This is a genomic window from Nocardia sp. NBC_01730 (genome assembly GCF_035920445.1).
GTDB lineage: Bacteria > Actinomycetota > Actinomycetes > Mycobacteriales > Mycobacteriaceae > Nocardia.
In genome coordinates this window covers 2,937,878-3,053,220 of the sequence record NZ_CP109162.1, presented here as the reverse complement: position 1 = coordinate 3,053,220, position 115,343 = coordinate 2,937,878, and the positions used below count along the sequence as shown (strand labels likewise).

The window sequence follows — 115,343 nt, the reverse complement described above, 5'->3', positions numbered from 1 at the left end:
TTAGGGGTCAGCATCGATAGAGCGCGGTGGGATAGGGGGTGAGGCGAATACTGGGTACGGATTGGAGTCGAGTCGGCGATTAGCGCCGGGCGGTCGGTCCGGCGCGCGCCGACCTCGAGCGTCGGGGATGCGTGGTGGTCTCGTGGATGGTGCCTGAGAGTGTGCGGTGCGCGGTGGCTGCCGATGCGATCGGCCTGGTGGAGCAGGCGGGTGTGCGCCGTGATCTGGTGGTGGCGGAAACCGGGTTCACGCTGCAGCGGATGCGGAACGTGACGAGGGCAGAGATTTCCGGGGGTGGTTCGGTAATCGAGCGAATTTATCAATCACCGGTGTTGTCTGCCGTGCTGGCGGAGGTGGTCGGTGAGCCGGTGTTTCGGTGTCCGTACGAGCCGGAGCAGTTCGTGATCACACGGCTCGAAGAGTCTGGTGACACGCATGTTTGGCATTGGGATGATTACAGTTTCGCGCTGGTGTGGGTTGCCGAGTGCCCGGCGCCGGTGTCGAGGTCGGCGAACTTCGCGTACCGCAGGTAGTTGCGGTCGCTTGGTGATGCGTAGTCGGGGCACTCGGAGGCAGGGATCTCCGAGCCCACGATGTCGACGCGAGCCACCGGTCGCAGAGCCAGAATTCGTGCAACGTTGCGGCGGTGCCGCCGTCCAGATGTGTGGCTTTCAGGGATCGAGGACGCTGGCGAGCAGTCCCAGCCGGGATGCCGGTAAGGCTTGATGGCGGCGGCGCGGAACTTCTGCAGGATGCCGAAGTCGCTGTGGTCCATCACTCCAGCCCTCGTGCTTCCCGCGCACGCGGGGATTACCCGAACGGGAACGGCAGGCCGATCGGTTTGACGACGCGCTCCCCGCGCACGCGGCGGATGATCCCGCCTCAGACGTCGGCAATCAGTGGGCGAACTGGCGCTGCCCGCGCAGCGGGGACGATCCGCCCAGGCTGCCGCCGATCGGGTGCGACTGGGCTGTAGTTGGGGGTCGTGCGCCGCGGGTTGTCATGTCAGAGGTCAGTTCTCCAGCCTTGGTTGATGCGTTCGAAATAGGCGTCGTCGGCGGCCTGGATTTCTTCTTCGGTCATCTGTCGTTTGGGTTCGGCTGGTTCAGTCTCGTTCTCGCCGAGCATTTCCCGTAGCGGGCCGCGGAGGGGGAGGTCGGCGGTTCCGATGATTCTTTCGATTCTGATGGCGGCATCGGCCCGCGCCTTGCGGTGACAGTCGAGCAGCGCGTTGGTCAACTCTGAACTGGACCAACCCATGGCGGCGGGCGCGATCTGCAGGTTGGTGATGTCGCCGCTGGCGTTGACTTCGATCGAGACGCCACGAACCTCGCCGCGTCCGGTTACGGTGGCCGACGATTTCGCCAAAGTATCCCCGCTGCGGCGGATCAGGGCGATCTCCTGCTGGAGTTGCAGTTCCCATTTCTGCAGATCGGTCATGACCGGCCCAGCTTCTTCAGCACTTGCTCGACAATGTTGGGGATGGGCCGTTTCTCGTCGCTGCGCACCTTCTCTTGACCGGTGTGGATCCGGTAGTGGCGGGCAAGTTTGGGGCCTAGCAGTTTGACTACTTCGGATTCGTCGAAGATGTTCTCCACGAACGACACCGCGATCAGGTCGGACACCGGATTCTGCCCGTCACCCCAGGCGACTTCCAGGCGCGCGAACAACGGCGCCAACCGTGCTGGCGGGTCCTCGTGGTCGCGTGCCACTCGGGTCACCCAGCGGGCGATGTCGGACATGAGCAACGTCGGCAGTATCTCGTCGTAGTCGTGAACGTGCTCGGCGATGAGCGGCCGGATCTCGGGCTCGAGGTCGGCGAGGCCTCGAATGAATCCGGCCTGTTCGGGTACCAGGCCTCTCGACCAGGCGTCGATCAGCTCCAGGATCTCTTTGTCGCTTCGGTCATTCATGTTTCGCCTCGTCCTCTATCGTCCGGCCAGCGCGTCCATGAGGTTCTGCAGTTCTCGAATCGCGACGGCCCGATCTGCGGGGTCGGTATTGGCCTTGTTCATCAACCATTTCGCGAGTCCTCTTTGTGTCTCCATGGCCTTCTGCAGATGCCATCGACCTTCCGTGGGCTCCAGGGTCTTCAGCTCGTTGCGGACCGCGTCGGCGGTGGTTCCATCCCCGATTCTGTTCGGGTTGTTCGAACCCTTGTAGAGGTCGTCGAGAATGTTCTGCAACTTGGGGTCGTTGACGGTTGGTTTGACCGCCGGTGGCTTGGGTGCCGCTCCGGGGGGTGGGCCTGCGGGGTCTGATCGCCACCACTTGGTCTTGGCCTTGTCCAGCCATTCACCGAGCTTTGTCAGCATCGGTTTGAGCTTGCTGGTGACCGCAGTCCCGATCCGGCTGACGAGGGTGACGACCTTGCTGACGAGCCGGTCGATGATGCGTCCGATGCGGGCGGCGTAGATGCCGATCCTGGCGGCGAGTGCGCCGTGCCCGCCGAGTTCGGACAGCCCTCCGGTGAGGGGGATCAGGACAGCCATCCCCGTTTCCCATGCCGCGGTCTCGATGGCCATCTTCTTCAGCTCGTCGAGGATCTCGTGGTGAGCGTCATCGAGGTGCTGGGCGTACTCGCCGCAGGCGTCACCGATCTCCCGGAACGCGGCCTGCAACTCGACGAAGTTGCCCGAGGTCTCACTGCACCTCGCTACGGCGGCAGGGATTTCCGGCGACTGCTGGTTCATCAGCAACCCGACCGCGTTGGGGAACGGCACCGTTGCGGTGTCCAGTGCCGTGGCTGCGGCGTACCAGACGTCTTTCGCGGCTCTCAGCTGATCTTGATGCCCATTCGGCCAGACCAGACCGGACACCGATCTGATCAGCGACCAGCCGAACGGCTCCGGACCGCCACCCCCACCAGCCGAGGGAGCCACGATCGCCAAGCATGGCTCGATCCATGGTGCAGGCGCCGGGGGCGGCTGCACCCCGTTCGCGTTGGCTTCGGCGACGGCGTGGTTGTGGGCCCCGGCAGCGATCAGGTCACTGGTGCGCGCGCAGGTGGACACCAGCTTCGACGAGGTTTGTAAAGCCGCGTCCACAGCTTCGTCATAGGATTTCGCACACTGAGTACCGGCGTTGTCGCTGCCAGCCATCCCGCCGTAGCCGGACAGTGTCCGCACCAATGCGCCGTGCACGTCGGTGGCGTCGTCCCGGATGAACGCCACCCCCTCAGCCGCGGAGCGGTAGTCCTCCTGTCGGCAGACGATGATCGGGAAACTCGGGGTGGGGCTCACGGCCACATTCCTTGGTTCGTCTGGATTGCCCCGGTGTAGTTCGTGTGGGCTCGACGCGCTACCTCACGCAACTCGTCGAGGTTTTCCCGCATCTCGCCGGCACCGGCCATCCACCGGTTGTGCGCGGCGCGTTGCGCTTCAGCTGCCTGACTGGACCAGGACAGATGAAGTTCGGCGACCTTCTGGTCGACTTCCCGTAACCATCCCTCGACCTCGGAACCAAATGTGGCCATGGTGGCGATCGCGTCGTCGAGCTGCTGGAGATCGACCCGGTAGCTGTAGTCGTCGGCCATGACCTACACCTGTTCTCCTGCTCGCGTGATCGAGTCCTGGTTGGCGAAGTCCCGTATCTGATACCGGTTGGCTGCATCGAGCAGGTTCGCCGCAGAGGTGTCCAGCGCGGCAACGATCTCGTCGGCACCCTGTTTCCATTCAACCCAGGACTCGTCATAAGCCGACGCCGCTTTGCCCTGCCACCCGTCAGCGAGGAGTTCCTTACCGATCGTGGTATCCAGCAGCGCCACCTGATCCCTGATGATCTGGGCTTTGTCAGAAATGAACCGCGCGGCCTCACGAAGCTGATCCACTTCCGCCTCGAGCTCGTCGGACATACGCCTCCCCTCGTAGTGTCGGTCCGCAGACACGCCATGACTATAGGACGCACCGAAGAACACACCGGTTCCCTGTCCGGCCCACCCACAAACGGTTCAGTTGGTGGGTGGGCTGCTGGTCGCCGGAGATGGGTGTGCCGAATCAACGCGCCTGTTGGGACGGAAGTGTTCTTCCCGGAGGCTGGGAGGAATCCGGCGGAGTGCCGCCGGCTGGTCAGTGTGATGACAGTGGTGTCAGGGCCTCGCTCATCGAGCAGCTGTTGGATCGTGGGACGCATGGTTCGGCGATATCGCCAGACGTATCCCGGATGAAGTTCCAGGTGATGCGGTCGTAGACACCGTCTTCGGTGTTGCCTCCGCGGTAACGCCAGCGGCGTTGCAGGACTCCGAGCAGGCAGGTGATCGCGGGCAGGTCGAGGAAGATCGGTGTCGGCTGCTTGTATCCGGATCGGCAGTGTGCTGGCCGCCTTCGATCAGCCATCGAGGTGTGGCAACCAGTTGGTGTTGGCGGTCGGCGAATTCCTTCTGCGGCAGGGGATTCCAGCGGGGTCGTAGAAGATGGCGTCGAGGTGGGGGAGGGGGAGATCGAGCAGTGCGGCGAGTTGGCGGGTGGGGTAGGTCTTTACCGGAGCCGCCGCAGCCGATGATGGCGATCCTGTCCATGCCCGGCAACGCTAGCCGCGCGGGCGAGCATCGAACTGCTGTATTCGGGGTGGCGCGATCGAAGAGGCCCGTTCCTCACAGCCCGAGGCCTTCGTCTGGCTGCCGATCGAATGGCTCGGCCTGCTCGCCAGCGACCTCGAGGGATGTGCTGTCAGCCGGTTCGTTGTGTGGTCGGAGTTGTTGTTCGTGCGCGAGCTGGGCCGAGCCGAGGGTGCGGCGGCGGTGTTGTTCGGCGCGGTACTGGTCGAGTTGTTGGTGGATATCGGCGATCCGCGTCCGGGTTTCCTCGCTGACTTGGGTCCATGCGTCGGTGCGGGGGAGGTGCGCGCTGGGCGTGTGTTCTGCGTTGGTGTCGAGCAGTTGGTCCCAGCCGTCGGCGGGTCCGGCGAGCAGGATGGCGTCGCGGTTGGCTTTGCGGGCGGCGGCACGTGCGGTGCTGTGATCACGGCTGCGGTTGGTTTGTTCGGCGATGAGGGTGTTGATGCGGGTCTGGAGTGCGTGGCGTTGGCAACGGCGGTAGCCGGGTGTGGCATCGAGGGCGGCGCGCGCTTCGTGGAGTTCGGTCGCGACCGCGTGGACGGCTTTCACTGCAGCGTGGAGTTGTTGGTCGGCGGTGCGGGCGTCGCGGATCGCCTGTTTAGCGGCTTTGTGGTGGCGAATGAGATTGTCGGCGTATGGGTGGCTGTCTGTGGTGTGTTGGGGCGGGTTGAACAGGAAGGTGTCGGTGTCAGCGAGTGCGAGGCGCTGGTGAAGTTCACTGATGTGCTCGTCGATTTGGGCGTCGGTGAGAACGAACAGTGGATTGTCCAATGCTGGATCGGCGATGGTCGAGTCGTGGGAGCGTGATTCCGGCGCGGTGTCGGGCAGCGGGTGGTCGCGGATCCATGCTTCGATCGCGGCCCGGTGCGCGGGGTTTCGGGTGGCGCGCCAGTCGCGGCGGAGCATCGCGCGGGCGGCGGGATCGGGTTTGGTCGCCGCGATGTGGTCGCAGCGGGCGGTGATGTGGTCGGCGGGTTCGTGGTCGGGGATGGCGGGTTCGTGGTTGTCGCGGCAGTCGCCGCATAGGCCGTCGTCGGCGCGCCGCGGTGGCACAGGGGTGGCGTCGGTGCGGGGCCGTTCGAGGCCGCAGGCTACGCAGCCGAGTCCGCGGGTGTCAGGTAGGGCGGCGAGGTCGTAGTCGAGCGGGCGGTAGGTCGGGCGGGCGTCGGGCAGCACAGGGCGGTAGTAGTGATGCACGACGCCGTCGGGGACGAGGTCATTGTAGGGCTGGTCGTCGATGTCGGCGCGGGTGTCGTGGTAACCCTGCTCGGCCCGGCGGGCCTGGATCTGCGCGTCGGTGAGAGCATCGCGACGTGCGGCCGGGTCGGTGTGTTCGTGGTGATCGCGGGCGGCTTCGTGACGCCGGTAGGCGGGTTCGGCGGGTGTGGTGTCGGGTTGGTAGACGTGCGGGTCGACGGCCGGTGTGCACGCGTCGATGAGTGCTCGGTGCTGGGGGAAGCGTTCACCGGCCCACCGCAGGCGTGCGCGGGCGACGGGAAAGCTGTAGCGGTAGAGCGTTGCCGCGATGTCCGAGAGGACCGTGCGTTGATCATTGGTGGCAATGTCGGTGAGGTCGCGGAACGCGCTGACCGCGGCGGTGATCTGGCCAGTGCGAAACAGCTCTGCGACCCTGCGGATGCCTTCGGGAAGGTCGCCCACGGACTCGTCCGTGCGCGCGTGCTCACGCTGGAATTCGGGGGCCTGTGCCGGTCCAGGCTCGACGTGTGGGCTGCGGTCGTGTTCGGGTCCGGGTTCCGGGGTCGGGGTGGTGGGTTCAGGCGAGGTAGCGGGGTGCGGTTCGGTGCCAGTCGGGGTGGCGTAGTGCGGGGTGTGGGTGTGGTGCAGGAGGGCATCGATGCGCCAGGCCAGGGCGTTGGCGAGTTGGTCGGGGCGTAGGCCGGTTGTGTCGTCGGGTTGGGCGGCGCCGAGGAGGAGTTCGTGGGCGGTGGTCAGTAGTTGTTGCGGTGTCCAGTCGGTGCCAGTGGCGTGGTCGATCGCGGCGACAACGCGTGGCCATGCCGGGTCGTTGGTGACGCGGTCGGCTGCGTCATCGCCCAGCACGGTGTGCAGATCGGTGATCCAGTCCGGGCGCAGGTTTCGGTGGCCGAGGCCGGTGTCGAGGGCAGACGGTTCCAGTTCCAGGCGCGACCACAGTGCGGCGGCAGGCATGTCATCAGGCAGCGGCTGTTGTGCGGCGGCGTCGGTGAGGAGGGTTTCGATGTCGATTCCGGCGCGGGAGGCGACCTCGATCTTGTCGGCGAGGACGGGCCAATACGGGTCGGTGACGACTCGGGCGTCCAGTTGCTGGAGGGTATCGGCCCATTTGTGGACCGGCAGACGGGTATCGCCGAGCGCGTCGGTGACCCGCGCGTCGAGCAGCTGCTGGTGGTCACGTTCGAGTGCGCTGTAGCGGGGTGGACCGGTCGGCCGAATGTCGCGGTCGCCGACGTGCAGCGCGGCGCGCCAGACCGCGAGCTCGGCGAGCAGCCCGGGATCGGAACCGACCAGGGAGCGGGCCCAGTGCGGTGCCGTGACTGGTGACCACGACTGGACGTCGCGGCGGATCTGCGCGGCAAGGTCGCCGACGATCTGGGCGCGGGCGGCGAGTTGGGTGGAGTCGAGGTCCGCGCGCAGCCCGCGGGGGATGCCGGGCGCCCACGGTAGTGGTCCGACGCCGGTGGAGTGCGCGCCAGAAGGGTCCAGACGCCAGTCCAGCACGGCGGCAACGTCATCGGCGGTGTCAAGTTCCCGCGCGCTGGCGGCGGTGTGCAGGGCAGCGATCGGATCACGCCCCGATAGCGCGATCGCCGCCAAATGCTGACGTAGCACGGGGTAGGCGGGGCTGTCGGTGAGGTTGCGGCGTAGCGCTTCCGCGGCGGCGTCGAGACGATCCAGGCCGTCGGGACCGAGGGCGTGTTCGGCGGCGACACCGATCGCGTCGAGGTAGATATCGAGCGCGCGACCGATCCGCCGGTGTGGGTCGAGCGCGTCACGCAGCTGCGTGTGCGCCGACTTTTGTGCGCCGTCGCGGCCGAGGATGCGCACCACCACCTCGACCGCAGTGCGCGGAAACACCGCCGGTTCGCTCCAAAAGGAGCCTTCGCTGCCGTCGAGCGCGGTAGGGACGTAGGCATGGTTGGCGTGCACGCCGCGGGTCATCGCGACGTAAAGCTGTTGACGCGACTCGGATCCGGTGAGCGCGACATGGCAGGTATCGACGGTGATTCCTTGCGCGGAATCGATCGTCGTCGCGTACCCGAGGCGCACATGCGTTGCCACATATTCGGCGGGAAGACGCACACACTCGCCCTGTTTTCCGCCGGAACGTAGGTGTGTGGCGGTGAGACTGCCGTCGTCGTGGACGGCGGTGACGGTCCAGGTGTAGCCGTTACGTACCCAATCACGTGCCCCGATACGCAGTCGAGGGTTGTTGCGGCGGGTGCGGATTGTGTCACCGACCGAGGCCGCGAGGCCGTCGGCGAGGACGCATTCCGCGCCCACGCCGACACCGTCGCGGGTGATGCGGTCGGCGCGGGCACGGGCGTTGAGCGCGGTCACCACCTCATGCGTCGGGGCCAGCATGATGCTGTCGCGGCCGGCGAGATGGTCGGTAACCCAGGCAGTGTAGGCGTCATCGTGCGTCGCGCCCTGGTGTCCCACGTGCACACGTGAGTTGTCCAGATACCAACCGAGAGCTGCGGGATCGCCTTCGCGTAGTTGCAAACTGGCCGTCGCCTCGGCTGTTGAGGCGAACCGCACGACATGGGTGAGGGTCATGCTGTGTTCGGGTGCGGCGGCGTTCATGTCGGCGTCCGCGCCGCCGGCCTCGATCGCGGGCAGCTGGTGATCGTCACCGATGCAGCGGACCGTCGCCCCGCGATCGGCCAGAAACCGCAGCAGCCGAAGGCGTTTGAGGTTGCCGAGCTTGACATGCTCATCCACGATCACCAACGTGTCGGAGTCGATCTGCAGCACCCACTCCGGCAATGACGGCGGGACCCCGCGCTCCACAGCAGGATTGTCAGGGCGCGGCGTGTGACGCGCCACGACGTCGAGGACCTTGTCGACAGTCTCCACCCGGGCGCCGATCGACTCACCCAGCACTGCGGCGGCCGACGCGGTAGGCGCCAGGCCGAGTACCTGCCCGCCGCTGGCGTGCCAGGCATCGGTGAGCACGGTCATCGCAGTCGTCTTCCCCGAACCGGCCGGAGCGTTGGCGGTATGAACCCGCAAACCCGAGGTCGCGAAGCCCTCGATGACACTGATCTGCCCGGCATTCAGCGGCCGATCCGGAAATGCAGTGTTGTAGTAGCGGACCGCCGCGGTCACCAGGTCGGGCGAGAGTCGGCGTGCGCCGGACTGCACCGACAGCTCGATCAGCGCCCGTTCCACCGACAACGTGCGCGCCGAGGTGTACAGCGCAGAGTCGGACGACGTGTAGACGCTGGAGCCGTCGCGACGACGCAAGAGCTCACCCACAGTGCGCAATTCGGGCTCGTCAGCGATATCAGGGTCACCAGGTTCGATCGACTGCGCCGAGGAGAGTGCTTCGGTCAGGACGGCTTCGGTGGCATGTCCCCAATCCTGGCCTCGAATGCGACCGCGCACCTGCCGCTCTACCTCGGCGCGCACATTGTTGCGCCGCCAGGTCGATCGGTGCTCCGACACCACCTTCAGCACGTGGCCTGCGGTGCGCGCAATCCACTGCGCGGACACCGCAACACGGGGCGCACGCACCGGATTCAAGGCCGCCACAACCATCCGCGACAATGCTTCCCGGCCGCCGAGCAACGCCACCGCCTCGGCCCGCCATGTGCGGCGTTGTTCGGCCAGCGACCGCAGTTGGTGTTTGGCGGGGCGGGTTTCCAGGGTGGCGCGCTGGGCCAACTCGTACATCTCCCCCGGGATCGGTTCGCGCCCGAACCGGTGTTGGAAGTCCGTGGCGAGTTCACCCAAGCGCACCTTGATCGCCGCTTCGCGCCGCGACCATGCTTCGATCAACCGCGCCGGTACGCCGACGATTTCACGGATCGGGCGCTTGGCCGGATCTGGGGTGGGGCGTTCGGCGAACTCGACGCCGACGAGATCTTCGAGGTGGTGTTCCAAACGGGTGTTGTAGATCTCCGACACCGTGACCACGACCCGGTAGATCGTGGCGCCATCCAGCGTGCGCCACTTGCCATCGAGCGTGCGCACCCGGTTGGCGATCAGTACATGGGTGTGCAGGTCCGGATCCCCGGCACGGGAATCGCGGTGGGTGAACCACGCCGCGACGACGCCTTCCACATCGACCTGACGCACACCATTGCGACCCAATCGGGTGAAGATCCCGTGCCCTTTGAGCCAGCTCAGGGCGTCGCATACCGCCCGCTGGTGCGCGGTCTCGATCTTCACCGCGACCGCCCGCGGCGCGAGAGCCCACAGCGCCGACACCGACTTCACCGGTGAGAAAGTGATATCGAAACCCGCGACCGCGGTGGTGTTCGGCCGCGAGTTCTTCGCCACCCACCCGGACAATTCCCGCTCACTCAGCGGCGCGCGAGCATACTGTTCGGTGAACATTTCAAACGCGACAGCGCTGCGGATAAGTGCCCGCTCCGCATCAGGAATGGCGTCGTGCGCGTCTGCTCCGTGCGCAATATTGTGTAGCTCGAACGCGTCCACGCATCGCTTCCGGAACTCGGAAACCGCGGCATAAATGCGGAATGGGTTGCCTAAACGCGAGGCGTGATCGGCTGCACGTGCCGCATCTTTGTGTTTGGCACCGAGGCGGATCTGTTCGTCGTAGACCTCGGCTTCGATCAGGTCGGCGTTGGGATGGCGACCCAGTCCGAACAGGGACTTCATCTGTTCTTCGCTGACTTCGTCCCCAGCGGTGATACCGAGCGCCGGCAAGCCGGCACCGTGCCAGCGCCCGGGTGCTTCGCCGTGGGCGGAGTAGTATTCGGCCAGGCTGGAGCGACCGCGGGAGCTGGCGTCCTGCGCGGCCACATTACGCAGGTAGTACTGATAGCCATTGCCTGCCACGACTTTATGAATGGTCGCGGTCATATATCCATCAAGCGCCTATGTGGCACTCGATTCCAGGGCGGTGATCTACCTATTTATATAGAAATAGCGCGAATCCCCTGGTCGTTACCGGAAAGTTATCCTCGATGCAAGAGGTGTGCTTGAGAAAATAGAAAAAGAGAGGAGAAGGTGAGGTGTGGAAGAAGTGTAGTAGGTAGTAAGAGTGGGGCGAGGGGTGGATGGATGTGGACAAGCGGATAGATGGCGTGGGAGAGGCATGGTGTCCTGTGGATGTGGCAGTGCGGTTGGTGGTACGGGACCGGTGGTGGGCATCCCGTACCACGTCGTCGGCGCAGCGGAACTTCAGGCGGGCGCGGTGATGCGCGTCCATCCGACGGAGTGGCAGGCGTAGTAGCGGTCATCGATGGCGACGACATCGCCGACCGACAGCGACCGCAACCATTTGTCGGCCCACGCGTCGGCGTGGGCCTGGTCGGCGGGGTGCTCGGGGTGCTCGTTGAACGCGGCGAAGACGCGCTCGAGGATCACCGCATCGGCCGGTGCACGTCCGGCGGGGATGGTGTACTCGTAGGCGAGGACGAGCGGCGCGGCGGAGGTGTAGCCGTCGAGCATGGAGTGCGGGGCGCGGTTGAGGAACACCCGCACTGTGACGGCATGTCGGTGTCGTGTGAGTGTGCGGCGCAATGCTCGGGTGAGGCGGCGTAGGCCGGTCGGGGGTCGGTGCATCGCGTGGGCTCCTGAGGTTGGGTGGTGGACCGGTCCGTCGTGGGCGCGGGGCAGCCGCGGCGGACCGGCGATCAGGGGGTGACGCGAGATGTGGGGTCAGGCCGCCTGCGACTGACTGGGACGGGCGGGGGTGAGGCCGAGGTCGATCCGGCAGGTGAGGCAGTAGTTGTCGGCGTGGACGACGGTGTAGGTGGTGCAGCCATCGCAGCGGCCGTGGCGCTGATCGGCGCCCAACTTCGCCCGTCTCCTCCGCGCGGCGGCGCGGGGGCGCGGTGCCGCGTCAGCGGCGACCTCGGCGGCGCGCTGGAGCGGCTTGGCCGGGTTGGGGGTGAGGCCGAGATGGGTGGCGAGGAAGCGCGTGATGTGGCGGCAGATCGGATGCGGTGCCGCCCGATGCCAGACTTCGGCGATCAGGGCGTGTGCGGTCGCGGGGTAGGTGGCGGCGAGGAATTCACAGCGCGAGACCACGAAGTCCTCGACGGTGAACTTCTCGGGCAGCGGCGCGATCCCCGGCCGTCCGTCGGCGCGGCAGTAGTCGCAGAGCCCGTCGTCGGAGACCAGCTGTCCGTCGCGGGCGTGGATGGGTCGCTTGTCGGTCATGGCGCGTTCGATGAAGCAGGACACACACCGCCACCCCATGACCGGGACCATCGCGGCGTCGTCGTAGTCGAGGCCGTTGCCCTGGTTGGGGATCTCGGGTCGCGCGTCGTCATGTACCCGCAGTACGGTGCGGGCCGCGGCGAACGCCTCGGCCTCGGCCTCGGTGATCCGGCTGCGCCGCCGCGACGCACCTGCGGGTCGGCGTCGGCGGGCGTGTCGAGCGCGCGGCACGGTGTCGTCGTGGGTGGCGAGGTAGTCGCGGGCGCGTTCGGCCAGCGTCTGCGCGCCGTCGTCGGCGTGCTCGGCGTCGGGGTTGCGCTGGGCGTCCCAGGCGGCGCGGTGCTCGTCGTCGTACTGGTCGGCGACGTAGTTGAGGTAGGCGCGGGCCCACAGCTCGGTGGCTTCAGCGTGATCCCGGGTGAGGCGGGAACGCGGCAGCCGCTCTTCCGGGTCGACCGGGGTGGCGTCGCCACGCAGCGGTGGTTCAGGCTGCGCGTGCGGATCGGGGATGGCCGTACTGTCGGTGAACAGGGCACTGGTCACATAGCCGGTGACGAGGGCGTCAGTGGCCAGTGCGTAGGCGAGCACGTGGCTGCGGTGATCCCCGGGTATGGACGTCGGGCGTGCCTTGGCGCGCGCGGCGATCTGGTCGGGGGTGTTGCGCGCGGCGTCGGTGGCCCGCGAGGGGGCACGCTTGGTGACGAGTGGCCGGTAGCGGTCGCGCACCGGCATCGGCGGGAGTTCGGCGGCGGCGAGAGAGACCTCGAAGATCCCCGGCAACTCGCGGTGGTGCAGCCCGGGATCGGTGTCGGGGGCGCAGGCGTTGATCAGCTCCCGACGTTCGGAGTCGGCTGTCTTCCACATCGCGTCCAACCGCTTGTGCGCGGTCTCGAACGGGTAGCGCGTGAAGGTGTCGGCGAGCTCGTCGAGGAAGGCACGCTCGTCCGGTGTGGCGAGGGCCAGCACGTCGGGGAACAGCGTGCGTGCGGCGCGTGGGTTGTTGAGGTGCAGGCAATGCAGGTGGAACAGAGCATCGTGGAAAGCACTGGGCATGACGAATGTCCTGTCTCGCGAGGAAAGAAGAAACCCACCCCGGCAATCGCGTGCGCTTTTCGCAACACGAGGGGTGGGCGGCTGGTCGGGTGACCCGCCTGAAGGGCGATCGACCAGGGTGGTGACCGACGCGCCGGAGGGAACGCGCCAACGTCGGGTGGGCGCGAATTTCCCGCGCACATCACCCGACCGGCACCATCGCGGTGGTCGTCGCGCCAGGGGGAAATTCGTGCACGCACGGGCGCGGGCCCGCAGAGCGCGGCGGGCGCCACCCTGGTAGCCCTTCAGTCAGGCGGGGCGCCCGACCAGACGAACACCCCGGACACCCCACCTGCCTCCTTCTGTTGTTCTTCCTGCGCGAGATGGGCCTCAGGCCGCCAGCAGCGGGCGGTCCGCGAAGTAGGCGTCGGCCTCGGCTTCGGCGCGGCGGCGACGTGCGGCGCTGCGTTCGTCGCGGGCACGATGCCGAAGCACTACGGGTGCGACGGGGCGGGGTGCATGGCGGGCGCGGCGACGCGCGAGGGCGTCCGGCATGGTGCGGATGGCGTCGGTGGCTGCGGTCGGGATCGCATGCAGGCGCGGCTCATCGGCCAGTTCGCGGGCCGGGGACCGCACCCACGGGCCGAGTTCGACTTCTGCCGGGATCTCGGCGGCGTCGGCCAGCGTGTAGAGGCTCGTGCGGGGATCGGTGCGGTCGCCGTCGTCGACCTCGGGTGCACCGAGGCGGCAGCTGGCGATCGGGACGACCCGCGCCAACGCCGATTTCGGGGCAAAGGAATGGTGGATGAGTCCGAGAGACGCCCAATCGGCGGGGGTGATGGCGTGCAACGCTTCCCGGAAGATGGCGCGGGCTCGATGGGGATTGGTATCGGCCAACTCTTCGAGCGCGGCGAGTTCGATCACGAACGGGGTCAACGCTACCGTGGTGCGAGATGAAGTCACATCGGCTCCTGATCATGTGAGGCTGCAGTGGACGAGGCTGGGGTCGAGCTGGCGGCACAGCGGTGCCCGGCGGCGACAATCCGCGCCGGGCACCGCCGTTCACGAAGACGCGCAGTGTCAGAACGGTGGTTCCGTGCTGCCGGATCCACCGCCGAAGGAGCCCGCGCCGTTCACCGCCCACGGGTCGTCCGGCCGGACTTGCGTGCCGCGGGTGCCCGCTGCCGCACCGACAAGCTCCGAGGACCGGTCATCGGAATTCGGGCGACCGGCAGTGCGCCCGAAACCGTTGTCGTCGTTGGTGCCGCGTTTGACACGGTTGGGCTTGGCGGTGGCGTAGCGCAGCGACGGTCCGAGTTCGTCGACCTCGAGCTCGGTGGCGGTGCGGTTCTGACCGTCGGGGGTCTGCCAGCGGCGCTGCTTGAGCCGACCGGTGACGATGACGCGGGCTCCGCGGGTCAGGCTCTCGGCGACGTTCTCAGCAGCGTCGCGCCAGATGTTGCAGCGCAGGAACAACGCCTCGCCGTCTTTCCACTCGCTGGTGTTGCGGTCCTGATAGCGGGGTGTGGAGGCGACGGTGAAATTCGTGACCGCCACACCATTCGGGGTGAAACGAAGTTCCGGATCAGCGGTCAGATTCCCTATCACGGTGATGACGGTGTCTCCGGCCATGTTTGTGCTCCTTCACTATTGGCAGGGATGTGGGATGTCCACCACGCAGTGCGGGTGATCGGTGGGTTGCGGTCGCGGCGTCGAGCAGCACGCGGTGAAGTGGTGACCGCGCGGGCACGGTTCTCGCCGATGAGTCGGTGCCACAGCGCGACACGTCTGTACCGACAAGCGGCCTCACCGGTCGCGGTGACCGTTGGGTGATCGAGGGGTCAGAGAGTGACGCCGAGTTCGGCGGCACTGCGACGCCCGAGCAGAGCCAGACGCCGCAGCAGGTGCGGGCGGATACCGCTGTCGATGGCGGGTGCCGATGGCTTTGGCGATGTGCTGGCCCGAATCGCTGGCGAGCGCGGTCCACACGGCCAGGGCCGCCATACCGCCATCGCCTGCGAGAAATGCCGCGGCACTGAGCAGGCCCGCGGCTGGCGCGGTCGGGTTCGGACAGCACCCGCGTCAGCGTCCCCCCCAACGTGCGCGCGGCGGCGGCGAGGGCGCTGACCGCCACCCCGTACATGCAGCCCCGCACGAGCGGATCCCGCAGCGACAGCGCGACGTGCGCCAACTGAGCCGCGCCCGGCTCATGCCCGGCGTGCGTGGATCGATGTGCCTGTGCCCCCGCCGGAGGCGGCATCGACCACGCCGCGACAGCGACGCAGCGCGAGAAACGGCTACGGCTGGTGCGCGGGCGCTGTGGTGTCGGGGTGGGTTGTAGGCGAGAGCGAAGCGGCTGTCGTGGGAGCCGAACGCCATTGCGGCGCTGCGGGTGTTGAGCAGGATCCGGATGCGCGGGCCCGCGCTGTCTCCGGATCGGTAAGTACGACAGTGTCGGGCATGCGGGCTCTGGATGACACACGCAGGGCCGGGTCGTCACTGAAGTCGGTGACGACTCGGCAGCGGTGGATGCTCAGGCGAGTTTGATCACAGCTGCGCTCAGACGGGACGGGTGGTGCGCCCGAAGGGGATGGGCGCACCACCTTGGGGTGCCACGCGACGCGCCGGGCAGGGGTTGGCGCTGGCGCGGACGTTACAACGGGTGAACGCAGGAAAAGGTGCGACCCCAGGAACCCCCGACGAGTGAGCTTAGCTCGCCTGCTGGTGCCCGTGGGGGAATTCCAACTCAGGTTCGCTCGGATCCACGCCACGAGCTCAGCGGCGCTATCGATCACCACAGCGCGGTGTGGTCTGGAGCCGCAGGGCTCATCGGATGGCGGGACCGAGGTCGATGCCGAGGTCGGCGGCGATCCCCAGGCCGCAATGCGCCAATCGACGCAAGGTGTCGGGGCGCATTCCGGTGCGCAGCGCTGTCTCCAACAGGATCGCCATGGAATGTGCCGGATCGGCGTCCAGCGCCGCCTGCAGGGCGATGCCCGCAAGTGGGCCGTCGCCGCGGATGTAGGCGCTGTAGCCGAGAAGTGTTGCGGCATCGGCACGGTCGCTGCCCGACAATGCCCGCACCAGCGCGGCCCACAGGTTTTCCGCGGCCGCGGCGTCGTCGCCGACGGCGAGGGCGAACAGTGAGTCGCGTACGGTCCGGTCGCGCAATGCGGCAGCCAGTTCGGCGCATTCCGGGGCGGTGAGCGCCGCGCCGGAGTCGGTGTCGGCGATCTGCCACAGCACGCGTTCGAGTGTGCGTCGGTGATATCCGTCGGGCTCGCCGCGCTGGACCGCCGCCAGGTAGTGTTCGTGCGCGAGAGCGTGGGCGCTGTCGAGATGGGCCGTCACCTGCTCGACTAGGTCGTCGTCGGGGGCGACCAGATCGGTGAGTTCAGACCGGGCGCCGCGGATCGGGCGCCCGTCGAGCACATGTGCCACCGTCACCAGCGACGTTGCCGGATCCGGCAACGTGCCACGGTGATTCGCGTCCAGCAGGCTCCACCACCGCTGGCCCGCCTCGATTGCGCGTACGGCCCACGCGCCGGCGAGGAACACTTCCTCGTGTGCGAGTTGCCGCGCGAACGCGGTGATGAGCGCGGCCCACGGCCCGGTGCTCACCGCGCGGTGTCCGCGGGTGCGGCGTGATTCGCGCACCCGATCATTGACGATCACCGCGAGCACCTGCCTCGCGCTCTCCGTGGCACAGATCTGTGTCACACACTGCGCGTACGTGGCGGCCAGGCTATGGCGACTGCTCTGGTCCAGATCGAAGCGCAGCACCGCGTCGATGATCCGACCGCGGCCCGGATTCGGGGAATTCCGCAGCACGGCCACCACCAGCGACCGCTCGGGCACGAATCCGACCATCGCGGGTACCGCGATAATCAATTCGCCGGGATCATCGACATGCAGCGCTCCCACCGCCAGGTCCTCGGGTGCTTGATCAGGAGCTGAGGTGGTCTCGGTGCTGGCTGGGGTTGGGGTGTTGTCGGTGTTGTCGGACATAGTTTTCGTTTCCTTTCCGGATGTGGGTGCTGTGCGCGGGCGGCCGGAGCGTTATCGGTGCCGAATCCGGCCTGCCCCCACTTGAGGGGTGCGACAGGTTGGTGTCGATGCCGTGGCTGGGCGCGTAGTGGCGTGGCGGCAGGGCGGATCAGGGGTGCGTGCACGCCCAGGAGTGTGTTTCGGTCCACCGGTGGTGAGGATCGGCGGGCGGTCCTCACCTATCCAGGCGATGCGGACTTCGGTGTCGACGGCGACCCGTCCCGACCCGTCCCGACCCGACCCAGGACGGTGTCCGGTGCGGACGCGAAGCAGAGTCGTGGGCGAGAGCGTCAAACCATGGCGCGCCGACACTGAGGCGATCACGGTCGCCGCGCATGGTGATCGGACGGCAAGGAAGTCGGCGTGCGGTTCCGCAGCCCGCGCCGTCCACACCCGCCAGGACACAGACGAATTCGGGTGTGGCGGGGTTCGGAGGGGTCACGAGGACTGCTGGCGGGCGATGGAGATCTCGGTGCACCAGGCGGCGGCGCGACGCCGTACTCGCATGGGCAGTATCCGGGTGAGCCGCCGCGCGACCGGTCGTGGACGCGCGGGTTTCCTGACGAGGTGTGCGGTGATCGGGTCCTCGTCGAGGTCGACGCGGTAGGTGTGGCCGTCGGGTTCGGTGACGCCGAAGACAGTGGTCTTCGAGTCGGGCGCGCGAAAGAGATCGAACGCCGCGAAGGCGGCCGAGACGGGATCATCAGCGCTCATGTCGATCTCCCAGCGGACGTAGTACTCAGGCACGGTAGGGCTCCTGATCCGATGGCGGGGTTACAGGCGCAGCCGTCGGGGGCGTGCGCGGCTGTAGCGGAATCCGTTGCTGACGGTGCGGTGCGCTTCCTCGGCGGTGAAGTCCTCGACGCCGATGTGGGCTGCGGCGGCGGCGGTGAGGACGGTGCGGGCGTCGTGTTCGCTGACTTCGTCGGCGGCCACGAGCCGCCCGAGGACCAACGCCGAGCGGAACAAGGTGTGGTTGCGCAGGTGCACCCGCGCACGAGCGACCCGCTCGGCTTCCCCGGCCAGGATCGCCGCCAGATACGAATCCGGCGCCACCGCCACCGAACTCGTCCAGCCGCCTCTCGGTGCCGGAGCCAGCGGAGGCGGGATGATCCGTTGGATCAGCATGGCGGGAAGATCGGCGACCGGCCGGTTCTCGGCAACGGTGTAACCCCCGCGGGGTGTCCGGGATCCGGGGGCGACGATGTAGCCGCCGTGCCCGCGGGAATCGATACCGTCGCCGATACGTGCGACCGTGCACCGCAACGGCGGCTCGTTCGGGGCGCGGTAGTACAGGTGCCAGCCAGAGGGGGTGGCGATGGTCAGTGTCGGTGGCGCGGGCCGTAGTAAGCACTCGGCGAGCCGAGCCAGGGCGTTGGTCAGATCGGCAGCGGGCGGGGTCATGTGGCGCGCATCGAGATCGATGATGTGCAGCCCAGCAGGACTGCCAGTCAAGACCGCCACGTTGTAGCGCGGATTGTAGCCCCACCAGCGGTGGATGCGGTCTTCGTCGGTGCTGGCCAGGTCGGGCCAGCGTTTGATCGCTGGCTTCTTCCCACTCGGGCGCAGCGGGAACACCGGCCAGCCGCGGGCGGCGGCAGCCAGGGCCGCCGCCCGCAGGTCGGAAAGATCGGTCACGGAAGGAAACCTCCTGCTCGACCGGAGACGGGTCGGCGGCTAGTGGCGGGGGCGCATATTGTGGGCGGTGCGCGAAATCCACACCGCAGTGGTGTGGAGGTGATCGACGAGTACGCGGACCGCGGCGAGGGTTTCGCCGGCGGTCGGGTCGTCGGGCAGGGGTGGGTAGTCCGGGCCGGTGGCACGCAGGATCGAGCGCCAGGACAGGCTCATCGGATCGAACACTGCGACGCTGTAGCGCGAGCGTGCTGCCGCGGTGGTGTCCACGAGGATGGTGATGTCGCCGGGGTATTCATCGATCACACACAGGGCGCGGGCACGATATCCCCGCTCGGTCACCCTGAGGTCGGTGATGACGGGCTGTTCGGTGGGGCGCACATGAACCTCCTGACAGGGAAAGCGGATACTGGACACACGGGCCGGCGTGGCCGGTGTGCGGCGACGCCGGGGGCGCGCACCGGCATGAGGGACTGTCGAGTTGTCAAGCGGCCTCGGCCTGCTCATCGGTTTCGACGTTGCCGGTTGGGGTGTCGATGTCGATGTCGTCGGATTTGACCTCGCCGAGGGCGGCGAGTTCGACGGGCACGAGCGGGTGGCCGAGCTCGCGCAGGAACTTCAGGTAGCGGCGCACACCGCGGTCGGCGTAGCGCCACAGTTCCTTGGTGGCGCGGTTCTCGTACGCGCCGAGCACCAGAGCGAGCACGATCACCTGGCAGCGGGCGGGTTTGGCGGTCTCGATGGCGGCGCGGACGTCGTCGCGGGTGCGGAATCCATTGATGCCGAGCAGTTCTGCCGCGGTGGAGAAGGCGTTGTATTCGCTGAGCAGCCCGCTGTCGGAGACCAGGGCGTGGGCGAGGAACGTCGCGGCCTGCGCCGGTGGGGTCTTGCGCGTCAGCAGCCCGGTGACGAACTCGGTGCGGGTGGTCTTGGCAGCCAACCCCTGTTTGTTGAGTTCGCGGACCCGCCGCCTGGCCAACCGCTCCTGCCCCCGCGCTTGTGCCGCGGCGGCCTCCGCGGCGGCGCGACGCGCGGCGGCGATCTCGTCGCCCTCGCCGTCCCCACCTTCTTCGTCCTGGTCGACGTCGGTGGTGTCGGTGTCGTCGATACCGGTATCGGTGTCCTCTTCGCGCTCACGCAGACCGGCCGCCTCCAGCAGGTCGCGGGGCAGGAAGTATTCCGCGAGGACCTGTTCGCGCTGTTCGACGTCGCGGGCGTGGCGCAGTCCCTCGGCCGGTTCGGTATCGGGGTCCTCGCGGGTGTCCCAGTCCACGGTGTCGGGGTCGACGCGGGCGCCAGTGTCGACCTCGACCCACACCATGTCCTCGCCGACCTCCAACCACACCAGCCAGAATCCGGGGTTGGCGTTGATGTGGCCGATGTCAACGGCCGCGCCGTCGGCGTCGACCAACTTGGCCGCCAACATCAGCGGCCCGTCGTCGCTGAATTGCCCGTCGTCGGGGTAGTCGGTGAAGATCCCGACCCCGGCCTCGGCGTAGGGCAACGCCGCGGCCAGGTAGGCGCGGGCTTCGGCGCGGTCCTGCGCGATCCGGTTGGCCTCGTAGGAGAACCAGCTGCGGTGGGCGCGCATGAGCCGTTCGACAGCGTCGGTGTCGCCGACGTTGTCGTATTCGGCGATGACCCCGACCTGCTCGAGGTCGTACTGGCCCTCGTCGACCAACCCGCGTGCGGTGGCGGAGGCGCCGACCTTGCCCGCTAGTTTGACGTCGTCGCGTTTGGTCTGCAATGCCTTTGCTACCCGGGTGACCGAGGCTCCGAGATCGAGCATCTGGGCGATACCTGCGGCGCGGTCTCCGTCGGTGAGCGGAATCCGTCGGTCGTTGACCGTGATCTGCTCGGTGATGCGCTCGATCTCGGCTTCGGTGGTATCGACGGCAGGGTCGAAGTCGGTGATCCACACCGGCACCTCGGTCTGCTCGAACGCGAGCGCGGTCAGGGTGCGGACCTGCCCATCACGCACGACCAGGCGCCCGTCGGGCATCCGGATCACCTTGATCGGGGACTTCACACCGTGCTCACGAATGGACTCGGTGACATCGAAATGGTCATCGAGCCGGAAGTTCTTGCGCACGTTCTCGGCGATGTCGAGCAGCGCGGGATCCATCGTCGGCCCCCGACCCGGCACCGGCGCGGGCACCGAGCTATCGGTCTCGGAGCCGACGTCACGGGCGTCGGGTGCCGCAGCGCCGTCGGGGTCCGGTGTGGGTGTGTCGGTGTCGGTGTCGTGTGACATCAGAGGGTGCTCCTATGGTGAAACAGGTAGGCACCGGGCAGCTTTGGACTGGCCGGTGCCTACCTGAGAGCGGATATGAGAGGTGTGAACTGGTAGCGGACCGCCTGTGGGGGGCGGCGGCGCGGTGAACGGGTCGCAGGGCTAGTTCTTGGTGCGGGGTGCGACGTTGATCGGGCGCAGGAATCGCGCGCCGTGGTGGTCGGGGTCGCTGTAGCCCCAGTGCTTGCCTTCCCAATCCGGGTGCTGCTCGCGCCAGTGGGTGAGGGTGTTCTCACCGAGCGCGGTGATGGTCCCAGCGGTACCGAAATGCTCGGCGCTGTCGAACTCCGCGCGGGTGAGAGTCAGAGTTTCGGGCATGCGAAAAAACCTCCTCGAGGATTGGGGCCGCCAAGGCCCCATAGGGATGGAATGAGGGAGAACAACGACTACGTCCGGACGGGCGGGGCCGGGCCGGGGCCGCCGCGCTGGTGGTTCAGACCAGGGACATCGCTTGCAGGGCGAGGTCGTCGAGGGCGTCGGCGCGGTCGGCGTCGGGCACGGTCTGGCTGTAGCTGGTGACCGCGTTGGCGATGCCGGCGGCGGTGAGCTGACCGCCCGCGATGAAATGGCGGAGGATCCCAGTGCGTTCGTCCTCGGTGAACCCGAGCCGTTTGGCCACGACCTCGATAGTGCGGTCTGGGTGAGCGACCGGAGTGGCGGCGTGACGTTCCAACTCGGTGATGCGGGCGGCCAGGAATTCCGGCGACAGCCACTCGGCGACCTTGTCGCGAGTCTCTGCGGTGATCACCGCGAGGCGTTTACGGTAGGTGTCCTGCGACCAGCTCCCGCCGACCTCGAGGCGGTCCCCGATGTGGCGTTTGGTGTAGGCGAAGATCGGTAGGGTGAGTCCGTTGCCGCAGATCTCGACCATCAGTTCTGGTTTCAAGGTGACCGCGTGGTGGCCGATTTCGGAGTTGGAGAACCGGAATCCGGCGAACACGATTGGCTCGTTGCCGGGCCGATAGCCGCGGCCTTCGCGGGCCGCGACGGGGCGCCACCGATCCAGTTCGCCTGCGGCGCGGCGGCGTTCGGCCTCGAGTTCGGGGTTGGCGAACGGGGTCCGATAGTTCGACAGGAAACTCGGTGCCAGGGCCCGCACCTTCGGTGAGTACACCTTGCAGTGCATGGAGGACTCGGTCAGATCACAGGAGCGCACCGACACGTCGCCATCGGCCTGGCGGATGCCCTCCAGCACGGCGGTGAGGACGTCGAGGTTGTCGATGATGCCGTAGCGATCCGACAGCACCGCCCGCAGAATCCCGGGCTCGTCGGGGACACCGGAGGTGAACAGGCGCAGCAGGAACGACCGGTCATCACCACCGCCGGGCAGGCGCGGGTCTTCAGAGCCGTGGAGCAGGCCGTTGACGTTGGCGTCGTAGAGATCGGTGCGCGGCTCCTCCCGCAACCACTTCAGGTAGCCGACGGGGATCTTCAGCTTCGACCCGAGGTGCGAGTCGGCGGCGGCGGTCGGCCGGTACAAGCCGTCGACGAGGGTGAAACCCCGCTCATCCAGAACCGGCTCGATCCCCGACAACCGCAGCAGGCCATCACTGGCACGCAACGCCGACGCGGGGGCGACGACATCGACCTTGGCGGCCTGCTGAGCATTCAGCAAGCCGACCAGGTCCCCCAGCTCGGCGTGACGCACACAGGTAGCGATCGACATGAGTGAAAACTCCTCTCGGATAGACAGATACGGACCTCAGAGCAGAGAGCACAGGCGTCGACCCGACCGGCAGTCAGTGCTGTTAGCGCAGCGCCTGCACCGGCGCCCACGACCCATCGACCTCAGCGCGGGTGGCGGCCAAGCGGCGAACGGCGAGTTGTTTGAGGGTTTGGCTGGCCTCCAGGGCACGTGCTGCGTCCTGGAGGCGCTGCTCGGCCCGGCCAGTGCCGATAGCGCGCGGCGTGGTCATCGGTGAGGAATTCACCAGTGATCTCGGTGACGGTGTCGCTCACCAGCTCACGGATGTCCGCGTCGGCCGTCGCCAGCGGATAACCCAGTCAATTCCCAGGTAGCCGGGTTCGCCCAGACACACCAGCGTGGCGGCCCCGCGCCCGGTCGTGCCCGGTTCGAACCGTGCGGGTGACGCGGGGGTTGTCGAGGCGCTAATCATCGACGGTCAGGCCGAGGAACCGCAGCATGACCATCGGCCGGGTCTCGGTGATCCCGTCGATGACCGGGTGGTGTTCGCTGATGTCGGCGAACACCTGCCCACGCAGGGGTGCGTGGTCGGTGGCGCACAGGGTGTAGGCGGACACCTAGTCGGTGGAGTTGGTGTAGGCGCTGACGGCGAATGCTGCGGCGGACATGACGAATCCGGGTGTCCTCTCGAAGACAGGAGATGAAGACGTGCTCAGCTGGCTGCCCGGACAGGGCAGGTAAAGGGCCGCCCGATTGGGGTGACCGGAAAAACTGCTTTGCAACAATAGGATTGACAGCCGTGGACGTGCCGCCAGTGCCACGCGAGTAGGATCGAGGGGGGAAGAATCTGCAGGCGGGCCCCGAAATTCAGGAGGCTGGCCATGTCGACGCATCGCCCCCCGCGGAAGGATCGCTCCCCGGAAGTCGTCGAACGATTGGAACGGTCCCGCGTTCGTATCCGGGAACGTCGAGCGCTGGCACGTCAGCGAGAGCGAGCGATCACCGAGGCGGTGAAGCGGTATCTCGCCGACTGGCAGGCGATAGCCGCGTGTGAAGCCAAGCGCAACAACGAGATCGAGGCACTACGTCAGCAGATAACCGACGCCGAATCACGCGCCGCGCAGGAGATCGCCGGCTACCGCGTTGACCAAGCCGAGGCTGCGGCGGTGATCCGTGACCATGGTCAAACCGATGACGATGTCGCTGAACTGCTCGAGATCAGCACTAAACAAGTCCGCCAGCTCATCGCCACCGATCGCGCACATCGCGGCACGCCCTCGCCGGGCGCATTACCGATGTCTACCGCCACATCGACCGACCAATCCGAGCATGCTCACCACGTCCCTGCCGGCCCCAGTCAGCAGGGGAAAGAACTGGTCACCGACCCCGTTGACCCCGTCGAGTCCCGCGCGTCAGCACGCCCCACGCAGACAAGCAACTACCAAACCTGAATGATGGCCTGGAAAGGGGAGATCCTAGGGCTGTTCGGCGGGAACGGCGTAGGTCAGATCGGTAGGCCACGGATAGGTTCCCGGGTGTCGGCCACAGCTTCGACGATGACTTTGGTCGGGTCACGATCCACGCCGATCTCACGTATCGCCGGGTCATGCAGGGCCCGCGGGGCACGGCCCTGAGCCAGGATTGCGCCAGCGCCGTCTGCCCGAGTTCAGTTCTCGAATGCGGATCAACCGAAATTGCTTTCGGGTCGTAGTCGGTGGAGATGGTCAGGTGGACCTGGCTGTCAAGGCCAGCTCGGTGCGGACCACCCTGTAGGCCTTAGAGGTCGCGCAGATAGGTGGTGTCACCGGCGGTGTGCTGACCGAGTGTCCCAGCGGTGGGTGGTCCAGGCGCGGCGGATGAGGGCGCGGACGGTGATGACTGCATCGGCGAGATCGAAGAAGGCGTCGATGACACGTTCGCGTCGTTCGTAGCAACGCTGCAGCTTGTCGAAGGCGTTGTGCCAGGAGTTCGTTCGCTCCACGTGCCAGCGTCCGCTCGCCTGCACCGGGGCCTTCACGCCCTTGACCGCGATGTTCCCACGCAGACCACGACCGGCGAGCAGGTCGCGAGTCTTGCCCGAGTCGTAGCCCGAGTCCAGGTAAACGGTGATCTGCTCGGGCAGCGGCCCCAGCTCGTCGAGACAGTCGAGGGTGGGTGCCAGCAAGGGTGAGTCATGCCGGTTCGCGCCGGCCAGGACTCGCCCCAGCGGGATCCCGTAGCCCTCGACCAGCAGTGAACGCTTCATACCCTGCTTGCGGCGGTCGACCGGGGACGGCCCGGCGACTTCCCCGCCGCCGGGTGCCTTGGTGATACAGCCGTCCATTGCGATGTCGTCGAGGACCAGGCCGACGATGCGGTCGTAGCTGCCCAGAGCGATCGTCTTCAGCCGGGCGAAGACCCCGGCGGCGAGCCATTCGTCGCGGCGGTTGCGGATCGTGGTCGCCGAGCGTGCCGCATCGGCGATGGCCTCGTAGGAACAGCCGAAGCGCAGCACCTGGATCAGCTTGTCGAACACGATCCGGTCGTCGATGCGGCGGCGGTGGCAGCCCAGTGGATGCCGGGGATCGTAGAGGCGACGCTCAGGCAACAGGGCGGCGAACTGGTCCCATTAGGGGTCGATGAGCCATGATGGCAGGGCGGGCACGGACCCTCGAGTGATCAAGAGACGTAAGCTCTTTCATGATCGCTGGGGCCGTGCCCGCCCGCACTCACACCCGAATACCAACACCCAATCTGCGCGACCTCTTAAAGATCTTTCGGTTACTTGGTGAGTTGCTCCGGTCGGGTTGTGCTGCGGTGTAGGACCATCGCAGGGTGTCAGAGCGGGAGCCATCATCGGGTGGGCGGGAGAGAGGCCGAAAGAACAAGCGTGCCCGGGTGCGTCGTGATTTCGACGTATTGCGGGAGCGTCGTATGCGGGCGGTGGAGATGTTCGAGGCCGGTAGGCGGCAGGTCGATGTGGTGGTGGAGCTCGAGGTGTCGGCGCAGACGGCGTCGCGCTGGCAGAAGGCATGGGTCGAAGGTGGACGTGACGCTTTGGCGAGTGTGGGCCGGGCGGGTCGTCGGCAACGGTTGAGCGATGAACACGTTTGCGAGGTCGAAGCCGCATTGATGAAGGGTCCCAAGGCGAATGGGTTTCCGACTGACATGTGGACCTTGGCGCGGGTGGCCGAGGTGATCGAGCGCATGACCGGGGTGCGGTATTCACAGACGCAGACCTGGACGATCCTGCGGGAGCGGATGGGATGGAGTCGGCAGCGCCCGGCCCGGCGGGCGGTCGAGCGCAACGACGAGGTGATCGCGGCGTGGCGCGAGACCGAGTGGCCGCGCATAAAAAAGCGCTCGGCGCCGAGGTGCGTGGATCTGCTTCCAAGACGAAATCGGATTCTCCCTGCTGCCCGCAGTGAGAGCGACCTGGGCGCCCAAAGGTGTGACACCGGTGCTGCGGCACCGCTTTTCGTGGAAACGACTGTCGATGGCCGGGGTCCTGGCCTATCGGCCCGACCGCAGTGGCACGGCGTTCGTGTTCCAGATCAAAGAAGGCGCTTACAACACCGAGTCGCTGATCGAATTCCTCACCGCACTGGGTGAGCACTTCGCCGGTGACGCGGTCACCCTGATCGGGGACGGGCTGCCCTCGCACCGCTCCAAGGCCATGAAAGCCTGGATCGCGACCCAACGCATGTGGCTGCGCGTCGAGCAACTCCCACCCTACCGTTACGAACTCAACCCCATCGAAATGGTCTGGGGCAACATCAAATCCACCGAACTGGCCAATCTGTGTCCCGACACGATCGATGAAGCCCGCGCCGCTACCGAAACCGGGCTCGAACGCGTCGGCACGAACTACGATCTGTGTTTCAACTTCCTCGACCACACCAGGCTTCTCCTCTGACAGCAACTCACTCTATTACCAAAAGATCTTTAAGCGGATGAGCCAACTCAGGTTCGATGAGAACGATCGTTTCCAAATCTGGGCCTCACCGATAGTCTGGAGAGAAGTAGAACTGGAGGAGATGTGATGCGATACGCACTGCCAAAGGAGGTAGCGCTTTCGTCGAAACGGTACATAGCCCATCGCTCGAGAAGATGCCCGGCGCGCGCTTTGCGTGATCAACTTCGGGCTTGGCAAGCATCGTTGAATGAAGCGTGAGTGATATTGCTGAATTATATGTAAAGAGTACGTTTGTAGAGTACGTCCGCAGGCCGTGATGGCTTCCGCGGTGAAAGTTCTGCAGCGTGAATATGTGTTCCGTGAACGCCCCGGTTCAAGCGGACGGAATCATATCGTTTGAAACGCGACTATTCCGGGCCGACCGATGTCTGCCAATTTATACTATCAACTGAAAAAGGTCATTTCGATGCATGCATCAACCGTGCCGTCATGGGAGCTTCTGGAAAATGGGCTTAATCCCTTGAAAGGCGCGCTCTCCAAAGATTTTGGTTTCATGTTTGATCCGAAAGCGATGCAATCGGCGCGTATTGCCCTGCCCGATCGATGGCTCCGCCTGTGGAAACAGTTACCAGAGCAATTCATCAGTAAACGTGTACGTGAAATTTGCGCTAATGAAGTCGAAACACTGGATGTCGACTCCATTTATAACGACTGCACTAACGATCCGTTAACCTTTATGAAGACTAAAAGCATCGTGTTCTGCATTGCGCAGGCTTGCATAGATTTCGACCGAGTTATTGCTCAAGAAATGCCTGAGCCGGAGCCGCTGCCTGGCCATGTTCAGAATGCCGTGAATCGCTTTGCCGATTATTGTGAATCGCCTAATTATTGTGCACTTGCCGACATGAGTCTTACCGCATCCTATCTGGTGAGCGACCACGTTGACCTGCTGAGCTGTACTTTTGATGATTTCAAACTGATATGTCCGGTTAACAATGCATCCAGCCCAGCGGAAGCCGCCGCAGGCGACATCGAATCATCACAGGTCCGAGGCCAAGCGGAGAATAGGTTTCACAACACGCCGACCATGATGGAGTATCGTGTAAGCGATCTTGTGGGCATCGTAGCCGAGACTCAACAACTCATACACAACTACCGTGCGTTAAACGTCAGGGCAACCGAATCCGCAGAGCAACTGGCAATAGTTGGCGAGATACTACATCATATTGGTAAAGCTATCGACGCATTCAAGCGACTGCGACTCGGATTTGCTATGCTGTCACGAAGATCTGTCGACCCAGTTGTATGGCACCGCGATATAGTGAAGTACACGTCCGGGTATGGGGGACATCTCGGCCTGTCGGGGCCACAAGCTCCGTGCATTCATCTAATTGATGCTTTTCTGGGGCGTGCAAACTTCGATACCGAACTAGGAAAAACCTCAAAGAAGGCATTTCTGCAGATGCAGCACAACCATCAGGTCTTCATCAAGAGCGTGGCCCACGGGCCCCAGTTGCGACAATTCGCTAATGAGTGCGCAGCAAAGCGACGCGACCATCCGGTGGTTCGTGCCTTCAATGACTTGATCGACTCGTACACCCAGGGATTTCTCGCAGTACACAAGGGTAGAGCTGTCGAGTTTGCGAAAATGGGTTTTAATGAGGCCGGGCCGCGGGAATTCACTGCCGAGACGGAGTATCATTGGCCGGCAACAGAGAATGTAGTTACGAAGCTGCATCAATTCTTCGACGACGCAACCGACGAACGCCGTCACCTTAAGATAGAGCAATCAGCGCAACAATGAGTTCTACTGAGGTGATCTCAGCAAGATAGGTGGCTGAATTCGGGGTATCCAGGGCTCCAGCGTTTGTCGGGCTTCAGGCTGCTGACTTGGCATTTTGATGGTCCTGGAGGAGATGGATTCCGCGGTGTTGGCTGAGCGCGGTGGTGCGGCAGGCCTCGGCGATGTTTTCCTCTCCGTGGAGGCGGTGCAGGCTGATCGCGGCATCATGGTCGGCCTGGGCATCGCGCAGGAAGGTGACGAGATCCTGTGCGTGGTCGCGCGCCCGTTTGATCTGCCCGTCGAAGCAGAAGACGCACGCCGTGTCATCGCTGAACTGAATTCGGCCGCCGAGCGTGTCGCCAAAGCCCATGTGTTCGGCAAAGGGATGGGCATCGCGGCACCGCAGATCGGCATCAGCAGGGCCGCGGCGATCGTCCGGACCCCCAACGTGGACACCATCACCCTGTTCAACCCGCGCATCGTGGAAACGGGCGGCGGCGAAGACGAGCAGTAGGAAGGATGCTTGAGCTTCTTCGACCTACGCGGACAAGTGCCGCGCCCGTTGACGATCCACGTCGAACACACCGACATCGACGGCAACACCCGGATTACGGTGTTCGACCGCGGAGTCGCGCGCCTGGCCGCACATGAAATCGACCACTTATTATCCGGCGCTGCAACGGATTTCGAGGATGTTTGTGCAGGTGAGACGTCGGCGGTATGCCGCTGACGTAGAGGATCAACCCCCTATCCGAGTCCACGACGTCTAGGAGGTGCCAGTGGCGGAGCCGACCATTACTGAGCTGATGCGGCAGGCCGGCATCGTGCAGGAGGGCGATCCGCGGCTTTCCCGAGTGGCTCGCCGGTTCGAACTGCCTGCGGACCAAGAGGAAGCGCTGTCGGTGATCGACGCCCTCGATGCCGCCGCGGACCGAGTGAGTGCTGTTCACGAGTTCGCGAAAGGGGTTGGTGTTGCGGCACCGCAGATCGGGATCGAGAGGGCGGCCGCGATCGTCCGGCTCCCGGGCGGCCGCTCGATGATCCTGCTCAATCCTGTGGTCGTTGAGAAGTCGGAGGAGACCGACGAGCAGTTCGAGGGCTGCCTCAGCTTCTTCGATGTGCGCGGCCGTGTTCCTCGACCGCTGATGATGCGTGTCGCTCACGATTGGCTCGACGGATCACAGCAGGTGTCGAGATTCGAGCACGGAGCCGCCAGGCTCGTGGCTCATGAGATCGATCATCTGGCTGGAAAGTTGTTCAAGGAGAAAATGCGGCCAGGTATGGTGCCGATTCCGCTGGCGGAGTATCGGGGAACCGGCTCGGTATGGCAGTACTCGAAATAGGCAGGCGTTTGGCGGTTTTCGGTCTGGCGGTGAGGTTCACTGATCGTCGCGGCTCCTGCGCAGAAGCAGTAGTTCTCCGTGCGCGGCTTCGAGCGCCGCACGGAGTTCGGCGACTTGCTGTTGATGTTGCCGGCGGACGGTGGCCAGCTGATGCGTGAGCCTGCGGACCAGAGTGCTCTCAGCGGCGTGAGCGTCTGCCGGGATGTCGACTCCGGTCCGAGCCGGGGAATTTGCTCGACGCAATGCTTCGACCCGGGGTCGCAGTGTTGGGTGGCGGTAGATGAAATCGGATGACACTCCGGCGGACGCGGCGATTCCCGCGATGGTCACCGGGCCACCAGTGTTTCGGGCCTGGGCGAGGGCCTTTTCGACTGCTTTTTCGGCTCGGTATGTGCGTTGCCGGGTCGCGTCGGCGAGGACCTCGGTGCGTCGGTCAGTCATGTCGGGTCGCCTCGTCTTTCTGGCGTTGCGGTGCGCCCGCTCCTCGGATCGCGGTGGTGACCTCGACCGAGCGGATCTGCTTGAGGCGGCCGAGGATGGCCGTGAGCGCCGTGGTTTCTGCGCGTCGGCCACGGAGCCAGACGTTATCCTCGCTCATGGGCTCGCCGAATCGTTCGCAGTGGGCCTGTTGGCGTCGGTCGATCAGTTCGAGGGTCTCGCGGTGTTGCTGCCGCAAGACCGGCGCGTGTGATGCGTCGGTCGCGAACTTTGTGCATGTCAGGCAGGCATTTCCCTTGTCGCAGTGTTGGCGAGGAGGCAGCAGGCACCAGCCGTTCGGCAGCACCCGGTCGGTGCGTTTGTCCAGCGCGATGGACTCGAACATCTCCTTGGGGTCCTGGCTGTGATCTCGACCATCGACCGCAATCTTCTTGTAGCGCAGAAACTCTCGCTCTGCCGTCTCGGCCAGTGTCTGCGCGTAGTGCATGAACATGACCGGTGACGCATGCCCCATGTAGCGCATCGCGACGTGGATCGGCACCCCAGCGTTGAGCAGATTCGTCGCCTTGGTGTGGCGGAAGGTGTGAGTGCGGCTGAGCTCGACTTCCCGCCCCATCTCGTCGCGCAGATCGACCAATTTCGCGAACTGCGTCAGCCGTGGCCGTGCGGTGCCAACGGGGTAGGGCCGCTCACCGTTGCGGTTCTGGACGTGGGCGAGAAACAGATATTTCGGGTCGACCTGAGCGCGGCCTTGCCGGGCCATGAACGCGCGTGCGTAGGCCTGCTGCTGGCGAATCAGGTCGACGACCTCCTGGTCGACCAGGATCGTGGCGTCGCCTGTGCTGATCTTCGTCTGCTGGTAGCGCAGTCGGGCGACGTGGCCGTCCGGGTCATGGAACGGGATCGCGATCAGCGGATCGAAATCGAGCATGGCTATTTCCTTGATCCGCCGACCGGTGCGGATCATCAGGCCGAGCATCCTCAGCAACTGCTCGTCGCCGAGCCCGCCCTCTTCGGCCGGGCGGGCGATGAGCTCGCTCTGCTGCGCGATCCGGCTGATCACCGAGTCGCTGAGGATCATCTCTGGCCGTGGACGTTTGGGGCCGGTGGGCTTGTCGCCGAATCGGAACAACACCGCGTGCTGTGGCCCCAACCGAGACCAGTCGTCGTTGCCGATAGTGGCTGCGCCTTCGACGAACATGAACTGGTAGAGCTGTTCGAGCGCCGTCAGCGCGGCTCGTCGGGGAGTTTCGCTGAGCGGCTGACCTTTCCGAGACCCTGACTTGCATTTCTGGTGGCGCAGCCATTGCCGGAGGTCCTGGATCCAGGAGCCCAGTTTGGCTGGATCGTCGACAAGGTGGGGGCCATCGCAGCCGACGTCGTCGACATACTGCTGCAACCATTGCAGGTTGTATCGACGGTCGTGAACCGTGGTCCAGGTATAGACATCCCGCTCCAGCTGCCGCGACAGCCAGAACTTGGCTCCCTGCCGCAGCCACGGGGTCGTCAACTGCTGGAAGTAGGTGATGTTGGTGCGCTTGGGTTCGTGTTCGCGCAACGGAATTCGTGGATCGAACATCGGATTCCAGACGTCCAGTTCCCACCATGGGCCCTTGTGATAGACATGGGCGAGCGTGTCGAAGGTGCGTCCCAGCACCCAGCCCAGCCGCGCCAAATAGCTCGGCTGCAGTGGCCGCCCGTCGGTTATGCGCATCTTCACGAACGCCCTCGACCACTCGTCCTTCGACCGGTCGAACAAGCTGACCGCGTCAGGGTATTCGCGCTCGACTGCCTCGCCCAGGTAGGCGCAGAGCCTGGTGGTCGGCACCGCGTGGACATGAAGACCGAGCTGAACCTGCCGCTCGGCGGCCCAGAGGAACTCCGTGCGCATCGGTTCGGGCAGCACTCGGAAATCCAGGACGACGCTGTGCCCTTTCGCCCGATAGGTCGGCAGGTTCTCGGCGATGGCGGCAATCCAGTGCGCGGGCATGTCGTCCCGGTCGAAGTAGGCGCCTCGCACCTGCTCCGGAAGTTCCGCGGCCAGTTGCCGATTCACCCGCTCGTCGTAGCTGCCACCGATGAACAGCCGCGGATCTGCTTTCTCCGAGTGACGATCGGTGGCCGGTGTCCGCAACGTCACGCTCACGCGGCGGCTCCCCACCGCTGGATCAGCATCTTCCAATCTGCGGCGGCCCGCATCTCGGCGTCATCGGTGACGTGAGCATACGTCCTCATCAACGTGTTGATGTCTTGATGCCCGAGCCGACGCTGAACAACGTGCGGCGGAATCCCGGCCAACAAGAGCGCGGTGGCGTGAAAATGCCGGAACCAGTGGGGTGTCCATTCCGCCGGCAGCAGCGGATGACGGCGTTTGAAACCCTCGATCCAGTCGTAGACAGTCTCGGCCCGCAACGGCCGGCCGATCTGACCCCGATAGAAGTTGATGAAGATCGGATCGTCATCGTCGAACTGGAAACCATGCTCCGCCAGCAGAAACAGATACTCGCCGTAGAGATCGTCCAACTCGTCACCGACATAGATGCGACGGAAGTGCTGATTCTTCACCCGCAGACGACGCCGGAGATCTTCACGTGGCTCCACCTCGATGAACGCGGTAGTACCTGTGCCGGGCTGCCAGTCTCGATGCCGCATCAACAGTGCCTCGGCGATCCGAACGCCGGTTTCCTCCAATAGGCTCCAGAGCAACCGGAAGCGCAAGTCCCCCAACCAGTTTCCGTCCTCGAATCGCGCAGCATCGTCCTTGATGACAGCGATCTGCTGCGGCGACAGCAGTGGTGCCGGAGTGCTCGGTCCTCGGCGGCGGCCGATCACCCGTCGATCCTGGCCGCCGCCGATGTGGCCGAGGAACGACGCGTACTGGCTGCGCGATTGCATCGTTCCGCCGGTGACATGCACGTAGAACTGCCGCGCAGCGGGAACGCCGCCCACGATCGCGTGATAGCGATAGAAGCCGAGCACTGCGGTTACCGCCGAACCAACCGTGCTCGTCGCCGCCGGTTTCGATGGCCGCAGCGCTAGCACTGTCGGATCGGATCCCCGGTCACGCAACCGCCGCGCGAACCGGGCCAGATCGTCGACACCGACGTGCCGCCAATCCTGTCCCCGCTGCTCCAACAACGTCCACCACGACGCCAGCCCCCCGGCGTAACTCCGGACCGTGTGGGGCGAGTACTGCTCCTGACGCAGGTATTCAAGGTAATCCTCGATCGGCGCGATCACTTTCCACTCCCGATCGAGGACGACATGGGTTACCTCGTCACCAGCCACAACTCGTTGACGGACGGCCATGCCGGGACCATACCGGCGAACCCTCAGCGATCATCGGACGTCAACGTCGTCAACGGCGTGGCGGACATTCCCCGGATAAGAGCCGACCCGATCCTCATTTCCCCAGGAACCCGTCGAACGTCAGCGTCGTCGGCGGTGCGCCAGCTGTACCCCGGATACCACCTGCACGGACTGATCTATCTCGACCACATGAAGCCTGGTGTGGAGCCCATCTCGGTCGAGCAATACAGAGGAACTGGCACGAACTGGGCGTATTGACCAGCGGACATCGCACGTGCGTAGAACTCCGCATTGAATTTCGAACCGCCTCAGCCGCGGCGCCAAGGCACGCTCCAGCAGTTCAACCGCGATGGCTGATTCGGTCAGGCGGGACGTGAAGCAATCGCCCGCCGGACAGGTCCAGGGCCCGGGTGATGACCTCGGTCATCGGCTCGATGGTGCCGAACGCAACTGATCACACCCCAAGCGCCAGTGCCTGCGCGTATTCCGTGCCGGTGTCGCGATCGAAGGCGGCCAGCTCCCGGCGCAGCCATTTGCCGCCGCCGCTCCAGCGGCCGTGCCCGGTGAGCAGCAGATCGGCGGTGGTCTGCCACAGAGTGGCCGCAATCAGCAGACGTCCGTTTTGGTCCTCGGAGCCTGTGAGGTCATCGAGCAGATCGGTGATCTGGTAGCGAGCGGCTCGTAGTTCCGTGTCGGTCAACGGCTCCGGTCCAGCGGCGAGCTGCCTCGCGCACCGGTCCCGCAGGCGTTCGCCGCTACCGCCGGCGTCGAGAGGATGTGAGCCTGTCCGATCAGCCGCAAGGCGATCGGCCGCCGGGCATCGCGCTCTTCGGCGCAGAAGTGCTCCATCGACGTCTCGGTCTGCACGAACAGATCTACCGGCCGCCGCTCATGGTGCAGCGATTCGCGATACGGTGCCGGCGGACCCGCGAGCAGCACGGTGATATCCAGATCGGAAGTTGCCGTGGCGATCCCGAACGCGGTGCTGCCGCCCAGCCAGGCCGCGCGCATCCGGGAACAGTTGCCGAATCAGCTGCCGAGCGATGTCGAGCCCGTCGGTGGTCATCCCACTATCTGACATCGGGCCGGTTCCGTCGGGCAACGGATATTCTCCGGGTTGATGCCATACGTGATTGGCGCGCGGCCGAGCGATCAAGGCGTCCGTTGTGTGCGCGCCATCGACCCTGCGGTGCGCGACCCTCGCGCGCGAACGCGAGCACCGCGACGGGGATCGGTGTGTGTCGCCGATAGCCCGCGCGCAGCCGCGTGCCCCCTCCCACAGCCGACTGAGGTCATCCGGCGGGGTGTCGCCGCTGGTGGGCGCGGTCGCGCGCGGGGTCGCGCGCGCAGTGCGCGCCGTCGCGCGCGCCTGGTGGTCGTCGCGCGCGGCCGGGGTTACTTGGGTCGGTGTCGGTGCTGAGGAGCTGGGTGAAGCGGGGCCAGAACGTCGCGGGCGAACGGATCGTGAGCGTGTGGGCCGCTTGGTCGAGTGGGCCGTCGAGGATGCGGAATCCGCCGTCGCGGCAGCGGGATCCGGGTGGGGTGATACAGCCGGTGCGGTCGTTGAACATCGGGGTGATGTCGAGGCTGAGCAGCCGGTCGGCCAGGGCCCGCAGGACAGGCTCGATCTCGGCGCGGGTGAGTGTGGTGCCCTCGGCGAGGGGGATCAGGATGTGGCGGCCGCCGCTGGTGGAGCGATCAGCAACTGTGCGGGCGCCGCAGGCGTGCAGCAGGGTCAAGCAGTGCTCGACGTCGCGGTCGACGGTGGCGGGGCTGTGGCCGTGTTTGGCATCGAAGTCCAATACCAGCAGCCGGGTCCGACCGTGGAGATATATCGGCACTGCCGCAGGCTGATCGGGCAGCTTGCGGTCAAGGATTGCGCGCGGTCAGCGAACCGCGGCGGCACTGTTGTCGGGTTCCACAACCGCATGGAACGTCGGGCAGCGAGCAAGGGTTCCAGCGTCGCGAACAATGCGTCGCGCGGTCGCCAACTGCTCGTCACCGGTTTCCACTACAAGAGCGGATCGATCACCTTCGACGTCTCTGTTGGGAGGCTCGTGCGAGCACGCGGACGACGTGGTGGTGTCGGTTGAATCATGGTTTGGGCAGGGTTCCCCCCGGAGGTGCCAGTCATGGACAGCCTTCGTGTTGTCTGGTGTGAAGTCTCCAGCGGCTACTGGGGGTTTCGGTTTATTGGTTCTGTTGGGCCGATCTCGGTTCCCGAGGCGGGTGCGATCCCTTACAGGCGGATCGCACCCACACCGACCGTCGCCGGTCGGAGGGTCAGGCGGGTTTCTGGTCGGCGACCACCTCCAATCGCGGTCCTACGACAGGGAATCCGAACTCCACTGCGCGGGCGATGATCCGGTCGACGGTGGATCGCCGCCACGTCGCCCCCGTCCGGGTCGACATCGCGGTGGCGACGGCGTTCGCGTTCATCCCCGTCGCGGCGAACTCCAGAATCTCGACGATCTCGGTGACCGATTTCTCACTACGCCCGGTCGCCACCAACTTTCCTGCGATCCGCGCCAGGTCCTCACCGAGACCCGCCGCACCAGGGTCGTGACCCGGATCATCCGTTTCGGCACGATCAGAGGGCAGATAGGCGACCACATCCTCGGACCCGCCTCCAACGTGCTGCATCAGGCGACCGGCACTCCGATGCTGGGTGTACGCAGGCGAAGGATCGTTCGTCGCGGCATCGTGCGTGGTGCTGTCAGTGGTGGCGACTGCCTCGATGAGTTCGGCGTAGCGAGTGGTCAGCCACGCGTGTAGCCACATCAATACCACCACCATGACCGGCGCGACCGCGTATTCCGCTGCTCTACCGAAGCTGCCTTGAATGAGGTGTGGACCGCAGTTCAATCCGACAGTGCCGGTCAGCAGCGCCGCTTCGAAGAACACGATCTTGGCGCGATCGACGCGTTGCCCGAGCCGGGCCGCGGTCGCGGCCTGGGCCATGATCTCCAGGATCGGCACCGAGATCATGGCCTCGATCCCGAACGACAACGCCCACAACAGCCACCACGTCGGCCCCGGTGTCACGTCGGCGGGTGTCAGGTTGCGGCCGACGTTGACCGCCGACCACAGCAACCCGACCCCCATCACACACCGCAACAGCAATGAGGAGCGCCTTGCCCGGTGATGCAAGGCCCCGACCAACGCGTCCGGGTTCGTCGCTCGCGCACGATCTGCCCGAGCGTTCGCCAACCATCGCAGCTGGCGCGCGTCCTGCTGCCGCAACCGGCGGGCCGACCGCTGTTGTCGCGCTTGTTCGGCCAGCTCGCCACGCACCGAACGCTTGCGCTGGCGCCGCCGCTGGGCACGCTCCCATCGGGCTAACCCTTGCTCGGCCTCGATCTCGGCGACCGTCATCGCCTGGTACAGCTCTGAGACTTCCTGCAGGGGGACGCAATTTCGGGCCACCTCGACCGATCGTCCGAGGGTCGCGGGATCGGCGAGCTGGTGGCTGGGTGATGTCGACTTCGGTGTCATGGATCCTGCCTCGGGCCGGAGGGGAGGTAATTGGGGTCGGCGCCGGATGCGGCCGCGCACGGATGCGGTTCACCGGTGAGCTCGGCAAGGGCTCGCGCGACTTCGGGCAGACCAGCGCGGGTGTAGAGCAGGGTCGTGGCACCACCGGGGTTGTCGGTGTGCCCGGCATAGGCCTTGGCGACCGGAACTCCGAAACGCCGCTCCACCCAGGTCAAGGTCGTATGCCGTAGCCAGTGAATGGAGATCTGGTGTGCCACCACCCAGGGGACCGCGGCGCCGATGCGCTGGAACATCAGGTGGTACTGGCGGTTGTTGACCGGATCGCCGTTGCGGTAACGGAGCAGACGTGCCTCGGCTTCGGCGGTGATGACCTTCCCATTGCGAGCACGATGTCCGACCGACCTGTCGTGCGGCTTTCGCCTGCGATGATGTTGCTGAAGTGCTTCCATCAAGGTCGGCGAGATCGGTTGCCACCTGGTGATGCCTCCCTTCTCTCTGAGATGGATGAGGCAGTTGGCGGGATCGAGATCGACCTCCCGCAAATCCACCACGCCCGCGCGGCGGCACGCCGTCTCGGTGTGCAGGCGAAGGATGAGGGTGTCCAACTCCGGGTCTTCACCGGATTCCGCCGCTGCCCGGTTGATCTCGACGAGTTGATCTCGCGACAGCGCGCGACGGCGTGACGGGGGCAAGCTGGGCATCGCCAGCTTCTTCCCAGGGTTGTCCTCTGACCGGATATAGCCGTCATCGACCGCGAACTCGTACAACTTGCGCAGCGCCGAGATCACCCCTCTGGCCGTGCCCTTGCCACCGACGTCATTGCGTCTCACCTGGCGCATCTCGACGATCTCGGCGATCAGGGACTTGAACTCGGTCGGTGTGGGCTCGTCGATCCGCCTGTCCGGCCACGCCTCGGCGACCCTGCGCAGAAACGACTGATACTGCACAACCGTCAAGGTCGCGGGCATCGCGGCCAGGACACGGGGAACGTAGTCCGCGAACCTGGGCACGTTCGGGTGCGACTCGTTGTGTGCCAACAGGGTCTGCATCTGGTCGAGCAGCCGTCTGGCGGTGTCGAGGTCATTGACGGAGGGCGTCGCGGTCACGATTGCCCCGATTCCACACGGTTGTCCTCACACGCCGCACCGACCAGACGATCAATCGCCCGTAGCGGCAGCACAGTCATCGCCATCTGTTGTGCATCGGCCACCAGAAGAACCTGGTCGCCGGCTGCGATCGCGAGAGCTCGGCGCGTACGCGCCGCGAGCCGAAGATCTCGATCGGAAGTGATCGAATTCTTGCCCGACTCGCAGACCGTAAGCCGCACACCGCCACTCGTGCTCATCCCAGAGAGCCGTAGGCCAGCGCACCAACCGAGCGCTGCGACGACCGATTTGTCGATCACGCGACCGTTGCGGTCGACGCGCCGCAGCCCATAGGTCCACCGATTATCGCGAGGCTGGGTCGGATAGACCAACTCGACCAAGGGAAACGCTGCATGCGCGGACGACTCGAACCTCGAAGCCCTATCGATCGAGGCGGTCGCGTCGGGAGTCAACGGCGTGATGATCTCGGAGTTCACCGGGTACCTCCCAAGCTTGCGTCGAGAGGCTCAGCGGCCGATGCGGGAGGTGGCGCAGTGATAGTTGGGATTTGGGACACCGGGGAGGAAGCGTATTCGCTGCAAAAGCGTGTCAGAAAACTTGTTCTAACTTGCAACACGCTCCAGTTCGGTGCGATTCGGCTTGTGACGCCGCGCTCGGCCTCGAACCTCGGTGGTCTCGTCCGCTATATTGAGCCCAAACCGTAGCGGCCCAGCCGATTCGGCAGGGGAGCGGACGGGTCACGACGACGTTCATGGCACAGATGTTCACGACGATTTTGGGGGGCAACTCGATGAGTGATCTCTCGGTAGAGACCGAAGCGGTCCGGGCGTTCGCCGCCACGAACGCCGGCATCGCCGACGATCTCGCGGGGGCGGGCAATTTCGACGCGGTGCGTAATGTCGCCGCGCTGGTTCCGGTGTTCGGACTGATCGGCATCGACTATCTGGCGATGTTCGCCGCGGCCCAGGTGCTGCAGGCCAAGGACATCAACGATCTGTCGGCCAAGTACGCCAAGCTTTCGGAGTCGGCGTTCAGCGCCGCCGCTGCCTACGACGCCACCGACTCGTTCAACGCGGGCGTGCTCGGCTCCATCGCGAACCAGATCGGGGGCGCGGTATGAGGCCACTGGACAGCGGCGTCATCGCGCCCGAGGGGCAGGTCGTCGAGCACGCGGCCGAGCAAAACGTCGCCATCGGCCAGCAGACCGTACTGGACGCACTGCAGAACTCGCCCGCCAAGGCGGTGCTCGACTTGCCGCTGCCCCAGCTGCCCGACGACATGCCGCCCATCGAACCGCCCGCGTTCGTGTTGTCGCGCAAGATCTCCGAAGACCAGCACACACTCGGCGCCGTTCCGCCGGGACTGTCCGGCCTGAACGGCGCGGCAGGGCCGGGCGCTCAGGATATTCCCGGCGTTCCGCACGAGGTCTCCGCCCTGCTGGGAGACACGAGCGCCGCGATCAACTACGCCGCCGCCCCGGTGGTCGAGGCCGCGCAGGGCGTTCTCGGTGGCGGGCTCGCCGACGCGCCGGCCGCCGTCGCCACCGCGGTGAATCAGGCCGCGTCCGCGCTGCCGCCGCTGCCCGCCGACCCGGTCGCCGCGCTGATGCAGGGTGTCGCGCTGCCCGCGCTGCCAGGCGTGGACATGCTGATGAAGCCGATCCTCGATCTGCTCGGCAGCTTCGGCACCGGCGTGATCGGCGCGCTCGACCCGACCGCGATCCTCAGCCAGTCCTCCAAGGTCATCGAGATGGCCATGCAGGTGGGCAAGGGCAGTATGGCCACGGTCGAGCAGCTCTGGCAGAGCCAGGCCGCCCGCAACGCGCAGGTCACCAGCCAGCAGGCGAACGTCGAGGGCCACGAGACCAGTCAGCGCGGCATCGATATCTCCGAGCTCACCCAACGTGCCGCCGCGGTAGTGCAGCAGGGCAACGCGCAGCTGCTCGGCATCGCGTCGTCGTTCGCCACCCAGGCGACCGCGCTGGCGCCGGTGATCCTGACCCCGCCTGCGCAGGCGACGCTGATTGCCTCGGCCACGGAGCACCTCGGTCACGCCGTAGGCGTGGTCAATGCCACCCGCGGTGACCTGGCGGGCAAGTCCGCCGAGCTCAGCGGCATGGTGCAGCAGCTGGTCGCGCCGGATGGCGGGCCTGCGCCGCAGGAGGTAGCGCAGGCGGTGGCGCAGAACGTCGGCCAGCCGATCCTGGAGCAGGCGCAGTCGACCGCGACAGACACGGCCACCAAGGCCGCGGGCCTGGACTCGTACGCACCGGGGACACCGTCGACCACGCCGTCATCGGTGCACACGCCGCACAGCCCGAGCACCAACCACGGCGTGCCGAGCGGTATCTCCGGCAGCCCCGGCCTCTCGGGAACACCCTCGGTGCCCAAGCCCACCGGCCTGCCCGGCACCACCGCCTCGCCGATCGCAGGTGCGCCATTCGGTCCGGGCGGCACCGGCACCACCCCCTCTGGTGCCAACAGCTTCATGGGCAGCCCGGCTGCCGGTGCGGGGCAGCGGAGCAACGACGAGGAGCACTCGCGCACCGTGCAGCCGTATCTGAGCCCGACCGGAAATGACGACCTCACCGGTTCGCTGGGAGAGTCCACGCCGGATGTTATCGGCGCGACGCACTCCGACGAGATCATCAGCTCCGACTACGACCAGGACCAGTTCTAGCCCCCACAAGGGCTTACCGGGCAACCCGGCCCGAACGGCGGCAACCGCTCGGTCCGGACCGCGGGTATCAGTTGTCCTGGACGAACGCGTCGAGCAGCTTCTGGTAGAGGTCGGCAAAGCGTTTTCGGCCGGCCTGCTGCTCGGCGCCGAGGCCTTCGGTGGCTTGGGGCGCGTAGACGACGAGATGCACGTCCTCATTCGGCGGCTGCGACATGCAGTCGATGATCTGGCTGCCCTGGTCGGTGGCCGTCGGCACACCGAGATCCACGGCCACGAGCGACCTGGTCTCGGCCAGCGCCGCGGTCAGCACCTCGGGTGGTACGTGCCCGCTGATCCGCCCCGGCGGGACATCCGGTGCGCGATCGGCGGCGACGGCGTCGGGGATCTTGACGGCCTTGCCGTCGGAGAAGATTTCCAGTTGCGGGCGCAGATCCACCCGGCTCTGCCAGCTGTCCGGAATGGTGGTCAAGGTGAATAGCGCCAGCGGCGCGGCGGCCGGAGGCAGCGCGCTGGGCTGCGGCGGCGGCGCGGTGACCGGGTCGGCGGCGGCGGTGACCGAGCCCACCGTGAGCGCCAGCATCGCGACCAGCAAGGCCGCTGTCGTACTTCGCTTCAATCCCATCTCCCAGCGTTGCCGTTTTCACCTGTGGCACAGGCGAACTACCGTCGATCATGACAGCAAAGCTGTGGTGCCGATGGAATCCGGGTCACCGCAGGGCGGACGGATTGTTCAGGTCCTGGGCCGAATAGGTGTCGCAGGCGCGCACCTCGCCGGTCCTGTAGCCGGTGAGGAACCATTTCTGCCGCTGCTCGGACGAACCGTGGGTCCACGCTTCGGGATTCACCCTGCCCTGCGCCGCGCGCTGGATGCGGTCGTCGCCGACCGCCGAGGCTGCCGAGAGCGCATCACGGACGTCGTTGTCCGACAGCGGTTTCAGGAACGGCTGGCCGCCGCCGGGTGCCGGCAGCTCATCCGCGAAGTGCGCCCAGATGCCCGCGTAGCAGTCGGCCTGCAACTCGGTGCGCACCGCGCCGGACTCCGGGCCGCGCGGATCCCGCTGTGCACGGCCGATGTCGCCGAGCTGATTCTGGATGTGGTGGCCGATCTCGTGCGCCACCACGTATTCCTGCGCGAGCGGGCCACCGCTGGAACCGAAACGGTCCACCAACTCCTGGAAGAAGCTCGTGTCGAAGTAGGCGGTCTGGTCGGCCGGGCAGTAGAACGGGCCGACCGCGCTGGTGGCGTTGCCACAGCCGGTCGAGGTAGCGCCGGAGAACAGCACCACCTTCGGCCGCACGTACCGCTTTCCGGTCTGCTGGGGGAGCTCGGTGGACCACACGGCGTCCAGGCTCTGCGCAGTGAGCGCCACCCGGCAGTCGATGTACTTGTTGGCGTCCGCGCCGGTCTTGCAGTGGCTCGGCGTGCCCGCCGTGCCCGGCTGCGTCTGGCTCTGATCCTGTGCCCCGGTGAAGTTGCCGAGGACCGAGCCGGGGTCACCGCCCATCAGGAGGGTCAACACCAGCACGATCAGTCCGCCCGCGCCACCGCCCAGCGCGATCTTGCCACCCATTCCGGGGCCTCCGCCGGACGAAACCCGATCGGGGTCGATCTGCATGCCCTCGTTGAAGGTCATCGTTGTCGCTTTCTCGTCGTCCGCTTTTCGTCGTCCGCTTTTCGTCGTCCGCTTTTCGTCGTCCGTAGCCCTCGGTCACACACTCGCCCGATACAGCTTGGCATGGGCGTGGTGATATCGGTTTCCACTCGACGAATGTGTCTCACTACGATGGACCCGCACCTGGTCACATCGCACCGGGTGCCGGAGTCGTCGAAAGGAACCCCGTGCTGCGCACCCACTTGGCTGGTTCGCTGCGAAGCGAGCATGCCGGTCAGACCGTCACCCTCACCGGCTGGGTGGCCCGGCGGCGTGACCACGGTGGGGTGATCTTCATCGATCTGCGCGATGCGTCGGGGGTCGCCCAGGCGGTGTTCCGCGAGGGCGAACCCGCCGCGCAGGCGCACCGGCTGCGCGCCGAGTACTGCGTACGCGTCACCGGCACAGTGGAACCGCGCCCGGATGGCAACGAGAACCCGGAGCTGCCCACCGGCACCATCGAGGTCAACGTCGCCGAACTCGAGGTGCTGAACGAGAGTGCCCCGCTGCCGTTCCAACTGGACGAGCAGCCCGGTGAGGAGGCGCGCCTGAAGCACCGCTACCTGGATCTGCGCCGCGAGGGTCCGGCGCACGCCATCCGGCTGCGGTCGAAGGTCAACGCGGCTGCCCGCGAGGTGCTGGCCCGCCACGAGTTCATCGAGGTGGAGACGCCGACGATGACCCGCTCCACCCCGGAGGGCGCACGCGACTTCCTGGTGCCCGCTCGCCTGCAGCCGGGCAGCTTCTACGCGCTGCCGCAGAGCCCGCAGTTGTTCAAGCAGCTGCTCATGGTCGGCGGCATCGAGCGGTACTACCAGATCGCGCGCTGCTACCGCGACGAGGACTTCCGCGCCGACCGTCAGCCCGAGTTCACCCAGCTCGACATCGAGATGAGCTTCGTGCGCCAGGACGACGTGATCCTGCTGGCCGAGGAGATCCTCGTCGCGCTGTGGAAGCTGGTCGGCTACGAGATTCCGACGCCGATCCCGCACATGACCTATGCGGAGGCCATGCGCCGCTTCGGTTCCGACAAGCCGGATCTGCGCTTCGGTGTCGAGATCACCGAGTGCACCGAGTATTTCAAAGACACCCCGTTCCGGGTGTTCCAGGCTCCCTATGTCGGCGCGGTGGTCATGTCCGGCGGCGCGAGCCAGCCGCGGCGCCAGCTCGACGCCTGGCAGGATTGGGCCAAGCAGCGTGGCGCGAAGGGGCTGGCGTATGTCCTGGTGAACGAGGACGGCACGCTCGGAGGCCCGGTGGCCAAGAACCTCAGCGACGCCGAGCGAGAGGGCCTGGCCAAGCATGTCGGTGCGGTACCGGGCGACTGCGTGTTCTTCGCGGCCGGTCCGGCGAAGGCGCAGCGCGGTCTGCTCGGTGCCGCGCGCGGCGAGATCGCCCGCAAGGTCGGCCTGATCGACGAGGACGCCTGGTCGTTCGTGTGGATCGTGGACGCCCCGCTGTTCGAGCCGACCGCCGAGGCGACCGCGAGTGGCGATGTGGCGGTGGGCCATTCCGCGTGGACCGCGGTGCACCACGCGTTCACCTCACCGAAGCCGGAGTCGCTGGACACCTTCGACACCGACCCGGACTCGGCGCTGGCCTACGCCTACGACATCGTCTGCAACGGCAACGAGATCGGCGGGGGCTCGATCCGAATCCACCGCCGCGACGTGCAGGAACGCGTGTTCAAGGTGATGGGTATCAGCCACGAAGAGGCGCAGGAGAAGTTCGGGTTCCTGTTGGACGCCTTCGCCTTCGGTGCCCCGCCGCACGGCGGCATCGCCTTCGGCTGGGACCGGGTCACCGCGCTGCTGGCCGGACAGGACTCGATCCGCGAGGTCATCGCATTCCCGAAGACTGGAGGCGGCGTCGATCCGCTGACCGACGCGCCCGCACCGATCACCGCGCAGCAGCGCAAGGAGGCGGGCCTGGACGCCGAGCCGGAGCAGAAGAAGGGTGAGGACGCGAAAGTCGCGAAGCCCCCGCAATAGCGGTCGCCCCCGCGGAACGGTACGTTCTGGTCAGCGTCGCCGCCGGCCCGGCGCCGCCGACCATGAGCGAATGGTGGCCGGGATCATTGTGCTCGAGCTCCGGCCTCGCGCGGGCAGCGAGGCCGGGCCGTCGAACGGCTCGAGCGTTGGATCGGTGCGGTCACTGATCGAGAAGTGATCGCCGGTTACCACGCGGAAACGGTGTCTCCGGTGAGCGTGCGGTAGGCGTAGGTCACCGCGATGGTCGCGACCGGGCCCGCGACCAGCAGACCGAGACCGCACAGCAGCAGCCCGAGGAAGGTCACCACGAGCACCGCGAGTGCGAGCAGGAGCACCGGCCAGATGTTGGCGACCACCAGCGTGAAGCTGGACTTCAGCGCCTCGAACGGTCCCTGGTTTTGGTCGACGACGTAGTGCAGCGAGAACATGCACAGCAGGCCAGCGACAAATCCGGGGACGAAGCAGATCGCGGAGCCGACGAAGGTCAGCAGGAATGCCAGCAGTGCGGTGAGCAGGACATTGCCCGCGTTCACGAAGCGGAAGTATGAGCCGAAAGACGGTGGCGTGCCGTCGGTTTCGTACAGTGCGCCGCGGACCATGGCGGCTTGCAGCAGCCACACGCCGGCCAGCACCGCGAGGAAGATGAGCAGCAGCGGCAGCAGCGTCGTCGGACCGGTGAGTTGCACGACGAGCACGAACGCCAGATAGATGACGAGGCCCAACGCGGTCACGCCGACCCACGGCCCTGGGTTGGCACGGAACTTCGCCAAGCCATAACTGAGCGCCCGGCCCACGTCGAGCGTGCCGGGGGCCGCGGTGACCTGCTGGTAGCCGTAGACCGGTTGCTGCGGCGGTATGGCGCCGGGCGGTGGCATCATGCCAGGCGGCGCATAGCCAGGACCGGTGCCTTGCGGCCCATAGGTGGGGTACGGCTGGGATGTCACCGGCGGGGCCGGCTCCAGCGGTTCGCTGCCGTACTGCGCCGCTCCCGGGCCCTCGAACTGCGGATATCCGGCCGAGCCCGCCATCTCGTGGCGTGCGTGGCCGGGTCCGGCGGTCGGCGAGGTCGGGTATGGGCTCTCGTGCTGTCCCGGCCGCGCCGCGAAGCGCTCGGCGTTCGGATCGGGGGCGCCGCCGGCTGGTTCCTTCGATGCGGGAGGCGGTGTTTCGGCCATGCGTAGACCTTTCGACTCAACTGGTTTGCGGTGTGGCGCAGAGCAGTTGACGATGACAAAACCTGACGGGCCCAATGGTGTCAAGCAATGCGCGGCCGTTCCGCGACCTCGGCACGGACACGCCGGACGACGCGGAAAGGTTGTGTAACCGCTCGCTAGAAGTGACCTGATGCGAGTACGTTGAAAGGCGATGACCGCACTATTGGCCGAACGCGCCACCGAAGTCGTGTCCGCAGCGCAACAGTTGCTCACAAAGCGAATGGGTGCTCCGGTAAAGCTGAGCGATCCGATCGAACTCAGCGGTAGTGGTAGGACGACCGTCCTACGCGTGCGTGTAGCAGAGAACGCTTTCTCGTTGCCGCGAACATTGATCGTCAAGCAGGTCCGCGGGGCAGCGCGGGATCGCCGGACCGGCGGTCTGGCTCCCGGCGTCGCCAGCGTCGATTCCGCGTTCCTCCGCGAGGCCGTCTCGTATCAATTCACCACCGCCCTGAGCCGGGAGCACCGGCCCGGCGCGTATCTGATCGCGCACAGTCTGCCGGACCGGTTGCTGATCCTCAGCGATCTCGGCGAGAACTCCCTGCTCACCGCCGTGCTGCGGTCCGGAGTCGAGCCCGCTACCCGCAACGCGCTGATGGCGTTCGCACAGGCGCTCGGCCGGATGCATGCCGCCACCGTCGGGCGCGAAGCCGACTTCGTCGCGCTGCTGCGCCGGGTCGATGTGGTGCACCGGGTCGACGGCATCGCGCAGCAGGCCGAGTCTGCGATCTCCGAGGTGCCCGGACTGTTGCAGCGCGAGCTGGGCATCGAGGTTCCCGGCGAGATCGCCGAGCGCATCGTGCGCGGCAACCGGCTGTTCTCCGCGGGGCGATTCCGCGGGTTCAGTCCGTCGGACCTGTGCCCGGACAACGTGATCTTGAACGAGGAGGGCGCGCGTTTCCTCGACTACGAGTGGGGTGGGTTCCGCGACGCCACCCTGGACATCGCCTACGCACTGGTGTCGTTCCCCGGCTGCCTGTGCGATGTCGAGCTCTCGCGGGAACGCGCCCAGCAGATGGTGGAGGCGTGGCGTTCCGAGGTGGTGGGCGTGTGGCCCGCGCTAACCGACGACGACCTGCTCGCCGAGCGGATCCTCGAAGCCCGGCTGATCTGGGTGTGGCTGTCCACCTTCTGGTTTCTGCCCGCCGACCATGCGCGCATCGCGTCCGCGCGCGAGCACGGACTTTCGGTGCCGCGCTCGGCGGCGCTGATCAACCGCTGGGCAGCGCTGGCCGAAGACGCGCGGTGCACCGGCGACGACATCGTTGGCGATTTCGCCGAGGACGTGTCGGCGATGCTGGAAGAACGCTGGTCGGAATAGTTTACCCACCTGCCGAGGTCATCTGGTGAGTCCGGTGAGGCGGGCCGCCAGATGTGCCCGTTCGACGGTGTGCTCGGTGAGCAGCAGCGCCGATCGGTAGGCCGTGGCCGCCTCCTCGACCCGGCCGAGTTCGGCGAGGAGCGCCGCGCGCGACGCCAAGAGATAGCCGTACGTAGCGAGTGCCGGGGGCGGCTGACCAAACAGGTCCGCGCTGGCCAGAAGCGGAACCGGCCCCACGGCAAAACCGGATACACCGGCGGCGGTATGGGATGCGGGGGAGGCTCGGAATGACGGTCAGCTCAGCGGGCCCTGCTGCGGCTCCATCCGGCTACCGGAGCGGACGCCGAACGAAGCGCCGTGGCGTACAGCGGAATTCGGGTCGGTCACGTCCAGGAGGTAGAACCAGTCCATCTGGGTCCGATCCGCGGTGACGTCCAGCACGCCGTAGCCGTGCGAATCCAGCTCGACGTAGTGCAGGTGATGATTGACGGACCTGATCGACGCGGCAATCAGCTCGGGGTCCAGCTTCAGCATGTCGCCGATGCTGGTCGAGGTCACCGAGGGCACGACGAACTCGGCGCCCGCCGTGTCGCCGCCCGGATAATTCGCGGCGTCGCGAGGAAGGTCCGCGGCCCAGGAGGAATGAATGTCGCCGGTCAGGAAGACCACATCGGAGATCCGCTGTTCGCCGATGGCGCGAAACAGGCGATCGCGGTCGGCGGTGTAGCCGTCCCACTGGTCGCCGTTCACCGACAGGCCGGCCTGCGGCAGGCCCATGGTGCAGGTGATCGCCGTCGTGGCGGCCGGTTCGAGCGGCGGGAAGGCCAGCGGGGCGATCATGACCGAGTTGCCGACCAACTTCCACTGCACCTGCGCGGACGCCAAACCCGCGGTGAGCCATTCCATCTGGGCCTTTCCGGTGATGGTGCGGGCCGGGTCGTCGGCCTCGCGCCAGCCCGCGCCGGGCTTCGCCTCCTGGTCGCGGTAGCTGCGAAGGTCCAGCATCGAGAGTTCGGCCAGCGTGCCGAAGCGCAGCCTGCGGTAGACCCGTACTTCGGCGCCGGATCCGGACGCCCGGATCGGCATCCACTCCAGATAGGCCTGCGCGGAGGCGGCGCGGCGATCCTGCCAGCGACCCTCGGTCGCGGGGTCGTGCTTGTTCGCGCCGCCGGACCAGGAGTTGTCCGCGGATTCGTGGTCGTCCCAGGTGCAGATGAACGGCTGGCGCGCGTGCAGGTCCAGAAGATCGGGGTCGGTCTTATACTGCGCGTGGCGAATTCGATAGTCGGAAAGGTTGACGATCTCATCGGCCGGGTCGTGCGGGCGCACGGTACCGTTGCGGCCGCCATACTTGCCGCGGCCGTACTCGTAGATGTAGTCGCCCAGGTGGACGATCGCGTCCAGATCGGTGCGGGCGGCCAGATGGCGGTAGGCGCCGAAGTATCCGGCCTCCCAGTTCGCACACGAGACCACCCCGAACCGGAGGCGTTCGGGAGAATCCGCGGTGGCGGGCGCGGTCTTGGTGCGGCCGACCGGGGAGGTCTCGCCGAGTGCGGTGAAGCGATAGAAGTATTCGGCGTTCGGCGCAAGCCCGGAGACGTCGACCTTGACGGTGTGGTCGGAATCCGCTGTGACCGTTGCGGTTCCGGACGAGATGACCGGATCGAACCGGTCGTCCGCGGCGACCTCCCAGCGTACGTTCGCCGGTGCGCCGACGCCGGAGCCTGGCGTCGCGTCGTCGGCGACGGTGACGCGGGTCCAGAGGATCACGCCGTCGGGGAGCGGATCGCCCGAGGCTACACCGTGCCGGAACACCGGCGTCCCGGCGCAGGCGCGCCCGGCGGCGACTACCGCGGTGGGGGCGACGGCGGCTGCCGCGCTGCCTTTCAACAGGGTGCGCCGAGCGAATCGCCCGAACGAAGCAGAATCTGAAACGACCACGTTTTCATGCACGAGTATTGATCACATCCGAACAACCGGCAACACGCAAATCGATTGCCGCGGTCGACATTCGAGGGACGGTGGGGCGACTCCGCAGCTGCACGACAGGGCCGGGCGGTGCCATGACGGCAGCGGCGAAACGACAGTCGCGGGTTGTTCCGCGATCGGCTCGAGCCCGACCCTCAATTTCCCGGAGCGGCCCCGTCGCGCGAGCCTGCGTGCGAAAATCGAGAACCCCACCGACCGGGCGCGTGCAGTGGGGCTGCGGTCGGGTCCGGCGGGCGCTGAGCGGCATGCGGCGCTGTCGGTGCGACTCGGTAACGTTCTTTCCCGTGAGCGATAGCTTGTTCGACGTGCCCGATGACGAGATCTCCGCGGAGCGCACGATCGACAATGTGGTGCGCAGGGATGTGGGGGCGCCGTTGGCGGTGCGGATGCGGCCCTCCTCGCTGGACGAAGTGGTCGGGCAGCAGCATCTGCTCGGCCCCGGCTCCCCGCTACGCAGGCTGATCGAGGGCTCCGGGGCGGCGTCGGTGCTGCTGTACGGCCCGCCCGGCACGGGTAAGACGACTCTCGCGGCGCTGATCTCGCACGCGACCGGCCGTCGCTTCGAGGCGCTCTCGGCGCTGTCGGCCGGGGTGAAGGAGGTACGCGCGGTCATCGATGTGGCACGACGCAGGCTGTCGGCGGGTGCGCAGACCGTGCTCTTCATCGACGAGGTGCATCGGTTCTCCAAAACGCAGCAGGACGCCTTGCTCGCCGCGGTGGAGAACCGGATCGTCCTGCTGGTCGGCGCGACCACGGAGAATCCGTCGTTCTCGGTGGTGTCGCCACTGTTGTCGCGCTCGCTGGTGTTGCAGCTGCAATCGCTCAGCGAGGCCGACATCCGGCAGGTGCTCACCCGCGCGATCGCCGACCCGCGCGGCCTCGGCGGCGCGTACACCGTCACTGACGTCGCCCTGGACCACATCATCCGGATCGCCGGCGGCGACGCCCGCCGCGCGCTCACCGCGCTGGAAGCCTCGGCCGAATCCTCTTCGGACGGCACGGTCGATGTCGACCTCGTCGAGGCCAGCGTGGACAAGGCGGCCGTTCGCTACGACCGCGCAGGCGACCAGCACTATGACGTGATCAGCGCGTTCATCAAGTCGATCCGCGGCTCGGATGTCGACGCCGCGCTGCATTACCTGGCCCGCATGTTGAGTGCGGGCGAGGACCCGCGCTTCATCGCGCGCAGACTGATGATCCACGCCAGCGAGGACATCGGCATGGCCGATCCGATGGCGCTGCAGACGGCGACGGCCGCCGCGCAGGTGGTGCAGTTGGTCGGCCTGCCCGAGGCGCGGCTCGCTCTGGCACAGGCCACGATCCATCTGGCCACCGCCCCGAAGTCCGGCGCGGTGGTGGCCGCGATCGGCGCGGCCATGGCCGACATCGCGGCGGGCAAGGCCGGATCCGTCCCGCCGCATCTGCGCGACGGACACTACGCGGGCGCGGCCGCGCTCGGCAACGCCCAGGGTTATCGATACCCGCACGACAACAAGGACGGTGTGCTCGCTCAGCAGTACCCGCCCGACGAATTGGTCGGCGTGGACTACTACCACCCCACCGACCACGGCCACGAACGCGAGGTCGGGCCCCGCATACGGAAACTCCGCCATATCGTCCGGGGGACCTGAGGACCGCGAGGCGGGATACGACCTGATCCCCAGGACGACCTGATCCGGGAAATGTCCAGTACCATCAGGCATCGGTTCGGCAAGACGATCGACTTGCCGACCAGGTCGGGTCTCATTCGACACCGAACCGCTGCAGGTCTGGGTTCGCTGACTTCTCGCAGCAACGCCACGACCCTGGTCGATGAATAATCGCGTGCGCAGCACCGGTAGGCTGGATATCTGTGCAGACCCACGAGATCCGACGGCGTTTTCTGGACCATTTCCTTCGCGCCGGCCACACCGAGGTGCCGAGTGCCTCGCTGATCCTGGCCGACCCGAACCTGCTGTTCGTCAACGCGGGCATGGTTCAGTTCAAGCCGTACTTCCTGGGTCAGGAGGCGCCGCCGTACCTGCGGGCGACGAGCGTGCAGAAGTGCGTCCGCACCGGCGACATCGAGGAGGTCGGTGTCACCACGCGGCACAACACGTTCTTCCAGATGGCGGGGAACTTCTCCTTCGGTGACTACTTCAAGGAGGGGGCGATCACCCTCGCCTGGGAGTTGATCAGCAAGCCCCAGGATGAAGGCGGCTACGGGTTCGACCCCGAGCGGATCTGGGTGACCGTGTACCAGGACGACCCGGAGGCGGCCGAGATCTGGCGCCGGGTCGCGGGCGTCCCCGAGGAGCGGATCCAGTTCCGCGACGGCAAGGACAACTACTGGGACATGGGCGTGCCCGGCCCCGGTGGTCCGTGCTCGGAGATCTACTACGACCGGGGGCCGGAGCACGGCCGCGACGGTGGGCCTGTCGCCGACGAGGACCGCTACCTCGAGATCTGGAATCTTGTGTTCATGCAGGACGTCCGCGGCGAGCTGAGCCCGAAGCTGGGCCACCCGCCGGTCGGGACACTGCCGAGGAAGAACATCGACACCGGTATGGGTGTCGAGCGGATCGCATTGCTGCTGCAGGGCGTGGACAATGTCTACGAGACAGACCTGCTGCGCCCGATCATCGACAAGGCCGAGGCGCTGACCGGCCGCTCCTACGGCGTACAGCATGAGGACGACGTGCGCTTCCGCGTGATCGCCGACCACGCCCGCACCGCCGCCATGTTGATCGCCGACGGCGTGAACCCGGGCAATGACGGCCGCGGTTACGTGCTGCGGCGCCTGCTGCGCCGCATCGTGCGCTCGGCCCGCCTGCTCGGTGCCGAGAAGCCGGTGATGGGCGAGTTCATGAAGGTCGTCAGCGATCTCATGGCTCCGTCCTATCCGGAGCTGTCCACCGACTTCGGCCGGATCGAGACCGTCGCGGTCGGTGAGGAGACGGCGTTCCTGAAGACGCTGAACACCGGCTCCACCCTGTTCGAGAACACCGCGGCCGCGGTGAAGGCCGGGGGCGGCGCGACGATCGCCGGGGCGGACGCCTTCACTTTGCACGACACCTACGGCTTCCCGATCGATCTGACCCTGGAGATGGCCGCCGAGGCCGGTCTCTCGGTCGACGAGGAGGGCTTCCGCTCGCTCATGGCCGAGCAGCGCAAGCGCGCCAAGGAGGACGCTCAGGCCCGCAAGCACGCCCACGCCGACCTGACGATCTACAAGGAGTTGGTCGATCGCGGCGCCACCGAGTTCACCGGCTTCGACGAGTTGACCTCCGAGGCCACGGTGCTGGCCCTGATTGCCGACGGCGTCCGGGTGCCTACCGCGACCGCGGGCCAGGACGTCGAGGTGATCTTGGATCGCAGCCCCCTCTACGCGGAGTCCGGCGGCCAGATCGCCGACCGCGGCAGCATCACCGCCTCCGGCATGAAGCTGCGCGTCAACGACGTGCAGAAGATCGCCAAGAAGCTGTGGGTGCACAAGACCACGGTCGAGCAGGGCCAGATCACCGAGGGCGATGTGGTGCTCGCCCAAGCCGACCCGGCCTGGCGGCGCGGCGCCACCCAGGGGCACTCCGGCACGCACATGGTCCACGCCGCCCTGCGCCAGGTGCTCGGCCCGAACGCGGTGCAGGCGGGCTCGCTGAACAAGCCGGGCTACCTTCGATTCGACTTCAACTGGCAGGGCCAGCTGTCCGAGCACCAGAAGGCCGACATCGAGGCCGTGTCCAACGACGCGGTCGGCTCGGACTTCCCGGTCAACACGTTCGTCACCGACCTGCCGAAGGCCAAGCAGATGGGCGCCCTGGCGCTGTTCGGCGAGAATTACGGCAGCGAGGTCCGCGTCGTCGAGATCGGCGGCCCGTTCTCGATGGAACTCTGCGGTGGCACGCACGTGCGGCATTCCTCGCAGATCGGCCCGATCACGGTGCTCGGCGAGTCGTCGGTCGGCTCCGGTGTGCGGCGCGTCGAGGCGTTCGTCGGCCTGGACTCCTACAAGTACCTTGCCAAGGAGCGCGCGCTGCTGGCGGGTGTCGCGTCGTCGCTGAAGGTGCCCTCGGAGGAGGTGCCCGCACGCGTCGAGCAGTTGGTGGAGCGGCTCAAGGTGGCCGAAAAGGAGCTCGAGCGGACCAAGACGGCCGCCGTGCTGTCCGCGGCAGGCAAGTTCGTCGAAGAGGCCGAGCGGATCGGCCGCCTGCTGCTGGTCGCCGTCGCCGCGCCCGAGGGAGTGCCCGCCGGCGATCTGCGGACGCTCGCCACGGATATCCGCGGCCGGTTCGGCAGCGAGCCCGCCGTGGTGGTACTGCTCGGCAACGCCGACGGCAAAGTGCCGTTCGTGGTGGCCGTGAACAAGCCCGCCCAGGAACTCGGCGTCAAGTCGGGTGATCTCGTCGGCAGCTTCGGCCCCAGCATCGCGGGACGCGGCGGTGGTAAGCCGGAGATGGCGCAGGGCGCCGGTTCGGAGCCGTCCGGCATTCCGGCGGGCCTTGCCGCGGTCCGCGCTCGGGTGGCCGAACTGGCCGGGTGATGGGCGACGCTGAGAGTCTGGAGCGGTCGGCGCCACGCGGCTCCGACCGACCAGATCCTGACACCGATCCCGGTCGGGGGAGACGGATCGGGGTCGATGTCGGCAGCGTCCGCATCGGGGTCGCCGCCTGCGATCCCGACGGCATTCTCGCCACGCCGGTGGAGACCGTGCCGCGCGCGAAACAGAATCAGCGCACTGCTGGGGCGGCTCCCGATATCGGCAGAATTGCCGAAATTGTGCGGGAGTACGAGGCCGTCGAGGTCATCGTCGGATTGCCGCGAACATTACGCGGGGAGAAGGGCACTGCCGCTACGCTGGCCATCGCATTCGCTGAGCGATTGCGGGCCGCTGTCGCCCCGGTGTCTGTCCGGCTTTCCGACGAACGTTTGACTACGGTGTCAGCTGCACGTGCATTGCGGGCCAGTGGAGTTCGCGCGCGTGGCCAGCGGCAGGTGATCGATCAGGCGGCGGCCGTGTCGATCCTGCAAGGATGGTTGGACGAACGGAGTGCGGTATTGAGGTCGGTGGATGCGGGACGCCCTGTGTCGTCCGGGGACGATGCATGACGGATCGGTGGGCGCGGGCCGAGGAACTGTTCAGACAGCGCGAAGCTGATCGGCGTTACCGCAGAGACGACCAGGCCTGGGATGAATACGACGAGGAAGACGCGCACGCGCCTCGCCATGTCGTCGGCCGTGACTACGACGACTACGACGACGACACCACTGTCATCCCCCGCTACGTCGATGACGATGACGATGACGATGACCCCGCGCCGCCGCCTGCCCCGCGAATCGGCAACCAACGTCCGCGCGTCAGCCGCCAAGTGGCGCCACGCCGCCCGAAGCGGGCGCAGCAGGAGCGCCCCACGCGCTCGCAGCGCGGCAAACGCTCCCGGGCCGCTTCGCGCAAGGCGGCCGAGCGCAAGCGGCGGCGCAGGAACCTGTGGATCATCGGTGGTGTCTTCGTGCTGCTGTTCACCGGCGCCGCCGTGTTCGCGGGAATGAAGCTGATCGGCAGCATGGCCGGCCCGGAGGATTACGCGGGTCCGGCGGGCCCGCTCGTGGTGGTGCAGGTGCAGCCGGGCGACACGTCCCAGCAGATCGCTTCGACCATGGTCGAGCGCGGCGTCGTCGCGAGCACGGGCGCGTTCGTTCAAGCGGCGGTACGCAACTCGAACATGAGCGCGGTGCAACCCGGCTACTACGCGATCCCCAGCCGCAGCCCCGCCGTGCAGGCGGTGAGTGCCCTGATCAACAAGTCCTCGCGGGTCGGCAACTTGGTGGTGTCCGAGGGGCGTCAGCTGCACGACCAGCAGGATGTGAACACCGGATCGCGCAAGGAAGGCATCTACCGCAAGATTGCGGACGCCAGCTGCGTCGGAACCGGGCCCACCCAGAAGTGCGTGACTTATGACCAGCTCGACGCCGCGGGCGCGGGCATGAACCTGGCCGCGCTCGGCGTGCCCCGCTGGGCCGATCAGGTCCTGCGCAATGTCCCCGACCGCAGCAGGCAGCTCGAAGGCCTGATAGCGGCGGGCACCTGGGATTTCGATCCGAGTGGGACGCCCGAGCAAATCCTCGCGCAGCTGGTGACCGCCAGTGCGCGCAGTTACGAGGGCACCGGGCTGCTGCAGTCGGGCGCCGAGACCAAGCTGAACCCCTACCAGACGCTGATCGGGGCCTCGCTGGTCGAGCGGGAAGCGCTGCCGCAGGACATGTCCAAGGTGGCGCGCGTGATCGTGAACCGGTTGCGGGTCGATCAGCCGCTGCAGTTCGACTCGACGGTGAACTACACCCTCGACCGCACCGAGGTCGCGACCACCGACACCGACCGGGCCCAGCGCAACCCGTGGAATACCTACGCGATGCCCGGGCTGCCCGCCACGCCGATCTCGGCGCCGTCGCTGAATGCGCTACGCGCCATGGAGAATCCGGAGCCGGGGGCGTGGCTGTACTTCGTCACCGTCGACAAGCAGGGCACCACCCTGTTCACGGACGGCTACCAGGAGCACCTGCGCAACATCGAGAAGGCAAGGCAGAGCGGAATCCTGGACAGTGGCCGGTAATCGCAAGGCGGCGGTGCTCGGCAAGCCGATCGCGCACTCCCGTTCCCCGCAGCTGCATCTGGCGGCCTATCGCGCGCTCGGATTGGACTGGACCTACGAGCGCATCGAGTGCTCAGCCGAGCAGCTGCCCGGGGTGGTCGACGGGCTCGGGCCGGAATGGGTCGGGCTCTCGGTGACCATGCCGGGCAAGGAGGCCGCCCTGGCGTATGCGAGCGAGCGCACCGATCGGGCCGTGCTGGTCGGGTCGGCCAACACGCTGGTCCGTACCGAGGGCGGCTGGCGGGCGGACTGCACCGACGTGGACGGGGTGTTGGGCGCGCTGCGCGACGGTGGGGTCACCGAGCTGGCCGAGGGCGTGGTGCTCGGCGCGGGTGGCACCGCGCGGCCTGCGCTGCTGGCGATGGCTGAGCTGGGTGCGAAGGCGGTCACCGTGATAGCGCGGGACGCTGGGCGGGCCGGCGGCGCACTGGAGCTCGCGGAGCGGCTCGGGATGACCGCCGCCCTGGTCGGCTTCGACGCCGAGGCCATCAGTGCGGCCTGCGCGTCCGCGGGGGCTGTGGTGAGTACTATCCCCGCGACCGTCGCGGCGACCGTCGCTGACCCGGTGGCATCGGCCCCCGTGGTGCTCGACGCGATCTACGACCCGTGGCCGACCCCGCTGGCCGAGGCTGTCGAGCGCGCGGGGCACGCGGTGGTCAGCGGACTGCAGATGCTGTTGAACCAGGCCTATGGGCAGGTCGAGCAGTTCACCGGGCAATCGGCGCCGCGCGCCGAGATGGCCGCCGTGCTGGCGGGCGCTGCGTAGGTCCACGGGTGCCGCTCCCGCGCGGCGGGCGGACTAGGCAGAACGACGGAGATACTGATACGAGTTCTAGTTTCGATCCGGGTAGCTCGAGGTTATGGTGGTCGGCATGAATGCTTGGGTGTTGCGGGCCGCCGTACTCGGCGCGGTGGTGGTGGTCCTGCGTACCGTGCTCGGGTTCGGGATGGTGAATTGGCCTACGCATGGCGCGTTGATGCGCATCCTGTGTCTGATCGTGCTGGTCGGGGCCATCGTGTCCTGGGGTCTGCTGGATGGCCGCGCGGACCGTTCCGCCGGATCGGATCCGGATCGCGGTTCCGATCTGACCCTGCGCTGGCTGAAAGCGGCCGTCGCTGGTGGTGTCGGCAGCGGGTTGGTCGCCTGGATCCTGGATTGGCTGCCGCGGTTCGACCTCGGTGACAACGGCCTGCTCTTCGAGCTCACCGCGGGCGCGTCCTTCATCATCCTGCTGATCTTCGTGCCCGCGCTGATCGGTGTCGGCATCGGCCGGATCCTGGCCGAACGGCGGGGCGCCAAGCGGTCCACGCCGCCGCACGCGCACGCGATCGCGCTCTGACCCGACAAGAACGGCGCGGCCCAGGTTCAGGGCCGCGCCGTTCTCGTATCCGGGGGCGGAAGCAGCCCAGTGCACCGGTCGGCCGCGCCACCCGCGCGGGCCTGCGGCCCATGCGTGCAGCTGTCGGCACGGCGGGTGGGATCACCTGGGTCGAGCGCCGTGCGCCGGTCGCGGTGGCACGGCCGCGCTCTACAGCAGGACCGCGCCGCCGCTCGGGCCGTCCTCGCGGGCGATCGCCGAGTACGCGGCGGCCAGCAGGGCCGGGTCCGGTCCCTCCAGACGGCCGGGCTTGGCGAGGCCGTCGAGCACGACGAACCGCAGCACGCCCGACCGGGTCTTCTTGTCGGTCTGCATCGCATCGAGCAGCTGGGGGAGGGCATCGGCGTCGTAGCTGGTCGGCAGCCCGACGGCGGTCAGGATCGCGTGGTGCCGGTCGGCGGTAGCGTCGTCGAGACGGCCCGCGAGGCGGCCTAGCTCGGCGGCGAAAACCAGCCCCACGGAGACCGCCGCGCCGTGCCGCCAGCGGTAGCGCTCCCGCCGCTCGATCGCATGGCCGAGGGTATGGCCGTAGTTGAGGATCTCGCGGAGGGCAGCCTCCTTCAGATCGGCGGCGACGACATCGGCCTTCACCTGGATCGCGCGGCGGATCAGCTCGGGAAGCACCTCGCCGGTCGGGTCGAGCGCGGCCTCCGGGTCGCGCTCCACCAAGTCGAGGATCACCGGGTCGGCGATAAAACCAGCCTTGATGATCTCGGCCATACCCGCCACTATCTCGTTGCGCGGCACCGTTTCCAGCGTGGCCAGGTCGACCAGCACGGCCGCTGGCTCGTGGAAGCAGCCGACCAGGTTCTTGCCCGCCTCGGTGTTGATGCCGGTCTTGCCTCCGACGGCCGCGTCGACCATGGCCAGCAGCGTGGTCGGGACATGTACGATCCGCACCCCGCGCATCCAGGTGGCGGCGACGAAGCCGGTCAGGTCGGTTGCCGCGCCGCCGCCGAGGCTGACCACGACGTCGTTGCGGGTCAGGCCGATGCGTCCGAGCACCTCCCAGCAGAACCCGGCGACGGGCAGATCCTTGCCCGCCTCGGCGTCCGGGATTTCGATGCGATGTGCGTCGATGCCGTTGTCGGCCAAAGCCTTCCGAACTACCTCGGCGGTCTCGGTGAGCGGCGGCTGGTGGAAGATCGCCACGGTCCGTACACCCGCGGTCGCGCCGCGGACCGACTCGACGAGTTCGCCGAGCAACCCGCGGCCGATGATCACTGGGTACGGGTCGGCGGTCCGGACTTCGAGACGACTCGGCTCTGTCACGTGGCTTGCTCCGATTCTGTTGCTGCTGTCGCTGACTGTTGGGGTGTCCGTGCGCGGGCGCGCCGTGCGCGGCCGCGCCTGGTTCGGCCGCTGGCCGCCGAGGCGTCCCCGGATCCGGACACGCCCGCGGCGTCGGGCTCGCTCGCGGTGCCCCTGCGAGCGCGGCGCGGCCGGAGGGGCACACCGGATTCCGGCGCAGGACCCGCCCCGGCGTCGGTGGTCTCACTCTGTTCGGCGGCCCTGCGTTGCGTGGCGGCCCGGGCTCTGGCGCGCCGTCGGGCCCGGGATCGGCTGCTGCCCTGCGGGATTCCGGTGCGTGGCTGCTCGGGATCCGCCTCGGCCGTGGTCGGCTCGACCGGCTCCATGTCGAGCTTGGTCATGATCATCCGCACGACGCGCCCAGGGCTGCGGCTGTCGGTGCGTACCCGCACGGTCGCCACCTCACGATAGAGCGGGCGGCGGGTGCGCATCAGTTCCCGGTACTTCGCGGCGGGATCCGCGCCGTTGAGCAGCGGTCGCTGCGTGCTCGCCCCGGTGCGCCGAAGCCCTTCGGCCATACTGATTTCCAAGTAGACGACGGTGCGGTTGCGCAGCAACGCCCTGGTGTTCGCGGACAACACGGCGCCGCCGCCGAGCGAGACGACCCCGCGTTCGGCCAGGATAGCGCGGCGCACCACCCCCTCCTCGATCCTGCGGAACTCGGGCTCACCGTCCTCGACGAAGATCTCCGGGATCGTGCGACCGGTTTCGCGCTCGATCCCGGCGTCGGTGTCGTACAGCTCGACACCGAGTTCCCTGGCGAGTTTGCGGCCGATCGTGGATTTCCCCGCCCCAGGCGGTCCGACCAGCACCACGCGCGGTGTGCGCGGGTCGGTCTGCACGATCATTGTGGCCGACTGTCCGCCGACATGTGGGGGCGAGTGCTGATGCGCTGGACGTAGCCGGTGATGTTCTCGAGGGTCTCGGTGAGCGAGTCGCCGCCGAACTTCTCCAGCGCGGCCTGCGCAACGACCAGCGCCACCATCGATTCGGCGACCACGCCCGCTGCGGGTACGGCGCACACATCGGAGCGCTGGTGTATGGCGACGGCTTCCTCGCCCGTGGTCATGTCGACGGTGGACAACGCGCGCGGCACGGTGGAGATCGGCTTCATCGCGGCGCGCACGCGCAACGCCTCGCCGTTGGTCATGCCGCCCTCGAGCCCGCCAGCGCGGTTGGTGGAGCGCAGCACGCCGTCGGGGCCGGGCCGCATCTCGTCGTGCGCCTGGCTGCCGCGGCGGCGCGCGGTCTCGAAGCCGTCGCCGACCTCGACCCCCTTGATGGCCTGGATGCCCATGAGCGCGGCGGCGAGCCGCGAGTCCAGACGGTTCTCGCCGCTGGTGAACGACCCGAGGCCGACCGGGAGGCCCTCGATGACCACCTCGACCACGCCGCCGAGGGTGTCGCCATCCTTCTTGGCCGCGTCGATCTCGGCGATCATCGCCGCCTCGGCGTCCCTGTCGAACGCGCGCACCGGGCTCTCGTCGACTGCGGCGAGGTCGGCGGCAGTCGGCACGATGCCGGTGGTGTTCTGCGCCGCGCCGATGGAGACCACGTGCGAGACGACCTCCACGCCGAACGCCTGGCGCAAGAAGTTGCGCGCGACGGTGCCCGCCGCGACGCGGGCGGCGGTCTCCCGTGCGCTGGCGCGCTCCAGGACATTGCGGGCGTCGTCGAAGTTGTACTTGAGCATGCCGGAGTAGTCGGCATGCCCGGGACGCGGTCGGGTCAGCGGGGCATTGCGGGCCAAGTCGGCGAGTTCGGCCGGATCGACGGGGTCGGCGGACATCACCGTGGTCCACTTCGGCCATTCGGAGTTGGCGATCTCGATGGCCACTGGGCCGCCCATGGTGCGCCCGTGCCGCACGCCACCGACGACGGTGACCTTGTCGGCCTCGAACTTCATCCGTGCGCCGCGCCCGTACCCGAGCCTGCGGCGTGCCAGCTGCGCGGAGATCTCGTCGGACGTCACCTCGACGCCGGCCACCATCCCGTCGAGGATCGTGACGAGAGCGGGACCATGGGATTCTCCGGCAGTTATCCAGCGCAGCACGCTATTCATCTTCCCATGTCGACGCGGGTGCTCAGGAACGTGGCCCGCCGAGACGGCGGGTACTGCCGCCATACCTGCGGCATCGGCCACGCCGGCCCACAAGAGATCACGAGCGTGCGGCCGCGCATGGTGTCCACCGCGCTCGAAATCGTCGATGCGAGATCGAAAACTCGACATCTGGGTCGCAGAGCGATCTGGATCTTGCGACGATGAAATTACGATCACGAAATCGCGATCAGAAGTACAACTCGTAAAAATCCGGCAGCAACGAACCAGCATCGACGTAAGCTTGCGTCTATGTCGGCTGGTGTCGACCCTGGCCGTACACGGCTGCTGGTGGCGGAAGATCACCCCATGGTGGTGATGGCGTTGGACTCCGCCTTCGAACTCGTCGACGACATCGAGGTCATCGAAATAGCGAGGTCGGTAGAGGACGCGATCAGTGCTGCGAGCCGATACCACCCGCACGTCATTCTGCTCGACCGCCGGCTGCCCGATGGAGACGGGATCGATGCGATCAGGCGGCTACACACGGTGTCCCCGGAGACCAGGGTGCTGATCTTCACCGGGGATGCGAACCGGGCCATGGTCGACCGGGTGATCGCGGCGGGCGGTGCCGGCTTGGTGCTCAAGACCGGAATGTTCGACGACCTACTGGATGCCATCCGGCGGGTCGCCGCCGGCCAGGATTGTTTCGAGGTCGACCTCGGACATTGACCGGCTGGACAGGCGAAGTTAGGCAGGTATACCGATGGTCCAGGACACCGCGACCACGGAATTGGTAAGCAGCAATGACGAACGTCTACAGCCCTTGTTGGACGGCCTCAAGGCGGTGCGCGACGGTGACTTCCGGCGGTCCCTGCCCGAGGTCGGCGACCCGCTGCTGGACGAGATCGCCACCGTCTTCAACGGCATGGTGGACCAGCTCTCGCTCTTCACCACCGAAGTCACCCGCGTCGCCAGGGAGGTGGGCACCGAGGGCAAGCTCGGCGGCCAGGCTTCGGTGCCAGGGGTGTCGGGCACCTGGAAGGATTTGACCGAGTCGGTGAACGCGATGGCGGACAACCTCACCGCTCAGGTCCGCGACATCGCCGGTGTGGCCACCGCGGTGGCGAAGGGCGACCTGTCGCAGAAGATCGCTGTGGATGTCAAAGGAGAGTTGCTGGAGCTGAAGATCACCATCAACACGATGGTGGACCAGCTCTCGGCGTTTGCCGACGAGGTGACGCGTGTCGCCAGGGAAGTGGGGAACGAGGGACGGCTGGGCGGCCAGGCAAGGGTGCCCGGCGTGTCGGGAACATGGCGGGACCTCACCGAATCGGTGAACGTCATGGCGGGCAACCTCACGGCACAGGTCCGGTCGATCGCGGAGGTGACGACCGCGGTGGCGAAGGGCGACCTGTCGCAGAAGATCACCGTGGACGCCCGCGGCGAGATCCTGGAGCTGAAGTCGACGATCAACACCATGGTCGACACCTTGTCCTCGTTTGCCGACGAGGTCACCCGCGTCGCCCGCGAGGTCGGCACCGAAGGACAGCTCGGCGGTCAAGCCCAGGTGCTGGGTGTCTCGGGTACCTGGAAGGACCTGACGGAGTCGGTGAACTTCATGGGTGACAACCTGACCGACCAGGTTCGTTCGATCGCCCAGGTCGCCACTGCGGTGGCACGCGGCGACCTGTCGCAGAAGATCCGGGTGGACGCCCGAGGGGAAATCCTCGAACTGAAAGACACCATCAACACGATGGTCGATACCCTGTCCTCGTTCGCCGACGAGGTCACCCGTGTCGCCCGCGAGGTCGGTACGGAGGGACGGCTCGGCGGTCAAGCCGATGTGAAGGGTGTATCCGGTACCTGGAAGGGTCTGACCGAGTCGGTCAATGTCATGGCGGACAACCTGACCGACCAGGTTCGTTCCATCGCCCAGGTCACCACTGCAGTGGCACGCGGCGACCTGTCGCAGAAGATCCGGGTGGACGCCCGAGGGGAAATCCTCGAACTGAAAGACACCATCAACACGATGGTCGATACCCTGTCCTCGTTCGCCGACGAGGTCACCCGTGTCGCCCGCGAGGTCGGTACGGAGGGACGGCTCGGCGGTCAAGCCGATGTGAAGGGTGTATCCGGTACCTGGAAGGGTCTGACCGAGTCGGTCAATGTCATGGCGGACAACCTGACCGACCAGGTTCGTTCCATCGCCCAGGTCGCCACCGCGGTGGCACGCGGCGACCTGTCACAAAAAGTTACCGTCGAAGCCAAGGGTGAGGTCGCCGCGCTGGCGCACACCATCAACACGATGGTCGATACCCTGTCCTCCTTCGCCGACGAGGTCACCCGCGTCGGGCGAGAGGTGGGCACCGAAGGCATACTCGGCGGGCAAGCGCGGGTGCCCAATGTCGCAGGCACCTGGAAGAATCTCACCGACAATGTGAACTCGATGGCGGGCAACCTGACCAGCCAGGTTCGTTCCATCGCCCAGGTCACCACGGCGGTCGCGCGCGGCGACCTGTCGCAGAAGATCGACGTCGATGCGCGCGGCGAGATCCTGGAGCTCAAGACCACCATCAACACGATGGTCGACACGCTGTCCTCGTTCGCGGCCGAGGTGACCAGGGTGGCACGCGAGGTGGGCAAGGACGGCCGGCTCGGCGGACAGGCCGAGGTCGAGGGCGTGTCCGGAACGTGGAAGCGTCTGACAGAGAACGTCAACGAACTGGCAGGCAACCTGACCCGTCAGGTGCGTGCCATCGCCGAGGTCACGAGCGCGGTGGCGACCGGAGACCTCACCCGGTCGATCGCCGTCGAGGCGAAAGGTGAGGTCGCCGAGCTCAAGAACAATATCAACGCGATGGTTCACTCCCTACGCGAAACCACCCGCACCAATGAAGAGCAGGCGTGGCTCAATACCAACCTGGCTCGGATATCCGGACGTTTGCAGGGACACCGGGATCTCAGCGCCGTCGCCCAGCTGATCATGAACCAGGTCACTCCGCTTGTCGGCGCCCAATACGGCGCATTCTTCTTCATGGAGTCAGAAGGCAAACGCGTCCAGCTGCGGCTGATCGCGGGCTACGGGCGCAAGGAAGACGGTACCGTATTCGAGCTCGGCCAGTCGCTGGTCGGCCAGGTGGCGCTGACCAAAACGGCGATCGTGGTCGACCGGACACCGCCGGAATACGTCCGGATCTCCTCCGGTCTCGGTGGCGCAGAGCCCGTCAACCTGATCGTGCTGCCGATAGTGTTCGAGGACCAGGTGCTCGGCGTGATCGAACTTGCCTCCTTCAGCCGGTTCACGGTCGTACAGCAAGATTTTCTCGAACAGCTGATGGAAAGCATCGGCGTGAATGTCAACACGATCATGGCCAATGCGCGCACCGACTCCCTGCTTGAGGAATCGCAGCGACTCGCGGGAGAACTGCAACACTCCAATGCGGCACTCGAAGAAAAGGCAGAGTTGCTCGTCCGCCAGAACCGCGATATCGAAATGAAGAACTTCGAAATCGAACAGAATCGGCAGGAAATCGAAGAACGAGCCCAACAGGTTGCGTTGGCGTCGAAATACAAGTCTGAATTCCTCGCGAACATGTCGCATGAGCTACGCACACCGTTGACCAGCCTGCTCATCCTGGCGGGCATATTGACACAGAATTCGACCCGGAATCTGACCCCGAAGCAAGTCGAGTTCGCCAACGTGATCCAGTCCGCCGGCAAGGAACTGCAGCAGTTGATCGACGACATTCTCGACCTGTCCAAGGTCGAGGCGGGGAAGATGGACCTTCAAAAGGAGCCCGTTCCGCTGCGGCAATTGCTGGAGTACGTGCAGACCACGTTCCAGCCACTCACCAGCCAGAAGGGCCTCGAGTTCGACGTCGATGTCGAGCCGGCCGTTCCCGCCCGCCTCAACACCGATGAGCAGCGGCTGCGTCAGGTGCTGCGCAACTTGCTGTCCAACGCGGTCAAGTTCACCGATAAAGGGATGATCCGGCTCAGAGTGCGGCGGCTGGACAACCACATTGCGTTCTCCGTGAGCGACACCGGAATCGGTATTGCCGAGCAGAACCTGGAGACAATATTCGCCGCGTTTCAGCAAGCCGACGGCACCACCAGTCGTCGATACGGCGGCACCGGCCTCGGCCTGTCGATCAGCAGGCAGGTGGCGAACTTGCTCGGTGGCGAGATTCGGGCCGAAAGCCAGCTCGGCGTCGGCAGCACATTCACGCTCTACCTGCCGGTGACGCCACATCCGGAGATCACCACCCACTCGAGGGCGCGATCGAAGCTTATGGATCGTTCGGTGCTGGTCGTCGAAGACCAGGATGACAGGCCGCTGAGCCGGCTTGTCCGCGGGGTCGGCGCGGCACTGGCGGACCCCACAGGGCCGGTCCGCATCGAATCCGTCGGTACCCTCGACGAGGCACTGAAGGTGTTGCCTGCCTGTCCATATCGGTGCGTCTTGTTGGACGCGAGCCTGCCGGGCCTGTCCGCGCCGGAGTTCCTGCGCGGGCTTGCCGAGGGCACGGACGCGAGAAGCATTCCGCTGCTTGCGCATCCGGTCCGTGAGCTAGGTCCTGACCGGGAACGGCTTACCGAGGCGGATGCCCGAGACCATCGGGTCGAACTGCTGGCTTCGCCGGATGAGTTTCGCGAACGGTTCATCCTGCTGCTGACCAATCCCCACCATACGAAGCTCGGAACACCACCCAAGCGGATAGGGCAGCCCGGGCTGGAGGGGCGCAAGGTCCTGCTCATCGACGACGATTCGCGCAATGTCCTGGCGATCACGGAAATACTGGAACTGAACGGGATGTCCGTCGAGCAGGCGCCCAATGGGCGGGAGGGCATCGAGATGCTGCGGGCCCACCAGGACGTCGACGTGATCGTGATGGACGCGATGATGCCGGAGATGGACGGCTACGCCACCACCGCGGCGATACGGAAGATGCCGCGCTTCGACAGGCTCCCCATCATCATGGTCACCGCTAAGGCGATGGCAGGCGATCGGGAGAAAAGCTTGGCATCCGGTGCCACCGACTACATCACCAAACCCGTCGACCCCGACGAACTCCTGGACTGCATAGATCGCTGGCTGCAAGCCATGGAGGGGCCGAGTGCCGAACCAGCGCGGTAGTGGCTCTCGATTTACGGGCATAGATTCTCGTCCATGTGGGCGGCCCGGAGATCTCACGCGGCGGGTGAGCTCTGGAGGCGGGCGTGGGCCTGTAGTCATCATGCCGGCCAGTTGGTGAGGAGGACCGCGACCAGGGTTGCCAGGCACATGGCCGGGCCGTGCGGAACGAGACATCGACCGGTGTCGCGCGCCCGCATCCGGCGGACGGCCAGCAGGACCAGACCGGCGCAGGCGGTGAGGACCGGAGCCGCGATAGCCGCCCACACCCAGGCCTGCGCTCCGCCGCAGGCCGCCACCGCGCCGAGCCCGACCGCGAGCTTCACATCACCCGCACCGAATGCGGCGGAGGCGACCAGATGAATCACCAGATAGGGCACGGCCAGTAGCACCGCGCCGAGCAGCGCGGATGTGAATCGCGCTGTGCACAGCGCGTATCCGAAAATGCCCGCCGCGCCCCAGCCGGTGAGCACATCGGGCAGACGCCGATGTCTGAGGTCGATGACACTCAACGCCGAACACCACCCGGTCAGTAGCGCGAACACGATGGGGGACATATCTCCAACCTCCGCCGCCCGCCCACCCCGATCAACCGCCCACGCCCAAATGTGGACAACCCCTCGATTTGTGAACAGCGGACGATTCGAACCGAAGGCAGCGGGCGCGACCCAGAGCAGTGACCAGGCATCCGTCGTGGAAGTACCAGGGCCCGGCCGTACGTGTTGAGTGGCCATATCGCGACATTCCGGCGGTAGCTTGGTTCCATGTGTGCTGACCACGCCCCGCCGCTCCGCCCAGATTTCGCCGCGCGCCGCGGTGCGCTGCGGAGTCTGCTCGTCGAGAACGGGGTCGATGCGCTGCTCGTCACCGACCTGGTGAATATCCGGTACCTGACCGGATTCACCGGGTCCAACGCGGCGCTGCTCGTGTGCTCCTGGGATACACGCAATGCCGAGGAGCGCACGGTGATCGGCACCGACGGGCGTTACCGGACGCAGGTCACGGAGCAGGTGCCGGACCTCCGCGCGGAGATCGCACGGGCCACTGCCCGCCGGATCGTGGAACTGGCGGGGGAATGGCAACTCGGCCGGGTCGGTTTCGAGAGCCACGTCGTCACGGTCGACCAGCACCGCGGCTACCTCGAACAGTGCACCGGCCTGGAGTTCGTCGCCACGCCCGGCCTGGTGGAGCAATTGCGCATGGTGAAGGACGCCTACGAGGTCGACCAGCTGCGGGCGGCCTGCGCGGCGGGCGACGCGGGTCTCGCCACGCTGCTGGAGCGCGGCGCGCTGCGCCCCGGCCGCACCGAACGTCAGGTGGCCAGGGACCTGGAGTGGGCCATGTTCGAGCACGGCGCCGAAGCGGTCGCGTTCGAGACGATCGTGGCGACCGGAGCGAATTCGGCAGTCCCGCATCACCGCCCGACCGAAGCCGTGCTCGGCGTCGGCGATTTCGTCAAGCTGGACTTCGGCGCGGTGGTCGGCGGCTACCACTCCGACATGACCCGCACCTTCGTGCTCGGCGCGCCGACCGATTGGCAGCGCGAGGTGTACGCGCTGGTCGAGGAGTCGCAGCGCGCGGGTCGCGAGGCGCTGCGACCAGGGGTGCAGGTCGCCGACGTGGACGCGGCGTCGCGGTCGGTGATCGAGGCAGCTGGGCACGGCAAGCTGTTCGTGCACAGTCTCGGGCACGGGGTCGGGCTTCGGGTCCACGAAGCGCCGGGAATCGCGAAAACGGGAACCGGTACACTTTTGTCTGGCGTGGCGGTGACCGTCGAACCAGGTGTGTACTTTCCCGGCCGCGGCGGGGTCCGGATCGAGGACACGCTCGTGGTGCGTGAAGGGGGCCCGGAGCTGCTCACCCACACCAGCAAAGACCTGACCGTCGTCGACTGACGCCGGTCGGCCCTAGACCGAGTGGTAGAACGAGGAGATCCGAGGACAGTGGCGGACACCAGCGACTTCAAGAACGGCCTTGTGCTGAAGATCGACGGTCAGCTCCAGCAGATCGTCGAGTTCCAGCACGTCAAGCCAGGCAAGGGCCCCGCGTTCGTGCGGACCAAGCTGAAGAATGTCGTGTCCGGCAAGGTGGTCGACAAGACCTTCAACGCCGGTGTGAAGGTGGAGACCGCCAACGTCGACCGCCGCGACATGACGTACCTCTACCACGACGGCTCGGACTACGTCTTCATGGACGGCGAGACCTTCGACCAGATCTCCATCTCGGAGGAGACCATCGGCGACGGTGCCCGGTTCCTGCTCGAGAACATGACCGCGCAGGTGGCCACGCACGAGGGTGCGCCGCTGTACGTCGAGCTCCCGGTGTCGATCGAGCTCGTGGTGCAGCACACCGACATCGGCCTGCAGGGTGACCGCTCCACCGGTGGCACCAAGCCCGCCACCCTGGAAACCGGCGCCGAGGTGCAGGTTCCACTGTTCATCAACACCGGCGACAAGCTGCGCATCGACTCGCGCGACGGCAGCTATCTCGGCCGGGTCAACGCCTGATCGCCCGACGCGGCGACCGGGATTTGTGACCGTGGCGGAACAGCCCGTGGACAAGAAGTCCTCGTTCAAAAAACTCGGCGCGCGGCACAAGGCCCGCCGCCGGGCGGTCGACCTGCTGTTCGAGGCAGAGGCCAGGGACATCGATGCCGCCGATCTGCTCGACGAGCGGGCCGAGCTGGCCACCCGAGACCAGGCGGTCGCGCCGGTGCACGCCTACACGCGCACTTTGGTCGAGGGCGTCGCCGATGACCTGGACCGGGTCGACGGCACCATCGAGTCCTATCTGCAGGACTGGACGTTGTCGCGGCTTCCGGCCGTGGACCGCGCCATTCTGCGCATCGCGGTGTGGGAGTTGTTCCACGCGGGCGACGTCCCCCCCGTGGTGGCCGTGGACGAGGCCGTGGAGCTGGCCAAGGAGCTGTCCACCGATGACTCCCCGTCCTTCGTCAACGGTGTGCTCGGCCAGGTCGTTCTGGTGGCGCCGCAGGTGCGCGCCGCGGCTGCCGCGACCCGCGCTCCGTGCCAGGAGCCCGAGTCGTGAACAAGTACCTCGTGCTGGTGATGCGGACGCCGCGGTTCGATACCGCTGTGATCGAGCCGCACAAGCAGTTCCTGAAACAGCTCGTCGAGCGGGGGCGGCTGCAGGAGAGTGGCCGTTTCACCGACGACACCGGCGGCGCGTACGTCATCTTCGCCGAGAACCTCGACATCGCACGGGAGATCGCGTTCGCTGATCCCGTGCACACGACCGGCTCCTCGGAACTTACGGTCTACGAGTGGGAGATCACCACTCCGAACTGAGTTCGGTTCTGCCGACACTCTGTGATCTTGCCGCGTATCGATTTCGGCGCGTGATCGTATTGTGTGCGGCTTTCGTCGCCGGCGGACAAGCTCGACGACGTTGCCGCCTCGATCACCGCGGCGGGCGGACACGCTCTCGCCTACGCCACGGGCCGCACCAGCGCTAGCCCGTGACCATCAGTGCCGCGACCGCGCCGGTCGTGGCGACGACGGCGAGGGCGATACCGGTGAGGACGAATCGCGGCATGGGGACGCGCACGTTGTGCGTCCGGCAGAATTCCAGGCACAACAGCGTGGCGAGCGAGGCCCACGGCGTGACGACCGAGCCGATGTTGGTGCCGATCAGCAGCGCGAGTAGCTGATTCCGGTTCGCCGCGGGGACGACTGCCTCGCCGGCGGTGTAGGCAGGAAGGTTGTTGGCGAGGTTCGAGAGGGCAGCGCCTGCCGCCGCGGACCGGTAGGCGCCTGCCGAACCGGGGTCGGTGCCGATCAGTGCGCGCATCAGGTGATCGAGGCCGTATCGGCTCAGGGTTGGCACCACCAGGAACAATCCGATCACGAAGACGAGCAGCTGCCACGGGATGAGCGACAGCCGCAGCGTGGTGCGGTCGAACACGGCGAAGGCCGCCACCGCGATGGCGGCGGCGATGGCGGCCGCGATGCCGATTCGGTCGCCGACGACAGGGATCGCGAGGATGAAGAGCAGGCATGCTCCCGCCGTGGTGAACAGCAGGGCACGCTCCCGGAAGTTCGCTGGGCGGATCGGCTGGGGTGGCACGTAACGGTCCGCCTGGCGTCGTCCGCGCCGCCAATACCAGATCCACAGGCACGGCATCGTCACGGCGATCGAAACCAGTTGCGGTGCCCACATTTTCGACGCGAACCCGGTCGCGGTCAGTGCCACCCGGTCGGCGGCGAGCAGGTTGGTGAGATTGGAGACCGGCAGCAGCAGGCTCGCGGTGTTGGCCAGCCACAGAGTGGTCATGGCCAACGGCAGCGGCGGGATCCCGGCGGGCGCCGCGAGCGCCAGCATCACGGGCGCGATCAGCACGGCGGTGGTATCGAGGTTCAGCAATATCGTGGTGGCCGAGGCGAACAGCACGCACAGGAAGAACAGCGCCGGGTAGTGGCCGCGACCGAGGATCGCGAGGCGATGGGCGATGACGTCGAAGACCTTGGCCTGCCTGGTCAGCTCGGCCAGCACGATCACGCTGCCGAGGAACAGCAGTAGCGGGCCGATGCGGCGCATGTTCGCGGCGGCCTCCGTGCGCGGCAGCAGCCCGGTGAGCACGCACAGCAGTCCGGCCAGCAACAGTGCGAGCCGGACCCAATCGAGGACGCCGAGCCGTCCTTTCGGGCCGGATGACGGCGTCATGGCCCGCGAGGACGGGTTCCGCTCGGAGGAGTCGACCTGTTGAGACACACCCGCCATCATGCAATATTTCGGCTGGGCCTTTTGGCCTTCGGCCTGGGTCCGCCGGAGGGCTGGGCCGCACCCGCGCTGGATGGCCGATGCGAGTTGGATGGCAACATCGCCGGCCTCTTCTGGCCGTCATCCGCTTGCCGCGGTTCGCGTCCGGTGAGCTGGACAACATCTGCCCGAGGTCGGTCGGTTTCCGATGGACGTGCCGCCCCGAGAGACAGATAGGGTATCTCTCGCAATGTTGCTATCCGTGAGGAGTGAAGCCATGGCCGCGAACGAGCTGAATGCGATGAACATCCGCACTACGGCGGAGGCATGGGCGCTGTTCGATCGGCTGCCTGCGGCCCGGGTCGAGGAGGTCACGACCGGACGCTGGCGCGGCGACGAACTGCCTACCGGGCATCCGTTCGACGGCGTACTCGTCGCCTCCGGGTGGTATGGCAAGCAGTTCGACGGGCCGGACGACGTGCACCCGCTGCTCTTCACCGCGCGCGGCACTGTGTTCCCTGTCGATCCGCGCCGGATTCCGCTCGGGCTGGCCGGGCGGGTGCCGCTGTCGGGTGTGCGTGCTATGCGCAGGATGCTGCCCTACCTCCGTCCCGCACTGCTAACTCGCAGGCCCACAGCGCGTTTGCGCGACGTCGAGTACCGCGGCGTGACGAGTGCCGCGATGGTTTACGACCATCTGCCGATCATCGATCACTTCCGGCGCGCGGACGAGCACACCCTGCTTGCTGTGATGGATCTGCGCGGTGTGACCGAGCCGTACTTCTTCGTCCTGCGCAGGGACATCGGCTGAGTTCCGCGCGGACCCCTCGATCCGGTCCGTCGCGGCTCGCCTCGCACTAGGATTTGCCTGAGCAGGCGACACCTTTGCGGCGGCGACCGAGGGAGAGACAGTCGATGGAACGCACGACCTGCCTGGTGGTCGGCGGTGGGCCGGCCGGAATGATTCTCGGACTGCTGCTGGCGCGCGCCGGCGTCGACGCGACCGTGCTGGAGAAGCACAAGGACTTCCTGCGTGACTTCCGCGGGGACACCGTGCATCCCACCACGCTGGACCTGCTCGACGAGCTGGGCCTCGGCGCGGAGTTCGCGAAACTGCCGGCGCGCAAGGTGGACCAGGTACAGCTGCCGACCGCGGGCGGCATGCAGACCTTGGCCACGCTGAAGAACCTGCCGGGCAAGCACAAGTACATCGCCATGGTGCCGCAATGGGATCTGCTGGACCTGCTCGCACGCGCCGCCGAGCCGGAGCCGACCTTCCGGCTGCGGATGACCACCGAGGCCACCGACTTGATCTGGACCGACGGCAAGGTGGGCGGCGTCGCCTACCGAACGGCCGATGGCGCGACCGGCACGATCGAGGCCGAGCTCACCGTGGCCTGCGACGGACGCGCCTCGGTGCTGCGGTCCGCCGCGGGACTGCCGAGCAGGGAGTGGCCCACCCCGATGGACGTGTGGTGGTTTCGCCTGCCGCGCACCGAGACCGACCCGGCGGGTGCGCTTCCGATCGTCACCGCCCACCGCGCGGCGGTCTTCCTCGACCGTGGCGACTACTGGCAGTGTGGGACGCTGATCGCCAAGGGCGCCGACGAGGTCGCGCGGCGCGGTCCGGTCGAGGACATCATGCGCACCATGGCCGACGCCGCGCCCTGGCTTCGCGACCGCGTCGACGCGTTGACGAGCTGGGACGAAGTGAAGCTGTTGGAGGTGAAGCTCGACCGCCTCACCAGGTGGTATGCCAACGGTCTGCTCTGCATCGGTGACGCCGCCCACGCGATGTCCCCGGTCGGCGGTGTCGGCATCAACCTGGCGGTGCAGGACGCCGTGGCGGCGGCGCGAATTCTGGCCCCACCGTTGCTCTCCGGCACGGTCGGGGCCGGGGATTTGGCGAAGGTGCAGCGACGGAGGACCTTCCCCACCGTCGTGACGCAGGGAATGCAGCGCGTCCTGCACGCCGGTGCGATCGCCCCCGCCCTCGACGGACGGATCGACATCGCCACCGCCCCGCGCGCACCACTTCCGGTCCGCATCCTGCGCCGAGTTCCCGTGTTGCGCAGCGTCCTACCGTTCCTGGTAGCCCGCGGCGCCCTGCCGGAGCACGCACCGGATTTCGCCCGCCGTCCGGCCTGACACCCACCGCCCGCCGTCCCGTGCCAGGCTATGCGATCTGCTCCAGGACCTTTCCGGCTACCGCGAACTGTCGGTAGCGGGCGCCGAATCCGGCGGCGTGGCAACCCATCCCGCGACGACCGCCATGCCCGTCGGCCGGTGCACGGCGAGGAAGCCGAACGGCCGGTCGAATGTCGCGGAGACAACGGTCACGCGCTGCCGCCGCAGTGCCGCACTGGCGTAGCGCAGGGATAGCGCGGTCACCGCGGCGGCCTCGAAACCCTCGTGCGTGAACCGTGCGAGCACCTCTTGGGCCCCCTGGCCGACACACAGCGGCACTGTGGAGATCACGGGGAAATGGCCACGGGTGCAGTCGGTCGCGGTGACCAGCCCGAACAGGTCGGATCCGGCGAGCAGATCATGCCTCGATCGAATCTCGAAGGGCGTCAGCCGGATCCGCAGCTGGTCGGTGTTCGACATGACCGCCTCGGTGCGCACGGTCAGCCCCGGCGCGTCGATGCCGACTGGCAGATCGGTGCGGATCGGCACCGCGTCGGCCAACGCGGCCAGACCCGTTCCGAGGACGTTACCGGGAGCGCCCCGGCCGAGCAGGAGGTGCACGTCGAGGTCGGCGACCCCCTCGACGACGACACGTGTGACGGGCTCCGACCCGTCCAGGATCGCGGCGTTGCTCAGATCATTGCTCGTGCGCGACAACCCGGGTCCGCGATGTCCTTGCCACGGGCCGTCCTTCGGCAGCAGTGTGCCGACCTCGAACGGAATGCGCCACCGGGTCTTCGCGACGAGCGCCGTCGCGAGTATCAGCAGCGCGTCCGGATCCACCGCGAGCGGGAACCGCTCGATGAGCCCGTCGGTATGCCGGGCCGCCCAGGCGTCGAGCACGTCTTGCCCGGCCAACCGTGCGACGGTGCCTGTGGGCAACCGCCCCGACCACGCCTCGTGCAGCGGAAGATCATGGCGCACCCACATTCCGAGCGCCGCGGAGATCGCCTCCGCGCGGTCGAAGTCGCGCAGCAACCGCAGCGCTCCGTCCTGTCCCGCCTCCGCGGGCACTCCGACCGCCTCCGCTAACTTGTCCCGCGCCGGACCTTCGGCCGCTGAAGCGAGCAACGCCAGCAACGGCCACACCCCGGCTCCGGACACCACGAAGTCGCCCTCGCGGATCTCCGCACACCATCGCGCTGTCAGCGCATTGGCTGCACAGATATGAGGTCCCAGAGAAGTCCGCACGAAACCACCCTAACGACGGTTGCCGCCAGCTCGCGCCGTTCTGTAATCGCGTCGCCCCTCCTTACGGACGGCCGCGTGGACGCCATAGCCGGTCTTACGAGCCGCCGAGCCCCGGACGCAGCACGATCTTGCCCAGCGGCGTCCGATCCTCCAGGAGCCGGTGTGCCCGGCTCGCTTGGTCAAGCGGAAGCACCGCCTCGACCAGCGGATCCAGTCTGCCCTCGGCCGCGAGGGCCAGAACGCCGACGCGCGCCCGGCCTACCCGGTCCAGCCAGACGGGTCCGGCGCAACCGGTGAAGGTGAGGCCCCGCATGATCAGATCGCTCGCCGATACCTGCGCGGGTGCGCCGGACAGCCAGCCGTAGCCCAGCATCCGGCCGCGCAGAGGCGTCATGAGGTCGAGTAGGTCCAAGGCGGTCGTGCCGCCGATGGAGTCGAAGACCACGTCCACGGTTGCGCCGCCGAGGTCTTCGCGCAGCCGGGCGATCCACGCCGGGTCATGATGGTCGATCACCTGGTCGGCGCCGAGCTTGCGGGCCTGTTCCGCCTTCCTGGGACCACCGGCCGTCGCGATCACGCGGGCCGCGCCGTACTCCCTGGCGAGTTGGGTCAGGGCGCTGCCGACGCCGGTGGCGGCGGCCTCGATCAGGACTGTCTCGGCGCCGGTGAGCGCGGCGGTCTCCAGCAGCGGAATCGCCACCGATCCGTTCATCAGCACCGCCGCCGCGTCCACCGAGGACAATCCGTCCGGAATCGGCGCCGCGGAATCCGCCTGCGCGGCGACGAATTCGGCATAGGCGCCGAAACCCTTGGTGCCCACGGCGACTCGCTGCCCGATCAGAGTGGGATCGACGTTCGCGCCGACCTCAGTGACCTCGCCGACGGCCTGGAACCCGAACACCAGCGGCGGCCGCGCACCGAGCGGGAACTCGCCGGAGCGCAGCTTGGTCTCCGGGAACAGCACCGGGATCGCCTCGGCGCGGATCACCACCTCATCGGTACCTGCCCGCGGGGCCGGGACCTCCGTGGCGACGAGGACGTCCGGTCCTCCGGTCTCTGTCATTACGATTGCCTGCATCACGAACTCCATAAGTTGACTGTCGGTCCAGTTGTGTTCGCTAACGATATGGACCGACGGTCAACTTGTCAATGAAAGCGGGAGCGATGACCGACGGGCGACCCAGGGAACGGGCAGATGCGGCGCGCAACCGGCGCGCGATCCTGGACGCGACCACCGCGCTGCTCGCCGAGCACGGCGCCGAGGCGATCACCATGGACCGTGTGGCGGCCGCCGCCGGCGTGGGGAAGGGCACAATCTTTCATCGTTTCGGCAATCGCGCCGGGCTGCTGTACGAGATGGTCGCCGAGAGCGCGCTCACTCTCATGAACGCGATCACCAGCGGCCCGCCACCGCTGGGGCCCGGCGCACCCGCCGATGCGCGCCTGCTCGCCTACTTCGATGCGATGGCGCGGTTGGTGATCGACAATTCCGAGCTGATGGTCGCCTATAGCACCGTGCCTCCGCATCCACGGACCGCGGAGTTCCACGCGTTCTGGGACAACCACATCACCACGCTGCTGCGTGCGGCGCGTCCGGATCTGGACGCCGAGGTGGTCGGCCGGCTGCTGCTCGGCTCGCTGAGCGGCGAGCTGGTTCCGCGCATGGTCCGCGCGGGCGAGGCCGATCGGCTGCTGGCCGGAGTCCGTGAACTCGTCGAATCGGTGCTGCGCGCGGCGTAACCGCGCACGCCTACGCCTCGCCGGCGCTCGGCTCAGTCATGACCGAGCGATGTTCGGCCGTGCTTGCTGTTCGCTCGCTCACGCCATGGATACGAGCAGTGACACGTGAGAATGCGTTCGGGCAACGAACTACCGAACGCCGCGTGGACGGAACTGGATGCTGATCCGCGGCCCGGCGGGTCTGCGTGTCTTCGGCACGGCATGCTCCCACGTCCGCTGGCACGAGCCGCCCATGACCAGCAGATCACCATGTCCCACAAGGTATTTGAGGCTCGCACCGCCGCCGCGCGGCCGCAGTAGCAGCGCCCTCGGCGCCCCGATCGACACGATCGCGACCATGGTGTCGTGTGTCGCACCTCGGCCGGAGGTGTCGCCGTGCCACGCGACGCTGTCGTGCCCGTCTCGGTAGTAGCACAGCCCGGCCGTCCGGAACGGCTCGCCGAGCTCGCGCCGATAATGGTCGCTCAACGCCGTGCGTGCGTCGGCCAGTGCCGGATCCGGCAGCGGTTCGTGTTCCTCGTAGAACTTCAGCAGCCGGGGCACGTCGACCACCCGGTCGTACATCGGCCTGCGCTCGGCTTTCCATGGCACATCCTCGACCAGTCGGTCGAACAATGCGTCCGCGCCGGAGAGCCATCCGGGCAGTACATCGACCCAGGCGCGGTGGTTCAGCACGGTCCGGCGGACCTCGCGCAGCGGCCCGAATTCGGTCGTACCGAACCCGTCGAGCAGCGATCCCTGCAGCGGTGTCGACATGCCTGGAAGCGTATCGTCGATCGAACGTATGTACTAGTCCTCAGTGTGAGGGAGTCGCGGGAGAGCTGGGCCAACAGCCGCGCCCGTGGCCTGGCTCACAGCGCGATATGCCTGGTGAAAGCGGGGAAACAGGCGCTGCTAGGCTGCTTGCCGTAAGACATCCTTTAACGGACCGTCCGGTGAGGCGGGGAAGGAGGTCGGCATGGTTGTGCCCGAAGAAGAGCGGGCCGCCAAGTCCGGCGCCGGCGAGACATCGCAGCGACACACCCTGGAGTGGGTGGCGGCGGGGCGGGAGCTGTTGTCGGCTTCCGATGTCGGTCGGACCATCGCCCGCATCGCGCACCAGATCATCGAGAAGACCGCGGTGGACGCGGCCGAGACGGACCCGCCACGTGTGGTGCTGATCGGCATTCCGACCCGGGGTACCACGCTGGCCGCGCGGCTCACCGACAAGATCGAGGAGTTCTCCGGCGTACGCCCGGCCCTCGGCTCCCTCGACATCACCCTCTACCGCGACGACCTGCGCAGCCGGCCGCACCGGCCGCTGGAGCGCACCTCGGTGCCCGAGGGCGGTATCGAGGACGCCTTGGTCGTGCTGGTCGACGACGTCCTGTTCTCCGGTCGAACCGTCCGGTCCGCGCTCGACGGCCTGCGCGATCTCGGCCGTCCACGTGGTGTGCAGCTCGCGGTACTGATCGACCGGGGTCACCGTGAACTGCCGATCCGCGCCGACTACGTCGGCAAGAACGTGCCGACCAACCGGTCCGAGGACATCTCGGTGCTGCTCACCGAGCACGACGGTCGCGACGGCGTGTATTTGCACCACGAGGAGGCGTAAATGGGCCGCACGCGCGAAGCCCTGCCCCTCGCGGTCGACCGGGTGACGGCCACGGGGGTGCGGGCGTGAGGCATCTGCTGACCGTGGCCAGCCTCGATCGCACCGCCGCGACCGAACTGCTCGACGAAGCCGAACGGTTCGAACAGGCCCTGCTCGGCCGCGAGGTGCGCAAGCTGCCCACGCTGCGCGGGCGCACCGTGATGACGGTCTTCTACGAGAACTCCACCCGCACCCGAGTCTCGTTCGAGGTCGCAGGCAAGTGGATGAGCGCGGACGTGATCAACGTCAGCGCGAGCAGTTCCTCGGTCTCCAAGGGCGAATCGCTACGCGACACAGCGCTGACCCTGCACGCCGCGGGCGCCGACGCGCTGATCGTGCGTCATCCGGCCTCCGGCGCGGCGCATCAGATCGCGCGTTGGTTGGACGAGTGGGCGGTCTCGGAAGGACGCGGCTCCGGTCCGGCCGTCGTCAACGCGGGCGATGGCACCCACGAGCACCCCACCCAGGCGCTGCTTGACGCGCTCACCCTCCGGCAGCGGCTGGGCGACATCGAGGGCAAGCGGGTCGTCATCGTCGGCGATATCCTGCACAGCCGGGTCGCAAGATCCAACGTCTTCCTGCTGGCCACGCTCGGCGCCGAGGTGGTGCTGGTCGCGCCGCGCACACTGCTGCCGGTCGGCGTCGAGACCTGGCCCGCCCGCGTTTCGCACAGCCTGGACGCCGAGCTGATCGGCGCCGACGCGGTGCTGATGCTTCGGGTGCAGGCCGAGCGGATGAATGGCGGGTTCTTCCCGTCGGCCCGCGAATACTCGATCAACTACGGACTGTCCGAGCGCAGGTTGGCCCTGCTGGACGACCACGCCGTCGTGCTGCACCCCGGCCCGATGCTGCGTGGCATGGAGATCGCGTCCTCGGTCGCAGATTCCCCGAAAGCAGCTGTGCTGCAACAGGTCACGAATGGAGTGCACGTGCGCATGGCCGTCTTGTTCCGCCTGCTCGTCGGGACACAGGAGGCCGTCGTATGAGCATGGACACCACAGTGCTGATCAAGGGCGCGCTGCTGTACGGCGAGGGCGAGCCGGTCGACGTGCTCGTCGCCGATGGCGAGATCCGCCACATCGGCACGGATCTCGGGGTGGTAGACGCCGAGGTCATCGACGCGCGGGGACAGATTCTGCTGCCCGGCTTCGTCGACCTGCACACCCACCTGCGCGAGCCGGGCCGCGAGGACACCGAGACCATCGAGTCCGGTTCCGCCGCCGCCGCGCTCGGCGGGTATACGGCGGTGTTCGCGATGGCCAACACCAACCCGGTCGCTGACTCGGTGGTCGTCACCGACCACGTGTGGCGGCGCGGCAAAGAGGTCGGCCTGGTCGACGTGTACCCGGTCGGCGCGGTCACCGTCGGGCTAGAGGGGAAGCAGCTCGCCGAGATGGGCACCATGGCCGCGGGCGTCGGGGCGGTGCGCATGTTCTCGGACGACGGCCACTGCGTCTACGACCCCTTGATCATGCGCCGCGCCCTGGAGTACGCGAACTCGCTCGGTGTGCTCATCGCCCAGCATGCGGAGGAGCCGAGGCTGACCAAGGGCGCTGTCGCGCACGAGGGCCCCACCGCTGCCCGGCTCGGGCTGGCGGGCTGGCCGCGCGCGGCCGAGGAGTCGATCGTCGCGCGCGACGCGCTGCTGGCTCGGGACGCGCGTGCGCGGGTGCACATCTGCCATGCCTCCACCGCGGGCACTGTCGAATTGGTGAAATGGGCCAAGTCCCAGGGTATTTCGATCACCGCCGAAGTCACTCCGCACCATCTGCTGCTGGACGACTCGCGGCTGGAGACCTACGACGCGGTGAACAAGGTCAACCCGCCGCTGCGCGAGGCCTCCGACGCTGCTGCGCTGCGGCAGGCGCTGGCCGACGGGATCATCGACTGCGTTGCCACCGACCACGCCCCACACGCCGAACAGGACAAGTGCTGCGAGTTCGCCGCGGCCCGCCCCGGCATGCTGGGCTTGGAGACCGCGTTGTCGATCATCGTGCGAACCATGGTCGAGCCGGGGCTGCTGGACTGGCGCGGCGTCGCGCGGGTGATGAGCGAGCGCCCCGCCGAGATCATCGGCCTCGACGAGCACGGCAGGCCGCTCGAGGTCGGCGAGCCGGCAAACCTCACGCTGGTCGACCCGAACGCTACTTGGACGGTGCGCGCGGCCGAGCTCGCCAGCATCTCGAACAACACGCCGTTCGAGGCGATGACGTTCCCGGCCCGAGTGACAACGACGCTGTTGCGGGGCCGGGTGACCGCGCGCGAGGGCAAAGCGGTGCGGAACCGTGCGGAGGCGTAGATGAGCGATCACGGCGCACCCGCTCATCGAAGCCGACTGGCTGCGGGTGTCCCGCAGGACACCGCGGTGCGAGCGACGGGTCCGGAGGCGGTAGCGGAGCGTGACCACGTAGGGCACCGGGAGCGCCGCAGATTTAGCGTCGCGGTGCGAGCGACGGGTCCGGAGGCGGTAGCGGAGCGTGACCACGTAGGGCACCGGGAGCGCCGCAGATTTAGCGTCGCGGTGCGAGCGACGGGTCCGGAGGCGGTAGCGGAGCGTGACCACGTAGGGCACCGGGAGCGCCGCAGATTTAGCACAGGAGGTCCGTGAGTGGAAAGAACGCTGTGGGTGGTCGGCCTGCTGGCGCTGTTCGTCGTCTGCCTCTGGCTGATGTACCGGGGCTGGCGGAACCGGGCGGCGCGTCAGGCGGCGCGCATCGGTGAACTTCCCGCCGTGCCCGCGGAGCTGGGCGCGCAGGTGCTGGAGCCGACCACCGGACTCTATCTCGGCAGCACCATCGCGCCCAGCTGGCAGGACCGGATCACGGTGGGCGACTTGGGTTTTCGGGCCACAGCGGAGCTCACGTGGTTCGAACGGGGGATTCTGCTCGAACGCGACGGCGCGACGGTGCTGTGGATTCCGCAGGAGTCCATCACGGCTGTGCGCACCGAACGCGGCCACGCGGGCAAGGTGATGACGCAAGATGGTGTGCTGGTCATTCGCTGGAAGCTGCCCACCGGGACCGAGATCGATACCGGTTTCCGAGGCGACGACAAGTCGGTCTACCCGGCTTGGACGCAGCATCCGACGGCGGATCAGACCAGGACGATGACGGGAGATGACGAGGGATGACAGGTGAAGCAGCGCTCGTGCTGGAGGACGGCCGGGTGTTCCGCGGCCGAGCCTACGGCGCCGTGGGCCAGACGCTCGGTGAGGCGGTGTTCTGCACGGCGATGACCGGGTACCAGGAGACTCTGACCGACCCGTCCTACCACCGCCAGATCGTGGTGGCCGCGGCGCCGCAGATCGGCAACACCGGCTGGAACGACGAGGACGACGAGTCCTCGAAGATCTGGGTGGCCGGATACGCGGTGCGCGATCCGGCGCGGCGCGCGTCCAACTGGCGGGCCACCACCACCCTCCCGGACGAGCTGGAGCGTCAGCACGTCGTCGGTATCGCGGGCATCGACACCCGTGCGCTGGTGCGCCACCTGCGCACCCGCGGCTCGATGAAGGCGGGCATCTTCTCCGGGGACGCGCTCGCCGCCGCCGACGAGCTGCTGGCCAGGGTCAACGGCCAGCCCTCGATGCTGGGCGCCGACCTGGCCGGCGAGGTGAGCACCGACGCGCTGTACACGATCGAGCCGGGCGGTCAGCACCGCCGGACCGTCGTCGCCGTCGACCTCGGCATCAAGACCAACACCCCGCGCATGTTCGCCCAGCGCGGTATGCGGGTGCACGTGGTGTCGTCGAACACGCCACTGGATCAGCTCCTCGAGCTGAAGCCCGACGGCGTATTCCTCTCCAACGGCCCCGGCGACCCGGCCACCGCCGACGGTGCGGTCGCGCTGACCCGCGGCGTGCTGGATCGGGGAGTTCCGCTGTTCGGCATCTGCTTCGGCAACCAGATTCTCGGCCGCGCGCTCGGCCGCAGCACCTACAAGATGAAGTTCGGCCACCGCGGCATCAACATTCCGGTGGTCGAATACGAGACCGGCCGGATCTCGATCACCGCGCAGAACCACGGGTTCGCGCTGGAGGGCGAGCAGGGCGAGCGGTTCGACACCCCGTTCGGCACGGCCGAGGTGAGCCATATCTGCGCAAACGACGGCACGGTCGAAGGCGTCCGGCTGGTCGACGGCCGCGCGTTCTCCGTGCAGTACCACCCGGAGGCCGCCGCCGGGCCCCACGACGCCGCATATCTGTTCGACCGTTTCGCCGGTCTCATGGAAGGAGCCTGATGCCTCGTCGCGAGGATCTCGAGCACATCCTGGTGATCGGCTCTGGCCCGATCGTCATCGGCCAGGCGTGCGAATTCGACTACTCCGGCACCCAGGCGTGCCGGGTGCTGCGGGCCGAGGGCCTGCGCGTGTCGCTGGTGAACTCCAATCCGGCGACCATCATGACCGACCCGGAGTTCGCCGATTCCACCTACGTGGAGCCGATCACACCGGAGTTCGTCGAGAAGGTCCTGGAAAGAGAGAAGGCTAAAGGAGCTCCGATTGATGCTCTTCTCGCCACCCTCGGCGGGCAGACCGCGCTGAACACCGCGGTCGCGCTGCACGAGCGCGGCGCGCTCGCGAAGTACGGCGTCGAGCTGATCGGCGCCGATTTCGAGGCCATCCAGCGCGGTGAGGACCGGCAGAAATTCAAGGACATCGTCGCCGAGGTCGGCGGCGAGAGCGCACGCTCGCGGGTCTGCTTCACGATGAACGAGGTTCGCGAGACGGTCAGCGAACTCGGCTTTCCCGTCGTGGTGCGCCCGTCGTTCACCATGGGCGGCCTCGGCTCCGGCATGGCCTACAACGACGAGGACCTCGACCGCATCGCGGGCGGCGGCCTCGCTGCCTCGCCGACGGCGAACGTACTCATCGAGGAGTCCATCCTCGGCTGGAAGGAATACGAGCTCGAGCTGATGCGCGACGGCCGCGACAACGTCGTGGTGGTTTGTTCGATCGAGAACGTGGACCCGATGGGCGTGCACACCGGCGACTCGGTCACCGTCGCCCCGGCCATGACCCTCACCGATCGCGAATACCAGAAGATGCGTGACCTCGGCATCGCGATCCTGCGCGAGGTCGGCGTCGACACCGGCGGCTGCAATATCCAGTTCGCGGTGGACCCGCGCGACGGCCGTCTGATCGTCATCGAGATGAATCCGCGCGTCTCGCGTTCGTCCGCGCTGGCGTCCAAGGCGACCGGCTTCCCGATCGCCAAGATCGCCGCCAAGCTGGCCATCGGCTACACGCTCGACGAGATCGTCAACGACATCACCAAGGAAACCCCGGCCTGCTTCGAGCCGACTCTGGATTACGTGGTCGTCAAAGCACCGCGGTTCGCGTTCGAGAAGTTCCCCGGCGCGGACCCCACCCTCACCACCACCATGAAGTCGGTCGGCGAGGCGATGTCGCTCGGTCGCAACTTTTCCGAGGCGCTGGGTAAAGTGCTGCGCTCGCTGGAAACCAAGGCCGCGGGCTTCTGGACGCAAGACGATGGAAAGTGGGCTCTGTCCGAAGGCGGCGACCCGCGAGCGGCCGCCGAGGCTGTCCTTGCGGATCTGCGTACCCCGACCGAGGGCCGTATCTACCAGGTCGAGCGGGCGCTGCGCCTCGGCGTGAGTATCGAGGACGTGGCCGCCGCCTCGGGTATCGACCCTTGGTTCGTGGCGGAAGTGGCCGGTCTGGTCGAGCTGCGCCGAGAGGTCATCGACGCACCGGTGCTGGACGAGCTGCTGCTGCGGCGCGCCAAGCACTACGGCCTGTCCGATCGTCAGCTGGCCGCGCTGCGGCCGGAGCTGGCGGGGGAGAGCGGTGTGCGCGCGCTGCGGCACCGGCTCGGCGTGCGCCCGGTCTTCAAGACCGTCGACACCTGCGCCGCCGAGTTCGAGGCCAAGACCCCGTATCACTATTCGGCCTACGAACTCGACCCCGCGGCGGAGTCCGAGGTGGCGCCGCAGCGCGACCGTGACAAGGTGATCATCCTCGGTTCTGGGCCGAACCGGATCGGCCAGGGTATCGAGTTCGACTACTCGTGCGTGCACGCGGCGCAGACGCTGTCGCAGGCCGGGTACGAGACCGTGATGGTCAACTGCAACCCGGAGACCGTCTCCACCGACTACGACACCGCCGACCGCCTCTATTTCGAGCCGCTGACTTTCGAAGACGTGCTCGAGGTCTACCACGCCGAGACCGAGTCCGGCCGGGTCGCGGGCGTCATCGTGCAACTCGGCGGGCAGACTCCGCTGGGTCTGGCACACCGGTTGACCGAGGCGGGCGTTCCGGTGGTCGGCACCAGCGCGGCCGCCATCGACTTGGCCGAGGACCGCGGCGAGTTCGGCGACGTGCTCGTCGCGGCCGGGTTGCCCGCGCCCAAGTACGGCACGGCGACCACCTTCGCGCAGGCCGAGAAGATCGCCGCGGAGATCGGTTACCCGGTGCTGGTCCGCCCGTCCTACGTGCTCGGCGGACGCGGGATGGAGATCGTCTACGACGAGAAGTCCCTGGAGGGCTACATCTCGCGCGCCACCGAGGTCAGCCCGGAGCACCCGGTGCTGGTCGACCGGTTCCTCGAGGACGCGATCGAGATCGACGTCGACGCGTTGTGCGACGGCGAGGAGGTCTACCTCGGCGGTGTGATGGAGCACATCGAGGAGGCGGGCATCCACTCCGGCGACTCCGCCTGCGCTCTGCCACCGATCACCTTGGGCCGCAGCGATATCGAGGCGGTGCGCCGCTCCACGGTCGCGCTGGCCAAGGGCATCGGTGTCAAGGGCCTGCTCAACGTGCAGTACGCGCTCAAGGACGACGTGCTCTATGTGCTGGAGGCCAATCCGCGTGCCAGCCGCACCGTTCCGTTCGTTTCCAAGGCCACTGCGGTGCCGCTTGCCAAGGCCGCCGCGCGGATCATGCTCGGCGCCACCATCGCCGACCTGCGCAAAGAGGGCATGCTGCCGAGCGAGGGTGACGGCGGACACGTCGCGCTGGACGCCCCGGTGGCGGTGAAGGAGGCGGTGCTGCCGTTCCACCGGTTCCCCCGCGCCGACGGCTCCGGCGTGGATTCGCTGCTGTCCCCGGAGATGAAGTCCACCGGCGAGGTGATGGGCATCGACGCGGACTTCGGCACCGCCTTCGCCAAGAGCCAGACCGCGGCCTACGGCTCGCTGCCGACCGAGGGCACCGTGTTCGTCTCGATCGCCAACCGGGACAAGCGCGCGATGGTCTTCCCGGTGAAGCGCCTCCACGACCTCGGCTTCCGCATCCTCGCCACCGAGGGGACGGCGGAGATGTTGCGCCGCAACGGCATTCCGTGCCAGCGAGTGCGTAAGCACTCGGAGCCGGAGCTTGCGGAGGGTCCAGAAGGCGCCGCGGAGGGTCCGCTTCCCTCGATCGTGGAGCAGATCCGCGACGGTGAGATCGACATGGTGTTCAACACCCCCTACGGCAACTCGGGGCCCCGCGTGGACGGCTACGAGATCCGCACCGCGGCCGTCGGGGTGAATATTCCGTGCATCACCACAGTGCAGGGCGCGGCGGCCGCGGTGCAGGGCATCGAGGCCGGCATCAACGGCGGTATCGGGGTGCGCTCGCTGCAGGAACTGCACTCGGTGCTGCGTGGGTGAGTCGCCGAGGCAGGACGGAGCACACGGGATGGAGAGCTTCGGCAGCCGGTTGCGGCACGCGATGCGGCATTTCGGCCCGGTGTGCGTCGGCATCGACCCGCATCCGGAACTGCTGCGGTCCTGGGACCTGACCGAGGACGTGGAGGGCCTCGAGCGGTTCGCCGAGATCTGCGTCGAGGCATTCGACGGCTTGGCCGCGCTGATCAAGCCGCAGGTCGCGTTCTTCGAGGCCTATGGTTCCGGCGGAATCGCCGTGCTCGAGCGCACCATCCAGGTGCTGCGTGCCTCGGGGACCCTGGTGCTCGCCGACGCCAAGCGCGGCGACATCGGCTCCACCATGGACGCCTACGCGCGCACCTGGTTGGGTGACGGTCCGCTCGGGTCGGACGCCGTGACGGTCTCGCCGTATCTCGGATTCGGTTCGCTGGCACCGGCTTTGACGCTCGCCGAGAGCGACCACCGCGGTGTCTTCGTACTCGCGGCCACTTCGAATCCCGAAGGGGCGCAGGTGCAGCGGGTGGTCACGGCGGAAGGCCGCACCATCGCTCAGACGATGGTCGACGAGGCCGCGGCCCGTAACGTGGGTGCCGAGTTCGGATCGGTGGGCGTGGTAGTCGGCGCCACACTGACCGAGGCACCGGACCTTTCCGCGCTCAACGGCCCGATCCTCATGCCGGGCGTCGGCGCCCAGGGCGGGGGTCCGGAAACCATTCGTGGCCTGGTCCACGAGCCGATGCTGCGGGCCGTTGTCCCGAACGTCTCGCGCGAGGTTCTGCGCGCCGGACCGACCGTCCCGGCACTGCGTGCCAGAGTTCGCGCGTGTCAAGACGCGTTCGAGTTTCTACAGAAGTGACCTCGAGGGCCGGCGCGCAAGCGCCGGCCCTCGGTCGTCTCCGGCAATTGCGAGTGCGGATGCACTCACACATATGCCCCATGCCGAGGGCTATATGCCATTCTGGGCCGATTTGGGGGCCTGAGGGTGCCAAGGGGTGGGGATCACCCCTGGGTCGACGCAGCGGCGTGTGTACGGCACCGGATGCCCCGAATCGTGGCGCGCATCGCACAGTGTGACGCCCGACACGCGGTGAGAACTCGCGACACGCGGAAAATTTCGAGAAAGTTCCTGGTAGGGCGCGTGACCGGTTGCTGGCGCGCCACGCCGTGCTGTCGCAACCCTCCCGCAAACCAGTCGGTTTGTCGAAAAAGCCCTGCTCGCGGGGTATTTCTTGGGTTCGGCCGCCCGATCCGGGCGGTGGTAGAGGCGGGGTGCGCGGGATGCCGTACACGCGTCTACGTCATCCGGAATCATGCGCTGACCTGGGGGGTGGGTTCGCAATCGGCGGACGTCGTGGGTACGGTCGCTGAGACTGCCGGGTTACCGGCAGGAGTTGATGCAATGAACGATGAGACGGAGGAACCGTGGCCCTTCCCCAGCTGACTGACGAGCAGCGCGCCGCTGCTTTGGAGAAGGCGGCTGCCGCTCGCCGCGCTCGGGCGGAGCTCAAGGAGCGCTTGAAGCGTGGCGGCACCAACCTGAAGCAGGTCCTCACCGATGCCGAGACCAACGAGATCCTCGGCAAGATGAAGGTGTCGGCGTTGCTGGAGGCCCTGCCGAAGGTGGGCAAGGTCAAGGCGGCGGAAATCATGAGCGAGCTGGAGATCGCCCCCACCCGGCGGCTGCGCGGACTGGGTGATCGGCAGCGCAAGGCGCTGCTGGCCCGGTTCGACTTCGACGCCTGATATCAGGGTGGTCGAACACACGCAGAAGGGTCGGCTGGTTGTACTGGTCGGCCCCTCGGCCGTGGGCAAGTCCACCGTGGTCCGCTGTGTCCGCGAGCGACTGCCCCACCTGGTCTTCAGTGTGTCGGCAACGACCCGGGCCCCCCGGCCCGGGGAGGTCGACGGCCTCGACTACCGGTTCGTGTCCCGGGCGGAGTTCGACGCGATGATCGCGGCGGGCGAACTGCTCGAGTGGGCGGACATTCACGGCGGGCTGCAGCGTTCGGGCACCCCGGCCGGTCCGGTGCGCTCCGCCTTGGCGGAGGGCCTTCCGGTGCTGGTCGAGGTGGATGTCGAGGGCGCCCGGTCGGTGCGCCGGGCAATCCCCGAGGCGATTCTGGTGTTCCTCGCCCCGCCGAGTTGGGACGAGCTGGTGACCCGCCTGCGGTCGCGCGGCACCGAATCCCCCGAGGTGATCGAACGCCGACTGGAAACCGCCAGGACCGAATTGGCAGCCTGTGACGAGTTCGACATCGTCATCGTGAACGACGAGGTGACCAGCGCCTGTGAGCAGTTGGTATCGTTGTTCGTTAGCACGAATTCGAGTTCGTGACCCCCACCTTGCGCATGAGCGATCAGGGCCCGGAATAGGCACCTTGCGTAACCACGCAGGGCCCCGGTCATGCGACATCCGATACAGCAGGAGCCTCCCTAGTGAGCAGTACGGACACCAACACCGCGCCCGCCTACGACACGCCGGTCGGCCTCACCAACCCGCCGATCGACGAGCTGCTGGAGCGCACCTCGTCCAAGTACGCCCTGGTCATCTACGCGGCCAAGCGGGCCCGCCAGATCAACGACTACTACAACCAGCTCGGCGACGGCATCCTCGAGTACGTCGGCCCGCTGGTCGAGCCGGGGCTGCAGGAGAAGCCGCTGTCGGTCGCGATGCGGGAAATCCACTCCGACCTGCTCGAGCACTCCGAAGGCGAGTGAGGCGAACCGGGTTCGCAGTAACCACAACTAGGCCGGAGGCGTAGTGACCACACGGATCGTCGTCGGCGTTGGCGGAGGGATCGCCGCCTACAAGGCATGCGCACTGGTCCGGCGGTTCACCGAGACCGGACATCAGGTTCGGGTGATCCCCACCGAGTCGGCGCTGCAGTTCGTCGGCAAGGCGACCTTCGAGGCGCTGTCGGGGAACCCGGTACACACCGGCGTGTTCGCGGACGTGCCTGAGGTTCCGCACGTTCGGCTGGGCCAGGAGGCGGACCTCGTGGTCATCGCCCCGGCGACCGCCGACCTCATGGCGCGCGCCGCGTCCGGCCGCGCCGACGACCTGCTGACCGCCACATTGCTGACGGCCCGATGTCCGATCCTGTTCGCGCCCGCGATGCACACCGAGATGTGGGAGCACCCAGCCACTGTCGCCAATGTCGCGGCGCTGCGCGCCCACGGTGCGATCGTCATGGAGCCCGCGGCGGGCAGGCTCACCGGCGCCGACACCGGTCCGGGACGGCTGCCCGAGCCCGAGGAGATCTTCGGCCTCGCGTCGCTGCTCAGGGAGCGCGCCGACGCGATCCCGCGCGATCTGGAGGGCCGCAGGGTCGTCATCACGGCAGGCGGCACCAGGGAACCGCTGGATCCGGTGCGTTTCCTCGGCAATCGCAGCTCCGGTAAGCAGGGCTACGCGCTCGCCCGAGTGGCGGCCCAGCGCGGCGCCCAGGTGACGCTGATCGCGGGCAACACGATAGAGATGGCCGCTCCCGCCGCTGTCGACCTGGTGCACATCACCACGGCCGACCAGCTGAAGATCGCCGTCGACAAGCACGCAGTGGGTGCCGACGCGGTGATCATGGCCGCCGCGGTAGCCGATTTCCGGCCGACCAACGTGGCCGCCGCCAAGATCAAGAAGGGTGCGGGCGAGCCCGACGTCATCAAGTTGACCAAGACCGACGACATCCTCGCTGGGCTGGTGCAGGCGCGGCGCGACGGGCAGCTGCCCGGCACCGCGATCGTCGGCTTCGCCGCCGAGACCGGTGACGAGCAGGGCGACGTGCTCACCCACGCGCGGGCCAAACTCGCCCGCAAAGGGTGCGACCTGCTGGTGGTCAACGCGGTCGGCGAGGGCAAGGCGTTCGAGGTGGACACCAACGACGGGTGGCTGCTCGGCGCGGATGGCACCGAGCAGGCGCTCGATCACGGCTCGAAGGCGTTGCTCGCCAGCCGGGTGCTCGACGCGCTGAGTACGTTGTTGCGCTGAGTTCACCAGGTGCCTGCCATGATCGCCAGCTGATCGGTTGGCTGTGCCCGGCCCGGTAGGTCATCATCGCGGTGGCGACGCCGTGGTTTCAGCCGTCCGGGCTACGGCGTGGCCACGGACCCGCCGTGTCGGTGATTTGGAATAGTCTGAAATGTAAGGGTTGTGCGGTAGCGACATCGCGTTACTGTCGCAAGCCGATACGAGCAACCCGTTGAGGGAGAGGGAAGAACTGTGCGCACGTCCGGCAGCCGGCTTTTCACCAGTGAGTCCGTGACCGAAGGTCATCCGGACAAAATCTGTGATGCCATCAGCGATTCCATCCTCGACGCGTTGCTGGCGGAAGACCCGCGCAGCCGGGTCGCGGTGGAAACACTCGTAACGACCGGTCAGGTCCATGTCGCGGGTGAGGTCACCACGTCGGCCTACGCGGATATCCCGCGAATTGTCCGGGAGAAAGTGCTGGAAATCGGATACGACTCGTCCGCAAAGGGTTTCGACGGCAATTCTTGCGGTGTGAATATCGCGATCGGCGCGCAATCGCCGGATATCGCGCAGGGCGTCGACACCTCGCACGAAGCGCGTGTCGGCGGCTCCGATGACGAGATCGAGCGGCAGGGTGCGGGCGACCAGGGCTTGATGTTCGGCTTTGCCACCATCGACACCCCCGAGCTGATGCCGCTGCCGATCGCGCTGGCGCACCGGCTGTCGCGCAGGCTCACCGAGGTCCGCAAGTCCGGCGTGCTGCCATACTTGCGTCCGGACGGCAAGACCCAGGTCACCATCGAATACGACGGTGACCGCCCGGTGCGCCTCGACACGGTCGTCATCTCCACCCAGCACGCCGCCGATATCGACCTGGACAACCTCCTCGCGCCCGATATCCGCGAGAAGGTCGTCGACGTGGTGCTGGCCGACCTGGAACTGCCCACACCCCTGGATACCTCCGACATCCGCCTGCTGGTCAACCCGACCGGCAAGTTCGTGCTCGGCGGCCCGATGGGCGACGCGGGCCTGACCGGCCGCAAGATCATCGTGGACACCTACGGCGGCATGGCGCGCCACGGCGGCGGCGCGTTCTCCGGCAAGGACCCGTCGAAGGTGGACCGCTCCGCGGCGTACGCCATGCGTTGGGTCGCGAAGAACGTCGTCGCGGCCGAACTGGCCGAGCGTGTTGAGGTCCAGGTGGCATACGCGATCGGCAAGGCCGCACCGGTCGGTCTGTTCGTGGAGACGTTCGGCACCGAGAAGGTTGATCCGTTGCGTATCTCGACGGCGATCACCGAGGTGTTCGACCTACGCCCCGGCGCGATCATCCGCGACCTCGACCTGCTGCGCCCCATCTACGCGCCGACCGCCGCGTACGGCCACTTCGGCCGCACCGACGTCGACCTTCCGTGGGAGCACACCGACCGCGCAGACAAGCTGCGCGCGGCCGTCGGCCTGTAACCCGACCGGGTCCGAGTGAACGAACCCGCGGCGGACGCCCCCGCCACTCCGGGGGACCGTCCGGCCGCGGGCCCCGCAGCCGTGGCGCACCCGGTCGCCCGGGTGCTCCCGCTGCTGTCACCAGCGCACCTCGACCGCGACTTCGACTACCTGGTTCCCCCTGAGCTGGACGAGATCGCCCAGCCGGGGGTCCGGGTGCGCGTCCGTTTCGCGGGGCGCCTCGTGGACGGCTACCTGCTCGCTCGGCTCGCGCACAGCGACCACAGCGGCAAGCTGGTCAAGCTCGAGCGCGTCGTGTCCGGGGAGCACGTCCTGACGCCGGAAATCCTGGCCCTCGCCACCGCGGTCGCCGCGCGTTACGCCGGTACCCGCGCCGATGTGCTCCGCCTCGCGATTCCGCCGCGGCACGCCCGCACGGAATCCGGGGGAGCGAAGACGTCGGCCGATTCGGCTGCGAAACGAGGTGGTTCTGCCGCGTCGGCCGCTCCTGTCACCAGCGGATCGACCGAACCGAACGAGGCCGATGGTGAGTCGCGAGCGCACACCACGGCAGGGATTCGGCAATCTGTGCCAGTGCGTGCGCAGTCCGTGGATTCGGACGGGGCAGGTGAGTGTTCGGCGTCGACCCGTGGGCGTTCGGCCTCTGCGCCGAAAACCGACGAGGTCGCCGAGCCGTCCGACGACCGACCTGCCGGGGGGAACGACGCCGGTGTGCCGTATCTGGGCGACGGGGCAACCGACCAACCGTCGCACCCGCTCGCTGCCGCCGCATTCGAGGCCGATGCGTCGGCTGTGGACCCGGTTGCTCCCAGCGATTCGGTGGGGACACAGGTACTTTCGGGCATCAACATAGACGTCGCGCCGTGGAAACGGTACGTCCACGGCGCCGCCTTTCTGGCCGCACTCGGGCAGGGGAGGGGGGCGCGCGCGGCCTGGCAGGCGCTGCCCGGTGAAGACTGGCCACGCCGACTCGCGGAGCTCGCCGCCCTGGTTGCCGGGCAGGGGCGCAGCGCGATCCTCATGGTGCCCGACCAACGCGATCTCGACCGCGTGCTCGCGGAATGTGTTCGGCTGGTGGGTGATTCGGCGGTCGGACTGGCCGCCGGGCTCGGGCCCGCCGCCAGGTACCGGCGCTGGCTCGCGGTACTGCGTGGGTCGGCACGCGTGGTGGTCGGCACGCGCAGCACGGTCTTCGTACCGGCCGCGAACCTCGGGCTGATCGTGCTCTGGGACGACGGCGACAACACCTACGCCGAACCGCGCGCACCGTATCCGCACGCGCGCGAGGTCGCGATGCTGCGGGCACACGAGACCGGTGCGGCGTTCGTCGCGGCAGGATTCGCCAGGACCGCCGAGATCCAGGCGGTGGTCGATTCCGGGTGGGCGCACGATCTGGTCGCCGACCGCGCCGTGGTGCGCAAGTCCTCGCCCAGGATCAGCGCGCCCGGCGACAGCGACATCGCGCTCGAACGCGATCCGGTGGCTCGTGCCGTCCGGATTCCCGGTGTCGCGTTCGCGGCCGCCCGCTCCGCGTTGAAGGAGGGGGCACCGGTGCTGGTGCAGGTGCCCCGGCGTGGCTACGTACCAGCGCTGGCGTGCGCGAAATGCCGCACCCCGGCCCGATGCAGGCACTGCAACGGGCCCCTTGCACTGCCGGAGGCACGCGGGCAGCGCGGACCGTCGGCCGAATCCAGCGCGGCCGCGCAGAGCCCCAGTTGCCGTTGGTGCGGAATCACCGAGGCGGCGTTCCGCTGCACCACCTGTGGGTCACGCGCGCTGCGCGCCGTAGTGATCGGCGCGTCCCGCACCGCGGAGGAACTCGGGCGCGCGTTTCCCGGCGTACCGATCCGTGGCTCCGGCGGCGGTGCGATGCTCGACACCGTCGAGCCGGGACCGCAGGTCGTTGTCGCGACCGTAGGCGCCGAACCCGTCGTCCACGGCGGCTACGGCGTCGCGCTGTTGCTCGACGGGTGGGCGCTCCTCAGCCGCCCCGACCTGCGGGCCGCGGAGGACGCGCTGCGCCGTTGGATGTCGGCTTCCGCCCTGGTCCGCGCGCAGGGCCAGGTCATCGTGATGGCCGAGCCTTCGATACCCACCGTGCAGGCACTGGTCCGCTGGGATCCCGTCGGCCACGCCCGGGCCGAGGTCGGCGCCCGCGCCGAGGTCGGTTTCCCACCAGCCGTCCGGATGGCCGCGATCGACGGCGCTTCCGATGCGATCGCCGAATTGCTTTCCACCGCAACCCTTCCAGAGGGCGTGGACCTGCTCGGTCCGGTCCCGCTCCCGGACGGCGCCCGCAAGCCCTTCGCCGGCGATGCCCCCGCCGAGGTCGAACGCATGCTGCTGCGTGTCCACCGTGGTTCCGGCTCCGCGCTGGCCCGCGCCCTCACCGCCGCCCAAGCCGTCCGCAGTACCCACCGCTCGGACGGCCCCCTCCGCGTTCAGATAGATCCCGTCGATATCGGCTGAACGGGGGCAATAGTCATGCGAACGACCGTGGACTATCGGAAGGCGACGATGTTTCGCTGCGCCCAGTCCGCGAATGTGCGGGGTGCGCGGCCGAGTACCTTTTCGACATCGGGGCTGATCCGCTGCTCGGCGGGGTTGGGTGTGCCGAGGATGGTCAGGGTGGTCTCGACGACAGGCTCGGGCATAAACCGCAGCATCTGTGCGCGCGCCTCGGCGGGGGTCTGCTCGACGAACTCGATCGGCTCGCCGAGTGCGTCACCGATCGCAGCGGCCCGCTGCCGCGGCGTGCTGAGGGCAGGACCGGTCAACTCGTAGCTCTGTCCGGAATGACCGTCCTCGCGCAGGACCGCTGCGGCAACCTCGGCAATGTCCGACGGATCGATGATCGGCAGGCCGATGTCGCCGAACGGTGCGGCGAGGGTCCGCCGGGTACGAACCGATTCGATCCAGGCAAACGCGTTGGACGCGAACCCTCCGGGCCGGAGGATCGTCCATTCCATACCCGACTCCCGGACGGCGTCCTCGAAGGACCGTCCCAGGTTCCCGTGTGAGGCCGACCCTGCCCGGGTGACGACCCCTTGGGACGACAGTTGCACAATCCGTTCGACTCCGCCGGCCGCGGCCAGCTCGAGGATTGCCCGCGGATCCATCAGGTGCGCACTCATACCGGTGTCGTGCAGGAACAACGCCTTGGCGCCAACGAAGGCGGTGGAGAGCGTGTCGAGTTCGGTCAGATCGGCCCGCTGGTGGCGCACGCTGTCGGGCAGCGCGATGTCTTGGCTCCCGCGGGACACCGCGGTCACTTGTTCGCCCGCTTCGGCGAGGGTCCGCACGAGGGTCCGCCCGACATTGCCGGTTGCTCCGGTCACAACAATCACGATCGCTCCTAGTTAGTTGACTGACTTAAAACCTAGCCGACGGTCACTGGTTTGTCTATAGTCAGTTGTGTGACTAACTCGGTCGGCGCGACATCGCAGGCGAGCAAGCGGGAGCGGTTGGCTGCCGCAGCGGCTCGGGTGTTTCACGAGCAGGGCGTCGAGAAGACCACGATCGCCGACATCGCCCGGTCTGCCGAGGTTCCGGTGGGCAACGTGTATTACTACTTCAAGACGAAGGACCAGCTGGTGCAGGCGGCGCTCAGCGCGCATGCGCGGAATCTGCGGGATCTGATCACTATGCTGGAACAGCACGACAGGCCGCGGGATCGGCTCAAGGCGTTGGTGCGCGGCTGGGTTGACCAGCGAGACGTCGCAGCGCGGTTCGGTTGCCCCACTGGGACATTGGCCGCGGAACTGGGCAAGCGCGCTGACGGGCTCGACCGCGAGGCGGCAACCGGCATGCGTGCGCTGATCGACTGGGTGGAGCGGCAATTCGCGGCCATGGGCCGCAGTGATGCCGGCGAGCTCGCGGTGGCGTTGATCGCGTCTTATCAAGGAATCTCGTTGCTCACCAATGCCTTCCATGAACCAGAGCTCATGGTTGCGGAGGGGTCTCGGCTGGAGCGCTGGATCGACTCGCTCGTCTCCTGAGCGCTCGATCGGCGTCTGCCGATCGCAGGCGTGGACGCGGTCATCGTTCATGCCAGAACTTCTGGGTATGGCGTCATGCGGGTTCTCATCGACTGGCGTCGCGGCGGTCCTCGTCCATGGGCCGCAGTGATGCCGGCGACCTCCCGTGTGGACCATTCGTGCCTGGACCTGGGGATGCTCGGGATGTCTTCGGGCGCGCCCTGGCCGCGTGGCCGAAGGGGTGGGGATTCGGACGTACGGCTGCCGTGCTGGGGCGACCCGTCGGCTGACTGAGGTCCGGCTCGTTCGGGAAGTGTCGTGAATCCCTTGTATTCGATGCATTGTCGATATATCGTCGATACATGATAACGCGAGAGCCTTGGGAGGCTGACATGGAACACGAACAACATCGAGAATTCGGGCGACGTGGCCGCAGGCCGCTGCCGGGCCATGAGGATTTCGAGCCAGGGCGGCGGTTCCGCCGTGGCGGACGGCACGGTTTCGGGCCCGAGTTCGGGCCGGGGTTCGGCCCCGGTTTCGGGCCGCACTTCGGGCGCGGCCGAGGTCGCGGCGGCCGGGGCAGACGCGGCGACGTGCGCGCCGCCGTGCTGCTACTGCTCACCGAGCGGCCTATGCATGGATACGAACTCATCCAGCAGATCCGCGAGCGCAGCGACGATATCTGGCGGCCGAGCCCGGGGTCCATCTACCCCGCGCTGGCACAGCTGGAGGACGAGGGCCTCGTCCTTATCGAGAAAGTCGCGGGGCGCAAGACCGCGAAGTTGACCGAAACGGGCACCGAGTACGTCACGGCCCACCGTGACGATCTGGGCGATCCGTGGGCAGATGTCAAGCAGGATGTCGGTGCGCAGGCGATCGACCTCCGCGGACTTGTCGGGCAGCTGATGGGCGCGGTCGCGCAGGTCGCCGCCGCGGGGACCCCGGAGCAGGCCGCGCGTGCGGCCGAACTACTCACCGAGACCCGCAAGTCCCTCTACCGAATTCTCGCCGAGGACGAGACCCCCGAGAAGTAGGACGTGAAACACCCCATAAGAGCGCGCATTTGGAGCCGATCGGGTAGATCATTATGACATGGGACAGCCGAGAGGTTCGTGGACTTGGGGTTATTCACATTTGTGTAGCGCCATACTGGCCTGCGCGATCGCCGGAGCCGCCGCGCTCGGCTCCGGCGCGGCGTCGGCTGACCCGTTCGTCCGCCCGCCCGACGTGCCGATGCAGTCCGCCCCGCCGCAGCAGGACCACCTGGCTGCCGCGGTGTACATGAAGGCCCATCCGGGTGTGGTTCCGGTGGGAACCAACGACTTCGGCTGCGTGCCGACCGCAACTCATCCCCGGCCCGTGGTGCTCGCGCACGGGACCGACTCCTCGGCCTACTCGGACTGGTCGGCCATCGCGCCGCAGCTGACCGCGGCCGGATTCTGCGTATTCGCCATGAACTACGGTGGCAAGCCCGGCGCGGAGAGCTACGGCACGGAGGATCTGGTGCTCAGCGCCTACCAGGTCGGCGCGTTCGTCGATCAGGTGCTCGCGGCGACCGGCGCGAGCAAGGTCGATCTGGTCGGTTTCTCGCAGGGCGCCACCGTGACCCGCTACTACGTCAACAAACTCGGCGGTGCGCCCAAGGTCGACCAGTGGGTGGGTCTCGCTTCGCCCAGCTACGGCGGTGTGATGTACGGGCTGGTGCCGCTTGCCGAGGCTATCCCTGGTGCACTGCAGGCATTTGCCCAGGTGACCTCGCTCGCGGCGGTGCAGCAGGTCGAGGGATCACCGATCATGACCGATCTCAACGCGGGCGGTGACACGGTGCCCGGCGTCCAGTACGTGACCATCGGCAGCCGGGTCGACGAGATGATCCAGCCGTTCAGCAACATCGCGCTACGTGGCCCCGGTGCGCAGAACATCGTGTTGCAGGATCTGTGCCCGTCCGACCTCACCGGGCATTTCCACATGGTGTACGACCCGTTCGTGCAGGAGTTGTTGCTCACCGCCTTGGATCCGGGTAGTCCGGCCCCGGTGTGCAAGCCGGTCCCGCTCGGCACCGGCATCCCCGAAGTGATCATCGCCGGGCATTCCTGATCGGGGCGGCCGGCGGTGGCTGTAACGGCTGAATCTGAGCCGCCCGGGGGCACATAGCTGTTCGACACGAGCAACGGCGTGGCCACCGCCTACCACTTCTACAAGAACGCGTGGCAGCCCGCGCTCCGACGGCTCGACGCACTGTTGCCTGATTACGCGGTGCCGTCGGTGGTGCTGATCGAACTGGATATATGGCCGGGGAACATCAAGCAACCCCGACAAGCGCCAGTAAGCCCTGGTGGCCGTAGTCGATCCGGTGGCCGTGCGATGACCTGACCGTAGCCGTGTGATGACCTGACTGGTGAGGGTGACCGAGGTCGGGGAAACCCGCTGTACAGCAGCCCGCAAGGCTCGATCCGGCCGCACCCGGGAGGCTTCCCGCGCATGGGAGCCTGCGGTGGAGCGTGTCATGCAAAAATGCAAAATGGCCGAGGTGTAGGGATGCAGTATGGGCCGATGAGGATGACCGGCGGAAGCGAACAGTGAGCGATCAGGACAAGGACAACCCAGGCGGGGAAATCCCGGGCGACGCCAACGAGAACAACGAGGCGCCGGATGTCGGTTTCAGTTTGTCGCCGGATGCCCCGGATGCTGCGGATGCGCCGGATGTTGCGGATGTAGTTGAGGGTGTCGTGGTTTCTGAGGGGGGTGGTGAGGCGGCTGAGGGCCGGGATCGGGTGTTGGCGCGGGAGATCGCGGATGTGTTGGCTGGGGCTGCTCCGGAGGGGTGGCGGCAGTTGGATGCGGTGTTCGCGTTGACCACGGTCAATGGGTATGCCGAGGTGGTTTATACCGATGGTGAGCGTTCGATGCGCGCGGAGCCGCCTGCGGTGGTGTTGGAGCGGGTGCGGGAGCATCGGGGGTTGGTCGCGGAGTTGGATGGGGAGCCGTGGTGGCGGTTGCTGGTCCGGTTGAGTGCGGTGGGGGAGTTCGAGGTCGATTACGACTTCGGTGATGAGCCGTTCCCGGATGGGCAGTTGTTCGAGCCCGAGTCTTATCGCGCGGATGTGGAAGTGTTCCCGCGTGAGACGTTGCCGGTGTGGCTGGCTGCGTATATCGGGCATGGTGGGCGGCAGGCGCGTACCCCGCAGGACGCGGCGGTAGGGGCTCGGGCCGACCGGGCGGGCAAGGTGTGGCCGTCGTTGGCGGAGAACGAGTTTCCTGATTTCCCGGAGATGTGGGCGCGGTGGGCGTGTATTTCGGCGGCTTTCGTCGCGGCGGGTTCGGATTGGGGTCCGCGGGTGTTGCCGTCGATGGGCTGGTTCGAAAGCTCGCGGCGTGGTGGGTGCACGTTGTATTCGCTGCCGGGTGGTCGTGCGGTGTTGTCGGGTGGGGTGTGGGAGTCGGCGAATCTGGATGCCACCTATAACGATGGTGCGCCGATGCCGAGGTTTTATGCGGGCGCACCGGAGTGGGTGGCTAATCCGGTGCTGAACCCGCGGGCAGCGACGGGGTTGATGTCGTTTGTTTATTGGTGGGAGGGTGGGCGTTGGTATCGGGGTGAGTCCCCGTCGGCGGAGCAGTGCGCTACGGCGGTGCCGGGGGTGTGGACGGCGAACACGGTGGTCGGGATCGTCGCGGGTTTGGCCGCGCAGCCACCGAGCGCGCAACACCGCAGCGCCGCGGCGGCTTTGGTGTCTGCCGCCGAGGTGGGTGTGGTGACCCGGGACACGGTGGTGAACCTGTTCGCCGAGGACGACCGGTTCGATATCGATGGCGCGATGTATCAGTTGACGCTGGCGGGGGTGGTGGCGTCGCTGCCACAGCAGATGCCGGAAGAGGAAGCGATCTTCCGGGTCCGTTCCTATGTCGAGGGTCGTGGTTTGGACACGACGGGTTACCCACTCGATCAGCTGGTCGGTGACCGGTTCAGTTGCGGCTGGATGGTGTATGTGCCGGTACCTCGGGGTGAGATCGCGATCGGCCGGGCCATCTTCTATATCGCTGATGACGGAGTGCTGGAGCACTCGTCGTCCTCGATCGCTCCGACCACGTTCGTGAAGGGTTTCGAGCAGCGTTTCCAGCAACGCCAAGGCGCGCAGGTATGACCAGGTCCAGCTCGGTTACGCGGGAAAGATGAGGGTTGCGCATGACGCAGAACGAAAGCCTCGACGTCGACACCACAGCTTTGAAAGAAGCCGGCGGTGCTCTCGCCGAGGCCCAGGAAGCGTTGATCAACCACAGCAGGACAGCGGCGTCGTTGTGGGGCAAGTTCCTGACCGTCGCCGCGGGTGATGATTTCAGCGAGGACTTCATCCGAGACAAGGGCGGGCAGCAAGGCCTGCGGACACAGTTCACCGCGGTGCACGACGGAAACAACAGTGCCGCCGAGGTGGTCGGTGCCGCGTCCAAGGGGCAGGTCGATGCGGCGGATTCGTTGAAGAATGTCGATATCGGGTCCGGTCACACCATCGCCAACACTGTCCCGAACGTCACGGTGAAGGGTTGAGGCATGGCGGATGATTTTGCCGACGCTTCCTTCGCGGAAGCGATGGATTCCTTTACCCAGCAGATGCAGTTGATTTCGGGGTTACAGCAGCAGCGGGCCCGGTTGACCGCGTCGGCTTCGGTGCGGGATCGGCGGGTCACGGTGACGGTCAACGCCGACGGTGTGGTGATCGAGACCAAGTTCTCCTCGGATATCGACGATTTGGATTACGACGAGATCGCCGCGGCGATGACCCAGGCCGCGCAGCAGGCCGCCGCGGAGATCGCTCGCCGGACCGACGAACTCCTCGCGCCGTTGACCGAGCAGAAGATGACGATGCCCAAGTTCTCGGACCTGGTCGAGGGGTTCCCCGACGTGCAGGGACAGATCCCCGCCGCGCCGGTCGTGTCGCTGGCCCCACCGAACGCGGTGGAACGTCAAGAGGTAGCCGACGACGAACCGGGTCGGGTAAGGCCGTCGGATCGGTCTTCTGGAGTTTACGATTCCAGCTGGTGACCTGAGATGGGTTGCCATGTCCGCTGATTCGGTGCTATCGAATTTCGATGGGGTTTCGGTAGCGCGTGTGTGGTGTGGTCGGTCCGTCCCTGAGTATTTCGGGCTGTGTGTCCGATCTTATTTCCGTCGGGTCCGGGTGATCTGACATGGGTATTCCGTTTCCTCCTCCGGGGATGGCGTGGCTCAGTTATCTGGTCGGTGTCAAGCTGCCGACGATCGATGAAGACGACGTCGGCCAGGTGCAGCAGGGTTTCGAGCATCTGCAGCAGAACATCAACGGCACGGTGATTCCGGTGGTGGCCATGGCGCGGAACAAATCGCGTCGGGCGTATCCGGAGGGTGACGGCGCGGATGGTATCGACAAATATTTGGCGCGGATCATCTCGCACAACAAAAGTGTCGCGGGTGGCTATGGTGAGCTGGCCAAAGGGATTCACAGTTACCGCGGTCAGGTCGTCTCGGCGAAGCTGAACGGTATCTTCGGGCTGATCTGGATGGGCACCGAGTTCGCCAGCAGTAGTCTGTGGGGTCCGGGTGCGCCGTTGCAACAGGCGTACGCGGTCGCCTCGACCCGGATCTTCTTCCGCTGGCTGGCCTCGCGTGTGACACAGGAAACCGCGGAGATCCTGGCGCGTATGGCCACCAGGATCGCGATCGAGGACACCCCACGGCTGGTGCAGTGGATCACCAGTGACGTGGCGAAAGAAATCTTCAAACACATGGGGAAGGAAGCGTTCCAAGAGTTCTACCAGGGGACCGGGCAGGAGCTTCTCGTCGAGGCCGAGATGATCCGTGAGGGTTATCAAGAAAAACTGGACTGGGAAGCGATCAAACAGAACGCGGTGATCTCCACCATCGCCGGCGGTATCGGCGGTATCGGTGGGCTCGGTATGCAGAAGCTGACCCAGAAATTCAACTGGAACAGCGGCGCCCGCTGGGACCGGATACGAACCGGTGTCGTCGTCGGTGGTGGCGCGGGGCTCATCGGCCAGGTCGGAGCGATGGTCTCCAACGGCCTGATCTACAACAACTGGCAGACCGATATCTACGCGTGGTCCGGTGGCGTCGCCGGTGGCGCGGTCCCCGGAGTGATCGGCGGGTTCCGCGCACCCCGGGTCGGTGAAGGCCAACGGATGCGCCGCAGCGACTTCACCCTCATCGCCGGACAACCCGATATCGGTGACGGCACCACAACCAGCAACCCGACAACCACCACCACAACCCCCCCGATAAACACCAACACCAACACCGGCACCAACACCAACACCAACACCGGCACCGGCACCAACACCGGGGCCGGCACCGGGGTCGGGGTCGGGAACGGTCGGGCGTCCGGCGATACCTCGCCGACAGCGAACACGACCACGAATCAAGGGCACAGCAACACCACCACCGAGCCCGGCCACGCCGAGGGGAACGGGTCCGATACTGCGGCGGCATCGAACACCACCGAGGACGGATCCCCACAAGCATCGCAAGCCTCGGCGTCGACCGCGCCGCCTGCCGCGGCAGCCACCACCACTACCGAGACCGGTGCCGGACCGGCTGGTGGTGCGGTAGGCACCGACCCGCACGGTGGGGCGCTGGTCACCGGAACCCAGCACAGCGAACCCACAGCAGGCCTCGGATCCACCGGGAACACAGCCGCAGACCCCACCCCGGTCGACGGGCAAGCCACCACACACGCCGACACCCCTGCCCCGCCACCGGCGCCCCCGCCACCGACACCCCCGCCACCGACACCCCTGCCACTGGTGGGCCTGCCGCCGGCGCCCCTGCCGCCGGTGCTGGTGGGTCTGTTGCTGGTGGGCCTGCTGCTGGTGGACCGGCGTCGGGGTCGGGTGCGGGCAGGAGTTCGGCGGCAGTGCCGGGTGGCTCGAGCCAGGCCGGTAGCGGTAGTGCATCGAGTACTGCCGGTGCCGGGCGCTCGTCGTCTGCCGCGTCGGGTCGGCGCGGTACGAGCGCGGACCGGTCACGGTCGAGCGCGGTACCGGATACCTCCGATACCGAGCCACGAACAACGCCACGCGCTGCCGGTGCCGGGGCCGCCGGATCCGACGCAGCGGCCGCTTTCCGCAACATCATGAGAGACACCACCGGAATCGTCGCAGAAATACAAGCGGCCAGCGCGCCCAGCCACGCCACCAGCGACACCACCAGCGACACCACCAGCGACACAGCTGGCACCCAGGCCGAATCAACCGCCACCCCCGAATCGGCCACTATCCCCGAATCGGCGGCCGATTCCTCGACCGCGCAACCGGACACGAGCGAGACCGGCGGGGGGCTGGCAGATGACCAACAGGCCCCAACCCACTCGCCCGACCCCGCCACAACCACCCAGTACAACGGCGAGACCGGACCGGAATCCCACGGTGAGCCTCGGGCTGGTTCGGACACTGATGGCGGCACTCGGGCTGATGGCGCGACTTCGGATGACCCGGCCAGGGGTGGTGATTCGGATTCGCGCACTCCGGATGACACGCGGTCCGACGGTGAGGTCAAGCCGGAGTCCGATGGTGAGGTCGGGCCGGAGTCCGAGGGTGAGTCTCGGGCTGGTTCGGACACTGATGGCGGCGCTCGGGCTGATGGTGAGTCTTCGATTGATCCGGATGGTGATTCGGATTCGGATTCGCGCACTCCGGATGACGCGCAGCCGGATGGTGAGGTCGGTCCGGAGTCCGAGGGTGAGTCTCGGGCTGGTTCGGACACTGATGGCGGCGCTCGGGCTGATGGTGAGTCTTCGATTGATCCGGATGGTGATTCGGATTCGGATTCGCGCACTCCGGATGACGCACAGTCCGATGGTGAGGTCGGGCCGGAGTCTGATGGTGAGGTCGGGCCGGAGTCTGATGGTGGGTCTCGGGCTGGTTCGGATGGTGATTCGGGTTCGGGTGGTCGGGGTGATGGGGTTGGTCCGGGTCCGGAGGTGGGCAGTGTCGATTTGACGGGGCAGTGTGCTGCTCGGTCGACGAATGTGTTGGCTGCGCAGTATCCGACTGCGGGTATTCGGCCGGTGGGGTCGTCGGATCCTGCTGGTGTGGGTTCGGATGTGTATCAGAGGCAGATCGGTGCGGAGTTGGTCCGGTCGGGGAGTGGGTTGGCGCCGAGTGCGTCGTTGGAGTCGAAACGGTTGTATAGCGAGGCTGCGGCTGAGCGTAACCGGTTGCGGGAGGAAGCCGAGCGGGTCAAAGGGCAGCAGCGTACGCGTCAGAAGAAACGCACGAGGCGGGTCGGGCGTGTGCAGGGGCGGTTGGAGACCGCGTTGGCGCGGGTGCGGGACGGGCAGCCGATCGCTGCGGGTTTGCGGCAGCAGTTGGATCGGGTGTCCGCGCGTACCGGTCGAACCACCGAGCAGGTGTTGACACAGCGTATCCAGCAACTGCAGGACCGTGCCCAGAGCCGTGAGCGGGTCGAGGGGCAGCGGACCCGGGAGCGTGAACAAGAGCTGGAAACCAAGGCCGGTACGGAAAGAGACCGGCTGCTGAAACTGTCTCGGGATACCGGGCAGGTCACTGGTGAGCGGTGGCGGCGGATGTCGCGGTTCGATCAGCTCGAACACCAGACGATGGTTCTGGGTGAGGGCGCCACCTTGGTGACGGTGCTGGCTTTCGATACCTCCGGGGACAACACCGTCGGTGGGCATGTGGTCCATTTATCTGTTGAGCATGGTGTGGTGATGATCTACGACCCGGAGACCGGGTTGAAGAAGGTTTTCACTCCGGAGGCGATCCCGGAGGTCACCGACAAGATCTGGGTGACCGCGATCCGGTTCGACGGCTCGAAGCTGACCCCTTACACCGTGAATGTCGTCAACGGCGCCGACGACGAAGACGAGCGTGACCGGGTGCGGCGGTTCCTCGACGCGGATGAACAAGACCGGTTGAAACGGCAACTGGATTACGCGTTGGACCGGTTACGCGCCGAGCATCGCGATACCCGTACGCAATTCGATGACCTCGCGCGGGCGGCGGGAGTCAGCGACCCGGACGTGCTGGATGCGTTACGCGACCCCGACCGCTACACCGATGCGCTGGCCCGGCTCCCCGCGCCCGCGCTCACCGAGACAATGACCGTCGCGGAGCAGGTGCGTCTGCTCGAGGCACGGGACCGGTTGCGTGACAGCGTCGCTCACCTGCACAAGGTCGAGCAGACCATGGACTCGTTACAGGAAGCGTTGGGGCAGCCACCGGACCCGACAGCGACCCCCGCCCAGCAGTCCCGCCACCAGCAGCGGGTGGTGGGGCTGCTGGGCGCGGTCACCGACTGGGTCGGAGCGCTCGAGGATATCCGGACCTTGGCCGCGGGCGTGCCACAAGCCCAACTACACCGGTTGCTGGCCGGAGACTTCGAAGCAGAACTGGCCTGGCTGAACGAGACCAGGCCCGACGAGACCAGGCCCGACGAGACCAGGCCCGGTGAGCGGTTGGGTAGGTTGGCGGCGGTGGTGCGCCGCGCCCCGGTGATGGCCGAGAACCTGCAGACCGCCCAGGAGTTGCTGGCCAGGTTCGCGAACCCGACCCCCACCAGGCAGGCCGGGGCCGGGCAGGCCGGGGCCGGGGCCGGGGCTGGGGCTGGGGCTGGATTGCAGAGTCAGGTGAGCCGGCAGGTGGGTTTTGTGCTGGCGCGGTTGAACCAGCAGTTGGATACCGCCCGTAGGCAATTGAATACCGCGGCAGCAGGGTTGGGTGTGGACGAGGACACCCACGCGGGGTTGCTGTCCCCGGAATTCGAGACCACGCTGGCCCGGTCACCGGATTCCTCGCAGTGGCGGGTGGTGTCGGCGAACGCGCACTACTACCACGAGCTTTCCGCTATCGCCGACCAATGCACCGGGCTGCTGTCGCGGATCAACGACCGCACCCGGCATTCCCCGCAATGGCTGACCGATACCACCACCTACGCGACGCAGGCACTGGCATGGGCTGCGGCAGTACAGGCCATGCACGAGGCCACGACCTACGGCAGACCCCAACCCACCCCGGACGCGGCCCCGGACGCGGCCCCGGATGCGACCGGTCCCGACGGGCTGCCTGATGCGCGGGGGCAGGCCCGCACCCCGCAGGAGCTTCGTGCGGAGATCGCGCGGTTGGGTGAGCTGCGGGAGCAGGCACGCGCGCGGCTGCAGACCGAACAGGAAAGGTTGGGAACCGCGATCGCTCAGGCCGCCGCGCAGATCACGCAGCGGGAATCCGACCTGGCCGCGCTGGATTCCGACCGGACCGTGTCGGCTACCCAGCATCGCCGGTTACAGGCCGAACGTGACCTCGCGGCAGGGGGGCCCCGGTGGCGCGACGGGCCGGCGTTGTCGCCGCAAGAGCTGGCCCGGCGAGAGGGGCAGTTGGCCCGCCAGCAGCAGCAGCTGGGTGAACGCCAGCGGATGCTGCAACGGCAGCGGGATAGCCTTGCCCGCTCCAGACAGCGGCTGACCACGCAACTGCGTGCACTGGAAGAATCAGAAACCCAGCAACAGATCAACGAACTCGGACACCGGATCGGCCAGCTCCAAGCACAACTACCCGTCCAACCACCCCCGACCCCGGCCACCGACCCCGATTCCGGCCCTGATACGGCCACCGGCCCCGATACGGCCACCGACCCCGATTCCGGCCCTGATACGGCTGCCGGCCCTGATACCGACCGTGATGGTGGGCTGCGGGCGTGGGGTGGGCGGGTGTCGGAGGCGGAGATGGGCAAGCTGATCCGTCGGGTTTTCGATTGTTCTGATGCGTTGGGGGATTCGTGGCAGAAGCTGGAGCGTGAGCAGCTGGATCTGGGTTCGGTGGCCGGGGTCACCGACACGAACCAGCAGCGTGACGCCGATCGGGGTGTGATGGTCGGTGAGGTCGTCATGGTGGCTGGTCGCCCGTTCCGGTTGGCGGTCACTTCGGCGGGGGTGCCCGACAGTGTGGAGGGGTATCGGGCGGCGCCGGTCGCGGCCGCGGCGGCGCGGGACAGTCTGCGGACCTCGTTGCAGGAGCATGACCCCGCGACACCGGTCACCGAATCCGATCGGGCCGAGATGGTGCGTGCCGCGATCGATGCCGCGCAGGCCGCGGTCGTGCGTTTGACCCGCCGAGATCACACCCGCCGGATCAGTGAGGCGCTGACCGCGGCGCAAGCACAACTGCCCGAAGACGCTGACCCGTTGAGTGAACCCGCCCAAGCGCAGATCCGTGCGCGGGTGCGCCGCCAGATCGACACCGAACTACTCGAGGGTGTTCGGCCACCACAGGCCAGTATCGCGGTGGTCGTGTTGGATACCGGGATCGATGGCCAGCCGGGACAGTTCACCGCGGGCTCGGTCGGCGGTGACCGGGTCCAAGTACTCGACCCGAACAACCCGGACAACTCCCACACCATCACCACCGACACCGACACCGACACCGACACCGACACCGACACCGACACCGATGTTTCCGGGGTCGGTCACACCCTCGGCTTCAGTGTGCCGGACCTCAACAACACCGACACCGGTGCTGGTGCTGGTGTTGTGACTGCGGGTGGACCGCCGACCGATCCGGGCCGCTACATCAGCAGTGGTGTGGTCACCGACTCCCAGGTGTTGTTGCTGCATACCGCCGGGTTGGGGGGGACCTCGCGTTCGGTGGCGTCGCTGGCCGGGGAGTTCGCTAGGCATCCGGATGATCTGAGCACGGCGATGACCGCGCTGGCCGACAACTCCCCGCAAGACCGGGCTCTGGCCGGTGTCGCGGTGTCATGCGCTCCGACCGAACCACAACCACCCACCACACCACAACCACCCACCACACCGCGACCACCCACCACACCACAGCCACCCACCACACCGCGGCCAGGACCGGGGTCGGGGCGGATGGCTGATGCGGTGCTGGCGGCGGGGGTGGCTGATCTGGCCGGGTATCACCTGGCCCGCCAAGATTTGAACGAGGCAGCCGAGGCGCTGCGTGCGGCGCGGCGGCTGGATCGGGAAGCCGGACACCGGCCGGGGGATGGGCCCGGCCGGCGGGAACGGCAGGCACGCACCCTGACCCGGCACGCGGCCCGCAGGCTGGCACAGTTGCAGACCCGGATCGATGCACTGTTCGACACACTCGACGCCCACGCCGACGCCGACGCCGACGCCGACGCCGACGCCGGTGTGGGTGTGGGTGTGGGGCTTTCGCTGTCGCGGCAGCAGCGGTTGCGGGACTTCGGTGTGGTGGTGGCGCGGTGGAACCTGGTCGATACCGCGTTCCGGGCCGCTGATCCGGTAGACGAGGCCACGAGGCGGTCGCATCAGGAGGCCACCGGGGCGGTGCACGCCGCTGCCGCGCGGCTGGCCGCTGATCCGGTGTTACGCCCGATCGCGCAGGTGGACGGTGGTTGGGGCCGAGTCGAGTTCGCTGATGACGCCACCATCGCCGAGGACATAAATGCTGCGGTCGCGCATTTCGATATCGATCTGGGTGAGGTTTTCGGGGTCAGTGATCAGGGTGCGAACGCGGCCCGGCCCGATAACCAGGACTGGATGGACTGCGAGGTTGTGCATACCCCGGTCGGGCCGATCCGGATTTCGGTGGTGTGTCACGGTGAAGACGCCACTACCGATGCGCGTCGGGCTGCTCGGGTGGCCGCGCGGGTAGCCCGGCAACGGCTGGCGGGTTTCGCTGTTGAGGAGCAGGGCGAGTTCACCGCGGAGCAGGCCGGCCAGGCGGTGCGTGATGCCATCGACGCCGCGCAGGCCGCGGTGGTGGCCTTGACCGACAGTGACTACGCGCAGGACCCGCATCCGCCCGAGACCACGATCGCGGCGGTGATCGTGACACCGGGTCGGGACGGGAAACCGTCCCGGTATGCCGCGGGCAGTGTCGGTGATACCCGGGTCCACATATTGCGGGCCCGTGGCGAGTCCGAGACGGTGACCGACGAGGACCCGAACGCGCTCGGCCGTGACGGGGGTCCACGCGAGCGTGACGATCCGCTGCACGGGGACTATGTACACACCGGTGAGCTGGCGGGCACCGATGTGGTGGTGCTGGCCACCCGCGGGTTGTGGGTAAACAACCCCGACCCCGACGAGATGGATCTCGTGCTGGATGAGGGGGCCAACCGCGACCTGCGGGATATGGGCACCCGACTGGTGAACCGGGCACTGCTCAATGGTGCGCCGGGCAATGTCACCGTGGCGCTGGTGTCAGCGACTACTGTCGAGTCGACTCCGCGGCAACTGCCCCCGCCTGCCACGCGGATCCCGGTCTGGTTGCGTCGCTCCTACCGGGTGTTGTCGCAGGAATACAGTCACGCCCACGACGAGTTGTGGCGATTGGCCACCGAGGTGGGGGTGGACCCGGAAACGGTGGTGACCCCGCAGGGATCGGCCGCGGTCATCGCGGAGCTGACCGAGGCGGGCCTGGTCCGGGGGGTGCGGCTGCGTCTGGAACTGGCGGCGAATCATTTCCACGACATCGACACCCGACAACGTCAACTACAACGGTGGCTGACCCGCCCGGACACCCACCCGACACCCGAATTCTCCGACGAGGACACCGACTACCTGATCGCGTTGTCGAATTGGGCGGTATCCCGCCGCGAGCTACACACCGCGATACTGGCCGCGGTCGACGAGTCACTCCTACAACAACGCGGTGAACACACACAACTGCTGCTACAACTACCACAACTCCTCAACAACCCCGACCCCAACAACCCCGACCCCAACAACCCCGACCCCAACCTCAACAACCTCGACCCCAACCACCCCGACCTCGACCTCGACCACCTCGACCTCGACCATCCTGCCGGTCTGGGTCGGTTGCCGGCCGGCCCGGCAGTGGCACTCGCGGTCGGCCGCTACCGCGAGGCCGCCGCCGATCTGACCCGCCACCGAAGCCGGCTATCGGACACCAGCTCCCGCGACGGGAGCTTGGAGATCCCGCCCGGGCTGCGCCGCGGCTACCGGATACTGGTCGCCGAACACGACAACGCCCGGCAGCGGTTGAGCGGGATACTCGGCTCGCTACCGGTCACGATCACCGATCTGACCGGTGCCGACCACCACACCGCGCTGGAAGCCCTACGCGAGTTGGCAGCCGAGGCCAGCACCGAGCAGGACGTGCTACGACAGTTGGCCCTCGAGGTAGCTGCCGACCCGCAGCAGCTACAACAGGTCACCACCGAGCTAGCCGCCTCGCAAGAACTGGTACGCCGGATCGAATGGGTACAGGACCTCACCGAACGCTATCACCGGGCACAGGGTCGGATCCTGCGTCTGGAACAACGTATCCGTGAGCACGGCGACGGACGAGACACCGTGGCTGCTACCCCGCGCCCGACCCTGTCCGCCGACCCCGGGGTGACCGCGCAGCAGCGTGAACGGGCGGCGCGGCGGTGGCGGACCATTCAGTGGTTCGCGCAGTCGGCCGGGGACCGCGACCCTTCGCCCGCGGATCTGGGGTCGTTGTGGGCGATCACCGATTCCGGAACGCAGCGGGCGTTGATCACCGCCATCCCGGAACTGCTCGTCCAGGCCGAAGGGCTGCCGTTGGAGGTTCGTGACGAGGCGATGCGGCTGATGCTGCGACGGGCGCAGCGGCAGGCCGATGCGGACCCGCGGCAGTCGGCGGGGACGGATCTGCGGGTCGAGTTGTTGTCGGCGGCTGAGGCGTGGGCGGCGCAGGTGCCTGGGCATCCGGCGGTGCGGATGGTCGGCGAATCCGGGGCCATGTTGGTGATCGGTGACTTGGATGCCGCCGAAGAAGTGCGGTACCACGCGGTGGATCAGCGTTCCCGGGCGGGGGTAGGGACCTTGATGCAGGCCACCGCGGCGGCGGTGGATGATGTCGCCAAGGCCGGGCGCCCGACCGCGGCGGTGGTGTGGCTGGGCGCTGAGGGTGCCGGGTTGGCGGGGGCGGTGGCCACGATGCTGCGGACCCGGACCGACACCAACCAGCCGCTACCGCAGGTGGTGCTGGTCGGGCACGACGACCTCACCCCGACACCGCAACCGGATCCCGGCCGGCCGCAACCGGACCCGGACCTGGTGCTGCACGCTTTCGATGACGGGGCGTTAGCGGCGTATCAGGACCGGATCGATATCGACGTACCCGATCCGGGGGTGGTGGCGTGGGAGCTGTCTCACCACCTCGAAGGTGTGGCCAACAACTGTTTCCCGGAATCGGCCCGCAGTGGGTTGCTGCGAATTCTGACCAACCTGGAACGCGATCCCGATACCGATCCGGCCGTGCTCGCCGACCTGACACGCCGGATCCAGTTGATCGACCTGTACGGGGTACCCGACCACGGGATCAACGGTGTTTTCGGTGCGATGCTGGCCGGGGCGGGCTGGGCCCCGGACGGGTTCGCCGACTTCGACGCGATGGCCGCCGCGGTCCCCGAAGACGGTGTGATGATCGCCGCGGTCGCTTTCGACGGCTTCCAACACCACGGTGTGGTCGGCTCCCACGCAGTCGAGCTCTACCGGGACAACGATCAACTCATGGTCCAAGACGGCGACCGCCCCCCGATACCCTACGAACTATGGCGCCGCCAGCTGCCCCCGGTAGTCAGCTTGCACGGTATCGCGATCAACCCCGACGGGTCAGCAGTCGACCCCCTCGATGACCAAGGCCGCAGCCAAGGCACCGCCGGGATCGCCTTCCCGATCTCCAACATCGGTGCACTCCCCGGTGATCCCGGCTTCGGCGCAGCCACCACCGGCCTGGCAGACCGGCCGCTCAACCCACCACCACCACTGACGCCCGAGCAGACGCAGGCCCGGCTGCAACGAGAACTGGCCGACCTGACCGCGCGGCGAGACACCGCGCTCGCCGCGGTGAACAACGCGGCAGACAAGTTCAACGAGCTGAACCCGACACGCACCGAGCGTGCGGACCAGGACTCGCGGATCGCGTTGCGCTCGAAGGGATTCCTCGCCGAACTCAACCGGCTGGCGGGTACGTTGCCCGCCGAGTTGCCCGCTGACCCGGGGCCGCTGCTGACAAACGAGGTGCTCAACCCGTCGCTCGACCCATCACACACCCAACCGCCCGGGTGGCAGGTACTGGCCGCGCACACCAACCACTACCACGAGCTGGCCGACATGGCCGATCAGGTCACGGTGTTGCTGGCCGAGGTAGCCGAGCGGGACCAGCATTCGCCGCAGTGGCTGGCAGCGGCCGGGCGCTTCGCCACCGCACTCCCCGCGTGGGGCACCGCACTGGACGCGGTCCGCGACGCACACCTGAACCCGATCGACAACGCCCAGGGACGCGAACTCATCCGCCGGGTCGCCGCCGCGACCGACCCACTGCGGGCAACCTGGGCGGCCCTCGCCCGAGACACCATGGATGCGTTCGACACCGCCCTAGCCGTGCCGGTCGGCCCGCTGCACACGGCGGCCGATATCCGACTGGGCAGTGAACTGTCCGGGTTCGCCGACGACGTCGGTGTGCAGCGCACCGCCCTGCGCGCCTCGCTGGCGGCGGCGGGACAGGAGTTCGGGGTACACCCGGACGGGCTGAGTACTGCCGACATCGATCTGCTGCGCAACGGTCGGGACATCAGGGTCGCCGCCTTGGCCGAATTGTTGGACCTGCACCCGCTACAGCTGAGCATGACCCAGATCGGCATCCTGGCCGATGCGCCGGACCTGGGCGGTACGGAACGCACCATCGCGCGGTCATGCTTGCGCTACCAGCATGCGCTGGACGTCGCGAATCAACTGTGGCGGATGGAAACCTGGGCTCGGGGTATCGACGCGGTGGAGGGGGGGTTGCGGCAAGCCGCCGAGGAGCGGGCCGCGGCGTACGAGCGTTACCGGAAAATGCGCGAGGCGCACATCAGGTCGTTCCCGTCGGACCTGGACCTGTCCCACGATCCCGCGGCAGGACAAGTGAACCAGGTGCTCACCCGGCCCTATCTCAGTTATTCTCGACGGCTGCTGTCCGCGGCGATAGACGTCCCGGACCCGCGGCGACGTTCGTTGCATCAGCTGGCCGCGGTGGCCAGCGAATACGGATATTGGAACCGGGTAGCCGAGCATCTGTCGGTACAGTCCGGGCAGCTCGACAGTGTCGCGGGAGAACGTCTGCGGCTGGCGAGACAACGCTTGAACATCGAGGCTCGGTTGCGCTCGCTGGCCGAGCAGGCCGGTGTCGCCATGGACGATCTCGGCGCACTCGAATATCGGCGACAGCGGTTGAGCGCCCTGTTCGACGAGGCGAAAACCCAACTGGTGCGGCTGGGGGATGCGCAGCCGGAGTCGGACCCGGTGACCGAGGCGTTGGCGCTGCGCGTTGCACGGCTGCGGGAGATGGTCACTGTCGCGGACGAAGCCGACCGGATCGCCGACCACATCGAGAACTTCGACAACCAGCTGGACCAGGCGTTGGCATTGCCTACTCGGCAGCGGGTGATCGACGAGGTTGCCGGAGATGCGGCCGGGCAAAGTCTGCTGTCCGATACCCGGTTCTACGGATCCACCTCCGCCGTCGGCGTCGTGGACGGCAGCGCCGCGCCGGTCGTGGGGGCCACTGGGCCGTCGTTGGCCGAAACCGCCGCAGCCGAGCCGCCCGAGATCGGTCATCTGCGCGAGCGCCTGTTCGGCAACGAGCAGCGGAAGATCTGCGGCCCCGAAGTGCAGCAGCGGATCAAGGACGCCTTGGGTGATGCGGGTGCCGACATCGAGCCGGTGGTCGTCGACGGCGAGGTGGAGCTGGACGGGATCACCGACGAACAGTTCGCGCGCGGCCTGAAGGGCGGATGGCGGGATAGGCCGTTCGGCCACGGTCGTCGCGGTCTCGCTGTGGCGGTGCGCGCGGTGCGCCACGGCGGCCGGATAGCAGTCGGTGGTGTGATCCAGCTGGAAAACAACGTGGGCCACCACGCTTTCGCGGTCATCCGGGTCACCCAAGACCTGATCGACCGACATCACCTGCCGCAACAGTGGTTGGGCCGAGTGGTGGTGTACGACAACGCAGACCCGGTCGCCCGACACACCACGCCTTCTTCGGGCCTGGCGCGCGCCGCGGCAGCCGAAGGCGGCGCGAGCCGGGGATGGATCGACCCCGACGAGGTGGACGCCTGGCTGGACCGCGCTGCCGTCGGCGCCGGCCAGATCGACGGCGTCGAAATCGGGGTCAAGGGCAAGCGGCTGGTGTCGTTCGAAGACCGCCCCTATCTGGGCGACGAGCGCGTCATGATCGGAGCCCGCCCGGAAGGCGGTGATGACTCGCCGAGAGCCGACTACGAGGGGGATGTCGTCCCGGCTGTGGCGATTCCGGCGGAATTGCGGTCGGACTATGTCGATGTGCTCGCGGAGCGGAATGCAGCGGCAGCGGAGATAGCCAGGCTGGTCGCGGAGCGACAGCTGCCGGTGGATCCTGCGCGATTGCAGTCGGATCGCTATGACGACGAGCTGTGGAGGCTCGGAGATAGCGACGATTTAATTGTGGGTCGACCTTTCCTGGAGCGAAAACGCGACGAGTTCGCGTTGTGGGGCGCGGTGTTGCGGTATCAGCAGGCCACGCGGATCGCCGAGCGGCTGGTCAATATTGCTGTTGCCGAACAGGATCCATACAAGCTGTCGCAGCTGGAGGGGCTGGCGCGGGATTACGCCGCCAGTGCCCGGAAGTGGATTGTGGCGCGGGGGAGGTTGGTTGCGGCTGTCGATGAGACAGTGGCCGCGGTGGCGGAGTTGGAGATGGCGTACCCCTCCCTGGGGGTCGACACGATGCGAAATGGCATCCGTAACCTGGCCTTGCCACCCAGGAATCGCCGAGACCCGGCGCAGAACGAGGCGGACTACGAGTACCGCGCGGCGGTGGCACAGCTGAAAGAGCTCGACCACCGGTTCGACGGAATGCAACCGTTCATTGTGCCCGAGCCACCGAAAGATGCGGCGGTATCCGACTCCGATCCGCGGGTGGCGCTGATCCCGGCGGAGTTGCGCTCCGGTTTCGACGCGGTGATCGCCGAGCGGGATATCGCGGCTGCGGAGATGGCCGCCTTGGTCACCGAGCGGGACCTGCCGGTACGCTTGGACGACCTGGATCGCCTAGGCACCGAGAAGTACCTGGAGGAGCTTCGCGGGCTGCAAGGGCGCGCTCGGCTGGGCTGGCAGCCGCTGGCGGAGATGGCCCGCGATGAGGCCGCGCTGTGGGCCACGACATTGCGCTACCACGAGGCCAACCGGATAGTCCGGGGCTACTTGGAGTTGGCTGCTTCGCAGTCGGACGGCGTGTTGGCGGACTATGCCTACGCGGCAATGGAATGGGCTGCCGCGCAGCGGCGGATCGCCTCGGTCGGCGGTGAGACCGAGGCCGCCGCGGCGGAGCTGGCATTGGCCCAGCCCTCGCGCGAGGTGCGGTGGAAGCTGGAAGGTCTCCACGAAGAGGGCCTGATCGACCCGGATCGGCGCACCCCCGAATTGCGTGCCGCTATCGACGGTCACCGTGTGGCGACCGAACGCATTCGCGAACTGCACCAGCGTATTCCGGGCCCGCAGGCCGGTCCGTCTGGTCCGGCCAGCGAGCTGCGGGTCCCGATCACGGACCTCTTCGTCCGCGGCCGACAGCTACTACAGCATTTCCGTGCCATGGACGCTGTTGCGCCGCTGAATGATTCGGTGGTTCCCTATGAATCGCTTCCGTACGCACACGAACTCAACCTGTGTGGGCAGTGGCTGTTGGCGGATGTCCGGGGGTTGACCGGCCGGGACCTGCCGATTCCGGCGAATGCCGGGTCTGCGGGCATGTTGGTCCTGGATATCGAGGACCTGATCGGCGGCCAGTCGAGGCGTTTCAACGGCGGTGTCGGGCAGCTGGCCCGGATCCTGGACAACTGGGGTGTGGTACGCGACGGGGACGGGTCCCGCAGCGGTGACGGAATGTCGGTGATGGTGTTCGACCCGACCGTCACCGGGGAAGGCCCGCACGGGGACCTCGGCCACGCCTTCTGGCTGGTGCGTCATGTCCGCAGCGACGGCACCTCGTGGATCGAATTCCGCGACCCGGGCCGGGGCATTTTCCGGCCCTTCGACCCGACCGATCCGGACGACCCGGTCCATGAACTCGCCGGGTCCGCGGTGTGGGGGCTGTACCTCGACAAGCGGGGCAATGCGCTGCGGTTCCCCGGCCCACGGGACGCCGAGTACGAACGTGTCCCGGCGGAACTCCGTGTCGGACGCAGCGCTGTGGCGGAACCGGGCACCGACGTGCTGCGGCTGCGCAGGCACGCCGAAATCCGGTTGGCGCGCCTGCGGGCCGCGCTGCACAAGGAACACGGGCCGGGGCCGGTGCGGCGCGGATCGGATATCTGGAACGCGGTGATCGCCGGTCGCAGCACGGCACGGGAAATCGTGGCATCGGCGTACCGGCTGGCGCCGGAGGATCTGCAGGGCGACGCCCGCGGCCAGTTCGTCCTCGATGTGATGCGCGAGCAGTCCGGCCAGTCCGATGACATGCGGGCAGTGGCACGCAACTTCGAGCACTACTTCACCCAGGGGCGGATGCTCGAGGAAGTCGAGCGGCTCGAGCAGCGCATCCAGCAACTCAACGAGCTGGAAGAGGCGGTCCTCGACGGTGCAACACTGCCGAAGAACCAGCGACGGCAGCTGCAGGCGGAGCTGGCGCAACTCGATGAGCAGGCGCGGCACCTCGGGTGGGTCGACGCCTGGGGTTATCTGACCGACAGCGGCGAGATCGATGTCCGGCGACACGATCTGCACCCGTTCGCCCCGCACCCGGGGACACCGGCCCGTGAGCGGTTGCAGCAGCAGCTGGCTACCGTCAGCGGGGAGCTGGCAGGCCATCTGGGGGTCGATCCCAGCACACTGAGCTCCGTCGACGACTTGCAGCGGCGGGCGGCGCGGACCGGGGCGCCGGAGAACCTGGTGCGGAAATTCCGAGAGCTGGTGGATCTGGCCCAGCTGGCCACCGCACTCGACCAACGCGACAGCGAGTTGCCCAGGCTGACTCACGAATTCGACAACCGGGTGGCGCAGGCCACCGCCGGAAAACTGCGGAACTACGGCGGTGAGACGGCGTGGCCGAGCACCACCGGTGAGCTGAGCTCGATGCTGCTGCGGCTGCAGAACGAAACGGCAGCAGGCCTGCATATCTACCGGAGCAGGCTGATCGAGCTTGGCGGGCCGTTCGGTGTTCACCCCGATAGCGTGGGACCCCACACCGGCATTCGCTTGCGGATGCTGCGCACCGAGAAGGCCGCGGCACTGGTCGACCTGATCAATTCCCTGGAGCTCGACCTGCGGGTCACCGAGGAACAGTTGACCCCGCCGTTCATCGCGGACCTGACGGCGCAGTGGATGCTTCGGTCGGACGCGACCATATTGGCCGCCGCGGAATTGTTCGACCTCGACCAGGTGATTGCCGATACGAGCTCGTTGTTCGTCGCCAACAGCCGGATCGATGGGATCGACACGCTGGCTGCCGCGCTGCGCAGAGTGGCACTGGCCCAGCACCGCAACCGGATGCGGGTCCGCCGGCTGGAATCCGACCGCCGCCGGCACACCGAGGCAGAGGCCGAACACCACCGCTGGCAGCACTGGACGGGTCGGCTCGACCA

At 67.2% G+C, this 115,343-nt stretch carries 89 protein-coding genes and 3 pseudogenes (1 of these 92 cut by a window edge); 48 read left to right on the top strand and 44 right to left on the bottom strand.

Features of this window, described 5'->3' with window-relative positions:
- Positions 1-146 precede the first annotated feature (146 nt).
- The gene (locus OHB12_RS36250) at positions 147-533 is read left to right on the top strand and encodes a HalD/BesD family halogenase (RefSeq protein WP_442800015.1); all 387 of its coding nucleotides are present in this window, start codon (positions 147-149) and stop codon (positions 531-533) included.
- On the opposite strand, the gene OHB12_RS11700 is transcribed toward OHB12_RS36250, so the two are convergent.
- From OHB12_RS11700 to OHB12_RS11600, 21 genes are all read right to left on the bottom strand, one after another.
- Positions 455-775, bottom strand: coding sequence for a hypothetical protein (locus tag OHB12_RS11700; protein WP_327118887.1), 321 nt, complete (start codon positions 773-775; stop codon positions 455-457). The two genes, OHB12_RS36250 and OHB12_RS11700, sit on opposite strands and share 79 nt — an antisense overlap.
- A 230-nt stretch (positions 776-1,005) precedes the next feature.
- Positions 1,006-1,440 carry a hypothetical protein gene (locus tag OHB12_RS11695; protein ID WP_327118886.1) on the bottom strand — a complete coding sequence of 145 codons (435 nt, stop codon included), beginning with the start codon at positions 1,438-1,440 and terminating at the stop codon, positions 1,006-1,008.
- The gene (locus tag OHB12_RS11690) at positions 1,437-1,913 is read right to left on the bottom strand and encodes a DUF7674 family protein (protein WP_327118884.1); all 477 of its coding nucleotides are present in this window, start codon (positions 1,911-1,913) and stop codon (positions 1,437-1,439) included. Before OHB12_RS11690 ends, OHB12_RS11695 begins: the two co-directional genes overlap by 4 nt.
- A 15-nt stretch (positions 1,914-1,928) precedes the next feature.
- Entirely contained in the window at positions 1,929-3,242 is a 1,314-nt protein-coding gene (locus OHB12_RS11685) for a WXG100-like domain-containing protein (RefSeq protein ID WP_327118882.1), read from the bottom strand.
- Positions 3,239-3,535 (bottom strand): WXG100 family type VII secretion target, encoded by a 297-nt coding sequence (locus OHB12_RS11680; protein ID WP_327118880.1) that lies wholly within the window; start codon positions 3,533-3,535, stop codon positions 3,239-3,241. The genes OHB12_RS11685 and OHB12_RS11680 overlap by 4 nt, the downstream gene beginning before the upstream one ends.
- A 3-nt stretch (positions 3,536-3,538) precedes the next feature.
- Positions 3,539-3,853 (bottom strand): WXG100 family type VII secretion target, encoded by a 315-nt coding sequence (locus OHB12_RS11675; RefSeq protein ID WP_327118878.1) that lies wholly within the window; start codon positions 3,851-3,853, stop codon positions 3,539-3,541.
- A 214-nt stretch (positions 3,854-4,067) separates the two neighbouring features.
- The gene (locus OHB12_RS11670; protein ID WP_327118876.1) at positions 4,068-4,334 is read right to left on the bottom strand and encodes a hypothetical protein; all 267 of its coding nucleotides are present in this window, start codon (positions 4,332-4,334) and stop codon (positions 4,068-4,070) included.
- A 257-nt stretch (positions 4,335-4,591) separates the two neighbouring features.
- Positions 4,592-10,606 (bottom strand): MobF family relaxase, encoded by a 6,015-nt coding sequence (gene mobF / locus OHB12_RS11665; RefSeq protein ID WP_327118874.1) that lies wholly within the window; start codon positions 10,604-10,606, stop codon positions 4,592-4,594.
- Between the two features lie 321 nt (positions 10,607-10,927).
- On the bottom strand, positions 10,928-11,311 hold the full coding sequence (locus tag OHB12_RS11660) for a hypothetical protein (protein WP_327118872.1): 384 nt from the start codon (positions 11,309-11,311) through the stop codon (positions 10,928-10,930).
- A 96-nt stretch (positions 11,312-11,407) separates the two neighbouring features.
- Entirely contained in the window at positions 11,408-12,964 is a 1,557-nt protein-coding gene (locus OHB12_RS11655) for a hypothetical protein (protein ID WP_327118870.1), read from the bottom strand.
- 369 nt (positions 12,965-13,333) lie between these two features.
- The gene (locus tag OHB12_RS11650) at positions 13,334-13,906 is read right to left on the bottom strand and encodes a hypothetical protein (RefSeq protein ID WP_327118868.1); all 573 of its coding nucleotides are present in this window, start codon (positions 13,904-13,906) and stop codon (positions 13,334-13,336) included.
- 117 nt (positions 13,907-14,023) lie between these two features.
- Positions 14,024-14,575: a single-stranded DNA-binding protein gene (locus OHB12_RS11645; RefSeq protein ID WP_327118866.1), complete on the bottom strand. Its 552-nt coding sequence runs from the start codon at positions 14,573-14,575 to the stop codon at positions 14,024-14,026.
- Positions 14,576-15,769: 1,194 nt separating this feature from the next.
- On the bottom strand, positions 15,770-16,951 hold the full coding sequence (locus OHB12_RS11640; protein ID WP_327118864.1) for a DUF4192 domain-containing protein: 1,182 nt from the start codon (positions 16,949-16,951) through the stop codon (positions 15,770-15,772).
- 477 nt (positions 16,952-17,428) lie between these two features.
- A complete protein-coding gene (locus tag OHB12_RS11635; protein ID WP_327118862.1) occupies positions 17,429-17,737 on the bottom strand; it encodes a hypothetical protein in 309 nt (102 codons plus the stop codon).
- Between the two features lie 27 nt (positions 17,738-17,764).
- A complete protein-coding gene (locus OHB12_RS11630; RefSeq protein ID WP_327118860.1) occupies positions 17,765-18,628 on the bottom strand; it encodes a bifunctional DNA primase/polymerase in 864 nt (287 codons plus the stop codon).
- A 39-nt stretch (positions 18,629-18,667) separates the two neighbouring features.
- On the bottom strand, positions 18,668-19,006 hold the full coding sequence (locus OHB12_RS11625) for a hypothetical protein (protein ID WP_327118858.1): 339 nt from the start codon (positions 19,004-19,006) through the stop codon (positions 18,668-18,670).
- Between the two features lie 103 nt (positions 19,007-19,109).
- The gene (locus tag OHB12_RS11620; RefSeq protein ID WP_327118856.1) at positions 19,110-20,879 is read right to left on the bottom strand and encodes a ParB/RepB/Spo0J family partition protein; all 1,770 of its coding nucleotides are present in this window, start codon (positions 20,877-20,879) and stop codon (positions 19,110-19,112) included.
- Positions 20,880-21,020: 141 nt separating this feature from the next.
- Positions 21,021-21,236, bottom strand: coding sequence for a hypothetical protein (locus OHB12_RS11615; protein ID WP_327118854.1), 216 nt, complete (start codon positions 21,234-21,236; stop codon positions 21,021-21,023).
- 115 nt (positions 21,237-21,351) lie between these two features.
- Complete coding sequence (locus OHB12_RS11610; RefSeq protein WP_327118852.1) at positions 21,352-22,584, bottom strand: hypothetical protein; 1,233 nt, start codon at positions 22,582-22,584, stop codon at positions 21,352-21,354.
- Positions 22,585-22,666: 82 nt separating this feature from the next.
- Positions 22,667-22,834: a hypothetical protein gene (locus OHB12_RS11605; RefSeq protein WP_327118851.1), complete on the bottom strand. Its 168-nt coding sequence runs from the start codon at positions 22,832-22,834 to the stop codon at positions 22,667-22,669.
- 193 nt (positions 22,835-23,027) lie between these two features.
- A complete protein-coding gene (locus OHB12_RS11600; RefSeq protein WP_327118850.1) occupies positions 23,028-23,180 on the bottom strand; it encodes a hypothetical protein in 153 nt (50 codons plus the stop codon).
- 264 nt (positions 23,181-23,444) lie between these two features.
- Between OHB12_RS11600 and OHB12_RS11595 the strand changes: the two genes are divergently transcribed.
- On the top strand, positions 23,445-24,014 hold the full coding sequence (locus tag OHB12_RS11595) for a hypothetical protein (RefSeq protein WP_327118849.1): 570 nt from the start codon (positions 23,445-23,447) through the stop codon (positions 24,012-24,014).
- Between the two features lie 350 nt (positions 24,015-24,364).
- Here OHB12_RS11595 and OHB12_RS11590 read toward each other — a convergent pair whose 3' ends face one another.
- Positions 24,365-25,153 (bottom strand): IS5 family transposase, encoded by a 789-nt coding sequence (locus OHB12_RS11590; protein WP_327121030.1) that lies wholly within the window; start codon positions 25,151-25,153, stop codon positions 24,365-24,367.
- Between the two features lie 323 nt (positions 25,154-25,476).
- Between OHB12_RS11590 and OHB12_RS36245 the strand changes: the two are divergent.
- The 5 genes and pseudogenes from OHB12_RS36245 to OHB12_RS11570 all read left to right on the top strand — a co-directional run.
- Positions 25,477-25,869 (top strand): annotated as a pseudogene (locus tag OHB12_RS36245) (winged helix-turn-helix domain-containing protein); the annotation flags it as partial.
- A gap of 55 nt (positions 25,870-25,924) precedes the next feature.
- Entirely contained in the window at positions 25,925-26,458 is a 534-nt protein-coding gene (locus OHB12_RS11585) for a transposase (RefSeq protein ID WP_327121028.1), read from the top strand.
- Positions 26,459-26,882: 424 nt separating this feature from the next.
- On the top strand, positions 26,883-28,262 hold the full coding sequence (locus OHB12_RS11580) for a hypothetical protein (RefSeq protein WP_327118847.1): 1,380 nt from the start codon (positions 26,883-26,885) through the stop codon (positions 28,260-28,262).
- Between the two features lie 205 nt (positions 28,263-28,467).
- A pseudogene (locus OHB12_RS11575) lies at positions 28,468-28,971 on the top strand (peptide deformylase).
- 49 nt (positions 28,972-29,020) lie between these two features.
- On the top strand, positions 29,021-29,584 hold the full coding sequence (locus tag OHB12_RS11570) for a peptide deformylase (protein ID WP_327118845.1): 564 nt from the start codon (positions 29,021-29,023) through the stop codon (positions 29,582-29,584).
- 36 nt (positions 29,585-29,620) lie between these two features.
- Here the strand turns inward: OHB12_RS11570 and OHB12_RS11565 are convergent, their stop codons facing one another.
- The 8 genes from OHB12_RS11565 to OHB12_RS11530 all read right to left on the bottom strand — a co-directional run bounded on the left by OHB12_RS11565 (position 29,621) and on the right by OHB12_RS11530 (position 37,932).
- The gene (locus OHB12_RS11565) at positions 29,621-30,025 is read right to left on the bottom strand and encodes a hypothetical protein (RefSeq protein ID WP_327118843.1); all 405 of its coding nucleotides are present in this window, start codon (positions 30,023-30,025) and stop codon (positions 29,621-29,623) included.
- Positions 30,018-32,168: a tyrosine-type recombinase/integrase gene (locus OHB12_RS11560; RefSeq protein ID WP_327118841.1), complete on the bottom strand. Its 2,151-nt coding sequence runs from the start codon at positions 32,166-32,168 to the stop codon at positions 30,018-30,020. The genes OHB12_RS11565 and OHB12_RS11560 overlap by 8 nt, the downstream gene beginning before the upstream one ends.
- Entirely contained in the window at positions 32,165-33,331 is a 1,167-nt protein-coding gene (locus tag OHB12_RS11555) for a tyrosine-type recombinase/integrase (RefSeq protein ID WP_327118839.1), read from the bottom strand. The genes OHB12_RS11560 and OHB12_RS11555 overlap by 4 nt, the downstream gene beginning before the upstream one ends.
- A gap of 454 nt (positions 33,332-33,785) precedes the next feature.
- Positions 33,786-34,031: a hypothetical protein gene (locus OHB12_RS11550; protein ID WP_327118837.1), complete on the bottom strand. Its 246-nt coding sequence runs from the start codon at positions 34,029-34,031 to the stop codon at positions 33,786-33,788.
- Positions 34,028-34,342 (bottom strand): nucleotidyltransferase domain-containing protein, encoded by a 315-nt coding sequence (locus OHB12_RS11545; protein WP_327118835.1) that lies wholly within the window; start codon positions 34,340-34,342, stop codon positions 34,028-34,030. The genes OHB12_RS11550 and OHB12_RS11545 overlap by 4 nt, the downstream gene beginning before the upstream one ends.
- A 281-nt stretch (positions 34,343-34,623) precedes the next feature.
- A complete protein-coding gene (locus tag OHB12_RS11540; RefSeq protein ID WP_327118833.1) occupies positions 34,624-35,172 on the bottom strand; it encodes a hypothetical protein in 549 nt (182 codons plus the stop codon).
- 442 nt (positions 35,173-35,614) lie between these two features.
- Positions 35,615-36,826, bottom strand: coding sequence for a hypothetical protein (locus OHB12_RS11535; RefSeq protein ID WP_327118831.1), 1,212 nt, complete (start codon positions 36,824-36,826; stop codon positions 35,615-35,617).
- Positions 36,823-37,932 carry a tyrosine-type recombinase/integrase gene (locus tag OHB12_RS11530; RefSeq protein ID WP_327118829.1) on the bottom strand — a complete coding sequence of 370 codons (1,110 nt, stop codon included), beginning with the start codon at positions 37,930-37,932 and terminating at the stop codon, positions 36,823-36,825. The genes OHB12_RS11535 and OHB12_RS11530 overlap by 4 nt, the downstream gene beginning before the upstream one ends.
- Positions 37,933-38,722: 790 nt before the next feature.
- Here OHB12_RS11530 and OHB12_RS11525 point away from each other — a divergent pair.
- Positions 38,723-39,052 (top strand): type VII secretion target, encoded by a 330-nt coding sequence (locus OHB12_RS11525; RefSeq protein WP_327118827.1) that lies wholly within the window; start codon positions 38,723-38,725, stop codon positions 39,050-39,052.
- The gene (locus OHB12_RS11520; RefSeq protein ID WP_327118825.1) at positions 39,049-40,611 is read left to right on the top strand and encodes a hypothetical protein; all 1,563 of its coding nucleotides are present in this window, start codon (positions 39,049-39,051) and stop codon (positions 40,609-40,611) included. The genes OHB12_RS11525 and OHB12_RS11520 overlap by 4 nt, the downstream gene beginning before the upstream one ends.
- Positions 40,612-40,678: 67 nt before the next feature.
- Here OHB12_RS11520 and OHB12_RS11515 read toward each other — a convergent pair whose 3' ends face one another.
- Both OHB12_RS11515 and ypfJ read right to left on the bottom strand, forming a co-directional pair.
- A complete protein-coding gene (locus OHB12_RS11515) occupies positions 40,679-41,233 on the bottom strand; it encodes a hypothetical protein (RefSeq protein WP_327118823.1) in 555 nt (184 codons plus the stop codon).
- Positions 41,234-41,318: 85 nt separating this feature from the next.
- On the bottom strand, positions 41,319-42,245 hold the full coding sequence (gene ypfJ / locus OHB12_RS11510; RefSeq protein ID WP_327118822.1) for a KPN_02809 family neutral zinc metallopeptidase: 927 nt from the start codon (positions 42,243-42,245) through the stop codon (positions 41,319-41,321).
- A gap of 206 nt (positions 42,246-42,451) precedes the next feature.
- Between ypfJ and aspS the strand changes: the two genes are divergently transcribed.
- Positions 42,452-44,254 (top strand): aspartate--tRNA ligase, encoded by a 1,803-nt coding sequence (gene aspS, locus OHB12_RS11505; protein ID WP_327118821.1) that lies wholly within the window; start codon positions 42,452-42,454, stop codon positions 44,252-44,254.
- Between the two features lie 185 nt (positions 44,255-44,439).
- On the opposite strand, the gene OHB12_RS11500 is transcribed toward aspS, so the two are convergent.
- Positions 44,440-45,429, bottom strand: coding sequence for a hypothetical protein (locus tag OHB12_RS11500; protein WP_327118819.1), 990 nt, complete (start codon positions 45,427-45,429; stop codon positions 44,440-44,442).
- Positions 45,430-45,619: 190 nt separating this feature from the next.
- Between OHB12_RS11500 and OHB12_RS11495 the strand changes: the two genes are divergently transcribed.
- Positions 45,620-46,789, top strand: coding sequence for a phosphotransferase family protein (locus OHB12_RS11495; RefSeq protein ID WP_327118817.1), 1,170 nt, complete (start codon positions 45,620-45,622; stop codon positions 46,787-46,789).
- Between the two features lie 18 nt (positions 46,790-46,807).
- Here the strand turns inward: OHB12_RS11495 and OHB12_RS11490 are convergent, their stop codons facing one another.
- Positions 46,808-46,948, bottom strand: coding sequence for a hypothetical protein (locus tag OHB12_RS11490; protein ID WP_327118815.1), 141 nt, complete (start codon positions 46,946-46,948; stop codon positions 46,808-46,810).
- Positions 46,949-47,083: 135 nt separating this feature from the next.
- Positions 47,084-48,730 carry an alkaline phosphatase D family protein gene (locus tag OHB12_RS11485; RefSeq protein WP_327118813.1) on the bottom strand — a complete coding sequence of 549 codons (1,647 nt, stop codon included), beginning with the start codon at positions 48,728-48,730 and terminating at the stop codon, positions 47,084-47,086.
- A 332-nt stretch (positions 48,731-49,062) separates the two neighbouring features.
- Here OHB12_RS11485 and OHB12_RS11480 point away from each other — a divergent pair, with 332 nt between their 5' ends.
- The 6 genes from OHB12_RS11480 to OHB12_RS11455 all read left to right on the top strand — a co-directional run bounded on the left by OHB12_RS11480 (position 49,063) and on the right by OHB12_RS11455 (position 56,744).
- Entirely contained in the window at positions 49,063-50,409 is a 1,347-nt protein-coding gene (locus OHB12_RS11480; protein WP_327118811.1) for a replication-associated recombination protein A, read from the top strand.
- Between the two features lie 221 nt (positions 50,410-50,630).
- The gene (alaS, locus tag OHB12_RS11475) at positions 50,631-53,297 is read left to right on the top strand and encodes an alanine--tRNA ligase (RefSeq protein ID WP_327118809.1); all 2,667 of its coding nucleotides are present in this window, start codon (positions 50,631-50,633) and stop codon (positions 53,295-53,297) included.
- Positions 53,297-53,863 (top strand): Holliday junction resolvase RuvX, encoded by a 567-nt coding sequence (ruvX, locus tag OHB12_RS11470; RefSeq protein WP_327118807.1) that lies wholly within the window; start codon positions 53,297-53,299, stop codon positions 53,861-53,863. The genes alaS and ruvX overlap by 1 nt, the downstream gene beginning before the upstream one ends.
- Positions 53,860-55,365, top strand: a complete 1,506-nt coding sequence (gene mltG, locus OHB12_RS11465; protein WP_327118805.1) for an endolytic transglycosylase MltG — start codon at positions 53,860-53,862, stop codon at positions 55,363-55,365. The genes ruvX and mltG overlap by 4 nt, the downstream gene beginning before the upstream one ends.
- Positions 55,355-56,170 (top strand): shikimate dehydrogenase, encoded by an 816-nt coding sequence (locus OHB12_RS11460; RefSeq protein ID WP_327118803.1) that lies wholly within the window; start codon positions 55,355-55,357, stop codon positions 56,168-56,170. Before mltG ends, OHB12_RS11460 begins: the two co-directional genes overlap by 11 nt.
- A 106-nt stretch (positions 56,171-56,276) precedes the next feature.
- On the top strand, positions 56,277-56,744 hold the full coding sequence (locus OHB12_RS11455) for a B-4DMT family transporter (protein ID WP_327118801.1): 468 nt from the start codon (positions 56,277-56,279) through the stop codon (positions 56,742-56,744).
- A 189-nt stretch (positions 56,745-56,933) separates the two neighbouring features.
- Here the strand turns inward: OHB12_RS11455 and aroB are convergent, their stop codons facing one another.
- From aroB to aroC, 3 genes and pseudogenes are all read right to left on the bottom strand, one after another.
- Complete coding sequence (gene aroB, locus OHB12_RS11450; protein WP_327118799.1) at positions 56,934-58,055, bottom strand: 3-dehydroquinate synthase; 1,122 nt, start codon at positions 58,053-58,055, stop codon at positions 56,934-56,936.
- Positions 58,056-58,423: 368 nt separating this feature from the next.
- Positions 58,424-58,942: pseudogene (locus OHB12_RS11445) on the bottom strand (shikimate kinase); the annotation flags it as partial.
- Positions 58,939-60,147 carry a chorismate synthase gene (gene aroC, locus OHB12_RS11440; protein WP_327118797.1) on the bottom strand — a complete coding sequence of 403 codons (1,209 nt, stop codon included), beginning with the start codon at positions 60,145-60,147 and terminating at the stop codon, positions 58,939-58,941. The gene aroC and the pseudogene OHB12_RS11445, both read right to left, overlap by 4 nt.
- 297 nt (positions 60,148-60,444) lie before the next feature.
- Between aroC and OHB12_RS11435 the strand changes: the two genes are divergently transcribed.
- The gene (locus OHB12_RS11435; protein ID WP_327118795.1) at positions 60,445-60,864 is read left to right on the top strand and encodes a response regulator; all 420 of its coding nucleotides are present in this window, start codon (positions 60,445-60,447) and stop codon (positions 60,862-60,864) included.
- A 34-nt stretch (positions 60,865-60,898) separates the two neighbouring features.
- Positions 60,899-65,272 carry a HAMP domain-containing protein gene (locus tag OHB12_RS11430; RefSeq protein WP_327118793.1) on the top strand — a complete coding sequence of 1,458 codons (4,374 nt, stop codon included), beginning with the start codon at positions 60,899-60,901 and terminating at the stop codon, positions 65,270-65,272.
- Positions 65,273-65,370: 98 nt separating this feature from the next.
- Here the strand turns inward: OHB12_RS11430 and OHB12_RS11425 are convergent, their stop codons facing one another.
- Complete coding sequence (locus OHB12_RS11425; RefSeq protein ID WP_327118791.1) at positions 65,371-65,826, bottom strand: A24 family peptidase; 456 nt, start codon at positions 65,824-65,826, stop codon at positions 65,371-65,373.
- A gap of 207 nt (positions 65,827-66,033) precedes the next feature.
- Here OHB12_RS11425 and OHB12_RS11420 point away from each other — a divergent pair, with 207 nt between their 5' ends.
- The 4 genes from OHB12_RS11420 to OHB12_RS11405 are packed head-to-tail and all read left to right on the top strand — an operon-like array spanning position 66,034 to position 68,577.
- The gene (locus OHB12_RS11420; protein ID WP_327118789.1) at positions 66,034-67,164 is read left to right on the top strand and encodes a M24 family metallopeptidase; all 1,131 of its coding nucleotides are present in this window, start codon (positions 66,034-66,036) and stop codon (positions 67,162-67,164) included.
- A 48-nt stretch (positions 67,165-67,212) separates the two neighbouring features.
- Positions 67,213-67,776 (top strand): elongation factor P, encoded by a 564-nt coding sequence (efp, locus tag OHB12_RS11415; RefSeq protein ID WP_327118788.1) that lies wholly within the window; start codon positions 67,213-67,215, stop codon positions 67,774-67,776.
- A 31-nt stretch (positions 67,777-67,807) separates the two neighbouring features.
- The gene (nusB, locus tag OHB12_RS11410; RefSeq protein WP_327118787.1) at positions 67,808-68,317 is read left to right on the top strand and encodes a transcription antitermination factor NusB; all 510 of its coding nucleotides are present in this window, start codon (positions 67,808-67,810) and stop codon (positions 68,315-68,317) included.
- Positions 68,314-68,577 (top strand): YciI family protein, encoded by a 264-nt coding sequence (locus tag OHB12_RS11405; protein WP_327118786.1) that lies wholly within the window; start codon positions 68,314-68,316, stop codon positions 68,575-68,577. The genes nusB and OHB12_RS11405 overlap by 4 nt, the downstream gene beginning before the upstream one ends.
- 163 nt (positions 68,578-68,740) lie before the next feature.
- Here OHB12_RS11405 and OHB12_RS11400 read toward each other — a convergent pair whose 3' ends face one another.
- The gene (locus OHB12_RS11400) at positions 68,741-70,009 is read right to left on the bottom strand and encodes an SLC13 family permease (RefSeq protein WP_327121026.1); all 1,269 of its coding nucleotides are present in this window, start codon (positions 70,007-70,009) and stop codon (positions 68,741-68,743) included.
- Between the two features lie 256 nt (positions 70,010-70,265).
- Here OHB12_RS11400 and OHB12_RS11395 point away from each other — a divergent pair, with 256 nt between their 5' ends.
- Complete coding sequence (locus tag OHB12_RS11395) at positions 70,266-70,799, top strand: DUF4334 domain-containing protein (protein WP_327118785.1); 534 nt, start codon at positions 70,266-70,268, stop codon at positions 70,797-70,799.
- Between the two features lie 104 nt (positions 70,800-70,903).
- Entirely contained in the window at positions 70,904-72,136 is a 1,233-nt protein-coding gene (locus tag OHB12_RS11390) for an FAD-dependent oxidoreductase (protein WP_327118784.1), read from the top strand.
- A 57-nt stretch (positions 72,137-72,193) separates the two neighbouring features.
- On the opposite strand, the gene OHB12_RS11385 is transcribed toward OHB12_RS11390, so the two are convergent.
- Both OHB12_RS11385 and OHB12_RS11380 read right to left on the bottom strand, forming a co-directional pair.
- A complete protein-coding gene (locus tag OHB12_RS11385) occupies positions 72,194-73,366 on the bottom strand; it encodes a serpin family protein (RefSeq protein WP_327118782.1) in 1,173 nt (390 codons plus the stop codon).
- 94 nt (positions 73,367-73,460) lie between these two features.
- Positions 73,461-74,429: a quinone oxidoreductase family protein gene (locus tag OHB12_RS11380; RefSeq protein WP_327118780.1), complete on the bottom strand. Its 969-nt coding sequence runs from the start codon at positions 74,427-74,429 to the stop codon at positions 73,461-73,463.
- 101 nt (positions 74,430-74,530) lie between these two features.
- Between OHB12_RS11380 and OHB12_RS11375 the strand changes: the two genes are divergently transcribed.
- Positions 74,531-75,106, top strand: a complete 576-nt coding sequence (locus OHB12_RS11375; RefSeq protein ID WP_327118778.1) for a TetR/AcrR family transcriptional regulator — start codon at positions 74,531-74,533, stop codon at positions 75,104-75,106.
- 129 nt (positions 75,107-75,235) lie between these two features.
- Here the strand turns inward: OHB12_RS11375 and OHB12_RS11370 are convergent, their stop codons facing one another.
- Positions 75,236-75,862 carry an alpha-ketoglutarate-dependent dioxygenase AlkB gene (locus OHB12_RS11370; protein ID WP_327118776.1) on the bottom strand — a complete coding sequence of 209 codons (627 nt, stop codon included), beginning with the start codon at positions 75,860-75,862 and terminating at the stop codon, positions 75,236-75,238.
- A 202-nt stretch (positions 75,863-76,064) separates the two neighbouring features.
- Here OHB12_RS11370 and pyrR point away from each other — a divergent pair, with 202 nt between their 5' ends.
- The 13 genes from pyrR to OHB12_RS11305 all read left to right on the top strand — a co-directional run bounded on the left by pyrR (position 76,065) and on the right by OHB12_RS11305 (position 92,252).
- The gene (gene pyrR, locus OHB12_RS11365; protein WP_327118774.1) at positions 76,065-76,700 is read left to right on the top strand and encodes a bifunctional pyr operon transcriptional regulator/uracil phosphoribosyltransferase PyrR; all 636 of its coding nucleotides are present in this window, start codon (positions 76,065-76,067) and stop codon (positions 76,698-76,700) included.
- 65 nt (positions 76,701-76,765) lie between these two features.
- On the top strand, positions 76,766-77,725 hold the full coding sequence (locus tag OHB12_RS11360) for an aspartate carbamoyltransferase catalytic subunit (RefSeq protein WP_327118772.1): 960 nt from the start codon (positions 76,766-76,768) through the stop codon (positions 77,723-77,725).
- Complete coding sequence (locus OHB12_RS11355; RefSeq protein ID WP_327118770.1) at positions 77,722-79,038, top strand: dihydroorotase; 1,317 nt, start codon at positions 77,722-77,724, stop codon at positions 79,036-79,038. The genes OHB12_RS11360 and OHB12_RS11355 overlap by 4 nt, the downstream gene beginning before the upstream one ends.
- 309 nt (positions 79,039-79,347) lie before the next feature.
- On the top strand, positions 79,348-79,869 hold the full coding sequence (locus OHB12_RS11350) for a PH-like domain-containing protein (RefSeq protein WP_327118768.1): 522 nt from the start codon (positions 79,348-79,350) through the stop codon (positions 79,867-79,869).
- The gene (gene carA / locus OHB12_RS11345) at positions 79,866-80,978 is read left to right on the top strand and encodes a glutamine-hydrolyzing carbamoyl-phosphate synthase small subunit (protein ID WP_327118765.1); all 1,113 of its coding nucleotides are present in this window, start codon (positions 79,866-79,868) and stop codon (positions 80,976-80,978) included. The genes OHB12_RS11350 and carA overlap by 4 nt, the downstream gene beginning before the upstream one ends.
- Entirely contained in the window at positions 80,978-84,355 is a 3,378-nt protein-coding gene (gene carB / locus OHB12_RS11340; protein ID WP_327118763.1) for a carbamoyl-phosphate synthase large subunit, read from the top strand. Before carA ends, carB begins: the two co-directional genes overlap by 1 nt.
- A gap of 28 nt (positions 84,356-84,383) precedes the next feature.
- On the top strand, positions 84,384-85,208 hold the full coding sequence (pyrF, locus tag OHB12_RS11335) for an orotidine-5'-phosphate decarboxylase (RefSeq protein ID WP_327118761.1): 825 nt from the start codon (positions 84,384-84,386) through the stop codon (positions 85,206-85,208).
- Positions 85,209-85,774: 566 nt separating this feature from the next.
- The gene (mihF, locus tag OHB12_RS11330; protein WP_327118759.1) at positions 85,775-86,095 is read left to right on the top strand and encodes an integration host factor, actinobacterial type; all 321 of its coding nucleotides are present in this window, start codon (positions 85,775-85,777) and stop codon (positions 86,093-86,095) included.
- Positions 86,096-86,102: 7 nt separating this feature from the next.
- Positions 86,103-86,687, top strand: a complete 585-nt coding sequence (gene gmk, locus OHB12_RS11325) for a guanylate kinase (protein WP_327118757.1) — start codon at positions 86,103-86,105, stop codon at positions 86,685-86,687.
- 101 nt (positions 86,688-86,788) lie between these two features.
- Positions 86,789-87,070 (top strand): DNA-directed RNA polymerase subunit omega, encoded by a 282-nt coding sequence (gene rpoZ, locus OHB12_RS11320; RefSeq protein WP_327118755.1) that lies wholly within the window; start codon positions 86,789-86,791, stop codon positions 87,068-87,070.
- 43 nt (positions 87,071-87,113) lie between these two features.
- A complete protein-coding gene (gene coaBC, locus OHB12_RS11315; protein WP_327118753.1) occupies positions 87,114-88,337 on the top strand; it encodes a bifunctional phosphopantothenoylcysteine decarboxylase/phosphopantothenate--cysteine ligase CoaBC in 1,224 nt (407 codons plus the stop codon).
- A 231-nt stretch (positions 88,338-88,568) separates the two neighbouring features.
- Positions 88,569-89,783, top strand: a complete 1,215-nt coding sequence (gene metK, locus OHB12_RS11310) for a methionine adenosyltransferase (protein WP_327118751.1) — start codon at positions 88,569-88,571, stop codon at positions 89,781-89,783.
- An 81-nt stretch (positions 89,784-89,864) separates the two neighbouring features.
- Positions 89,865-92,252: a primosomal protein N' gene (locus OHB12_RS11305; protein ID WP_327121024.1), complete on the top strand. Its 2,388-nt coding sequence runs from the start codon at positions 89,865-89,867 to the stop codon at positions 92,250-92,252.
- A 32-nt stretch (positions 92,253-92,284) separates the two neighbouring features.
- Here the strand turns inward: OHB12_RS11305 and OHB12_RS11300 are convergent, their stop codons facing one another.
- On the bottom strand, positions 92,285-93,130 hold the full coding sequence (locus OHB12_RS11300) for an NAD(P)H-binding protein (protein WP_327118749.1): 846 nt from the start codon (positions 93,128-93,130) through the stop codon (positions 92,285-92,287).
- Positions 93,131-93,199: 69 nt separating this feature from the next.
- On the opposite strand from OHB12_RS11300, the gene OHB12_RS11295 reads away from it, so the two are divergent.
- From OHB12_RS11295 to OHB12_RS11255, 9 genes are all read left to right on the top strand, one after another.
- Positions 93,200-93,781 (top strand): TetR/AcrR family transcriptional regulator, encoded by a 582-nt coding sequence (locus OHB12_RS11295; protein WP_327118747.1) that lies wholly within the window; start codon positions 93,200-93,202, stop codon positions 93,779-93,781.
- 371 nt (positions 93,782-94,152) lie between these two features.
- Complete coding sequence (locus tag OHB12_RS11290; RefSeq protein WP_327118745.1) at positions 94,153-94,794, top strand: PadR family transcriptional regulator; 642 nt, start codon at positions 94,153-94,155, stop codon at positions 94,792-94,794.
- Between the two features lie 100 nt (positions 94,795-94,894).
- Positions 94,895-95,857, top strand: a complete 963-nt coding sequence (locus tag OHB12_RS11285; RefSeq protein ID WP_442800013.1) for an esterase/lipase family protein — start codon at positions 94,895-94,897, stop codon at positions 95,855-95,857.
- 78 nt (positions 95,858-95,935) lie between these two features.
- A complete protein-coding gene (locus tag OHB12_RS11280; protein ID WP_327118743.1) occupies positions 95,936-96,133 on the top strand; it encodes a hypothetical protein in 198 nt (65 codons plus the stop codon).
- A 206-nt stretch (positions 96,134-96,339) separates the two neighbouring features.
- Entirely contained in the window at positions 96,340-97,905 is a 1,566-nt protein-coding gene (locus OHB12_RS11275; protein ID WP_327112619.1) for a hypothetical protein, read from the top strand.
- Between the two features lie 41 nt (positions 97,906-97,946).
- On the top strand, positions 97,947-98,306 hold the full coding sequence (locus tag OHB12_RS11270; RefSeq protein ID WP_327112622.1) for a hypothetical protein: 360 nt from the start codon (positions 97,947-97,949) through the stop codon (positions 98,304-98,306).
- Positions 98,307-98,309: 3 nt separating this feature from the next.
- Complete coding sequence (locus OHB12_RS11265) at positions 98,310-98,801, top strand: YbaB/EbfC family nucleoid-associated protein (RefSeq protein ID WP_327112624.1); 492 nt, start codon at positions 98,310-98,312, stop codon at positions 98,799-98,801.
- Positions 98,802-98,947: 146 nt separating this feature from the next.
- Positions 98,948-100,888 carry a hypothetical protein gene (locus OHB12_RS11260; protein WP_327118741.1) on the top strand — a complete coding sequence of 647 codons (1,941 nt, stop codon included), beginning with the start codon at positions 98,948-98,950 and terminating at the stop codon, positions 100,886-100,888.
- Positions 100,885-115,343: the start of a LacI family DNA-binding transcriptional regulator gene (locus OHB12_RS11255; protein WP_327118739.1), read on the top strand. 37,462 nt of this gene lie beyond the right edge of the window; only the first 14,459 of its 51,921 coding nucleotides appear in the window; it begins with the start codon at positions 100,885-100,887; its stop codon lies beyond the right edge, outside the window. Before OHB12_RS11260 ends, OHB12_RS11255 begins: the two co-directional genes overlap by 4 nt.

Coding starts and splice junctions, on each gene's coding strand:
- OHB12_RS36250 (WP_442800015.1), top strand. CDS start 147: ATGGTGCCTGAGAGTGTGCGGTGCGCGGTGGCTGCCGATGCGATCGGC.
- OHB12_RS11700 (WP_327118887.1), bottom strand. CDS start 775: ATGGACCACAGCGACTTCGGCATCCTGCAGAAGTTCCGCGCCGCCGCC.
- OHB12_RS11695 (WP_327118886.1), bottom strand. CDS start 1,440: ATGACCGATCTGCAGAAATGGGAACTGCAACTCCAGCAGGAGATCGCC.
- OHB12_RS11690 (WP_327118884.1), bottom strand. CDS start 1,913: ATGAATGACCGAAGCGACAAAGAGATCCTGGAGCTGATCGACGCCTGG.
- OHB12_RS11680 (WP_327118880.1), bottom strand. CDS start 3,535: ATGGCCGACGACTACAGCTACCGGGTCGATCTCCAGCAGCTCGACGAC.
- OHB12_RS11675 (WP_327118878.1), bottom strand. CDS start 3,853: ATGTCCGACGAGCTCGAGGCGGAAGTGGATCAGCTTCGTGAGGCCGCG.
- OHB12_RS11670 (WP_327118876.1), bottom strand. CDS start 4,334: ATGGCTGATCGAAGGCGGCCAGCACACTGCCGATCCGGATACAAGCAG.
- mobF (WP_327118874.1), bottom strand. CDS start 10,606: ATGACCGCGACCATTCATAAAGTCGTGGCAGGCAATGGCTATCAGTAC.
- OHB12_RS11660 (WP_327118872.1), bottom strand. CDS start 11,311: ATGCACCGACCCCCGACCGGCCTACGCCGCCTCACCCGAGCATTGCGC.
- OHB12_RS11655 (WP_327118870.1), bottom strand. CDS start 12,964: ATGCCCAGTGCTTTCCACGATGCTCTGTTCCACCTGCATTGCCTGCAC.
- OHB12_RS11645 (WP_327118866.1), bottom strand. CDS start 14,575: ATGGCCGGAGACACCGTCATCACCGTGATAGGGAATCTGACCGCTGAT.
- OHB12_RS11640 (WP_327118864.1), bottom strand. CDS start 16,951: ATGTCCGACAACACCGACAACACCCCAACCCCAGCCAGCACCGAGACC.
- OHB12_RS11620 (WP_327118856.1), bottom strand. CDS start 20,879: ATGTCACACGACACCGACACCGACACACCCACACCGGACCCCGACGGC.
- OHB12_RS11615 (WP_327118854.1), bottom strand. CDS start 21,236: ATGCCCGAAACTCTGACTCTCACCCGCGCGGAGTTCGACAGCGCCGAG.
- OHB12_RS11610 (WP_327118852.1), bottom strand. CDS start 22,584: ATGTCGATCGCTACCTGTGTGCGTCACGCCGAGCTGGGGGACCTGGTC.
- OHB12_RS11605 (WP_327118851.1), bottom strand. CDS start 22,834: ATGACCACGCCGCGCGCTATCGGCACTGGCCGGGCCGAGCAGCGCCTC.
- OHB12_RS11595 (WP_327118849.1), top strand. CDS start 23,445: ATGTCGACGCATCGCCCCCCGCGGAAGGATCGCTCCCCGGAAGTCGTC.
- OHB12_RS11580 (WP_327118847.1), top strand. CDS start 26,883: ATGTCTGCCAATTTATACTATCAACTGAAAAAGGTCATTTCGATGCAT.
- OHB12_RS11565 (WP_327118843.1), bottom strand. CDS start 30,025: ATGACTGACCGACGCACCGAGGTCCTCGCCGACGCGACCCGGCAACGC.
- OHB12_RS11555 (WP_327118839.1), bottom strand. CDS start 33,331: ATGGCCGTCCGTCAACGAGTTGTGGCTGGTGACGAGGTAACCCATGTC.
- OHB12_RS11545 (WP_327118835.1), bottom strand. CDS start 34,342: ATGCGCGCGGCCTGGCTGGGCGGCAGCACCGCGTTCGGGATCGCCACG.
- OHB12_RS11535 (WP_327118831.1), bottom strand. CDS start 36,826: ATGACACCGAAGTCGACATCACCCAGCCACCAGCTCGCCGATCCCGCG.
- OHB12_RS11525 (WP_327118827.1), top strand. CDS start 38,723: ATGAGTGATCTCTCGGTAGAGACCGAAGCGGTCCGGGCGTTCGCCGCC.
- OHB12_RS11520 (WP_327118825.1), top strand. CDS start 39,049: ATGAGGCCACTGGACAGCGGCGTCATCGCGCCCGAGGGGCAGGTCGTC.
- OHB12_RS11515 (WP_327118823.1), bottom strand. CDS start 41,233: ATGGGATTGAAGCGAAGTACGACAGCGGCCTTGCTGGTCGCGATGCTG.
- ypfJ (WP_327118822.1), bottom strand. CDS start 42,245: ATGACCTTCAACGAGGGCATGCAGATCGACCCCGATCGGGTTTCGTCC.
- OHB12_RS11500 (WP_327118819.1), bottom strand. CDS start 45,429: ATGGCCGAAACACCGCCTCCCGCATCGAAGGAACCAGCCGGCGGCGCC.
- OHB12_RS11495 (WP_327118817.1), top strand. CDS start 45,620: ATGACCGCACTATTGGCCGAACGCGCCACCGAAGTCGTGTCCGCAGCG.
- ruvX (WP_327118807.1), top strand. CDS start 53,297: ATGGGCGACGCTGAGAGTCTGGAGCGGTCGGCGCCACGCGGCTCCGAC.
- mltG (WP_327118805.1), top strand. CDS start 53,860: ATGACGGATCGGTGGGCGCGGGCCGAGGAACTGTTCAGACAGCGCGAA.
- OHB12_RS11455 (WP_327118801.1), top strand. CDS start 56,277: ATGAATGCTTGGGTGTTGCGGGCCGCCGTACTCGGCGCGGTGGTGGTG.
- OHB12_RS11435 (WP_327118795.1), top strand. CDS start 60,445: ATGTCGGCTGGTGTCGACCCTGGCCGTACACGGCTGCTGGTGGCGGAA.
- OHB12_RS11430 (WP_327118793.1), top strand. CDS start 60,899: ATGGTCCAGGACACCGCGACCACGGAATTGGTAAGCAGCAATGACGAA.
- OHB12_RS11425 (WP_327118791.1), bottom strand. CDS start 65,826: ATGTCCCCCATCGTGTTCGCGCTACTGACCGGGTGGTGTTCGGCGTTG.
- OHB12_RS11420 (WP_327118789.1), top strand. CDS start 66,034: ATGTGTGCTGACCACGCCCCGCCGCTCCGCCCAGATTTCGCCGCGCGC.
- OHB12_RS11400 (WP_327121026.1), bottom strand. CDS start 70,009: ATGGCGGGTGTGTCTCAACAGGTCGACTCCTCCGAGCGGAACCCGTCC.
- OHB12_RS11395 (WP_327118785.1), top strand. CDS start 70,266: ATGGCCGCGAACGAGCTGAATGCGATGAACATCCGCACTACGGCGGAG.
- OHB12_RS11390 (WP_327118784.1), top strand. CDS start 70,904: ATGGAACGCACGACCTGCCTGGTGGTCGGCGGTGGGCCGGCCGGAATG.
- OHB12_RS11380 (WP_327118780.1), bottom strand. CDS start 74,429: ATGACAGAGACCGGAGGACCGGACGTCCTCGTCGCCACGGAGGTCCCG.
- OHB12_RS11375 (WP_327118778.1), top strand. CDS start 74,531: ATGACCGACGGGCGACCCAGGGAACGGGCAGATGCGGCGCGCAACCGG.
- OHB12_RS11370 (WP_327118776.1), bottom strand. CDS start 75,862: ATGTCGACACCGCTGCAGGGATCGCTGCTCGACGGGTTCGGTACGACC.
- pyrR (WP_327118774.1), top strand. CDS start 76,065: ATGGTTGTGCCCGAAGAAGAGCGGGCCGCCAAGTCCGGCGCCGGCGAG.
- OHB12_RS11355 (WP_327118770.1), top strand. CDS start 77,722: ATGAGCATGGACACCACAGTGCTGATCAAGGGCGCGCTGCTGTACGGC.
- carA (WP_327118765.1), top strand. CDS start 79,866: ATGACAGGTGAAGCAGCGCTCGTGCTGGAGGACGGCCGGGTGTTCCGC.
- carB (WP_327118763.1), top strand. CDS start 80,978: ATGCCTCGTCGCGAGGATCTCGAGCACATCCTGGTGATCGGCTCTGGC.
- pyrF (WP_327118761.1), top strand. CDS start 84,384: ATGGAGAGCTTCGGCAGCCGGTTGCGGCACGCGATGCGGCATTTCGGC.
- OHB12_RS11290 (WP_327118745.1), top strand. CDS start 94,153: ATGGAACACGAACAACATCGAGAATTCGGGCGACGTGGCCGCAGGCCG.
- OHB12_RS11270 (WP_327112622.1), top strand. CDS start 97,947: ATGACGCAGAACGAAAGCCTCGACGTCGACACCACAGCTTTGAAAGAA.
- OHB12_RS11265 (WP_327112624.1), top strand. CDS start 98,310: ATGGCGGATGATTTTGCCGACGCTTCCTTCGCGGAAGCGATGGATTCC.
- OHB12_RS11260 (WP_327118741.1), top strand. CDS start 98,948: ATGGGTATTCCGTTTCCTCCTCCGGGGATGGCGTGGCTCAGTTATCTG.